The 109,646-nt window shown below is 68.7% G+C and carries 100 protein-coding genes; 37 read left to right on the top strand and 63 right to left on the bottom strand.

Going from position 1 to position 109,646, the window contains the following annotated elements; all coding sequences use genetic code 11:
- Window positions 1–26: 26 nt before the first annotated feature.
- The 6 genes from CAP_RS52175 to rho all read right to left on the bottom strand — a co-directional run bounded on the left by CAP_RS52175 (window position 27) and on the right by rho (window position 10,132).
- Complete coding sequence (locus CAP_RS52175; protein WP_052374840.1) at window positions 27–1,748, bottom strand: protein kinase domain-containing protein; 1,722 nt, start codon at window positions 1,746–1,748, stop codon at window positions 27–29.
- Between the two features lie 71 nt (window positions 1,749–1,819).
- Complete coding sequence (acs, locus tag CAP_RS11670; RefSeq protein WP_044239893.1) at window positions 1,820–3,781, bottom strand: acetate--CoA ligase; 1,962 nt, start codon at window positions 3,779–3,781, stop codon at window positions 1,820–1,822.
- Window positions 3,782–3,910: 129 nt separating this feature from the next.
- Window positions 3,911–5,458 (bottom strand): sensor histidine kinase, encoded by a 1,548-nt coding sequence (locus CAP_RS11665; protein WP_044239767.1) that lies wholly within the window; start codon window positions 5,456–5,458, stop codon window positions 3,911–3,913.
- Complete coding sequence (locus CAP_RS11660) at window positions 5,455–6,630, bottom strand: (Fe-S)-binding protein (RefSeq protein WP_044239764.1); 1,176 nt, start codon at window positions 6,628–6,630, stop codon at window positions 5,455–5,457. Before CAP_RS11660 ends, CAP_RS11665 begins: the two co-directional genes overlap by 4 nt.
- Window positions 6,631–6,691: 61 nt before the next feature.
- Window positions 6,692–8,731: a sensor histidine kinase gene (locus tag CAP_RS11655; protein ID WP_044239761.1), complete on the bottom strand. Its 2,040-nt coding sequence runs from the start codon at window positions 8,729–8,731 to the stop codon at window positions 6,692–6,694.
- A 153-nt stretch (window positions 8,732–8,884) separates the two neighbouring features.
- Entirely contained in the window at window positions 8,885–10,132 is a 1,248-nt protein-coding gene (gene rho / locus CAP_RS11650; protein WP_044239759.1) for a transcription termination factor Rho, read from the bottom strand.
- Window positions 10,133–10,504: 372 nt separating this feature from the next.
- Between rho and CAP_RS11645 the strand changes: the two genes are divergently transcribed.
- The gene (locus tag CAP_RS11645) at window positions 10,505–10,783 is read left to right on the top strand and encodes an acylphosphatase (RefSeq protein WP_044239891.1); all 279 of its coding nucleotides are present in this window, start codon (window positions 10,505–10,507) and stop codon (window positions 10,781–10,783) included.
- 328 nt (window positions 10,784–11,111) lie between these two features.
- Window positions 11,112–12,695, top strand: a complete 1,584-nt coding sequence (locus CAP_RS44285) for a HEAT repeat domain-containing protein (RefSeq protein WP_156040702.1) — start codon at window positions 11,112–11,114, stop codon at window positions 12,693–12,695.
- 118 nt (window positions 12,696–12,813) lie between these two features.
- On the opposite strand, the gene rplQ is transcribed toward CAP_RS44285, so the two are convergent.
- From rplQ to rplV, 23 genes are all read right to left on the bottom strand, one after another.
- Window positions 12,814–13,275 carry a 50S ribosomal protein L17 gene (rplQ, locus tag CAP_RS11630; protein ID WP_231511338.1) on the bottom strand — a complete coding sequence of 154 codons (462 nt, stop codon included), beginning with the start codon at window positions 13,273–13,275 and terminating at the stop codon, window positions 12,814–12,816.
- A 77-nt stretch (window positions 13,276–13,352) separates the two neighbouring features.
- Window positions 13,353–14,393, bottom strand: coding sequence for a DNA-directed RNA polymerase subunit alpha (locus CAP_RS11625; protein ID WP_081864787.1), 1,041 nt, complete (start codon window positions 14,391–14,393; stop codon window positions 13,353–13,355).
- 190 nt (window positions 14,394–14,583) lie between these two features.
- Window positions 14,584–14,985 carry a 30S ribosomal protein S11 gene (gene rpsK / locus CAP_RS11620; RefSeq protein ID WP_044239746.1) on the bottom strand — a complete coding sequence of 134 codons (402 nt, stop codon included), beginning with the start codon at window positions 14,983–14,985 and terminating at the stop codon, window positions 14,584–14,586.
- Between the two features lie 18 nt (window positions 14,986–15,003).
- Window positions 15,004–15,372 carry a 30S ribosomal protein S13 gene (gene rpsM / locus CAP_RS11615; RefSeq protein WP_044239743.1) on the bottom strand — a complete coding sequence of 123 codons (369 nt, stop codon included), beginning with the start codon at window positions 15,370–15,372 and terminating at the stop codon, window positions 15,004–15,006.
- Between the two features lie 45 nt (window positions 15,373–15,417).
- Window positions 15,418–15,534, bottom strand: a complete 117-nt coding sequence (gene rpmJ / locus CAP_RS47890; RefSeq protein WP_081864792.1) for a 50S ribosomal protein L36 — start codon at window positions 15,532–15,534, stop codon at window positions 15,418–15,420.
- Between the two features lie 33 nt (window positions 15,535–15,567).
- The gene (infA, locus tag CAP_RS47885) at window positions 15,568–15,819 is read right to left on the bottom strand and encodes a translation initiation factor IF-1 (protein WP_081864786.1); all 252 of its coding nucleotides are present in this window, start codon (window positions 15,817–15,819) and stop codon (window positions 15,568–15,570) included.
- Entirely contained in the window at window positions 15,816–16,493 is a 678-nt protein-coding gene (locus tag CAP_RS11610; protein WP_044239741.1) for an adenylate kinase, read from the bottom strand. Before CAP_RS11610 ends, infA begins: the two co-directional genes overlap by 4 nt.
- Before the next feature lie 12 nt (window positions 16,494–16,505).
- Window positions 16,506–17,831, bottom strand: coding sequence for a preprotein translocase subunit SecY (gene secY, locus CAP_RS11605; protein ID WP_044239738.1), 1,326 nt, complete (start codon window positions 17,829–17,831; stop codon window positions 16,506–16,508).
- 36 nt (window positions 17,832–17,867) lie between these two features.
- Window positions 17,868–18,359, bottom strand: coding sequence for a 50S ribosomal protein L15 (rplO, locus tag CAP_RS11600; protein WP_044239735.1), 492 nt, complete (start codon window positions 18,357–18,359; stop codon window positions 17,868–17,870).
- A 73-nt stretch (window positions 18,360–18,432) separates the two neighbouring features.
- Window positions 18,433–18,624: a 50S ribosomal protein L30 gene (rpmD, locus tag CAP_RS11595; protein ID WP_044239733.1), complete on the bottom strand. Its 192-nt coding sequence runs from the start codon at window positions 18,622–18,624 to the stop codon at window positions 18,433–18,435.
- Window positions 18,621–19,220, bottom strand: coding sequence for a 30S ribosomal protein S5 (rpsE, locus tag CAP_RS11590; protein ID WP_052374835.1), 600 nt, complete (start codon window positions 19,218–19,220; stop codon window positions 18,621–18,623). Before rpsE ends, rpmD begins: the two co-directional genes overlap by 4 nt.
- A gap of 50 nt (window positions 19,221–19,270) precedes the next feature.
- A complete protein-coding gene (gene rplR / locus CAP_RS11585; RefSeq protein ID WP_044239729.1) occupies window positions 19,271–19,633 on the bottom strand; it encodes a 50S ribosomal protein L18 in 363 nt (120 codons plus the stop codon).
- 39 nt (window positions 19,634–19,672) lie between these two features.
- Window positions 19,673–20,269 carry a 50S ribosomal protein L6 gene (gene rplF / locus CAP_RS11580; RefSeq protein ID WP_044239726.1) on the bottom strand — a complete coding sequence of 199 codons (597 nt, stop codon included), beginning with the start codon at window positions 20,267–20,269 and terminating at the stop codon, window positions 19,673–19,675.
- Window positions 20,269–20,664 carry a 30S ribosomal protein S8 gene (gene rpsH, locus CAP_RS11575; protein ID WP_044239724.1) on the bottom strand — a complete coding sequence of 132 codons (396 nt, stop codon included), beginning with the start codon at window positions 20,662–20,664 and terminating at the stop codon, window positions 20,269–20,271. Before rpsH ends, rplF begins: the two co-directional genes overlap by 1 nt.
- 4 nt (window positions 20,665–20,668) lie before the next feature.
- Window positions 20,669–20,854, bottom strand: coding sequence for a type Z 30S ribosomal protein S14 (locus CAP_RS47880; protein WP_081864785.1), 186 nt, complete (start codon window positions 20,852–20,854; stop codon window positions 20,669–20,671).
- Between the two features lie 15 nt (window positions 20,855–20,869).
- On the bottom strand, window positions 20,870–21,409 hold the full coding sequence (gene rplE, locus CAP_RS11570; RefSeq protein WP_044239890.1) for a 50S ribosomal protein L5: 540 nt from the start codon (window positions 21,407–21,409) through the stop codon (window positions 20,870–20,872).
- Between the two features lie 209 nt (window positions 21,410–21,618).
- A complete protein-coding gene (gene rplX / locus CAP_RS11565; RefSeq protein WP_044239720.1) occupies window positions 21,619–21,936 on the bottom strand; it encodes a 50S ribosomal protein L24 in 318 nt (105 codons plus the stop codon).
- Complete coding sequence (gene rplN / locus CAP_RS11560) at window positions 21,936–22,304, bottom strand: 50S ribosomal protein L14 (RefSeq protein ID WP_044239718.1); 369 nt, start codon at window positions 22,302–22,304, stop codon at window positions 21,936–21,938. The genes rplX and rplN overlap by 1 nt, the downstream gene beginning before the upstream one ends.
- A 3-nt stretch (window positions 22,305–22,307) precedes the next feature.
- Window positions 22,308–22,604: a 30S ribosomal protein S17 gene (rpsQ, locus tag CAP_RS47875; protein WP_044239888.1), complete on the bottom strand. Its 297-nt coding sequence runs from the start codon at window positions 22,602–22,604 to the stop codon at window positions 22,308–22,310.
- Window positions 22,605–22,720: 116 nt separating this feature from the next.
- The gene (rpmC, locus tag CAP_RS11550) at window positions 22,721–22,948 is read right to left on the bottom strand and encodes a 50S ribosomal protein L29 (RefSeq protein ID WP_044239716.1); all 228 of its coding nucleotides are present in this window, start codon (window positions 22,946–22,948) and stop codon (window positions 22,721–22,723) included.
- An 8-nt stretch (window positions 22,949–22,956) separates the two neighbouring features.
- Entirely contained in the window at window positions 22,957–23,370 is a 414-nt protein-coding gene (rplP, locus tag CAP_RS11545; protein ID WP_044239714.1) for a 50S ribosomal protein L16, read from the bottom strand.
- Window positions 23,371–23,382: 12 nt separating this feature from the next.
- On the bottom strand, window positions 23,383–24,075 hold the full coding sequence (gene rpsC, locus CAP_RS11540; RefSeq protein WP_044239712.1) for a 30S ribosomal protein S3: 693 nt from the start codon (window positions 24,073–24,075) through the stop codon (window positions 23,383–23,385).
- Between the two features lie 14 nt (window positions 24,076–24,089).
- The gene (gene rplV / locus CAP_RS11535; protein ID WP_044239711.1) at window positions 24,090–24,428 is read right to left on the bottom strand and encodes a 50S ribosomal protein L22; all 339 of its coding nucleotides are present in this window, start codon (window positions 24,426–24,428) and stop codon (window positions 24,090–24,092) included.
- 529 nt (window positions 24,429–24,957) lie between these two features.
- Here rplV and CAP_RS50235 point away from each other — a divergent pair.
- From CAP_RS50235 to CAP_RS11520, 3 genes are all read left to right on the top strand, one after another.
- A complete protein-coding gene (locus tag CAP_RS50235; RefSeq protein ID WP_044239710.1) occupies window positions 24,958–25,650 on the top strand; it encodes a hypothetical protein in 693 nt (230 codons plus the stop codon).
- A gap of 195 nt (window positions 25,651–25,845) precedes the next feature.
- Entirely contained in the window at window positions 25,846–26,850 is a 1,005-nt protein-coding gene (locus CAP_RS11525; protein WP_081864781.1) for an SUMF1/EgtB/PvdO family nonheme iron enzyme, read from the top strand.
- 31 nt (window positions 26,851–26,881) lie between these two features.
- Window positions 26,882–28,378 carry a hypothetical protein gene (locus CAP_RS11520; RefSeq protein WP_044239708.1) on the top strand — a complete coding sequence of 499 codons (1,497 nt, stop codon included), beginning with the start codon at window positions 26,882–26,884 and terminating at the stop codon, window positions 28,376–28,378.
- A gap of 246 nt (window positions 28,379–28,624) precedes the next feature.
- On the opposite strand, the gene CAP_RS11515 is transcribed toward CAP_RS11520, so the two are convergent.
- Complete coding sequence (locus CAP_RS11515; RefSeq protein ID WP_044239705.1) at window positions 28,625–29,239, bottom strand: hypothetical protein; 615 nt, start codon at window positions 29,237–29,239, stop codon at window positions 28,625–28,627.
- 394 nt (window positions 29,240–29,633) lie between these two features.
- On the opposite strand from CAP_RS11515, the gene CAP_RS11510 reads away from it, so the two are divergent.
- Window positions 29,634–30,395, top strand: coding sequence for a Bax inhibitor-1/YccA family protein (locus CAP_RS11510; protein WP_081864780.1), 762 nt, complete (start codon window positions 29,634–29,636; stop codon window positions 30,393–30,395).
- A gap of 336 nt (window positions 30,396–30,731) precedes the next feature.
- Window positions 30,732–31,364 carry a hypothetical protein gene (locus CAP_RS11505; RefSeq protein ID WP_044239702.1) on the top strand — a complete coding sequence of 211 codons (633 nt, stop codon included), beginning with the start codon at window positions 30,732–30,734 and terminating at the stop codon, window positions 31,362–31,364.
- Between the two features lie 21 nt (window positions 31,365–31,385).
- On the opposite strand, the gene CAP_RS11500 is transcribed toward CAP_RS11505, so the two are convergent.
- Window positions 31,386–33,407: an HD-GYP domain-containing protein gene (locus tag CAP_RS11500; protein WP_052374830.1), complete on the bottom strand. Its 2,022-nt coding sequence runs from the start codon at window positions 33,405–33,407 to the stop codon at window positions 31,386–31,388.
- Window positions 33,408–33,410: 3 nt separating this feature from the next.
- Window positions 33,411–34,541, bottom strand: a complete 1,131-nt coding sequence (locus CAP_RS11495; RefSeq protein WP_044239877.1) for a PhoH family protein — start codon at window positions 34,539–34,541, stop codon at window positions 33,411–33,413.
- Window positions 34,542–34,887: 346 nt separating this feature from the next.
- Between CAP_RS11495 and CAP_RS11490 the strand changes: the two genes are divergently transcribed.
- Window positions 34,888–36,495, top strand: a complete 1,608-nt coding sequence (locus CAP_RS11490) for a porin (protein ID WP_231511332.1) — start codon at window positions 34,888–34,890, stop codon at window positions 36,493–36,495.
- A 287-nt stretch (window positions 36,496–36,782) separates the two neighbouring features.
- Here the strand turns inward: CAP_RS11490 and CAP_RS11485 are convergent, their stop codons facing one another.
- From CAP_RS11485 to CAP_RS50230, 3 genes are all read right to left on the bottom strand, one after another.
- On the bottom strand, window positions 36,783–38,054 hold the full coding sequence (locus tag CAP_RS11485; RefSeq protein WP_044239698.1) for a penicillin-binding transpeptidase domain-containing protein: 1,272 nt from the start codon (window positions 38,052–38,054) through the stop codon (window positions 36,783–36,785).
- 55 nt (window positions 38,055–38,109) lie between these two features.
- Window positions 38,110–38,691 carry a thymidine kinase gene (locus CAP_RS11480; protein WP_156040701.1) on the bottom strand — a complete coding sequence of 194 codons (582 nt, stop codon included), beginning with the start codon at window positions 38,689–38,691 and terminating at the stop codon, window positions 38,110–38,112.
- A gap of 212 nt (window positions 38,692–38,903) precedes the next feature.
- The gene (locus CAP_RS50230) at window positions 38,904–39,047 is read right to left on the bottom strand and encodes a hypothetical protein (protein ID WP_156040700.1); all 144 of its coding nucleotides are present in this window, start codon (window positions 39,045–39,047) and stop codon (window positions 38,904–38,906) included.
- Window positions 39,048–39,071: 24 nt separating this feature from the next.
- Here CAP_RS50230 and CAP_RS11475 point away from each other — a divergent pair, with 24 nt between their 5' ends.
- Together CAP_RS11475 and CAP_RS11470 are read left to right on the top strand one after the other, a co-directional pair.
- On the top strand, window positions 39,072–39,323 hold the full coding sequence (locus CAP_RS11475; RefSeq protein ID WP_156040699.1) for a hypothetical protein: 252 nt from the start codon (window positions 39,072–39,074) through the stop codon (window positions 39,321–39,323).
- 212 nt (window positions 39,324–39,535) lie between these two features.
- Window positions 39,536–39,721, top strand: coding sequence for a hypothetical protein (locus tag CAP_RS11470; protein WP_044239691.1), 186 nt, complete (start codon window positions 39,536–39,538; stop codon window positions 39,719–39,721).
- A 10-nt stretch (window positions 39,722–39,731) separates the two neighbouring features.
- On the opposite strand, the gene CAP_RS11465 is transcribed toward CAP_RS11470, so the two are convergent.
- The 4 genes from CAP_RS11465 to CAP_RS11450 form a co-directional block, all read right to left on the bottom strand.
- The gene (locus CAP_RS11465; RefSeq protein ID WP_156040698.1) at window positions 39,732–40,244 is read right to left on the bottom strand and encodes a hypothetical protein; all 513 of its coding nucleotides are present in this window, start codon (window positions 40,242–40,244) and stop codon (window positions 39,732–39,734) included.
- A 102-nt stretch (window positions 40,245–40,346) separates the two neighbouring features.
- On the bottom strand, window positions 40,347–43,367 hold the full coding sequence (locus CAP_RS54935; RefSeq protein WP_269324169.1) for a DPP IV N-terminal domain-containing protein: 3,021 nt from the start codon (window positions 43,365–43,367) through the stop codon (window positions 40,347–40,349).
- A gap of 101 nt (window positions 43,368–43,468) precedes the next feature.
- Window positions 43,469–45,112 carry a PilZ domain-containing protein gene (locus CAP_RS44280; protein WP_156040697.1) on the bottom strand — a complete coding sequence of 548 codons (1,644 nt, stop codon included), beginning with the start codon at window positions 45,110–45,112 and terminating at the stop codon, window positions 43,469–43,471.
- A 150-nt stretch (window positions 45,113–45,262) separates the two neighbouring features.
- Window positions 45,263–46,147, bottom strand: a complete 885-nt coding sequence (locus CAP_RS11450) for a methionyl-tRNA formyltransferase (protein WP_231511329.1) — start codon at window positions 46,145–46,147, stop codon at window positions 45,263–45,265.
- Between the two features lie 128 nt (window positions 46,148–46,275).
- Between CAP_RS11450 and CAP_RS11445 the strand changes: the two genes are divergently transcribed.
- From CAP_RS11445 to CAP_RS11400, 10 genes are all read left to right on the top strand, one after another.
- Window positions 46,276–47,154, top strand: a complete 879-nt coding sequence (locus CAP_RS11445; RefSeq protein WP_063748672.1) for a cell division ATP-binding protein FtsE — start codon at window positions 46,276–46,278, stop codon at window positions 47,152–47,154.
- Window positions 47,155–47,169: 15 nt separating this feature from the next.
- Complete coding sequence (locus CAP_RS11440) at window positions 47,170–48,063, top strand: cell division protein FtsX (protein ID WP_044239687.1); 894 nt, start codon at window positions 47,170–47,172, stop codon at window positions 48,061–48,063.
- Complete coding sequence (locus tag CAP_RS11435) at window positions 48,060–49,052, top strand: murein hydrolase activator EnvC family protein (RefSeq protein WP_044239686.1); 993 nt, start codon at window positions 48,060–48,062, stop codon at window positions 49,050–49,052. The genes CAP_RS11440 and CAP_RS11435 overlap by 4 nt, the downstream gene beginning before the upstream one ends.
- Window positions 49,053–49,121: 69 nt before the next feature.
- Window positions 49,122–49,853 (top strand): hypothetical protein, encoded by a 732-nt coding sequence (locus CAP_RS11430; protein WP_044239684.1) that lies wholly within the window; start codon window positions 49,122–49,124, stop codon window positions 49,851–49,853.
- Window positions 49,854–49,875: 22 nt separating this feature from the next.
- Entirely contained in the window at window positions 49,876–50,649 is a 774-nt protein-coding gene (gene rph / locus CAP_RS11425) for a ribonuclease PH (RefSeq protein ID WP_044239683.1), read from the top strand.
- The gene (gene rdgB, locus CAP_RS11420; protein WP_269324168.1) at window positions 50,646–51,311 is read left to right on the top strand and encodes an RdgB/HAM1 family non-canonical purine NTP pyrophosphatase; all 666 of its coding nucleotides are present in this window, start codon (window positions 50,646–50,648) and stop codon (window positions 51,309–51,311) included. Before rph ends, rdgB begins: the two co-directional genes overlap by 4 nt.
- Window positions 51,312–51,387: 76 nt before the next feature.
- Window positions 51,388–51,762, top strand: coding sequence for an AtpZ/AtpI family protein (locus CAP_RS11415; RefSeq protein ID WP_052374818.1), 375 nt, complete (start codon window positions 51,388–51,390; stop codon window positions 51,760–51,762).
- Window positions 51,759–52,205 (top strand): ATP synthase subunit I, encoded by a 447-nt coding sequence (locus CAP_RS11410; protein ID WP_044239681.1) that lies wholly within the window; start codon window positions 51,759–51,761, stop codon window positions 52,203–52,205. The genes CAP_RS11415 and CAP_RS11410 overlap by 4 nt, the downstream gene beginning before the upstream one ends.
- A 181-nt stretch (window positions 52,206–52,386) precedes the next feature.
- Window positions 52,387–53,157, top strand: a complete 771-nt coding sequence (gene atpB, locus CAP_RS11405; protein WP_044239679.1) for a F0F1 ATP synthase subunit A — start codon at window positions 52,387–52,389, stop codon at window positions 53,155–53,157.
- Window positions 53,158–53,310: 153 nt separating this feature from the next.
- The gene (locus CAP_RS11400) at window positions 53,311–53,643 is read left to right on the top strand and encodes an ATP synthase F0 subunit C (RefSeq protein WP_052374816.1); all 333 of its coding nucleotides are present in this window, start codon (window positions 53,311–53,313) and stop codon (window positions 53,641–53,643) included.
- Window positions 53,644–53,705: 62 nt separating this feature from the next.
- On the opposite strand, the gene CAP_RS11395 is transcribed toward CAP_RS11400, so the two are convergent.
- The 4 genes from CAP_RS11395 to CAP_RS11380 form a co-directional block, all read right to left on the bottom strand.
- Complete coding sequence (locus tag CAP_RS11395; protein WP_044239678.1) at window positions 53,706–55,523, bottom strand: ABC1 kinase family protein; 1,818 nt, start codon at window positions 55,521–55,523, stop codon at window positions 53,706–53,708.
- 4 nt (window positions 55,524–55,527) lie between these two features.
- Window positions 55,528–56,937 carry a L,D-transpeptidase gene (locus CAP_RS11390; protein ID WP_052374813.1) on the bottom strand — a complete coding sequence of 470 codons (1,410 nt, stop codon included), beginning with the start codon at window positions 56,935–56,937 and terminating at the stop codon, window positions 55,528–55,530.
- Between the two features lie 54 nt (window positions 56,938–56,991).
- A complete protein-coding gene (locus CAP_RS50225) occupies window positions 56,992–57,435 on the bottom strand; it encodes an FHA domain-containing protein (RefSeq protein WP_197041129.1) in 444 nt (147 codons plus the stop codon).
- A gap of 939 nt (window positions 57,436–58,374) precedes the next feature.
- Entirely contained in the window at window positions 58,375–59,961 is a 1,587-nt protein-coding gene (locus tag CAP_RS11380; protein ID WP_197041128.1) for a hypothetical protein, read from the bottom strand.
- 375 nt (window positions 59,962–60,336) lie between these two features.
- Here CAP_RS11380 and CAP_RS44275 point away from each other — a divergent pair, with 375 nt between their 5' ends.
- From CAP_RS44275 to CAP_RS11360, 3 genes are all read left to right on the top strand, one after another.
- The gene (locus tag CAP_RS44275; RefSeq protein WP_081864778.1) at window positions 60,337–63,678 is read left to right on the top strand and encodes an FtsK/SpoIIIE family DNA translocase; all 3,342 of its coding nucleotides are present in this window, start codon (window positions 60,337–60,339) and stop codon (window positions 63,676–63,678) included.
- A gap of 238 nt (window positions 63,679–63,916) precedes the next feature.
- Entirely contained in the window at window positions 63,917–64,144 is a 228-nt protein-coding gene (locus tag CAP_RS11370; RefSeq protein ID WP_044239675.1) for a hypothetical protein, read from the top strand.
- A 2,431-nt stretch (window positions 64,145–66,575) separates the two neighbouring features.
- Window positions 66,576–67,541, top strand: coding sequence for a cyclic nucleotide-binding domain-containing protein (locus CAP_RS11360; protein WP_044239673.1), 966 nt, complete (start codon window positions 66,576–66,578; stop codon window positions 67,539–67,541).
- 36 nt (window positions 67,542–67,577) lie between these two features.
- Here CAP_RS11360 and CAP_RS11355 read toward each other — a convergent pair whose 3' ends face one another.
- From CAP_RS11355 to CAP_RS11335, 5 genes are all read right to left on the bottom strand, one after another.
- Window positions 67,578–68,168: a hypothetical protein gene (locus CAP_RS11355; RefSeq protein WP_231511328.1), complete on the bottom strand. Its 591-nt coding sequence runs from the start codon at window positions 68,166–68,168 to the stop codon at window positions 67,578–67,580.
- A 242-nt stretch (window positions 68,169–68,410) separates the two neighbouring features.
- Window positions 68,411–69,463 (bottom strand): Leu/Phe/Val dehydrogenase, encoded by a 1,053-nt coding sequence (locus CAP_RS11350; protein ID WP_044239852.1) that lies wholly within the window; start codon window positions 69,461–69,463, stop codon window positions 68,411–68,413.
- Between the two features lie 89 nt (window positions 69,464–69,552).
- Window positions 69,553–70,509, bottom strand: coding sequence for a hypothetical protein (locus CAP_RS11345; protein WP_156040694.1), 957 nt, complete (start codon window positions 70,507–70,509; stop codon window positions 69,553–69,555).
- 8 nt (window positions 70,510–70,517) lie between these two features.
- Window positions 70,518–71,645: a M50 family metallopeptidase gene (locus tag CAP_RS11340; RefSeq protein WP_044239671.1), complete on the bottom strand. Its 1,128-nt coding sequence runs from the start codon at window positions 71,643–71,645 to the stop codon at window positions 70,518–70,520.
- Between the two features lie 221 nt (window positions 71,646–71,866).
- Window positions 71,867–72,433 (bottom strand): hypothetical protein, encoded by a 567-nt coding sequence (locus CAP_RS11335; RefSeq protein WP_044239670.1) that lies wholly within the window; start codon window positions 72,431–72,433, stop codon window positions 71,867–71,869.
- 115 nt (window positions 72,434–72,548) lie between these two features.
- On the opposite strand from CAP_RS11335, the gene CAP_RS11330 reads away from it, so the two are divergent.
- Window positions 72,549–74,582, top strand: coding sequence for a TonB-dependent receptor plug domain-containing protein (locus tag CAP_RS11330; RefSeq protein WP_197041127.1), 2,034 nt, complete (start codon window positions 72,549–72,551; stop codon window positions 74,580–74,582).
- 45 nt (window positions 74,583–74,627) lie between these two features.
- Window positions 74,628–76,424 carry a right-handed parallel beta-helix repeat-containing protein gene (locus CAP_RS11325; RefSeq protein WP_044239666.1) on the top strand — a complete coding sequence of 599 codons (1,797 nt, stop codon included), beginning with the start codon at window positions 74,628–74,630 and terminating at the stop codon, window positions 76,422–76,424.
- Window positions 76,425–76,436: 12 nt separating this feature from the next.
- Here the strand turns inward: CAP_RS11325 and CAP_RS11320 are convergent, their stop codons facing one another.
- From CAP_RS11320 to recD2, 7 genes are all read right to left on the bottom strand, one after another.
- A complete protein-coding gene (locus CAP_RS11320; protein WP_044239663.1) occupies window positions 76,437–77,093 on the bottom strand; it encodes an HAD family hydrolase in 657 nt (218 codons plus the stop codon).
- Window positions 77,094–77,219: 126 nt separating this feature from the next.
- Window positions 77,220–78,167 carry an NAD(P)-binding domain-containing protein gene (locus CAP_RS11315; protein ID WP_044239660.1) on the bottom strand — a complete coding sequence of 316 codons (948 nt, stop codon included), beginning with the start codon at window positions 78,165–78,167 and terminating at the stop codon, window positions 77,220–77,222.
- Window positions 78,164–79,888: a 1-acyl-sn-glycerol-3-phosphate acyltransferase gene (locus tag CAP_RS11310; RefSeq protein ID WP_044239848.1), complete on the bottom strand. Its 1,725-nt coding sequence runs from the start codon at window positions 79,886–79,888 to the stop codon at window positions 78,164–78,166. The genes CAP_RS11315 and CAP_RS11310 overlap by 4 nt, the downstream gene beginning before the upstream one ends.
- A 39-nt stretch (window positions 79,889–79,927) precedes the next feature.
- A complete protein-coding gene (gene gloB, locus CAP_RS11305) occupies window positions 79,928–80,683 on the bottom strand; it encodes a hydroxyacylglutathione hydrolase (protein ID WP_044239657.1) in 756 nt (251 codons plus the stop codon).
- Between the two features lie 41 nt (window positions 80,684–80,724).
- Window positions 80,725–82,071, bottom strand: coding sequence for a serine/threonine-protein kinase (locus tag CAP_RS44270; RefSeq protein ID WP_156040693.1), 1,347 nt, complete (start codon window positions 82,069–82,071; stop codon window positions 80,725–80,727).
- Window positions 82,072–82,155: 84 nt separating this feature from the next.
- Window positions 82,156–83,283 carry a tetratricopeptide repeat protein gene (locus tag CAP_RS11295; protein ID WP_044239655.1) on the bottom strand — a complete coding sequence of 376 codons (1,128 nt, stop codon included), beginning with the start codon at window positions 83,281–83,283 and terminating at the stop codon, window positions 82,156–82,158.
- Window positions 83,284–83,683: 400 nt separating this feature from the next.
- A complete protein-coding gene (gene recD2, locus CAP_RS11290; RefSeq protein ID WP_231511322.1) occupies window positions 83,684–86,038 on the bottom strand; it encodes an SF1B family DNA helicase RecD2 in 2,355 nt (784 codons plus the stop codon).
- 223 nt (window positions 86,039–86,261) lie between these two features.
- Here recD2 and CAP_RS11285 point away from each other — a divergent pair, with 223 nt between their 5' ends.
- Entirely contained in the window at window positions 86,262–87,560 is a 1,299-nt protein-coding gene (locus CAP_RS11285) for a LysM peptidoglycan-binding domain-containing protein (protein ID WP_052374802.1), read from the top strand.
- A 27-nt stretch (window positions 87,561–87,587) separates the two neighbouring features.
- Here CAP_RS11285 and CAP_RS11280 read toward each other — a convergent pair whose 3' ends face one another.
- Window positions 87,588–88,202, bottom strand: coding sequence for an AMIN-like domain-containing (lipo)protein (locus CAP_RS11280; protein WP_156040692.1), 615 nt, complete (start codon window positions 88,200–88,202; stop codon window positions 87,588–87,590).
- Between the two features lie 237 nt (window positions 88,203–88,439).
- On the opposite strand from CAP_RS11280, the gene CAP_RS11275 reads away from it, so the two are divergent.
- Window positions 88,440–91,175, top strand: coding sequence for a phosphoenolpyruvate carboxylase (locus CAP_RS11275; RefSeq protein WP_044239839.1), 2,736 nt, complete (start codon window positions 88,440–88,442; stop codon window positions 91,173–91,175).
- Between the two features lie 117 nt (window positions 91,176–91,292).
- Here CAP_RS11275 and CAP_RS11270 read toward each other — a convergent pair whose 3' ends face one another.
- The 3 genes from CAP_RS11270 to CAP_RS11260 all read right to left on the bottom strand — a co-directional run bounded on the left by CAP_RS11270 (window position 91,293) and on the right by CAP_RS11260 (window position 93,182).
- On the bottom strand, window positions 91,293–91,778 hold the full coding sequence (locus tag CAP_RS11270) for a DUF6184 family natural product biosynthesis lipoprotein (RefSeq protein ID WP_156040691.1): 486 nt from the start codon (window positions 91,776–91,778) through the stop codon (window positions 91,293–91,295).
- 149 nt (window positions 91,779–91,927) lie between these two features.
- Window positions 91,928–92,614 (bottom strand): thioredoxin domain-containing protein, encoded by a 687-nt coding sequence (locus CAP_RS11265; protein ID WP_231511321.1) that lies wholly within the window; start codon window positions 92,612–92,614, stop codon window positions 91,928–91,930.
- Between the two features lie 94 nt (window positions 92,615–92,708).
- A complete protein-coding gene (locus CAP_RS11260) occupies window positions 92,709–93,182 on the bottom strand; it encodes a pyridoxamine 5'-phosphate oxidase family protein (RefSeq protein WP_044239647.1) in 474 nt (157 codons plus the stop codon).
- Between the two features lie 453 nt (window positions 93,183–93,635).
- On the opposite strand from CAP_RS11260, the gene CAP_RS11255 reads away from it, so the two are divergent.
- The 4 genes from CAP_RS11255 to CAP_RS11240 all read left to right on the top strand — a co-directional run bounded on the left by CAP_RS11255 (window position 93,636) and on the right by CAP_RS11240 (window position 97,067).
- Entirely contained in the window at window positions 93,636–95,285 is a 1,650-nt protein-coding gene (locus CAP_RS11255) for an AgmX/PglI C-terminal domain-containing protein (protein WP_044239644.1), read from the top strand.
- Between the two features lie 136 nt (window positions 95,286–95,421).
- Entirely contained in the window at window positions 95,422–96,240 is an 819-nt protein-coding gene (locus CAP_RS44265; protein ID WP_156040690.1) for a HipA domain-containing protein, read from the top strand.
- Between the two features lie 86 nt (window positions 96,241–96,326).
- Window positions 96,327–96,650 (top strand): hypothetical protein, encoded by a 324-nt coding sequence (locus CAP_RS11245; RefSeq protein ID WP_044239641.1) that lies wholly within the window; start codon window positions 96,327–96,329, stop codon window positions 96,648–96,650.
- A gap of 24 nt (window positions 96,651–96,674) precedes the next feature.
- Window positions 96,675–97,067 carry a nuclease A inhibitor family protein gene (locus CAP_RS11240; protein ID WP_044239640.1) on the top strand — a complete coding sequence of 131 codons (393 nt, stop codon included), beginning with the start codon at window positions 96,675–96,677 and terminating at the stop codon, window positions 97,065–97,067.
- A gap of 47 nt (window positions 97,068–97,114) precedes the next feature.
- Here the strand turns inward: CAP_RS11240 and CAP_RS11235 are convergent, their stop codons facing one another.
- The gene (locus tag CAP_RS11235) at window positions 97,115–98,059 is read right to left on the bottom strand and encodes a DNA/RNA non-specific endonuclease (RefSeq protein WP_044239636.1); all 945 of its coding nucleotides are present in this window, start codon (window positions 98,057–98,059) and stop codon (window positions 97,115–97,117) included.
- Window positions 98,060–98,321: 262 nt separating this feature from the next.
- Window positions 98,322–98,687: a hypothetical protein gene (locus CAP_RS50220; RefSeq protein WP_156040689.1), complete on the bottom strand. Its 366-nt coding sequence runs from the start codon at window positions 98,685–98,687 to the stop codon at window positions 98,322–98,324.
- A gap of 93 nt (window positions 98,688–98,780) precedes the next feature.
- On the opposite strand from CAP_RS50220, the gene CAP_RS11230 reads away from it, so the two are divergent.
- Window positions 98,781–99,611 (top strand): hypothetical protein, encoded by an 831-nt coding sequence (locus CAP_RS11230; protein ID WP_081864773.1) that lies wholly within the window; start codon window positions 98,781–98,783, stop codon window positions 99,609–99,611.
- Between the two features lie 861 nt (window positions 99,612–100,472).
- On the opposite strand, the gene CAP_RS11225 is transcribed toward CAP_RS11230, so the two are convergent.
- Window positions 100,473–101,171, bottom strand: coding sequence for a PEGA domain-containing protein (locus CAP_RS11225; RefSeq protein ID WP_081864772.1), 699 nt, complete (start codon window positions 101,169–101,171; stop codon window positions 100,473–100,475).
- A gap of 43 nt (window positions 101,172–101,214) precedes the next feature.
- Window positions 101,215–101,694: a response regulator gene (locus CAP_RS11220; RefSeq protein ID WP_044239630.1), complete on the bottom strand. Its 480-nt coding sequence runs from the start codon at window positions 101,692–101,694 to the stop codon at window positions 101,215–101,217.
- Between the two features lie 331 nt (window positions 101,695–102,025).
- On the opposite strand from CAP_RS11220, the gene CAP_RS11215 reads away from it, so the two are divergent.
- From CAP_RS11215 to CAP_RS11195, 5 genes are all read left to right on the top strand, one after another.
- On the top strand, window positions 102,026–103,501 hold the full coding sequence (locus CAP_RS11215; protein ID WP_044239627.1) for a sensor histidine kinase: 1,476 nt from the start codon (window positions 102,026–102,028) through the stop codon (window positions 103,499–103,501).
- Window positions 103,502–103,511: 10 nt separating this feature from the next.
- Entirely contained in the window at window positions 103,512–104,900 is a 1,389-nt protein-coding gene (locus tag CAP_RS11210; RefSeq protein ID WP_044239624.1) for a sigma-54-dependent transcriptional regulator, read from the top strand.
- A gap of 148 nt (window positions 104,901–105,048) precedes the next feature.
- The gene (locus CAP_RS11205; RefSeq protein ID WP_044239620.1) at window positions 105,049–106,161 is read left to right on the top strand and encodes an AI-2E family transporter; all 1,113 of its coding nucleotides are present in this window, start codon (window positions 105,049–105,051) and stop codon (window positions 106,159–106,161) included.
- Window positions 106,162–106,318: 157 nt separating this feature from the next.
- Window positions 106,319–107,677: a hypothetical protein gene (locus CAP_RS11200; RefSeq protein ID WP_156040688.1), complete on the top strand. Its 1,359-nt coding sequence runs from the start codon at window positions 106,319–106,321 to the stop codon at window positions 107,675–107,677.
- 254 nt (window positions 107,678–107,931) lie between these two features.
- The gene (locus tag CAP_RS11195) at window positions 107,932–109,620 is read left to right on the top strand and encodes a zinc-ribbon domain-containing protein (protein WP_044239616.1); all 1,689 of its coding nucleotides are present in this window, start codon (window positions 107,932–107,934) and stop codon (window positions 109,618–109,620) included.
- Window positions 109,621–109,646 lie beyond the last annotated feature (26 nt).

Below are 109,646 nucleotides of genomic sequence, written 5' to 3'. Positions count from 1 at the left end.
TGCCTGGCTCTTAGCTGATCAAGTCTCTAGGGCGAAAGGAGAGCTGGGAAGCCTCTGAAGACCAGCACGCTCGCGATGGCGCTGACGATGAGGATGATGAGGATGCCCACGGGGAGCAGGTAGCTCCGCTCAGGGGACGGCAGCGCAGCAGGGGGCTGGGCGCGAGGCGTAGGGGGAACCTCGGGCTGGGGCGTGTCGTAGTGGAGCGGCGCCGCGCTGGAGGCCGACTGGGGGCGGTAGACCTGCGTCTTCAGATCGGCGCTCGAAGGTCCGGAGGAGTTCTCGTCGTAGATGCGCGGGACGTCGTGGGAACTCGTCGGCTGTACCGGAAAGCCAGCGATGGGGTTGCCCGAGCTGTCGACGAGGGCGGTGCCGTAAGGCCCCATCATGCGGGGAGGTGGCGCGAGGTTCTGGGAGCTCGATGGCTGCGCGTGGCTCTCGGCGAGGTGTGGGTGGGAGGTGCGCTGGGCAGCGGCGTGGCCCTGCAGGGTGCGGAGCTGGGAGTGGCTCTCGACAGGCGGCGGTGGCTGAGGGGGCAAGGCCACGGTCGCCGCGAAGTCCGGCTTCATGACGGTGGTCTGCTGGAGGGAGGGCCGTTGCAGCGCGCTCCCCTGGGTGAACGCGGCGTCCGTGGGCGCGTGAGCAGGGGAAGGGTACGCGGGCGCAGGGTACGGAGGAGACGGCGGCGCCAGCGGCTGCTGCTGGTACGGGTAGGGTTCGGGGTGCTGCATGGAAGGCGCTGCAGCATGGGTCGACAGGGGCGCCGACAGGGAGGCGTGGGCTGGCACCGCCGGGACGAGGGCGCGGAGGGAGCCGGAGACGCTGCGGACTGGGTCTTGCGGAGACGAGCTGGGGGGGATGCGGCCGGAGGAGGAAGGCTGGCTGATCGGGCCTCCGGGGCGGAGCTCGCGCCAGGCCGTGAGCGCCTCGACCGCGCTCTGGAAGCGCTGGTCGGGGTTCCTGGCGAGCCCGCGGGCGACGAAGGCTTCGAGGTGAGGGTTGGTGGGGCCATCCATCACCTCGCTCAGCTTGCGCGGCTCCGCCTTGGTCTTGAGCTCGACCATCGCGAGGATGTTGCGCGCGAGGTAGGGGAGGTGGCCCGTGAGCGCCTGGTAGACGAGCGTGGTGCAGGCGTAGATGTCGGCGCGGTGGTCGACCATCTTCGCCTTGCTGATCTGCTCGGGGGGCATGAAGGAGAAGGTGCCGAGGCTCTGGCCCATCTCCGTGAGGGTGTCGCCGCCCATCTCCTTGGGGAGCTTGGAGACGCCGAAGTCGAGGATCTTGACGCGGACCGAACCGTCGGGGCGGCTCTCCAGGTAGACGTTGGAGGGCTTGAGATCACGGTGGATGATGCCGGCGCGGTGGGCGTCGGCGAGGCCGCTCCAGACCTGCTCGATGATGGGGTGCAGCTCCTCGTAACGGATGGGACCCGTGCGCTTGAGCCGCTCGATGAGCGACTCTCCTTCGAGCAGCTCGAAGACGAGGAGGATGCCGTGCTCGGGGTCGTCCTCGACGTCGAGGACCTGGGTCACGTGGTCGCTGTTGATCGACCCTGCCGCGCGCGCTTCGCGGCGGAAGCGCTCGACGGCCGAGGCCTTGGTCTTGGAGTCGGCGCGGAGAAGCTTCACGGCCACCATGCGGCCGGTCCGGGTGTTCTCTGCCGCGAACACCTCGCCCATGCCGCCACGCCCGAGAGGTCGGGTGATGCGGTAGCGGTTCGCGAGGATGGTTCCCGCTTCGAGATCCAAGCAGCGCCTCGGCGGGGATTATCTACTGCCCGGGACCGGGCCGGGCGAAAATCTCCGGCCTCGCCGGGTGATCACTCCTGGTCCTGCCGTAGTTTCGCCAGGACGCCCAGATCCTCGAGCGTCGAGGTGTCGCCGGTGGACTCTCGGCCCGAGGCGACGTCTTTCAGGAGGCGACGCATGATCTTGCCGCTGCGTGTCTTGGGCAGAGCGTCGGTGAACCGGATGAGGTCGGGGCGCGCGAAGCGGCCGATCTCCTTGGCGACGTGCTCGGCGAGCTTGTCGCGCAGCTCCGGGCCGGCCGTGGATCCAGGGCGGAGCGAGACGAACACCACGAGCGCCGTGCCCTTGATGTCGTCGGGCCGCCCCACGGCAGCAGCTTCGGCCACGGCGGGGTGGGAGACGAGTGCACTCTCGATCTCTGCCGTACCGATGCGGTGGCCAGCGACGTTGAGCACGTCGTCGATGCGCCCCACCACCCACATGTAGCCATCTTCGTCGCGGCGGGCGCCGTCGCCGGTGAAGTAGCAGTCTTTGATGGTGCTGAAGTAGCCCTGGCGGAAGCGCTCGTCGTCCTGCCAGAGGGTGCGGAACATCGAGGGCCAGGGCTTGCGGAGCACGAGCAGCCCGCCCTGGTTCGCCCCGACAGGGTCCCCTTCCTGGGTGACCACGTCGGGGGCGACGCCGAAGAAGGGTAGGCCCGTCGAGCCTGGTTTCGCGGCCACGGCGCCGGGGAGGGTGGCCATCATGATGGAGCCGGTCTCGGTCTGCCACCAGGTGTCCACGATGGGACAGCGGCCACCACCGATGGTCTGGTGATACCAGACCCAGGCTTCGGGGTTGATCGGCTCCCCCACGGTACCGAGGAGGCGCAGGCTGGAGAGGTCGTGCTTCGCAGGCCAGGTGTCGCCCTGGCGCATGCACGCGCGGATGGCCGTCGGCGCCGTGTAGAGGATGGTGATCTTGTGCTGCTCGATCATGCGCCAGAAGCGCGCCCAGTCCGGGTAGTTGGGCGCGCCCTCGTACATGAAGCAGGTGGCTCCGTTGGAGAGGGGCCCGTAGACGAGGTAGCTGTGGCCGGTCACCCAGCCGACATCCGCGGTGCACCAGTAGATGTCGTCCTCACGGAGGTCGAAGACGTACTTCGAGGTCACGTGGGCGCCGGCGAGATAGCCGCCGGTCGTGTGGAGCACGCCCTTGGGTTTGCCGGTGGAGCCGCTGGTGTAGAGGATGAAGAGGGGGTGCTCGGCGTCGACGATCTCCGGCTCGCACGAGGCAGGCGCGGAGGCGAGCACGTCGTCCCACCAGGCGTCCCGGCCTTCCTTCATGTCGATGCGGCAGCGCTCGCTGCCGAGGTGGCGGTAGACGATGGTGTGGGTGGCGCTCTTCGCCTCCGGCTGCGAGAGGGCCTTGTCGACGGTGGCCTTGAGCGGGACCACCTGGCCGCGGCGGCTGGCGCCGTCCTGGGTGATCACCACCTTGGCCTGGCTGTCATGGATGCGGTCGCGGAGCGCGTCCGCGGAGAAGCCGCCGAAGACCACGGTGTGGACCGCGCCGATGCGCGCGCAAGCCAGCATGGCGACGCTGACCTCGGGGACCATGCCCATGTAGATCGCGACGCGGTCGCCCTTCTGGACGCCGAGCTGCTTCAGGGCGCCGGCGAGGCGGACGGTCTTCTCGTGCAGCTCCGCATAGGTGACGGTGCGGGTGGAGCCGTCTTCTCCCTCCCAGAGGAGGGCCGTCTTCGTCGCGGTGGCCGTGGAGAGGTGTCGGTCGAGGCAGCTCTCGGTCACGTTGAGGGTCGCGCCGAGGAACCACCGCGCATGGGGCAGGTTCCACTCGAGGACCTTCGTCCACGGGGTGCGGAAAACGAGGGCGCTGGTCTCGCGTCTCCAGAAGGTGTCGGGATCGTCGAGGCTCTCGCGGTACATCGCGTCGTAGGCTTCACGAGAGCTCACCCGAGCCTGACGCGCGAAGTCCGTCGGCGGTTCGAAGCGGCGATTCTCCTTCAACAACGACTCGATGGCTTCGGACATGGTCACCCCTTGCAGGGGGCGGAGCATAGCCCGATGGATGCACCCGTACCGTGGAAAAAGCCCGTGATGCGGGCCTCGTGAGCGCGCGCTGCATCGCGTCATCGCACCACGGATACCGCAGGGGACCGGCTATGCGCTCAGGGCCTGGCCGTTCAGGGGCAGGGTGATCCTGAACCGCGTTCCCCCCGTCTCCCGTGCTTCGCAGGTGATGGTGCCGCCATGAGAGGCGATGATGTCGCGCGTGACCGCCAGCCCGAGGCCGGTGCCGCGCTGCTTGGTGGTGAAGAAGGGATCGAAGACCGAGGCGCGCAGCTCCTCGGGGATGCCGGGCCCCGTGTCGTCGATGGTGATCTCCGCGCTGTCGTCGCGCTGGTGGATGGCGATCACGATGGTGCCCCCGTTCGACATGGCCTCGCGGGCGTTGCGGACGAGGTTCAGGAGCGCCTGGCGGAGCTGCGCTTCGTCGACGCGGACCTCGGGCGCGCTCGCGTCGGCCTCCACCCGCAAGGTGATCTGGCTCCGCTGGAGTTCGGGCAGCACGAAGGCCGTGAACTCCTCGACGAGATCCTGGAGCCGCTCCGGTTCGAGCTGCGGGCGAGGGCGCCGCGCGACGCTGAGGTACTGCTCGGCGATGCGCGACAGGCGGTCCACTTCCGCGCGGATGGCCGAGAGGAGCTGGGACGACTCCCGCCCCTCCTGCATCCTGGCGATCTCTTCTTCGAGCAGCTCGAGGTTGAGCCCGATCGAGGAGAGCGGGTTGCGGATCTCGTGGGTGATGTGGGCGGCCATCTTTCCGATGGTGGTGAGGCGCTCGGCCTGCACGAGGTCCGCGCGCGCGCGGCGGATGGCGGCGACCATGCCTTCGAACGTGGTGGCGAGCTCGCCGATCTCGTCGGCGGTGGCGACGACGTTCTGGGGGGAGAGGTCGCCGCGTGCCACGGCCTTGGCGCGGGCCGTCATGGCCGTGAGGGGGGCGAGGACGCGCCGGGCGTGGAGCGAGGTGCCGATACCGACGAGGAGGGTGAGGGCGCCGAGGCCGAGGAGGAGCTGCATGGAGCGCTCTTCGCGCGACTTCGCCGTGGCGGAGAGGCTCGCCATGCGCTCTTCGAGGCGGCTCTTGATGGCGCGCAGCCGCTGGGCACCTTCTGCTTCGCGCTTGATCAGCTCGTCACGCGCGCGCTCGGCGGCTTCGTGGTCGCCGACGGCGAGGGCCTGGAAGAGCTGGGCGAAGCGCTCGGGATCCGCGGCGAGGAGGCGCTCGATGGCAGCCGCTTCGGAGGCGATCTCGGCTCCGAGCTGGCGGGTCATGCGGGCCGGGAGGGGCTGCAGAAAAGGGGCCCCCGGGTCGGTGAGCCGCTCCGCCGTTTCGCGCACGAGGGAGAAGGCGATGGGGCGCGTGCGGCGGGCGGTCTCGATCCACTCCCGCACGTCGCCCGGGTTCCTCGCGGCGGTGATGTGGTTGAGCTGGGCGTTGAAGACGTTCTGTTCGGCGAGCACCTCGCCCACCCGCACGAGCAGAGGGGCGTAGCCGGAGCGGAGCAGCTCGGCGTCGCGCGAGCCAGCCCTCAGGGCCTGGACGCTCCACCCTACCGTGAGCGCGAACGCGGCGAGGACGATGAGGAAGCTCGCGAGCAGCCGGCCCGCGACGGTGCGCCTGGCGCGGCGTTCCTCGCTCATCCCGGCCTGATGGCGGCAGCGACCAGGGAGACCAGGTCCTCGGCTTGCTCGCCGCTCTGACGGAAGCGGCGCAAGCTCTGGGCGCAGTGCGTGACGAGGAGGCCGCCACCGAGGGTGCGATGCTCCTCAAGGCGGCGGTCGGCGATGGCCGCCGAGGTGGCGGGACGGGTGACGGGCAGGAGGCCGCCGGCGCCGCTGCACTCGGCGTGCTCGCGGGTGTACCCGAACTCCTCGGGTTGTCTGCCCAGGATCTGCTTCAGGATGGCGCGAGGCTCGTCATAGCGGTTGAGGCCGCGGCCGAGCTGACAAGGGTCGTGGTAGCGCGCGCGAAGGGTGGAGACGGACTGGTCGAGGCGCTCAAGAGCGCCGTGCGCCAGGTCGACGAAGAGCGTGGGGGCAGGGAGGTCGACGCCGACGCGGGCATAGTCGACGAGCAGCGTGCGCGCACACCCTGGGTCGACGACGACGAACCTCGGCGTGTCCTTCGGGCTACGGCTGCCACGGAGGGGTTCCGCCGGACCCGCGGAGGCGTTGACCTCGGCTGCGAGCACGCGCGCCGCGTCCGCGAAGCCGCGGCGGTCACCCGCGTAGAGGAGGGGCTGTCCGCAGCAAGCACGCACGGCACGCGCGGGGGCGCCGAGGAGGGTCTCGATGGCGCCCAGCGCATCGCGCGCGACCTCGGGAGCATGCCTCGTGTACCCGCATCCCACGAGCACGCTCAGGGCGCCGCCTTCGGTGGAGGCTCGGGCGCCGTGCCCGTGATGGGCTCGACGGTGCTCCGACTCGACGCTCTCCACGAGCTGGCGGAGAGACTCCGCGCGCGCCTGGAACTGCCGGGACACGGCTTGAGCGGCCTCCGGAGCAGCGCCTCGGGTGAACAGGTCCGCGCGCGCATCCGTCAGCACGCTGCTGACGTTGTTGCGGTGGTTGCACCGCGCTGTGCATGCGTAGCAGTTCGAGCAAGCCCAGGCGGGTTCACCGTGGTGAGCGTCGATGGGGACGTCGCCTCGCGCGGCGAAGTAGGCCATCGACATCTTCCCCCAGGGGGTGACCGACTCGTTGGCTTCGACTTCGGAGACGGGGCACGCTGCGCGGCAGAGCTTGGGGCAATAGACACACTTCTCGAGCTGTGCCTGGCTGGGCTCGAGGAGGGGAAGGCGGAACTCGCGCATGCTCGAGTCTCTTCTCCATGACCACGCCGCGCAAGCCGGGTCCAGCGCGCAACGGGTGGATTCAGGATTCGGTGCTGCTCGAACGGCGCCCCCGGTCGCTCTGCGTTCCCTGAGGGGGCTTTCCTCGCTCAGGGGGCGCTCCCCCTCCCGCTTTGCCTCGTCCCGTCGGCTGGCTCGAGGCGGACCCCGCCTGGGTGGATGGCGCAGGCAGGCGGGATGCAGGTGCATCCTGCGGCAGTCGCAAGGTGAACTTTGCGCCCTTGTCCGTGGAGTCGACCTCGATGGTTCCGCCGTGCTCGTCCATGATCTTCTTGACGATCGCCAGCCCGAGGCCGGTCCCACCGCGCTTCCCCGCCGTGGTGAACGCTTTGAAGAGCCTCGTTCGGATCTCTTGCGGGATGCCTTTTCCGGTGTCCGCGACGCTCAGCATCAGATCGGGGCCGTCACGGTATGCGCGGATGGTCACGGTTCCACCTTCGGGCTGCATCGCTTCGACCGCATTGCGGATGAGGTTATGGAGCACCCGGGTCATTTTTGCTTCGTCGAACCGCGCGGTTCCTCGATCGTCGAGATCGATGCGGAGGAGCACGTTGTTGCCTTCGATCTCAGCCATGAGCTGCTTCTCGAGATCGCCGAAGAACTTGGTCAGGTAAACCTTGCGCAGGAGGATGCTGCGCTCTCCACGCGCGAACTCCAGCACCTCGCGCTGCATTGCACTGATCGCATCGAACTGCTTGAGGATGAGCCGCGCATGGTCTTCCCGGGTCGCCTGGTCGGGTGCCGTCGCCATGAGCTGGACGTAGCCGCTGATCACGGTGAGCGGGGTGCGCATGTCGTGCATCACGCCCGAGAGGAGTCGCCCGATGGAGGTGAGCCTCTCGGTTCGCTCGTGCTCGATGCGGGAGCGGAATAGCCGCAATGCGGTGGAGGCGTTCGCCGATACAAGCCGGAGCAGCGCCCGGTGATCCTGGGTGAATCCAGCAGGCTGCTTCGAGTTGCAAAGCGCCACGGCTCCGATGGGGGTTTCATCCTCACCTGCCATGGGAACGACGATGGCCGTCTCCACCTGGGGGAGCGCCTGGGTGAGGCGCGACTCGGAGAGATCGGGGCGGGCGACGTCGGTCCCCTCGACCGATGGGGCATTCAGCTCGGCACCACCGGCGAGGATGATGGATTCACCATGGGTCATCACCCAGCCGATGAGTCCTTCGCCACGTTTGGCGGGCAGGCGCTTCACCTCGGACTGATGCCGCAAGGCTGCTTTGTCTTGCACATCGAGGTCTTCGGCCTCCGGCTCTCCATCTACCGGCTCCACCACGTACAGGAACATGCCCGATTCGGCCTCGTCCACGAGCAACACGCCCGCTCGCGCCTCGCAGGCGCGCGCCGCCTCCGTGAGCACCGCCGCAGCGAGATCCTCCATGGTGGTGGCGCGCCCCATGGCGCTCTCCAGCTCGAAGAGAAGCTTCAGATCGGAGACCCGGTGCTCGAGCTGCTCCTTGGTCTCGACGAGTTGCATGTTCTTCTGGATCACGGAGAGGAAGAGGCGGGAGTTGTCGATCGATATCGCCGCCTGCGTTGCCAGCGCTTCGAGCAATTCCTCGTCGTGCTGCGAGAACTCCTCTGCCACGCGCTTGTTGAGCACCTGGACCACACCAATGGTCCGCCCGATGTGGTTCTTCATGGGCGCGGCGAGAATGGACCGGGTCCGGTAGCCGTACAGCTCGTCCCACGCCCTGTCGAAGCGCCGGTCACGGTAGGCATCCTTCACGCGCACCGTGCGGCCCACTTTGGCGACGTGTCCGGCGATACCGACGCCGACGGCGAGTTCGATCGACCGCGCCTCGCTGCCAATCATGATGCGCGAAAGGAGGCGCTCGCGATGCTCGTCGAGGAGGTAGAGGGTGGCCCTGTCGGCCTCCAGGAGCTCGGCTATTTTCTTGAGGATGAGGGAGAGGAGCTGGTCGAGGTCGAGGATGCTCCCAAGGGCGATTCCGACCTCTTGAAGCGCCCGAGCCGTCTTCTCTGCTCGCGCGAGACGCTCTTCGAGTTCCTTGTTCCGGGCTTCAAGCTCCCGGACCCGGCCAGCCCTCGCAGTCACCTGCGGACGCTACCACGAGTCGACACCGGGAGAGGATGCAGAGTCGCGATCCCGGCCACCAGCACGCCGCTTTCGCTGCCGGCGCGCCGAGGTGGGGAGCTCCTACCCTGACGGCAGGAGCTGCACGCGCAGTCAGTGGGCAATGAGCCCTCGTTACTGGTTCATGCTCTCCAGAAACTCCTGGTTGGTCTCCGTGCGGCTCACCTTGTCGAGCAAGAACTCCATCGAATCGATGACGTTGAGCGGGTGAAGGAGCTGCCGGAGCAACCACACGCGCTGCAGGATCCATTCGGGCAGCAGGAGCTCCTCCTTGCGGGTCGCGCTCTTGTTGATATCGAGGCAGGGGAAGATTCGCTTCTCCATCAGCTTGCGATCCAGGTGGATCTCGCTGTTACCCGTGCCCTTGAACTCCTCGAAGATCACCTCGTCCATGCGCGATCCGGTGTCCACCAGCGCCGTGGCGATGATGGTCAACGAGCCGCCTTCTTCCACATTGCGCGCCGCTCCGAAGAATCGCTTCGGCTTGTGCAGCGCATTGGAATCAACACCGCCGGAGAGGATCTTGCCGCTGGGCGGCACCACCGTGTTGTAAGCGCGTGCCAGGCGGGTGATCGAATCGAGGAGGATGACGACGTCGTGCTTGTGCTCGACGAGGCGCTTCGCCTTCTCGATGACCATCTCGGCGACCTGCACGTGACGCGTCGGAGGCTCATCGAAGGTCGAGCTGATCACCTCTCCCTTCACGGTCCGCTGCATGTCGGTCACCTCTTCCGGCCGCTCGTCGATGAGCAGCACGATGAGGGTGGTGTCGGGGTGGTTGGAGGAGATCGCGTTGGCGAGGTGCTGGAGAAGCACCGTCTTTCCTGCACGAGGAGGCGATACGATCAGGCAGCGCTGTCCCTTGCCGATGGGACAGAGCATGTCGATGATGCGCGTGGAGAACGACTTCGGTCCGTGCTCGAGATCGAACTTTTGCTGCGGATAGAGCGGCGTCAGGTTGTCGAAGAGGATCTTGTCGCGCGCGACCTCGGGGGCTTCGCCGTTGATCTTGTCGACTTTGAGGAGAGCAAAGTAGGCCTCGCGCTCCTTGGGAGGCCTAATCGAGCCGCTGACGCTATCGCCAGTGCGCAGATTGAACCTTCGGATTTGCGAAGGCGAAATGTAGATATCGTCCGGTCCGGGCAGATAGTTGTAATCCGGAGCGCGGAGGAATCCGAAGCCGTCAGGGAGGCATTCCAGCACACCTTCGCCATAGACAGGCTGGTCCTTCGCTGCATGTGCTTGGAGCAGCGCGAAGATGACCTCCTGCTTGCGCAGGCCGGCGGCGCCCTCAATGTTGAGCGCCTTGGCCATCTGCACCAGATCGGCCATCGATTTCTGCTTCAGTTCCTTGAGGTGCATGGATCGGAGGGCTCCCAAGGTACGACGTCGTACACCTCAAGGGGCATACGCTTCGTCGGTGGGGGTGGGTTGGGGATTCGGTTAGGGAGTGATGTCCGGGATACCGGACTGGTTTCGAGAGTGGCGCCACCGGACTTGACCCGGCGATGCCTTCTGCTTCTGGGTGTGACCCTGATGGTCCGAGGACCGTAGAACGCGCCCACACGGAGTGTAGGCACCCCATATGTGCCCCGCTGAGACCAGGTCTCCGGTGGGCTCTCGCCACCGCGTGGCGCGCGACTCTATCAAGCGCACATGCTCTGTCAATCCGCGGAGATCTCCGCTTTCAGAAGTTGCCTCCAGGGAGGGGCGCGGCTAAGCCTCGCGACGTCCATGGGGCTCAAGCAGGTCCAGATTTTCGTTCGGGGTCGTGTCCAGGGCGTCTACTTTCGCGCGACCACGCAACGAGAAAGTCGGCGCCTGGGGCTCAGTGGCTGGGTAAAAAACCGACCCGATGGTAGCGTCGAGATTGTGGCCGAGGGAGACGAGGACCGGCTCAAGGACCTGATCGCCTGGGCCAACCGGGGCCCCAGTGCTGCCCGTGTCGAGCGGGTGGACATACGGTGGCGCAGCTTCACGGGCGAGTACTTCGACTTTCGTATCGTGGACTGATCGGGTCTCCGCGTCGCGATGCTCGGCACTGCTCGCACCCCAGCCGATCAGCTCGGCCCACCCTGCCGGTACTGGCTTCAGCCTCCAGGGAAGCCCGACTGTGGGCCCCTGCGTGGGAGCACCGTGCTGGCGATCCCAAACTCCAAGTAGCTCCCCTGCTACGCTGAAGGCCAGCCGTTTCCAGAAGACGGCTCGACGTCAACTCCGGGGTTGATGAGCGCCACGTTTGCACTCACAACGTGGAAGAGCGAACTGAACGCCCTTCGCTCCCAGGCAGAGCAGCTCTGTCCGTGTCCAGGCAAGCTTCGCTGTGGCTCCACGAACCATCATGAAGCAAACGCTCACATTCTCTGCACTTCTGGCGCTTGTGCTGCTCGGGTCTCCTGTGAACGCGGCAGGAGACGTCACTGCGCCGGCTGGACCTGCATCCGTAACGCTTCCAAGCCTTCCACGCCTCGAACCCATCGTCCCACCCGAGACTGACCCGATCGCATTGCGTGAGCTCGATCGCGTTCTCGAGCAGCTCACAGCGCCTGACGCTCGCTCACGCCAAGGTGCTCGGGCGGCACTGCAAGATCTCCCGGACAATGCGCTGGGCGCCATACGTCTCCGCATCCAGGACATCCGCGCATCGCTCGACAGAAAAGCAGCGCCCATCGTCCTGGGAAATGCCCGCGCGCAGGGTCGCAAAAAACTCCGCTCGGCAGCTACCGAAGACAAGAAGGGCGACAAGAGCGCCCAAAAAGAGTCGGCCGATCTCGCCGAAGACTGGCTCGAATTCATGCTGGCCACGGCGCTGCCGGACGATGCGACCTGGCGTGACGTGGTGAAGCTGCTCGCGATGAACCGCATGCTGGGGACCATCGGAACGACACCCGCAGTGCGCGAGATCATCGCCATGCATGCATACTTTGGCGAGCTGTTGCGCCTCGACCTTCAGCGGCTCGTCCTGCGGCTCCGCGACAAAGCCGTCCCTGCATTGATTGAAGCCCGGAAGCATGATGCAGAGATTGTCCGACGCTGGGCGGGCAGACAGCTCGAGAACCTGGGGCGCGCGATACCAGGAGAGGCCGTATCCACGAACGACACTCAGCTGCTCGCGGATGTTCTTCGTGCATACGGCCGCACGAGGGATGTAGACGCCCTGAGAGTCGTGCTCAGCTTCTGCAACAGCGAACGCGAGAGGCTTCGCGAAGCAGCACGTGAGGCCATTACTGCGATCGGGGAACCAGGGATCTGGCAGCTCCGCGAAGCCTACCTCAGCATGACAGGCAACAAGCCACCTCGTGAATGGGGATGGGATCGCCTGGCTCGCGAGCTCTTCACCGCCCACGATCGCAAACGGCTCGCCGAGGTGCACGAGTTCATGGCGCGTGGCGTCGAGCTGTCGAAGCAAGAGAAGTACGACGGGGCTACGGCTTCCTTCGACAACGTTCTCTCTAGGGCGCCGCTGGTCGATAGGCGGAGCGACATGGAGGCGGCGTTCATTAAGCAGGGCCATGCGCTTCGGAAATCCGAAGCGCCGCCCGAGCAGACCATCGCGATGTTCATCAAAGCCAGCGCCCTGACCCATCGCCCACAGCAGGACGAACAGTGGAAGTCTCTGGAGGCGGAGATCAGCTATCTCGAGGGCGCACTTCTCGCCGAGAACGGGACACCGGACCGCTTCTCGTTCAAACGCGCGCTAGAGCTAAGCCCGAACCATACACTGGCCCACAGCGCACTGACGACCCCCGGCGCAGCGGTGTCCAAGGCAGATACCAAGACGCCGCGAAACATTGCTATTGGTGCAATCAGCCTCGTCCCGTTGACGCTGACGCTCGTTCTTGCCGAGCATCAGCGCCGGCTGCGCAGGAGGCAACGCCTGATGAGTTCTGCTCTGGAGGGGTCTGTAGCTTCAGAGGGAGAATGAGAGCAGCCCTCTGAATGTTGGGGCGCTTCGGCGCTGCGGAGCAGCCCTGGATGCCAGCGACTGAGCCGCTCGCATCCAGGTCAATACAACCGCCCAGCGGCCTCTGACTTCAGTGACGTCAGCCAGCCGCGCTGACTGGAACCTGCGGTTCGGCTGCCGTCACCGCAGAAGCTTGGGTCGGCCCTGACTCCGCGATGGGCGCGGCATCGATGAACTCGATCAGAGTCATTGGCGCATTGTCGCCACGCCGAGGCCCGAGCTTCACGATGCGCGTGTAACCTCCCGGACGGCCCTCAAAACGCTTGGACAGCTCTCCGAGGACCTTGGCGATGATGTCGACCTTGGAACCGTCGCTCTTGACCCCCCAGCGAGGGATGTAGGAGCCTAGGAGTCTCTCCACGTGCAGCCTCTTCGCCCGATCACCGACGGCCAGCTCCGCAGTCGGTGTATACGCGACTGCGCCAAGCCGGGTGGCCTTGCTGATCAGTCGCTCTGCCACGCGCCGGAGCTCTTTTGCCTTGGCTTCGGTGGTCTCGATCCGCTCGTGCGTGATGAGATTCGCAGCCAGGTTACGGAGCATTGCGCGCCGGCTCGAGGTATCGCGGCCGAACTGTCTACCAGATTTTCTGTGACGCATGACACTCCCTCAGTAACGGCTCAAGCCTGCGCCTGCTGCGCCTTCCAGCGCTCCAAGAGCTGCGGCCAGTTATCGATTTTCATTCCTAGCGACAGTCCCATGTTCGCCAGGATCTCTTTGATCTCTTTGAGAGACTTGCGGCCGAAGTTCTTCGTCTTCAGCATGTCCTGCTCGGTCCGCTGCACCAGCTCTCCAATGAGAGTGATGTTGGCATTCTGAAGGCAGTTGGCGGATCGGACACTGAGTTCCAGCTCTTCAACGGAGCGGAAGAGGTTCTCATTGAGAGGTTCCTCATCCGTCATTGCCGATTGATAGCTGGTCTCTTCACTTTCCTCGAAATTGATCCAGATGGAGAGTTGCTCTTTCAGGATCTTCGCCGCGAATGCAACAGCGTCAGAAGGCGACACGGAACCGTTCGTCCACACCTCGAGAGTGAGCTTGTCATAGTCAGTCACCTGACCGACACGCGCATTCTGTACGGTGTAATTGACCTTGCGGATCGGCGAGAACAGTGCGTCGATGGGAATCGTGCCGATGGGCATGGTGGGCGTCTTGTTCCGCTCCGCTGGGACGTAGCCACGTCCAGCATTCACCGTGAACTCCATCGAAAGAGGGCCCTTCTTGTCCAGGACCGCCACCAGGTGGTCCGGATTGAGGACGGTCAGCCCATCCACGAGCTGGATGTCTCTCGCATAGACAGGCCCAGGACCCTCCTTATCGATGCGAACAGAATAGGTCTTCGCCTGCGCAGCCTTGAAGACGACTTCTTTGACATTCAGGATGATGTCGCTCACGTCCTCGACGACATCCGGCACGGAGGTGAACTCATGAAGAGCTCCCTCGATCCTGATGGCGGTCACTGCAGCCCCCTGCAGCGACGACAGAAGCACGCGACGAAGAGAATTTCCGATCGTGATGCCGAAGCCGCGCTCCAGCGGCTCGCAGGTGAACTTCGCGTAGAAGCCCGTGGTGTTCTCCGCGTCGACGGAGATGCCCTTCGGGCGGATGAGGTCACGCCAGTTGCGTGCGACCACTGTCATGTTGGGACTGCTCGTTGTCATACAATCTCCGTGCTTCGCAGAGTTTGCGCGGAAGTCTCGTATGCAGACCGCACTCGGACTGACATACCGCTCCCTGCCCGCATTGCTCGTACCAGGAATTTGGGGGACGTGCTTACATGAGTCAGAGCCGCTCACGCTTCAATCGCGTGAGCGTATCTTCACAGAACCGCGGAGAGGGCTCAGCCGACGATTACACCCTACGGCGCTTCGGCGGACGGCAACCATTGTGAGGGATGGGAGTGACGTCGCGGATCAAGGTGACCTTGAAACCAGCCGTCTGCAGCGCACGCAGCGCACTCTCTCGCCCTGCACCGGGCCCCTTCACGAAAACGGCCACGGACCTCATTCCATGCTCTTGCGCGCGCCTTGCAGCCTCTTCCGCTGCAAGCTGGGCAGCGAAAGGCGTCGACTTGCGCGAGCCCTTGAAGCCGCGAGCACCCGCGGATGACCAAGCAACCGCATTCCCGTTGATGTCGGTGATCGTCACCACGGTGTTGTTGAAAGTCGACTGAATGTGCGCGATGCCCGCCGCAACATTCTTCTTAACTTTTTTCTTCTGCTTGGCTTTGGTGGCCGTTTTCGCTTGCGCCATGACCTTGGTCCTAATTAATCACTTGCGCCGCGCCAGCATGCCCTTCCGAGGGCCTTTTCTGGTGCGAGCATTGGTATGAGTCCGCTGCCCGTTGACCGGCAGTCCGCGCCTGTGTCGCAGTCCACGATAGCAGCCTAGATCCATCAGCCGCTTAATGTTGAGCTGAACCTCGCGCCGCAGGTCTCCTTCGACCTTGTACTCGGCGTCGAGAAGGTCACGGATCAGCTTGACCTCTGCATCGGAGAGTTCTTCGACTCGTTTGCTCTCCGGGATGCTGGTCTTCTTGCAAATTTGTTTCGCGAGCGTTGTTCCCACACCGTAGATATACGGCAGGGCGTACACGAGATGCTTTCGGCGAGGAAGGTCGACACCAGCAATGCGGGCCATGAGCTACTCCAAACTGACTCGTTGAAAGGCCTTCTGCCGTGAGGGCTAGTTGCCTTGTCGCTGCTTGTGGCGTGGATTTTCACAAATGATTCGCACCACCCCACGACGGCGCACAATCTTGCACTTATCGCAAATCTTCTTGACGCTCGGTCGAACCTTCACGGTGACCCTCCAATTATCGCCGAATCGGCTCACTCACTTGTGTCTATACGTGATCCGGCCGCGACTCGGATCATAGGGAGAGACTTCGACAGTAACCCGATCGCCCGGCAGGATCTTGATGTAGTACTGGCGCATCCGTCCGCTGATCGTTGCAAGGACACCCAGGCCGTTATCGGCCTTCACGCGGAACATGGCGTTCGGGAGAGCCTCTTGGACGACGCCGTCGAACTCTAGTTTGTCACCCTTGGGCTCTTTAGGAGGCTTATTCTGTTTGGAACGTCTCATGCTTTACCTGTGCTACCGACCCGCGAAGGGTCTTGGTCCGCTCCACGCATCGTATCCTTGATGGAGAGCATGACCCTGTGCGTGACATCGTCGGGACTCCCAACTCCGTTCACGCGGCACAGGAGTTGCCGCTGCTCATAAAATGGCAGTAGAGCCGCGGTGATCGCCTCATAGGAATCAAGGCGTTTTCCCACAGCTTCAGGCCGGTCATCTGCCCGGTGCTCCAACTCGATTCCCCGGGGGGGAGGATTGTACAAGAGGTGGTAAATCTGTCCAGTCAATTTGTCGCTGCGACGATGGACGACACGCTCTTCGAGCAATGACCGTGGAACGTCGAGCAAGACCACCGCATCAATCTCTCGTCCCCTCGTGGCGAGCATGGCATCCAGCGCCTCTGCTTGCCCAACCGACCTCGGGAACCCATCCAGCAGGAACCCTGCTTGGCAATCAGGATTGGCCGTCCTCGTCTCGATCAATCCGATAACGGCCTCGTCGGGAAGAAGCCCACCGGCATCCATGATGTCCAGGTAGCGCTTCTCCAGCGTTCCCGCGCGTTTCGCCTCCCGCAGCATGTCCCCTGTGGCCAGCTGCGGAATGCCGCCAAGCTGTTGGCAGATGGTGCGAGCCTGGGTGCCTTTACCGGATCCAGGTGGACCGAGCAGGATCACGATCATCGAGCCATCCTCCTATGCCTCTGGCACCTGACGGCCTCTGAGCCGACCAGCTCCCGGCCCCGTCAGCCCTTCATAGCTACGGGTCAGCATGTGTGCCTCGATCTGGTTCACGGTGTCCAATGCGACACCCACCACGATCATCAGTGAGGTCCCGCCGAACCCGAACTGAATGCGCATCATGTTGCCAAAGATCGCCGGAAGCACGCACACGGCAGCCACATACATCGCCCCGCCGAACGTGATCCGCTGCACGACCCGCTGAATGTAATCGGCAGTCTGTTTGCCCGGCCGGATCCCGGGGATGTTCGCCTGCTGCTTTTTCAGGTTCTCAGCGACGTCGACAGGCTGAAACGTGATGTTCGTATAGAAGAAGCAGAAGAAGACGATCAGCAGGGCGTAGCCAGTATTGAAGACCCAATCACCCCGATTGATGACCGCCTGGAGTTTGTCAGCGCCAGGAACGTTCATGTTCGCGAGCGTCGCAGGGAACATCAGCAGCGATGATGCGAAGATCGGTGGAATGGTCCCTGCCGTGTTCACCTTCAAAGGAAGGTGGGCGGTCTGTCCGCCATAGACCCGGCGCCCCACCTGACGACGCGAGTACACGATGGGAATCTGTCGTCTCCCGTTCTCGAAGAACGCGACAGTCGCGATGACCATCACCACGAATGCCACGATGATCGCCACGGTCAAGGGCTGAACGTTGCCCGAGTTGGAGGCGAAGTACTGCGCGATGGAGGTGGGGATGTCAGCGATGATCCCGGCGAAAATCAGCAAGGAGATGCCGTTCGAAATACCCCTCTCGGTGATCTGCTCACCGATCCACATCAGGAACGCAGTCCCCGTGGTCAGGGTGATCATCGTCATCAAACGGAAACCAAATCCAGGATGATTGACGATCCCGGCACCTACATCACCCGTCGTGCTGCCTTCCAGCCACGTGGCGATGCTGAATGCTTGAAACAAGGAGAGCGCCACGGTCCCATAGCGCGTGTACTGGTCGAGCCGTCTCCGGCCCTGCTCCCCTTCTTTGCGCAGCTCCTCCACGGGCTTGTAGACCATGCCCATGAGCTGAAGGATGATCGACGCAGAGATGTAGGGCATGATGCCCAGCGCAAAAATCGAGAGTTGCTCGAGAGCTCCCCCCGTGAACATGTTGAAGAACCCGACGACCCCTCCCTGGGACCGCACGAACTGCTTCATCGCAGTGCGATCTACGCCGGGTACAGTAACAAAGACCCCCACCCGGTAGACGGCGAGCATCACCAAGGTGAAGATCACGCGCCTCCGCAGCTCGGGTACCTTGTAGAAGCTGGTGATTCCCGCGAGGCTCGCCATTGTGAACGCAGGTCCCGAGTAGGGTTGGATTGATTGCTAAGCGGAAGGAGCTTCGGCTGGCGAAGCTGCGACGGCGTGACTCGGCAGGACCACTGCCTTGCCGCCGGCCTTCTCAATCTTCTCCAGAGCGCTCTTGGAGAAGCGATGGGAACTCACGGTGAGCTTCTTCGTAAGCTCACCGTCGCCCAGGATCTTGAGCACGTCGAACCGTCCCTGAACGAGGCGGCGCTGCCTCAGCGCTGCGATGTCGACGTGAGCTCCGTCCTCGAAGCTCTCAAGGAGTCCCACATTGATGCTCGCAACGACGTCGGCGAGAGGATTGCGGAAACCTCGCTTGGGCAGACGGCGCTGGATGGGCGTCTGGCCGCCCTGAAAGTGCTTCTTCCCGATGTTGCCCGTCGAGCGAGCTTTCTGGCCCTTTTGGCCCCGTCCTGCCGTCTTCCCGAGACCTGAACCCGGGCCACGACCGACCCGAGTTTCCTTCGTAACGGCGCCTGCGGGCGGCTGAAGTTTCGAGAGGATGTCCATAGTATGCACTTCCAAATCACCGCTGATCACGCGAGCGGTGGGTTTCTAGAGATGGCCCGTCCGAGGCGATCCGCTACTGAGTAGCGACCTCTTCGACGGTCACCAGATGCAGAACCTTCTTGATCATGCCCCGAAACGAAGGCGTGTTCGCGACCTCCACTTCGGACCCTGGTCCTCGGAGGCCGAGGCCTTTGACGACCTTTCGCACGGCCTCCGGCCGACCGATGGTGCTGGCGTGCTGCTTGACGCGGAGTCGGGAGGTCATGCTGCACCTCCCTCAGTCCCAGCAGCAGGAGCAGCTTCGGGAGCCTTCGGGATGACACTCGCCCGACGGCGACCCGTCGTACCGCCGCCCTTGCGCTGCCAGCCGAGATCATCGGTCTGCATCGAGCGCCTGTTCGCGACCGAATCGGGGGCGCGCAGAGACTTGAGCGCCGCGACCGTCGCGTGAACCACGTTGTGGGGATTGGTGGAGCCCAGCGACTTGGACAGAACGTCGTGGATGCCGGCAGATTCGACGACAGCGCGAACCGCACCACCCGCGATGACGCCAGTTCCAGGGCTTGCCGGCTTGAGCAGCACGTGGCCGGCACCCACGTGACCCTTGCTCTCGTGGGGGATCGTGGCGCCGTCGAGCGGCACCCGGAAGAGATTCTTGCGGGCCTGATCGTTGCCCTTCCGGATCGCCTCCGGAACCTCGTTCGCCTTGCCTAGGCCCACGCCCACATGGCCAGCTTCGTCACCAACCACTACCAGCGCCGAGAAGCTGAAGCGGCGGCCGCCTTTCACGACCTTGGCGACACGGTTGATGTGGATCACCCGCTCCTTGAGCTTTTCTTCGTCGACCTGATCGAACGCCATAAACGCCTCTGCACACATGCCCACGACTGGTGCGTCAGCACCAGTCCGGCTTAAAAGTCGAGTCCTGCCTCGCGCGCTGCCTCGGCCAAGGCGCGCACGCGCCCGTGGTAGAGGTAACCGTTACGATCGAACACCACGCGGCTGATGTCCCGCTCTTTGCAGATCTTTGCGATCAGGGCGCCGACCTTCTTGGCCGCCGCAACCTTGTCGCCTTCACTGTCCAGTTCGCTCTTCACATCCTTCGACAGCGTCGAAGCGAACGCAAGCGTCCGACCCGAGGCGTCGTCGATCACCTGGGCATAGATGTGCTTGGCGCTCCGAAACACGCTCATCCGAGGGCGGTCCGAGCCACCGTAGACGTTCTTGCGAATGCGGAGCTTACGGCGCTCCCGACCAACGATTCTCATACCCATCGTGACCTCACCGGCTGGCAGCCTGGCCGCCCACTGATGCTATTTCTTCCCGCTCTTACCGGCCTTGCCCGCCTTTTCACGGACACGCTCGCCCCGGTAACGCACGCCCTTGCCACCGTAAGGCTCCGGCGGACGGAACCCTCTGATCTTCGCAGCAGTCTGCCCGATGAGCTCCTTGTCGGCCCCTTGCAGAACCAGCACCGTGCCCTTCGAGTCGGCAGGGATCGAAGCAGTGAGGCCCTTCGGAACCTCGAAGACCACGGGATGCGAGTACCCCAGCGCGAAGGTCAGCGTCGTGCCCTTCAGCTCGACACGGTAACCGGTGCCCTTCAGCTCCAGGATCCGCTCGTAGCCATCGGCCACGCCCTTGACCATGCCAGCCAGCAGCGCACGCACCAGGCCCTGAAGCCGAGAGGCATCACGGCCCGGTGCATCCGAAGACACCAGCAGCTTGCCTGCATCCAGTTTCACATCGATCTGTGAAACGATCTGCCGGGTCAGGGCGCCCTTCGGGCCCTTGATCTCCACGTTCCGGCCGTTGACCGAAGCGGCGACCCCCTTCGGCAGCTCCACCGGACGCTTGCCCACGCGAGACGTCTTCGACGTCTTGCTCTCTGTGGTCTCTTGGGTGTTCATCACCAAACCTCGCAGAGCAGCTCGCCGCCAACCTTCATCCGGCGAGCATCACGGTCGCTCATGATGCCGTGCGACGTGCTCAAGATAGAGATGCCGAGGCCGCTTCTCACCCGCGGAATGCCGTCGTGGCGCACGTAGACGCGCCGCCCAGGCCGCGAGATCCGGCGCACACCATCGATCGCCGACTGACGATCTCGGCCGTACTTGAGCACAATCGTCAGCTTCTTCGCTCCCTCGCCTTCGGCCTCACGCACATCGGCGATGAAACCTTCGGACTTCAGGATCTGCGCCACCGCCGCCTTCATGCGGCTGGCAGGGATGTCGGTCCGGTCGTGGCGCGCGAGCGCCGCGTTCCGGATGCGCGTCAGCATGTCAGCAATGGGATCGGTCATCATGGGATCACCAGCTGGCCTTGATTACGCCCGGGAGTTCACCACGCAGTGCGAACAAGCGCAGGCACAGGCGGCAGAGCTCGAAATCTCGGTAGTAGGCGCGCGAGCGACCGCACACCTTGCAGCGGTTTCGGTGCCGAACCGCGAACTTCGGTGGACGGTTGAGCTTCGCAAATTCTTTTGCACGGGCCATCGTCAAAAGTCCTTGTCAGTGCCGGAACGGGATACCGAGCTCGGTGAGCAACGCGCGTCCTTCCTCATCCGTCCGAGCGCTCGTGACGAAAGAGATGTTCATCCCCTTCACGACATCGATCTTGTCGTAATCGATCTCGGGGAAGATGATCTGCTCGCGCAAACCCATCGTGAAGTTGCCTTTGCCGTCGAAGCCTTTCGGGCTCACGCCCTTGAAGTCACGGACGCGCGGCAACGAGAACGCGATCAGCCGATCGACGAACTCCCACATCCTCTCGGCGCGGAGGGTGACCATCACGCCGATGGGCAGGTTCTCGCGCAGCTTGAACGTGGCAATCGACTTCCGAGCACGGGTCACGACCGGCTTTTGCCCGGAGACGGCCCGCATGTCTTCGACTGCAGAGTCGATGACCTTGGGATTCTGCACCGCCGCCCCGAGGCCCATATTGAGGACCACCTTCTGGAGGCGTGGAACCATCATGACGTTCTTGTAGCCGAAGCGCTTCATCAGCGCCGGAGCCACAGCCTTCTGATAATGCGTCCGGAGCCGAGGGATGTAGCCCTCGGGCAGCTCGGTGGGCTCACCAGTGCTCTCGAAGTCAGGATTCTTGCTTCGAGCGACGTCCTTGTCCTTCGCCCTGCCACCGCCCTGGCTCTTCCCCTGAGAAGCCTTGGCCTGCTGCTGGGGCTGCGCCTTGGCCTTGTCCTTTGCCTTGGCGTCTCCCTTTGCGTCCTTCGACGCCTTGTCCTTCTTATCAGCCATGGCTAGCCCTGGGTGATGACGGAACCGCTCTTCGCGACCCGTTGACTCTTGCCGTCTTCGCCAACACGCACGTGCACCCGCGTCGGCTTGCCAGTCGTCGGATCGACGGGCATCAGTTTGCAGGCGTAGATCGGTGCCTCTTTCGTCACCTTCCCGCCCTCCTGGTTGCGAGGCGTGGGGCGCTGGTGACGAGTCACCACGTTCACGCCCTCGACCACAGCCTTGCCTTCATCGAGCAGCAGCTTGGTCACGCGGCCTTGCTTGCCGCGGTCCTTGCCGCTGATCACCTGAACGAGGTCGCCGACCTTCAGCCGTTGCATCAGAGCACCTCCGGCGCCAGCGAGATGATCTTCATAAACTTCTTAGCGCGCAGCTCGCGAGCGACCGGCCCGAAGATACGGGTCCCGATGGGCTCCTTCTCCTTGTTGATGAGCACCGCGCTGTTCGCATCGAACTTGATGTAGCTGCCGTCGGAGCGCTGGTACTCGCGGGCAGTACGAACCACCACCGCGCGCGCCGTGTCGCCCTTCTTGACCTTCGTCCCCGGCATCGCCTCCTTGATGGAGACGACGATGACGTCGCCGAGCGCAGCGTACTTGCGGCGCGAGCCGCCGAGCACCTTGATGCACTTCACGACGCGGGCACCGGAGTTGTCCGCAACCTCGAGATGGGTGGACACCTGGATCATGGCTTACTCCTCCACCGGGCGGGCGATGAGCTTGGTCACGAGCCAGCGCTTTTCTCGCGAGATCGGACGGTGCTCGGTGATTTCGACGCGGTCGCCGACCTTGTACTGGTTCTGCTCGTCGTGAGCCTTGTAGCGCTCGCGCTGCCGAACATACTTCTTGTAGACCGGATCGAGCGCGTTGCGGACGACCTCCACGACGACGGTCTTGCTCATCTTGTTGCTGGTCACCTTGCCGACCAGCTTCCTGCGGAAGCCGTGCGCCTTCGCTCTGGCGTCGGATGACTCAGCAGCCCCCGTCACCGGAGCTTCGACCGCCGCCTTCGGCGCAGCCGGGCTGGCAGCAGGCTTCGCGGCAGGTGCGGAAGTCGGGACGGCAGCCGGTGCTGCTGCCTTGTTCTCGCTCTTCTTGGCCATGGTTATGCCTTCTCTTCCGTTGCCTGCGCCGGTGCGCTCTCGGACTGCGCGCGCTGGGTGAGAACCGTCTTCACGCGCGCGAGGTCCCGGCGCGCCTTCCGAATGCTCGCCGTGTCGTTCAAGCGGTTGGTGAAATTCTTGAAGCGGGCCTGAAACACCTCGCCGGCCAGAGTTTTCTCGAGCTCGGTCAGGTGCTCAGTGGTCCGTTCACGCAGATCCTTGGCCTTCATCGCTCACCTCACTGGAGGCCACGCACGAGGAACTTGCAATCGATCGGCAGCTTGTGCGCAGCGAGCCGAAATGCTTCCCGAGCGACGTCCTCTGCAACGCCGCTGATCTCATACATGACCCGCCCAGGCTTGATGAGGGCGCACCACTCCTCGGGCGCACCCTTTCCTCCACCCATGCGGACCTCGAGCGGCTTCTTGGTCACCGGATGGTCCGGGAACACCCGGATCCAGAGCTTGCCAGCGCGCTTCACGTGCCGCTGGATGGCCATACGAGCAGCTTCGATCTGCCGCGCCGTGATCCTCGCCGGAGCGAGCGCCTGAAGGCCGAAGTCGCCGAACGAGACATCACTCCCAGTGTGGGCGATGCCGCGGACGCGGCCCTTCTGCATTTTGCGGAATTTGGTTCTCTTGGGAGACAGCATGTCCCGGTCCCTCTACTGGATCCTGCGCGCCTTGCGCTGGAGGACCTCACCCTTGAAAATCCAGACCTTCACGCCGATGATACCGACCTTCGTCCTGGCCTCCGCCAGGCCGAACTCGATGTCCGCGCGCAGCGTGTGGAGAGGCACGCGCCCCTCGCGGTACGTCTCGACCCGGCTCATCTCACTGCCGCCGAGGCGACCCGCGCAGCGGACCCTGATCCCCTTCGCGCCGAACTTCATGGCCGTCGACACGGCCTTCTTCATGGCGCGCCTGAAGGCGATCCGGCGCTCGAGCTGCGTCGCGATGTTCTCGGCGACAAGCTGCGCATTGGTCTCGGCCTTGCGGACCTCCTGGACATCGATGAAGACCTCGTTGTCCGTGAACGAGGTCACGCCCGGGAACAAGCTCTCGCCCTTGGCCGCAGCGCCGATGTTGCCGCTCTTCAGCGTCTCGATGCCCTTGCCGCCCTTGCCGATCACCATGCCAGGCCGAGCGGTGAATACGATCACCTTGGCCCGGTTCGCGGCACGCTCGATCTCAACGCCCGCGATGTTGGCGTTGTAGAGGTAGTGCTTGATGGCCCTCTTGATACGAATGTCTTGGTGAAGCCACTTCGTATACGAGGAGCCATCCTCGTACCACTTGCTACTCCACGTCTTGATGACACCGACGCGGAAGCCATACGGGTGGGTCTTCTGTCCCATGTGCGGCCGGTCCTCTACTTTCGCTCGCTGAGCTCGATGACGATGTGCGAAACGCCCTTGGTGATGCGAGTCGCTCGGCCCATGGCGCGCGGTCGCCACCGCCGGTTGAACTTGTTCGGCGCCTTGTCGACGGCAGCCTTGCTCACAAAGAGCGCATCGAGATCGGCGCCGCCCTGCCGGGCGTTCGCGACCGCACTCTCGATGATCTTCTTCAGGATCGGAGCGCCACTCTTCTGAGTGAAAGAGAGGAGCTGGATCGCCTCGGCCGCATCACGACCGCGGACGAGGTCTGCGATCATCCGCGCCTTTCGCGGCGCGATCCGCGAGAACCTCGCACTGGCTTTGCTTACCATTCGAGACACCTCTCGACGATGCCAGTCTTCGGAGGGGCACTCCGGACTGGCGTCGAACCCACGGTCTAGTGTGGGAATCGGCTATAGTCGTCGTACACTTCCGATTCCGACCTGGCGTCACCATCACGGTGGCGCTTTCCCTCATTCGCAACGACGGGGGGGTGCCCACGGCGGTCGAGGAGGCAGAGACTGAACCGAAGTGCCGTTACGACTCTTCAAAGAGAGATCGCTGTTACCCGACCTCCCCGAGAAAGGGAGCGCGGTGTCTACCAAGGTTCATCCAGGCGCGCAAGTGGATCTCACAGATCCCACCATCCCTCGCCAGATCCGCTGGATCTTGGAGCCCGCGCACCACCCCCTCGAACCCCTCAGCGCATCGCCTCACGCCTCCCTCACCTCCCAGCGCTCCCCGTGATCCCGGACGCCCTCGCGTTCACTGCACGCTGGAGCACGGCTGCGTCGAGCGTGTCGGCTTGCCCCCACGCGGACGGTAGTTCACTGTGGAAGCTCCTGAGGAGGTCACTGCATCATGCTTGCTCTCAACCGGTACACCTTCATTGCGCTTCCCGTCATCGCCTCCATGTCCATCTTCGCAGGCTGTGTCGTGGAGACCGTCGACACGGACAACCCCGTCAACACCACCTCGAACGGTCCTGCCACCACCGGCACGGGTGCTTCCGGCGGCACCGGCGGCACCGGCGGCACCGGCGGTGAGGGCGGCACCGGAGGCGAGGGCGGCGCGGCCGCTTGCGTAGACGAGACCCCCACCGGCGCAGTGATCGTGGACGCCGATTGCGACGAGCTGAACGTCAATCCCGTCGCCGCAGCAGACTGCCCCAACGAGCCGAACCTCGAAGGTCCCGGCTACCGGATCTGCTTCTGGGGTATCGACCACCTCAACGATGGTGCCAACGAGTACTTCTATAGCTGTCTGGCGGAGATCGGAGTCCAGGACGCCTGTGATCCCCTACCGGTTCAGGCCTGCATCGAGGGCCTCTACGAGGACACCTGCGAGGCCCCCCCTCTCGTCGTCGACCTCTGCCAGCAGATGCAGGACGAGTGCGGGGCGCCCATCGACCAGGCCCTCTGCGCGACTCAGCTCGCCCCCTTCAGCGAGGAAGGCGTGATGTCGATCGGCGAGTGCATCAACACCGCGGACCCGGCCCTTGACTGCCAGGGCGCCTTCGACTTCTGCATCGAGGATACCCTCGCTTCGTTCTGACGATGCCGTGCAGGGCCTGACGGCCCTGACGTCTCCCATTCGAGGCCACGCCTCCTGGATGGGACACCCTCCCACCTCGCCGCCCTACACACATCGCCTGCAGCGCATGCCTCCCCTCGTCAGGCGTTGCGCGCGCCCCCGTGCGAAGTTTCGGTTGCATTGCGGCGCTCGCCAGGGAGATGCTCGACGCCCCTCATGGCTCGGACCTCCGCACTGCCATGCCCCGGAAACCGCCTCGTTTCCGGGCGTGGTGCCCACCAACCCCAGGGGTTGCTGGCGTGCGTCTCCCTCGCCGCCACCCTCGGCGCCCTGAGCTTCGGCACCGCGGGGTGCGCAGCCGGTCCCGCCTCTCCCGTGTGGCCCACCGATCCCGCTGCAGGTCGCCACGCCCCGACGGCTCCTGCCCGGCTCATCGCCGAGCCCTCACCCAAGGCGAAGGTTGCCTGGCTCCCCGACAAGAGCCTGGCTCCCATCCAGACCACCCTTGAGCCTCCTCTCCAGGGAGATGCCCTGATTCTCGCGACCACCGCCCGCTGTCCTGCCGAGATGGCCCTCATCGAGGGCCAGGTCTGCATCGACCGCTGGGAAGCGTCCCTCGTCGAGCGTACCCCCTACGGTGAGCGCGCCTGGTCCCCCTTCCTCTCCGTCGAAGGCAATGAGCGCCGCGTCCGAGCCGTCTCACAGCCTGGCGTGATCCCTCAGGGCTACATCAGCGGACAGCAAGCCGCGCTCGCGTGCACAGCCTCTGGCAAGCGCCTGTGTGCCCCCAGCGAGTGGGAGCAAGCCTGTCGCGGCCCCTCCCGCGCCACCTTTCCTTATGGAGAGCGTCGACGCTACGGCGCGTGCAACGACGACGGCCGGGCCGTGCACCCTGTCTCGGAGATCGGCGCGCTGCTCGACATCCAGCACGACGATCTTTGGCGCTCCGCGATGAACAACCCTCTCATCAACCAGCTCCAGAGCTCCCTCCTCCCCACCGGCGAGCGCGCGTCGTGCACCAACGCCTATGAGGTGTTCGACATGGTCGGCAACCTCCACGAGTGGGTCGACGACGCCGCCGGCACCTTCCGCGGCGGCTACTACATGGACACCGAACGAAACGGCGACGGCTGCAGCTACGCCACCAGGGCGCACGACTTCAGCTACCACGACTACTCCACGGGTTTCCGCTGCTGCATGGATCCGGAGCGGGTCGAATGACCCTGCCTCCCCACGATCGAACGGCGTTGACATGAACCGCACACCTCGTGACGAAGCGCGCAGCAGGCGATACCGCCGCGGCGCATGGCTCACGGCGCTCCTCCTCGCCACGACCGCCAGCGCCTGCAAGAAAGAGAAGAAAGACGACCCCCTAGGCGTCCCACCCCCCCGAGGCGCTGCCTCGACCGACGAGCTCTCCACGTCGCTCGGCCAGGCGCGTGCGCTGAACACGGGGCTGGTCCCCACCACCACCCGGTGGCTGCGTACCTTCGTCCTCGACGACAAGCGCGCCGTCCTCATCGGCGAAGTCGTCAACGAGACCATCGCCCTGACCACCGAGAACGCTGGCCGCACCTGGCAAGCGCTTCGCCTCGAGCGCGACGGCTGGTCCACCTGGTCCCTCGGTGCAGACGGCAGCGCCGCCGTCGTGCTGGGAACCCCCGTCGCCGCGAAGCCTTCCAATGACCCACGCGCCGCAGCCGCAGCCGCAGCCGCAGCGACCTCCACCTCGTCCGCCGCCGCAGCCACCGAGGAACCGGTCCGCATCGCCTTCGCGGCCTTCGCGGCTCCCCAGCTCACGGCGCTCGCCCCCGTCATCATTCCCAAGCGCAAACCGAAGGCACAGCACCCTGTGGACCTGTTCCCTGCCGTGCTGGGCCCTGACCGCGCGGTGCTGGTGATGGAGGAAGCCCCTCGCCGATGGATGCTCGCCTATGGCGGGCTCGCCGGCGCGGAAGAAGCAGCCCCCCTCAAGCTCCCTCCCACCGAGCAGGCCGTCACCACCCCCTACGGCCGCCCTCCCATGTTGCTCTCTGCGCGCGGCCGCGATCTCCTGATCCGCCCCATCCCTGCCCCCCAGGAGCCGCTCGCCACGCCTCAGAAAGTCCCCGGCGTCGTCGCTACCCCGCCGCTGCTCACCCAGCTCTCCACGGCACCTGCCTGCGACATGGGCGCCTGGTCTTTCCAGCTCCTCGTGCAGCCCAAACCCATGGTGCTCGCCGTCTCCAAGGACAAGACCACCCTCTTCCCGCTACCCGCCAAGCCCACCCGCAACACCTTCGGCTGTGTCGGTAACCAGCTTGTCATCGGAATCGAGGATCCCTCCCCCCTCGACCCCTCCGACCCCACGGCGGATCCCAAGAAACGGGTGAGCACCCTCGCCCTCTGCACCCTCGAAGGCCAGTGCTCCGTCCCCCAGAAGCCCCCGTTCCGCCCCTGGGTCGAGCCGCACGAGCGCACCATGATGGCAGCGCCCACCAAGCAGGGTGCTGTCGCCGTGCTCACCTCCCGGTCGCCCACGCGCTGGGGCCTCTACCTCTCGCAATCGGTCGATGGCGGCAAACTCTATGAGGTCCCCCGCGTCATCGGAGAAGGGATGGGCGATCGCGGCCGCATAGAGATCGGCGCGGTCCTCTCATTCAACAACCGCATTCTCCTCCTCCTCGAAGCCGACGTGACCGGCACCTCGCGCAGGGGCTGGTATGTCACGGCCTCCGACGATGGTGGTCTGACGTGGGGTGTCCCCTGAGGGTGGGAAGCGGCGCTCCGTGGCCCACCCTCGATGCGGGCAGGCGACGCGCGATGCGGGCAGGCGACGCGCGAACTCAGGGGTGAGGCGAGTTCGGACTTGCGCAGTGGAAGCGGTTCGGCAAGTTCACATTCGGTAGCTTCTGCCCACGAGTCGACGTCCGACGGGTGGAAGACGCCGACGCGCGGGCGGACCAGCCACCGACCTGCGCTTTACGGCGCCGGCCAGGAGCGCTCCGATCGGCCTTCAGCTCTTCGCGGGAGTTTGCGCCTGCGCCGATGCCTGTCCCTGCGCGCGCTTGCGGCCGCCCTTGGACGCGGCTTTTCGCGACGGACCAGCGGCATTCTTGCGCGCCACCATGCTCGCGCTGTCAGCGGTCTTCGCATCGCCCGCGTAGCGCGCAAAACGACGATCGCCACCCTGGAAAATACGCTTTGCGAGCTTCAGCTCCTTGAGCGCAGCAGCCGCGCGGGTCTGCGGAATGCTCGCCTGCTTTGCCACCTCGCTCGCGCTGAGCCCAGTGCTCGCTTTCACAATGCGCTCGACCTTGTCGAGGGTCTCCTGACGCTGTGCCGACGTCGTGGTCGCCTTGCGGGGACGTCCCGGCCGACGCTTCGGCGCCGCTGCTGCAATGCTGCTGCTGCCGCCGCGCTTCGATGCGGGCTGCGCCGCACCCTTCTTCGACGGCGCCGCGGGGGCGCTGCCACCGCGCAGGCGGGCACGGGTCCCCGTCTCCGCCGCAAACACACCATCGATGCCCGAAAGCGATCCGAGCTGATTCTTAACGAGCGCAAGGAGCGCCTCGTCCGGCATTTTCCGAACGAGCTCTACAATCTGTCGCGAAAAGGCGTCCGCTGCCATCTGGAATCTCCCCTCGCCGAGTCCAGCTCGGCGGCTGGTTACGACTATGCCGTTGCCCGTTGCGGGGTCAAGTCAAGATTGGAGCGATGCGCGCTTTTTCATTCTGCACGGGGTCATTCAGACTCCTATCGAAACCACCATCAACGAACGTTTACCCGCGTCCTCCACCACTCTCTGCCCACCTGAGCGAGCGCGGATCGTCATGATGCACCGCATGAAACCGACACTGAAGTGCCAGCCCGCATCGGTTTCGTGGACCCACCGCCTTCCACCACCCTCTCTGTCACCTTCCTTCCCTGTCGGGGCCGCCCCGCACGCCATTGCGTTCACCCGGCGCATGGCTACGCTGTTCCGGTGAAACTGGCGCAAGCGCGGCGGAAAGGATCAGAGAACGATGGACCGGGGCTATAGAACGGCAGATGCATGGGGGCCGAGGGCGCTCCAGGGAACGGGCTCGCGCACGGCTTTCCTCAAGAAAGTTTACATGCTCTTCACCGCGAGCGTCGTTTTCTCCGCGGCTGGAGCGATGATCGCCCTCTACGCCGGGACCTCCGTCTCCCGCGTGGCTGTGGGGGAGGGCTCTTACAAGACAACCGTGCCGCCCCTGGTGGCACTTGTTGCACAGCACCCTTTCATCACCCTGGCGCTGTCGCTCGGCGCGGTGTTCGGCGCCTCGTTCGTCCGCCACATCAAGGGTGTCAACGTCGTCGCATTGTTTGGAATGGCAACGGTGCTCGGCATCCTCTTCGCGCCGGCCCTCTTCGTCGCCCAGCTCAGCGCGGGCATGGGAGGCACGTTTTCGGCCTCTCCGATACGGGACGCTTTCATTCTCTCCGTGGTCGGGTTCGGCGGGTTGACCACCTATGCCCTGTTCACGCGCAAGGACTTCTCCTACCTCGGAGGCGCGCTGACCATGGGCATCTTCGTGGTCCTCGGGGCCTCGATCCTGAACATCTTTCTCGGCAGCTCCGCATTCGGGCTGGCCATCTCCAGCGTCGGCGTCCTGCTCTTCGGGGCCTACGTTCTCTATGACACGTCTCGCCTCCTCCACAGTGATGACGAACAGGACGCTGTGGGAGGTGCCATCCGCCTCTACCTAGACTTCATCAATATCTTCCTCGCCCTGCTCCGTATCCTCTCCGCCCGCCGCGACTGACCCCTACCGGGTCTCGTCGCTGAAGGCGCTCCGAGCCGCGGCCCGAGTTCCTGCTCGCCTCCTGCCCCTCGGTGGCCTCCCGGCGCCCTCCTCTGCCCCCCTGACGGTCCTGCTCGCGGTCCGCACCTCCATCCCTCGCACCCCGCTCCCTCAAGGCTCCTGAGACCTCACCTGCCACCTCCTGCGCAGCAGGGAAATTTTCCCTGCCCCTCTGCATCCGGCGCACGCCTGACCTCCCTTCCACCACTGCCTGCCTTCTGCACACGCGCCCGCAGAAACTCCTGCGCCCTGCTCGAAAAACGCGACGCCTGGCACCCCGCGGTCTACAACCTCCCCGTGCCCCACGGGAAATCCCCACGTGCGAGCCGCAGCTCGAGGCCCTGCAGCATCCTCGCGCTCGTTGTCGCGTCTCTCGCTTCCCTCACCGCCTTCACCTTCGGGTGTGACGACCAGCCCCCTCCCGCGCCCACGGCGCCCCCTTCGCCGCCGGCATCCACCGCGCCCCTCCCCTCGTCCTCCGCGGCGCTCGCTCCGGCCCCAGGGACGACCACCACGGCCGCTGCCAGCGCCGCTGCGCCAGAGGGCACGATCCTCGCCGGCGTCTGGGAAGGTGCCTACGACGCTGCCAAAGGTCAGATCGAGCTGCCTGCCAGGATCAAAGACAAGCAGCGCAAGAAGGATGACGGCAAGATCGCCACCGGGAGCGGGAAGATCACCCTCACCGTGGACGCCGACGGGACCTTGAAAGGGCAATCCCGAGGCGCCCTCGGCGATGCCTCCATCACCGGCCGCATGGAGGGCGACATCCTCCGCGCCTCCGTCACCCCCGACGACCCCCACGCTCCCCAGGCGATGAGCGGCATCCTCGTGGGTAAGAAAGAAGGCGACGTGCTGCGCGCGAACCTGCGGGTCGCCGGCCCCGACGCCCTGCTGGTGCGTGAATCGAAGGTCGAACTCCGCCGGAAATGAGCCCCTCCGGCGCCCTCGTCCTCAGTCGACGCGCGTCCCCACAATGACGCCTGACCACGCCTTCGCCTCGATGAAGATCTTCACGAGGTCCGCGTCGAGGTGGTGGTCTTTCACCTCAAGCCCCAGGATATCGAGCGCTTTCTCAATGGGTATCGCCCGCTTGTAGGGCCGGTCGCTCGCGGTGAGCGCGTCGAAAATATCGCTGATGCTCATCAGCTTCGACTGGAGCGGGATCTCCTCCGCGCGCAGCCCTTGCGGATATCCCGTCCCGTCGAGCCGCTCGTGGTGCGAGGACGCGATGTGCGCGACCCTGCGGAATTGCCGACCCCAGGGGATCTGGCGCAGGAATTCGAAGGTGTGCACCACGTGGCTACGAATCTCCTCGATCTCCGCCGGGGTCAGCGAGCCACGCGCGACCTTCAAGCTGAACAGCTCCTCGGGCTTCAGGAGCGGCAGCACGCGCCCCTCCATGTCGGTGAAGGTGTCTTCCATGATCGCCTCGATCCGCTGGAAATTCCCGCCGCTGAGGATGGTGGGCTCATTGGCGGCGCAGATTGCCGCGAAGCCCCCGAGCAGCTTCGCCTTGTGCATCGCCAGCTCCTCGTCGAGCGCCCGTACCTCGGCCGCCGGCGCACCCCGCTCCAGCGCGGCGAGCTTGCGCGACACCACGTCGAGTTCGATGGACCTCACCGCGAAATCGAAGCGCGCGCGAATGCTGTCGAGCTCGTGAGGGAAGAGCTTCTTTGCCTTGAGCAGCACCTCTTCCCGTACGCCGATCTTGCCGAAATCGTGGAGCAGCGAGGCGTATTCCAGTTCCTTCAGGTCGTCGCGCGTCCAGGTGACTTCACGGTAAGGGCCGCTATCGGTCCGCTCCACCGCGCGCGCCAGGCTCACCGTCAATTCGGCCACCCGGCGCGAGTGTCCGCTCGTCGTCGGGTCGCGCTGCTCGATGGCCTCCACGCTCGCCCGCACGAACCCCTCCAGCATCCCCTGGATCTCTGCATAGAGCTGCGCATTCTCCAGCAAGATCCCCGCCTGCGAGGCCAGCATGGTGAGGAGGTCTTCGCTGTGCGCGTCGAACGGAATCACCTGCTCTTCCACGTCCTCCGGCGCGAGCAACCGCCTGTCTGGATCACGCTTTTTGTTGATGAGCTGGATGACCCCAATGGGCTCCCCGTCCCGCGAGCAAAGCGGCGCGCAGAGCATTGACTTCGTGCGGTATCCGAAGCGCTCGTCGAACGATCGGTCGAAGCCCAGCGCGCTGCCCTCGGGCAGGGCATACACGTCCACGATGTTGAGCAAGCGCCGGTGCAGCGCCACCGAGCCCGCCATGGTCCCCGGACCGACCGGGAAGGTGAACTCGCGCGAGTCGAACGTCACCGAAGCGTTCTGCGACAGCTTGAAGCGCAGGCGGCGGCGCAGCACGTCGTGGTCATCTCCCTCCACCACGTAGATGCTCCCGGCGTCCGCGCCGGTGATGAACCTGCTCTTCTCCAAGATCATCCCGAGTAGCCGATTCACCTCTCGCTCGGTGCTGATTGCACGCGCGATCTCCAGAAGCTCGCCGAGCTCACCGCCCCCTGCGCGCGCCCACCGGCTCCGCCCATCCACCCGCGCTTTCACCTCCATCAGCTCGAAGGCATTGTGGATGGCCACCTGGAGTTCATCGCTCCCCGCGTCGGCCGAGATGATCGCCCCGAGTCCTCGGTTCAGGGCCGAGGCGATGTCTCCACCCCGCGGTCGGCCGAGCAACACCAGCGACGCGGTTCCCTCCGCGAAGCGCACCGCGAACGGCTTCAGCACCTCCCGCTCGCGCTCCCACACCATCGCCGGCGCGAGCACCGCGAACCGCCCTCCCCGGCTCACCGTGAGCAGCAGCGGGTGCGGACGCACCACCTGGAATCCTCCGAACCTCTCCTCCTCTCGCAGGAGCGCCAGGAGCCTCCCCAGCCGATCCGGCACGCCCGGAGACGACGCGCTCCCGCCCCCGACGGTCGGGACCACCCCCGTGAACACATGCGCCTCGCCGATGATCTGCGACATGGTCTAGGTCCGCCTGGGGTCGATCTCGGACGCCGTTCCCGCCGCCTCGGCCGGGGGGGACGTCTCGCCATACCCCTCGCGTGCTCCCCGAGGACCGCTGCCCTCCCGTCGCTGCGCCTGCTCTGCCTCCCGCCGCTGCGCCTGCTCCGCGTCTCGCCGCTCGTAGGCGATGATGATCCGCTGCACGAGCGGGTGCCGCACCACGTCCACGTCCGTGAACGAGCAGAACGCGATCCCCTCCACGTGCCCGAGCAGCCCCCGCGCCTCGGCGAGCCCGCTCCGCGCGCCGTGGGGTAGATCCACCTGGGTCACGTCGCCGGTGACCACCGCGCGCGATGCGTAACCGAGGCGCGTCAGGAACATCCGCATCTGATCGCTCGTGGCGTTCTGCGCTTCGTCCAGGATGACGAAGCAGTCGTTCAGCGTCCTGCCGCGCATGAAAGCGAGCGGGGCCACCTCGATTTGCCCCCGCGTCACCAGCCCCTGCGCCTTGTCGGGGTCCATCATGTCGTGCAGGGCGTCGTAGAGGGGCCGCAGGTACGGGTTCACCTTCTCCGCCAGGTCTCCCGGCAAGAACCCCAGGCGCTCCCCTGCCTCCACGGCGGGCCGGGTCAGGATGATCCGCTTCACCCGCCGCTCGAGCAGCGCGTGCACCGCCATTGCCATCGCCAGGTAGGTCTTGCCCGTTCCCGCCGGCCCGATCCCGAAGGTCAGGTCATGGGCACGGATCGCCTGGATGTACCGCTTCTGTGCCACGCCTTTCGCGGTGATCGGCCGCCGCCGCGGCGTGATCAGCACCACGTCCTCGAACAGCTCGCGCAGGGTCACCCCCGGCTCGTCGCGCATCGCCTGCGCACCGCGCGCATAGTCCTGCGGATCCAGCACCACTCCGCTCCGCAGGATCTGCGCCGCCTCCGCGAGACAGCGCTCCGCGAGAGCCACCTTGTCCGACTCGCCCGCGAGCAGGATCTTGTTTCCCCGCACCCCGGCCTCGATGCCGAGCGTGCGCGCGATGATCCGGATGTGCTCGTTGCCTGGCCCCGCCAGCCCCACCAGGGTGCCCTGGTCGAGGACCTCCACCTCCGCCGTGACCCGCACCGTCGCGCTCTCGGGCAAGCTCGCTTCTTTGTTCATTCCGCTGGTCATCTCGCTGTTGGTTTCGCTGTTGGTTTCGCTGGTCATCCCGCTGTTCGTTCCGCTGTTCTGTGCCACGCGACGCGTCACCGTGCTGCGTCCCCTCGCGCAACGTCGGGCGCGCGCCCTTCACCAGCGTGAAGGGCGCCGTCTTGACCGTCAAAACCACGCATGCGAGCGTCGACGCCGGTCGCGCCCCGCCGTACATCATCGGGAAAAATTGAGAACAAGGCCAATCGAGCAAGCATCCCGTGCTCCGCAAAGGCGTGGGCGCCCTCGTCCCATCCAGGAGAGTCCACGCACCATGAGGATACCGACACCGGCGCTCTTGGGCATTGCCCTAACCTTGTCGAGTCTCCCCGCCGCCGGCCAGGCCCAGGACGCGCCCGCCCCCGCGCCTCCCTCACTGGCGGACGCGCCCCCCCCACCCCCGACTCCCGGGGCCGCTCTCACCGACGCTGCCCTCGCGCCCAGCCCCTCGGTGTTCTCCTCTGGCCTGGAGGGGACCGCGCCCCTCGGGGACACCCAGGCCGCGGGCTGGCACGATGTCTTCTTTCTCCGGGGTCTCGGCGACACATTCCGCCTCTACCCCATGGCGCGCCTCCACCTCGACGCGCACACCTTCTTTGGTGCCGGGGTCGATGACTTCGCCGCCACCGAGGGCGGCAATGCCCTGCGCACCCAGTTCTTCGCCCGCCGCATCCGGTTCGAGCTGGGCGGCGAGTTCATGCGCCGCCTCTCCTTCCTAGCCGGCGTCGACGTGGGCGGCCAGCCCCTCCTGAACCCGAACGGCACCACCGTCGTCGCCGCTCCGCGCCCCGGCGAAGACCCCACCCTGGAGGGCCCCACCTGGTCCCCGACCCAGGCTTCCAGCATGGTCGCCGTGCTCGCGAACACCTGGATCAACTACCGCGCCCTGCCCTTTCTGAACGTGATGCTCGGCCAGTTTCCCGCGCCTTACTCGCTGGAGAACATGACCAGCTCGAATGACACCCTGTTCACCGAGCGCCTCCTTCCCATCCGCGCCTTCGTGTTTCCGAACCACCGCGAGATGGGCGCGATGCTCTGGGGGGAGCTGCCCAACCGGCTCGCCGTCTACCACCTCGGGGTGTTCTCCGGCGATGGGCCCAACCGCCCTGGCGTCGACAGCCTCCCCGCGTTCATCGGACGCATCTACGGCCGCCCTTTCGCCATGAAGAAAGGCGCACCTCTCGAGCGCGCGCAGATCGGCGTGAGCGCGGTGCACTCCGAGCAGGACCCCCGGTATGTCGGCACCGACTACCCCCGCATCTCCACCGGTCAGTTCATCACCCTCTGGGACCCGCGTTACCGCGACACCCAGAACCAGAATGTGCGGGTGATGCCCTCCGGCGCCCAGAATGCGATTGGCGGCGAGCTCTGGCTCCCCGTGCACAGGTTCGACCTGCGCGCCGAGGCCCACTACGTGGTGAACCAGACCCGCGAAGCCATCGAGGGCCACCAGCTCGACTCCACCGAGCGCCTCGGCCGCGTGCAAGGTCTGGGCTGGTACGCGGCGCTCTCCTTCTGGCTCGGCGATCCACAGGTGAACGGCGAGCCTGGCCTCGGCTCACGCCCCGTGCAGCTCAACCTGCAGCAGGACATCCCGACGCGTAGCGGCCTGCAGCTCACTGGCGTCATCGGTGGCATCCACGCCAACTACCGGGGCGCTGCCCGCGGAGGCACTGCCGACCTCCGCACCGCCGGCGCCATCTCCGGCCCGGGAACCGACATCACGGTGATGCAGTACGGCGCTGCCGCGACCTACTGGTACACCCGGCATCTGCGCCTCACCGTGAACTACAGCGCCTACCACACCCCCGGCAGCAGCTCTCCCGACAACCTCGCCGCCGTGCCCGGCAACCGCGCGGAGACTCCCGACCCGAACGCCCACCTCTTGCACGAGCTGGGCACCCGCGTCGGCCTGCAGTTCTAGGGCTGCGCAGACATCAGGATGCGCGCGGGAGCTTCCGGGATGCGCGCGGGAGACGCGGGGATGGGCCGTGCAGAAATCCGGATGTGCGAAGGAGTACAACCGGCGGGTGCGCTCGCCTTCCGGACAGAGGAGGCTGATGAGAGCCCTCCTCCTTCTCTCCTCCTCTCATCGAGAGGCTGCTGCGCCCTTGCCGTCCCGCCGCCCCGTCCCGCGTGTCAGGAGGAGGGTAGCGACCAACGGGAGCGTAGCGTAGGGACCGCAGGTCCCTGATCCAGGGTACGCAGTACTTAGCGGCGGGCGGTGGCGTTGGTGCGGTCATTGGGGTCGGAGACGCCGGGGGTCTTCTTGTCGGCGAAGTAGACTCGGAGCATGTCGCAGGCGACGTTGGTGGCTTTGACGCGCCACTTGGCGCCGTTGGCGACGAGCACGGAGATGGCGACTTCGGGTTTCCGGCTGGGGGCGAAGCCCACGAACCACGTGTAGTAGGGACCTTCGGGGGTGGGCTTCGTCAAGGTGCCGGTCTTGCCGGCGACGCGGATGTCGGGGAGGTAGGGGCGGCCGCTCTTGTCGTGGAAGGAGCGGTAGCTCGTCCCGTTGTCGACGGTGTCTTCCATCATCGAGGTCACGGCGCGGGCGGTTTCTTCGCTCATGGCGCGGCGGATCACCTGGCGCTCGGAGGGGCCGCGGTAGATCTCGCCTTCTTCGTCCTTCACGGAGTTCACCACATGCAGACGGATCATCTCGCCGCCGTTGGCCACGGTGGTGGCGAGGTTGACGGCTTGAAAGGGGGAGAGGGTGGTGTTCCAGAAGCCGGCGGCGGTGCGGGCGAAGCCGAGCTCGTCTTCGGGCATCGTGATCTTGCTGGGGGTGATGGGCACGTCGAAGGGCACGTCGTCGCCCCAGCCGAGGCGCTCGGCCATGTTGACGAGCTTTGGCTGGTCGAGGTTGCGGGCGGCGAGGCGGGCGAAGACCGTGTTGATGCTGCGGCCCATGGCCTGGCTCAGGGTCGCGCAGTACTTGTCGCGGCGCTTGTTGTCGACCATGTCGGCGGCGCGGATGGAGTGCTCGCCACCGGAGTAGCACTGCTTGGTGTTGGGCGTCAGGCCGGCCTCGATGAGGGCGGAGCCGGTGACCACCTTGAACACGCTGGCAGAGGGGGCGGTGGCTTCGGAGGCCACGTCGTGCAGACGGCCTTCGTCGACGTAGCTCGCCCAGGCGAGGACGCTTCCGGTTTTCACGTCGGTCATCACCACAGCGCCTTCGGGGACGCGGCCGGCGCGCATGAAGCCGAGGGCGGCGCGCTGGTACTTGGGCACCACGGTCAGCTCGGCGTTGCGCTGACCGTGGGCGGGGGCGGTGGCGACTTCCTTGCGGTCGTCGATGCGGGTCAGGTCGAGGTCGGTGAGTGGGGGTGGGGTCACTTCCCGGGTGATGGTCGGGCTTCCGGGGAGCTGACCTTTGGAGAGCAGGGCGGAGAGCTTCTCGTCCTGACCCCGCAGCATCGGCAGGGTGACGGCCACGAGGCCAACGGCTGCACCGATGGCGATCCACTGACGCATGGCCGACGGGTACTCCGGGAAGCCGCTGGAGGCCAAAATAACGACCGGGGGTGGCTCACCCCGCGGTGCGGGGCACGTCGCGCGGCTCGAAGCAGGCCCGGCAGCGTGCCTCGTAGGACTCGGTCCCGCCGACGAGGACTGTCGTCGCTTCCGGGGCGAGGCGCTGCGAACGGCAGGCCGTCCCGCCGCAGACGGCGCAGACGGCGCGCACCTTCGTGACTTCCTCGGCGATGGCCATCAGCTCTGGCATGGGCGCGAAGGGGCGCCCCAGGTAGTCCTGGTCGAGACCCGCTGCGATGACGCGCACGCCCCGGTTCGCGAGCCGCTCGCAGGTCTGGACGATCCCGGCGTCGAAGAACTGCGCCTCGTCGATGGCCACCACGTCGGTGTCCTCTGCGACGCGCGCCTCCAGGCTCTCGCTCGTCGCCACGGCGACTGCCTCGATGGCGGTGGCGCCGTGGCTGACGATGCGGGTCACGTCGTAGCGCGTATCGATGCGGGGCTTGAATGCCTGAACGCGCTGCCGGGCGAGCAACGCACGCTTGAGTCTCCGGATCAGCTCCTCGGTCTTGCCGCTGAACATCGAGCCGGTGATGACCTCGACCGAGCCCGCGGGGCGAGACGGTATTCCACGCACGCGGAACCCTTTCTACGCTCGTGGCCTCCGCGGCAAGCGCGGAGTGACGCAAGCCCTGATCGACGCGGAAAACGAGCTTTACCGAGGGTGGGCGGGCAGGCCAGACACGCGGAGGCGCACCTCGCAGGACACCCTCCGCAATCCGGCGCGGACGATGCGGGCATTTGCGGGTTCCCGACTCGGCGCGTCGTACCGGGCGGGGCCTCAGGCGTTTAGATCAGGACTTTCAATGACATGCGCGCGGAGATGGAAAGTGCCTGGTGCGGGTTGAGCGCTTTGTAGACGAGCAGGGTGTCGGGGCAGAAGGTGGGAGCGAGTTCGCGATCCCATGCCTTGTGCAGCTTGTGCTCGGCCAAGTCTTGCGTGCTACCATCTGTGCTGTGCAGGTTGTGCTCCGCAAGCTCGGCCGTGGATCCCGCGCAGTCGTTGGACGGCTCGTCCGCGCGCCGAGGAAGGGCTCGGTCATCGTCATCGAGTTCTCCGACGGAATGCACGAGTACGTGACCACCCCGGTCAAGCGTGTCCTGCGACTCGCCGGCCGCGAGGTCTTCTACATCGAGACCGTGAACTCTCGCTACCGGCTCGAAGTGCGCGGCCGCGAAGTCGCCCTCGATGGCGCGATGGGTAGCTGACCTCGCTGAGGTAGCCGACGTCGCTGAACCGGCGCAACGCAGGCGAGAGCCCCCGCGCATGAAGCACTGATGCGAGATGCGCTGACGCAGCGCCCGCGGTGGGCCTCGGGGCCTGGATCCACCGAAATCTCCCAGAACTCTTGCGAAGCCCTCGGGTCTTGGGCAAAGTTCGCCGCCCCCGTCGTCTGGGGCCTCAGGGAGATCTGCTGAACATGGCCAACGGTGACCGCCGCAAGTCGTTGAAGATGAGACGCCGCAAGGCACAGGCTGCGAAGAAGATCCGCGAGAAGCGCGCAAAGCAGCCGAAGAAGGCGACTGAAGAGACGACCAAGGCGAAGAAGACGCGCGCTCCCAAGGGCGCCGCCCCGGCCGCTGCGCCTGCCGCCCCCGCTTCCTGAGCGGGTCTCCTCACTCCTCCCGGATCACCACCCGCTCCATGCGCTGACGCGGCCCTGGCGTGGCTTCGGCCCCAGGTGCCACAGCGTCGGCAGGGGCGGGGGCGGGCTTGTCCTCGCCGAGCAGGCCGGGATCTCCCTCCTTCGCGTCCTCTTGGACGATCTGCCAGTGACCCTTCTCGTCGCGCCAGCGCTGCACGATCTGGCTGACGCGCACATCCGGATCGTCGGGGCGCAGCCAGGTGACGTTCACGCGCACCTCGGCTTCGTCCTTCTTCACCATCTCGAAGCCAGCCATCTCCAGGTCCACCACCCGCACCGAGCGCCCCCAGCCCGCGTGGCTGCGCGCGAAGGCCTGGCGCGCCGAGGGGCCCACGTGCTCGATGGCGATGTCCATGCGGCCGAAGTGGCTCGCGGAGTTCATCTCGTTCGCTGCATCCGCGAGGCGCTGGGTGGCGCTCGGCGGGATGAAGCAGCCGGCGAGGACGAGGGCGAGGACGGAGCCGACGGCTGCAGAGCGGAGCATGCCGACGCCATAACGATCCTCACCCTGCAGGGGAAAGTTTTCGGCGAAGCACGCCTGGCCCGCCACGCAGCGATGCTCTCGGGGGGCGTCGCTCTCGGGGTGTCAGAACGAGTTCGTGGAGACGAAGTAGATCTGACCGTTCTCCACGGCGCCTTCGCTGAAGCCGTAGGCGTAGCCGAGGCGGAGCTGCGAGGAGATGGCGTAGCCGAGGTTGAGGCTCATCCACAGCTCGCCGCCGAGCGCGGTGTTGAGCTGGGGGGAGTAGAGCAGCGCGCCGTCGTGGAAAAGGCGCAGCTCGTTGAAGTGGAACCTGTCGAAGGCGCCGCCGTAGTCGAGGAAGAGCGCGCCATCGATGCGGCGCAGGTAGAGCGGGAGCGTCGACAGGCCGATGTCGGGCTGGAGGATGGGGGCGCGGTACTCGATGGTCTGCGTGTAGTAGGCGCGGCCGGCGAAGGCCTGCGCCTCGTAGCCGCGCAGGGTGAAGGTGTTGTTGAAGATGCCGGTGAGCAGGTTGTCGGGGGAGAGCTGGTCGGGATCGTACCCGCCGACGACGTAGGTCGAACCGCGCGGGTAGGTGCCGCCGGAGACGGCGCCAGCGACGCGCAGGGCGAGGGTGTGGTTGCCGGGCCAGGGCATAGTCAGGTACCCGGTCAGACCCGTCGAGAAGGCGTAGGTCTCGTAGGGCGTGGCGATCGCCGGGCCCACGTAGTCGAGCGCGGCGCTGAAGGCGATGCCGCGCGTCGCCCCCGCGGATCGGTACCCGCCCTCGGCCGTGGAGAAGGAATACCCGAGGCGCAGGACGTTGATCTGGCTGCGGTCCGGCAGGACGGTGCGCGTCGCGTAGGGGTCGAGCCTGTCGCCCACGGGCAGGTCGGCGGAGAGGGTCGCGGTGGTGAACGAGAGCGACAGGTTCTGGCTCAGGAACTCCGAGCGGAGCGGGTAGCTGAGGCCCGCGGTGATGCTGTGTCCGAGCTCGTCGTAGGGGTTCTGCTGGTCGTTGATGCGGTAGTCGCCGCGCGGAGAGACGGTCTGGTTGAACCTGACGCTCATGTCGACCGGGAGCCGCCCGTACGTGTATGCGAGTTGCAGGTCCGGCGCGGGCGCGGCCGGCTCGGCCACGACGGAGGCCTCGATGGTGTGGTTGCCGACGGCGTCGAACCCCACGGCGTCGATGCGGATGGCGTTGCTGCCGTACCTGCCCGGGGAGAAGCTCAGAGAGAAGGCGCGGGGGGCGATGGTGGGCAGCGGGTTGTATGGCTTGCGCACCATGGGGACCGGGGGGACCTCGGGGGGCGGGTCCGGGCGATCGTCGGGCGCGGGCAGCGCGGGGAGGTAGCGCGCCGGGTCGAGCGCCATGCGGTAGAGGTCGTGGCCCGCCGAGGTGTAGCCGACGTAGACCAGCGTCTTGCCGTCCGGGCTCACGGCGGGCTGGAAGGCGCCGGTGCGGACGTTGGTCACCTGGCGCAGGGCGCCCGAGTCGAGGGTGTAGGCGTAGACGTTGGAGATGCCGGTGCGGTCGGAGACGAAGTAGAGGGTGCGGCCGTCGGGGGACCAGACGGGGGTCATGTCGAGCGCGCGATCGTGGGTCAGGGCGCGCACCTTGCCGGTGGCCACCTCGACGAGGCGGATGTCGCGGTAGCCGCCGTGGCTCCAGGCGCTGTAGGCGAGGAGCTTGCCGTCCGGGGAGAAGGTGGGGGTGTAGGCCTGGTCGAAGCGCGCGCTGGGGACGAGGGTGCGCCGATCACGGAGCTCGCCCTGGGCGTCGATGCGGGCGATCTCCAGGTAGCGGGTGCCGCGGCTGTTCACGCAGAAGGCGATCTGGCGCCCGTCGGGGCTGACGTCGGGATACGCGGCGCGCAGGCCCTCGGTGAGGCGGTGGCGGCGGGACTCGAAGCCGGTGGGGGCGGTCTCGCCGCGGGGGAGGCGGAGGAGGTCGTTGCGCGCGTAGAACGTCTTCCAGGGGATGGTGGAGGCGAAGACGAGGTCGCCCTCGGGGGTGAAGGTGACCGAGGTGCTGCCGTTGGTGCGGGCGACCAGCTCCTCGACGGGCGCGCGTCCGCCGGGGGGGGCGGCAAGGAGGGGGCCGGCGAGGGGGAGGCGGTAGACGCCGCCGCGCGCGTCGCCGTCGGCGCGGAAGTAGAGGAGCTCGTCCCCGCTGCCGGTGCGGGCGCCGGGAGGCACGAAGCGTGGGTAGCTCACGGTCATGCCGTGGTGGGTGAGGCGGGTGCCCTCACGGAGGCCGCGGCGCTGCACCTCGGCGATCTGCTCGCCGTAGAGGTGCTTCAGGTGATCCTTCCACCCGTCGTACAGCTCGACGTAGGTCCTGCCGGTGGCGCGGCGGATGGCGCGGTTGATGCCCCACGGGAGGAGCGCGGCGCCGTAGTCCGCGGACACGGCGCGCATGGTGTCGGGGCCATAGACGTCGGAGATCCAGCCGAGGAACCGGGAGCCGTAGAGGTACCAGAGGTTTCCCTGCGGCCAGCGGAAGGGGCTGTTCGACATCTGGTCGAGGCCCGCGAGCCGGTCGTCGAGCACGTCGGCGCGCAGGTACATGTCGAAGAGGGTGGAGCGCATCCGGCCGCCGCTCGCGTGGCGGCTCTCGTGGACCACGGCGAGGCCCTCGATGATCCAGCGCGGCTGGATCTGGTTGGGCGAGTAGGTCTTGCCGAGGATAGCGTTGATGATCGCGGGGATGCCCGAGATGTTGTCGATGTGCGCGACGTGGGTGAACTCGTGGGTCTGAAGGCCGAGGAACCAGTCATCGTAGTCGCCGAGGGTGGAGAGGTCGTCGGGCGCGGTGACGAAGAGGGTGATCTGGTTGTAGGGGACGGCGCGCGCGTAGCCGTTGGCGTCGTCGGTGTTGTCGATGAGCACCAGCTCGACGCGCGGGGGGGCGTGGCCGAGCGCGCCGCTGACGCGCGGGTAGATGGCCTCTGCGAGCGTGGCCAGGCGCTCGGCCACCAGGGCGAGGTCGCGGGGGTGGTGCACGCGGAAGTGCGTGGTCTCGTACGTCCACCAGTCGAGCTGGGGGTCGTTGGCAGCCTGCGCCTGCCGCGGCGCGAGGAGCAGGAGCAGCGCGAGGAGCAGGGGCAGCGCCGGAAGCGCCGGAAGCGCCGGAAGCAAGGGCAGCGCGGACCGGGGGACTGCGAACCGCGCCGGCAGAAGCCGCGAAGCTGCGCTCCGGGGGATGCCGCGCGCCCCTCGCGCTGGTCGGGTCCCTCGCTTCACAGATCGTCGAAGAACAGCGGTTCCCGGTTGCGCGCGAAGCGGTTGACGAGCTGGCGCGCCTCCGGAGAGATCTGGGTGAAGCGCGCCCCGAAGCCAGGCTCGGTGTCCCCGGAGGGCCCGAGTTCGCGCGTCCACCGGATCGTCGCTGCTGCCTGGAATTCGTAGTTCCCTGGGAGGTGCACGCAGAGGCGCACGGTGCTGCCGATCTGGGGGATGCGGTAGGTCGAGACGAAGATGCCGCCGTGCTCGACGACGTCGTTGCCGCCGAGGCCTTTGTAGAAATTGGAAGGGCTCTGGGTGCCCAGCTCGACGTCGATGGACGGGGCGCTGCCGAGCTGCGGCTCCGGCGCTTGCGGGCGCGGCGCGGCCTCGCGACCCGGCCTCCCCTGCACCTCACCCTCGCGGCGCGTGGGGACCTCCTGCGCGTCGCCGCCCCGGCGCGTGGGGACCTCCTGCGCGTCGACAGCGAGCTTCGGAGCGGCGGCGGCCTGCGGTGGGGCTGGCGGGAGCGGCGCGCGGACCTCGTCGAAGGGCTTCAACGCGGTGAATGCCGGGCTGGTGAATGCCGGGATCTGGAGGGGCTCCGGGGGTCGCACCAGCTCGTCGAAGGAGCGCGGCGCGAGCAGGTCGCGCGCGTCACGCGACTCGCGCAACTCACCATCGAGCCGCTGGCGGCCGAATGAAGTCCCCGGGGCGGCCGGGGGCGAGAGTGGCAGCGGGGGGGGAGTCTCCAGGGGGTCCAACACGCGCTGGGGAATGATCGGCGCGAGGTCCTCGTCCGGCGCGCCGAAGGGCGGGGACATGGCGGAGAGGCCCGCGTGCCCCGCCGTCGGCGAGGGCTCGGCGAACGTCTGCGCAGGCGCGAGGCTCGCGGCAGCCCGCGCGGCCTGAGCCTCCTCCGCGAGCTTTGCCGCGCGTGCCTCCGCCGCGGCACGTGCCGCCTGGGCTTCCTCGGCGAGCTTCGCCGCGCGCGCCTCCGCCGCGGCACGCGCCGCCTGGGCTTCCTCGGCGAGCCGCGCCGCCTGGGCTTCCGCCGCAGCGCGCGCGGCGCGGGCCTCCTCGGCGAGCCGCGCAGCGTGGGCCTCGGCGGCGGCCCGGATCGCCTGGGCCTCCGCGGCGGCCTTCTGGGCCTGGGCCTCCTCGGCGAGCCGCGTGGCGTGAGCCTCGGCAGCCGCCCTCGCCGCCTCGGCCTCGGCCGCCGTGCGATGCACCCGGGCCTCGGCCGCCGCGCGCTGCGCTTCGGCGGCACGCTGCGCTTCGGTCTCCGCCGCACGCTGCGCCCGGGCGTCGGCGGGCGCTTGAGGCCGGAGGGTGCCGTGGGCCGGGGCGACGGCCTTGGCCAGGCGCGACAGCGCGTGGACCTTGCTCAGCGACATGGCCACGGCGTCCATCACCACGTCGAGCACCGGGTGATCGGTGGTGACCGTCTGGATCTGGTTCAGGGCTTCACGCACCATGGCCAGGGCGAGGTCGGCGCTGCTGAGATCCTGGCCCCCCGAGCGCTCCACGCGGTGCAGCAGACCCATCGCCTCGGCGATCGGCTCGGCGAGGTCTTCGAGGGTGGGAGGGACGCCCCCCTCGGCCTGGAGTGCGTTGAGCGCGGAGGCGAGCTGCTCGCGGGCGCTTTTCGCCAGCTGCACGGGTTCCGACATGGTTCTCGCCGGGCATCCTACTTGTTCCCCGCCACCCGACGCGCAGGATTCCGCCCGGGACCGGGCTCTCTGGATTCCGCTCGGGACCGGGCTCCCTGGGTTCCGCGCGGGACCGGGCTGCGGGGGTGAGAGAGGCGCTCAGCTCCGGATACGGACCAGATCGGCGAGGTCCTCTGCGGTGGCCGGCTCACCCTCGATCTCGCCTTCGAGGAGGGAGATCGCGCCATCGGCCGTCCGGACCACGGCCACGCCCTGGAGCACGACGGCCTCCCCAGGCACGAGCGGCACGAGCGGCACGAGCGCGGACGGCGAGTCGGGGAAGGGGGCGGCGCGGAGCACGACCACCAGGGCGCCCTCGATCTCGGTCCAGGCGCCCGGAGATGGCGCGAGGGCGCGGATGTGCCGGAGCACGCGCGCGGTGGGCCACGACCAGGTGATGGCGCACGCCTCGTCGTCAGGGAACGGGGCGTCGGTGGCGAGGGCCGGGTCCTGGGGCAGCCCGACGATCGTCTCTCCCGCCGCCAGACGGTGGACGGTGCGCCGGAGCACCCGCAGGCTCGGTGGATCCAGTGCGCGCGCGAGCTGCCAGGACGTCCACGCGGGGTCGATGGGGAGGCGCTCCTGGTCGAGGATGTCGCCGGTGTCGTACGCCTCGGCGATGCGGTGCGCGGTCACGCCGGTCTCCGCGTCGCCCGAGGTGATGGCCCAGGTCGTGGGATCGGGGCCCCGGTGCCGGGGCAGGAGCGAGGGGTGGACGTTGATGCCACCGAGGCGCGCCGCCTGGACCAGCGCCATGGGGAGGCGCGTGGTCCAGAACCAGCTCACGAGCAGGTCGGGGGCGAGCGCCGCGACCCAGGCGTGGAGCGCGGGGCTCTGCACGTCGGGGCGAACGAGGAGCCGGTCGGGGAACTGACGGCGAGCCCGCCGCAGGCCAGGGGTGTCGGTGCGGCTGAGGGCGCAGAGGAGGATCTCGTGGCCGTCGCGGGCGAGGAGGAGCGCTGCAAGCGGCAGGCCGAAGAACACGAGCCGGAGCGGAGCGCGTCCTGGCGCGGGATGTGGGCCCGGTCCGGGGGGGCGCTCGGAGGGGCGCTCGAAGCAGGGCTCGTCGAAAAGTTTTCCGGGTCGGAGTGGGCTGATAGGGGAAGGCTCCGATGTCGTCGTCCCCTCCGCAAGGCACATTTCGTCCTGCCCTCAGGCCGGGTCACCGCTACGACGCATCGGCCGCGCGCCGACCCATCCTGGTCTTCGAGGGGGTCTACAAGTCGTACCGCGCCGATCAGCCGGTCCTGCGGGGGCTGGAGCTGACCATCGAGCGCGGGGAGTTCGTGTTCATCACCGGCCCGAGCGGCTCCGGCAAGAGCACCTTGCTCCGGCTGGTGCACCGCACCGAGCAGGTGGACGAGGGCCGGATCCTCTTTCTCGGGCGCGACATCGCGCGGCTGTCGGTGCCCTCGGTGCCGGCGTTGCGGCGCAACATCGGCTTCGTGTTCCAGGACTTCAAGCTCGTCCCGAGCTGGACGGTGTTCGACAACGTGGCCATCGCGCTGGAAGTGCTGGGCTTGCCCTCGCGCGTGGTGCGCACCCGGGTGGGCGAGTCGCTCGAGCGGGTGGGGCTCGCGGGCAGGGGCGGTGACCGGGCGCGCGTCCTGTCAGGGGGCGAGCAGCAGCGGGTGGCGATCGCCCGGGCCATCGTCGGCGACCCGGCGCTGATCCTCGCCGACGAGCCGACGGGGAACCTCGATCCGCAGCTCGCGATCGATCTGCTCGGGCTGTTCGAGGACATCCACGAGATGGGCACCACGGTGCTCTTCGCGACCCACGACCGCACCCTGCTCGACGTACGGGCGCGCCGGGTCGTCGTGCTGGACGACGGGAAGGCGACCGACGTGCCGCAGGGACTCGGAGCGCTGCAGGAGCTGTTCGAGGGGGAGAGCGGGGGTGAGGGGGCGGACGTGCAAGGGGAGGGGGCCGACGAATACGTGGCGGACAGCGGTGTGCGCGGTCCGGCGGCGCGACAGGTCGTGGGCTAACCGGGAGCGGTGACGATGCAGGCTGCGAATCTGGAAGGTGGGCGCATGCGGCTGCGCACGTGGAGGGCGGGCAGGAGCGACTGGCGCGTGCAGGCGCTGTCGATCTTCTCTCTGTCGGTGGCCTTCGTGTGCCTCGCGTCCGCGCTGCTGGTGGTGACGAACCTCGCGGCGGTGCGCGATCGGTGGTCGCGGGCCGGCAGGGCCACGGTGTACCTGCGGGACAGCGCCTCGGAGACGGAGGTGGCAGACCTGCAGCGGGCGCTGGAGGCGACGCCTGGCGTGACCCGCGCGCGGCACGTGAGCGCCGCCGAGGCGCGCCGCGAGGTGGTCTCGGAGGGCGCGGACAGCATGCTCGCGGCGCTGCCGCCGAACGCCTTCCCGGCGTCCATCGAGGTGAGCTTCGAGAACGATCTGTCCGACGACGATCTCGCGTCGATGGCGGTGAAGCTGCGGGTGCTGCCCGCGGTGGAGTCGGTGGAGACGTACGCCCGGTGGACGGAGCGGCTCTCTGCGCTGCTCGGAGGCGGGGTGACGGCGAGCACGTGCCTGGCGCTGATCGTGCTGTGCGCGGTGGTCAGCGTGATCGGCTCGACGATGCGCCTGCTCCTGCACCGGCGGAAGATCGAGGTGGAGGTGCTCAAGCTGGTGGGGGCGACCGACGGCTTCGTGCGGCGGCCCTTCGTGCTGGAGGGCGCGACGCAGGGCGCCGCCGGCGCCGGGGGGGCGCTGCTCGTGCTGGGCGTGCTGTTCCTGATGGTGCGCGGGAGGTTCGACCAGGAGCTGGTGAGCCTGCTCGGGGTGGCACCGTCGTTCCTGCCGGTGCCGGTCGCGTTGGGGATGGTCGCGCTCGGAGGGGCTCTCGGCGCGATCACGGCGCTGCTGACCCTGCGCCGGATGGCGGCCGTATGAGCAAGGCTCCGCGCGCTGCGCTCCTGCTCCTCGCTGCCCTGACCGTCAGCGGTGCGAGCGGCGCCAGAGCCCCGGCCGGGGCCGTGCCAGCCTCGCTGCTCGGCGACAACGATCTCGACCGGCTCCTCGCGAAGCTCACGGCCGACGAGAAGGCCCTCACCACCGAACTCGGGGCGATCGGGCCCGACATCGCGACGACCCGGGCGCGGATGGTGGCGCGGGGCAGGGCCTACTACCGGGGACTCCGCGCGGGCTTCCTGCCGGCAGGGGGCGGCTTCGACGCGCTGGTGGATCACGCGGCGCGGGTGGAGCGGCTCCGGCTCTCGCTGGAGCGGGACATCGCGCACGAGGGCGATCTCACCCGGCGAGGCGCAGAGATCACCGACCAGCTCGTGCGGGTGCGCGCCGAGCGGGCGCCGCTCGAGGTGAAGCGCGAGGCGATGAACCGGGCGCGCGTGGCGCTGGCGCAGGAAGAAGACCGCAGGGCCGCCTTCGCGCGCGCCTTCGAGACCAGCGTGCGGCCGGAGCACGTGGCGATCTACGGAGCCGCGGGCGGCGTGGGCGGTGCGGGCGGCCCGGGCGGTCCGAGCGACACGGACGGGCGCGCCGGGTTCCGCGGGCTCAAGGGTCGGCTTCCCTTCCCCATCGCCGGGCGTGCCGAGGTGCGCCCACTGACGCGGCGAGGCTCCCACGTACCGGGGCTGTCGCTGGCGGCCTCGGCTTCGGCGCCGGTACGCAGCGTGGCCGCGGGCAGGGTGGCCTTTGCAGACACCTATGCGGACTACGGACTGACGGTGATCGTCGACCACGGCGATCGGTACTACTCGCTGTACGCGGGGCTCGGCGCGGTGGACGTGCGTGTCTCCGACCAGGTGGTCTCTGGCGCGCGGGTGGGTGCCGTCGGCGAAGGCGGCGCGGAAGGACAGATCTACTTCGAACTGCGACACGGCGCCGAAGCCATCCCCGCGGGGGAGTGGTTCGGGCTGTGACGCCAGAAACCCCACCCGGCCAAGGGAGGGTGGTTCGCGCCGCGGAGGTCGTGCGAGACTCCGACCCCCATGCGTTCTCCGCTCCTCGTCTTGCTCTCCGGCGTCCTTGCCCTCGGCTGTGATCGCGCGCCGACGTCCGAGGCCACGCCGCCCACGGGTGGCTCTGCGACGGCTGCCGGTGCGCCGGGAGCCCCGGGCGCGCCGAGCACGCCGAGCGTGGCCGAGCCGCCGCCCCCGCCGCCCGCGGACCTCGACGTGGCCGAACTCCAGGCGGCGCTGAAGTGCGGACCCGGGTCGAAGTCGAAGCCGTGCGCGGTCCTGGCGAAGGTGGCGTCGTGCGCGGCCTGGACGCCCAGCGTGCCCTCCGGCGACGGGCGCTGGCTGGGGCGGGCCTGGTCCGTGGAAGGCGCGAAGACGACCGAGGTGTTCGTGGCCATGCGGGTCCGGAACGTGCCGCTCACGGAGATCGGGCCTGGCCAGCTCAACCTGAAGATCGCTCTCATCGAGATCCCCAAGAGCGAGGAGAGCGCCTTCGACAACGCCGAGCGCGCGCTCCGCTCGTACGAGCGGGGCGACGTGCCTCCGCGAGCGAGCCCCACGCTGGAGTACCTGAAGCAGCGCAAGGAGTGGCCAGACGCTCCGGCCGTGCGCACGCGCGGCGGACAGGTCTTCGCGGTCGCGCAGGGTGGTACCTACTTCTGCGAGGGCCCCAGGAGGACGGTGCTGGCGGTACAGCTCCCCGAGACCGGTCGTGGGAGCGGCAACGGGCTGTACGCGGAGCTCTGGGCGACGACCTGGTGAGGAGTGTGGTAATGGCGGGGCCGTGACCCGCTCCGATGGCCGCGCGCTCGACGAACACCGTCCCGTGGAGGTGATCCCGGGATTCCACCGCAACGCAGAGGGATCCGTGCTCTACCGGGCCGGTCGGACCGTGGTGCTCTGCACCGCCTCGGTGGACCGTACCGTGCCGCCGTGGATGGCCGGCAAGGGGCGCGGGTGGCTGACCGCGGAGTACCAGATGCACCCGCGCTCCGGGCCGGAGCGGCGCGAGGCGCGCGATGGCCGCGGCAAGGCGCCGAGTGGGCGCACGCAGGAGATCCAGCGGCTGATCGGTCGGGCGCTGCGGGCGGCCCTAGACCTGAAGCGCCTCGGGGAGATGACGATCGCGCTCGACTGCGACGTGCTCGAGGCCGACGGCGGGACGCGAACGGCGTCCATCACGGGGAGCTTCATCGCGCTCGCCATGGCGCTCTCGCGGCTGCAGGTGACGCGGGCCATCCCGGAGCCCGTCCTGCGGGATCAGGTGGCGGCGATCAGCGTGGGGCACCTCGCCGAGGGGCTCGCGCTGGATCTCGTCTACACGGAGGACAGCACCGCGCGCGTCGATCTGAACCTGGTCGCGACGCCGCGGGGCGCCATCGTCGAGGTGCAGGCCACCGCGGAGGACGAGGCCATCCCGCGCAGCGAGCTGGATCAGATGGTGGACCTCGGCTTCGTGGGCGTGCGCGCGCTCGCCCGGCTCCAGCGGGAAGTGCTCGGGCGCATCGGGGTGGATCTGGCGGCGCTCTTCCAGGCGGGGCGCTGGGTGGAGCCGTGAGCGACGCCGCGTTCGGTCTGCTCCTCGCCACCACCAACCGGGGCAAGATGGCGGAGCTGCGCGTCCTGCTCGGAGACCTGCCCGTCGAGTTCTCGTCGCTCGCCGAGATGTTGCCGGGGCGTCCCCCCGTCTCCGAGGACGGACACACGTTCGAGGAGAACGCACTCATCAAGGCGCGCGCTGCCGCGGGAGAGGCGATGATGGTGACCCTCGCGGAGGACTCGGGGCTCTCCGTGGACGCCCTCGGAGGTCAGCCGGGTGTGCGCTCGGCGCGCTACGCGCGGGAAGGAGCGACCGACGGGGAGAACAACGAGGCGCTCCTTGCCGCGCTGAAGGACGTGCCAGAAGCGGAGCGGAAGGCGCGGTTCCACTGCGTCATGGTGCTGCTCGATCCGTGGAGCGAGGAGCCTCCGGTGATCGTGGAGGGCCGCTGCGAGGGGTCGATCGGTCGCGAAGCGCGCGGGGCGGGCGGCTTCGGATATGATCCGCTGTTCGTGGTAGAGGGCTTCGGTCGGACCATGGCGGAGCTCGGGGACGACGAGAAGAACCAGGTGAGCCACCGGAGTCAGGCCGTGAAGGCGCTGCGGCCTGCCCTGGAGGCGCTCGTCGCCCGACGGGCAGGGCAAGCGCGCGCCCTCGCGGAGAGCGAGCGCCACGGTTAGAGACGGGCCCCGTGAGGGCCACACGCCCGAGGTATCCTGGTGGAGGATCCTGCGGCGCAGGGGGCGGGAGGTTCCGATGAAGCAGGAGTGGAAGTCGGTCGGGAACTTCGGGACGGTGGGCCTGGAGATCGTGCTGTCGATCCTGCTCGGGCTGTTCATCGGTCGCAAGCTGGACGGGTGGCTCGACACCTCGCCGGCGATGACCCTCGTCTGGTCGGCGTTCGGGGTGGCCGCGGCCATCCGAGCCATCCTGAGGAGCGTGCGGGAGATGCGTGCGGAGACGGAGCGAGAAGAGCGGGAGCAAGGCAACCCTGCGCCGCTGTACACCCGGGCCGACGAGCAACCCGACAAGGAAGACTTCCGAGAGCCGCCAGTGGCCACGCGGGAGGTCACCCCCTCGGGCGACGCGCTCCCGGAGTCAGGGCGGGGGCGAGACAGGGGAGCGGGATGAGCACAGAGCAACTTCCTCAGGTGAAGCAGCGCCAGGTGAAGCAGCGACGCGGAACGCTCGACGGCACCATGCGCGCCACGCTGATCTCGGTGGCCCTCACGGCCGTCGTGCTGTCGCTGGGCGCCCTGGCCTCCTACGGGCAGCGGCCAGCGCTCGGCGTGGCGCTCGGGGGCACCATGGCGGTGATCAACCTGTACGTCTTCGCGAAGGTCGGCGAGGCCTTCCTGGGGAAGCGGGGAAATGCGGCTCCCTGGGCGGTGATCGCAGTCGTCAAGCTGTGCGCGCTGGTCGGGGCGGTGTGGTTGATCCTGCGGACAGGCGTGGTGCCTCCCCTGGCACTGGCCGTCGGCTTCACCTCCCTCGTCATTGGAATCACCGTGGGCTCTCTGTTCGGTCCCAAGCCACCGGAGGACGAGGACCCGACGCCAGGGATGAAGGGGTGACATGGCGGCTCGGTCCCGGGATCGAGGGGGGATGATGGCCACGCGACAGGGGGGTGACCGCCTCCTTCGACTGTGGTAGACGCCAGCGCGGTCATGACTGGGCCCCGTTCTTTCTTCGGAGTTGCGCAGTCAGACGCCCACACGGCCACGTCGTCGGCACCGCGGCAGTCCCCCTAGAGCCATGCCCGAGCACACCGGATTCCTGACCTATCTCCTCGCGAAGTTCCCCGGCCTGCGCGAGAACGCGCGCAACATCGGCCACAGCTTCGTCGGACACCACCCCATCGATTACCGCGGTCTCGAGCCGATCTTCATGAGCTTGCTCGTGATGATCGTGTTCATCCTCCTCGCCATCGAGGTGCGCGCGAAGTTCCGGCGCCTGGACGAGACGGTCATCCCCGAGGACAAGCTGACGCTGCGGACGTTCTTCGAGGCGTTCTTCGGCTTCTTCTACACCATGGCCCGCGACATCATGGGGGCCGACAGCGCGAAGCGGTACTTCCCCATCATCGGCGGCTCGGCGGCGTTCATCTTCTTCTCGAACATGACGTCGCTCCTGCCGGGGTTCAACCCGCCGACGTCGAGCCTGAACGTGACGGTGGGCTGCGCCCTCTTTGTCTTCATCGCGTTCAACTATTACGGGCTGAAGGAGAACGGCTGGGCCTACGTCGCCCATCTCGCCGGGCCCAAGTGGTACCTGGCGCCCCTCATCTTCCCCGTGGAGCTGATCTCGACGTGCGTGCGACCCGTGACGCTCGCCGTTCGTCTCATGGTCAACATCGGCGTCGATCACCTCGTCGGGACCATCTTCCTCGGTCTCATCGCGGTGCTGATCCCGGTGCCGATCATGTTCCTCGCCGTGATCGTGATCCTGGTGCAGACGCTGGTGTTCTGCCTGCTGAGCTGCATCTACATCGGCCTCGCCACGGAGAAGGCCGAGCACCACCATTGAACCGAGACCGTCTGGCCCCTCGAAGTACCTTTCATGAGGGGCTAGCCAACCCGCTGATTTCAGGCTAAGGACCGCGCGCGCGGATCCCAACACCACGCAGAAGAACACCCCGTTCGGCCTTCACGCCGGATGGTTGACAAGGAGCACAATCGGATGTCGCTGAAGAGCAAGCTGTCTCTGTCCGCCATGATCGCCACCGCGGTGGTCCTCTTCCCCGCAATGGCGATGGCGCAGGATGCAGCGTCGAACCAGTTCGACACGAACTCGATGCTGGCCACTGCCGCCGGGTTCGCGGTCGGCCTCGCAGCCCTCGGCGGCACCCTGGGTCAGGGACGCGCTGCCGCCGCTGCTCTCGAGGGTATCTCCCGGAACCCCGGCGCTGCCGCCCGCATCCAGACCCCGATGATTCTCGGTCTGGCGCTCATCGAGTCCCTCGTGCTCCTGGCGTGGGTCATCGCGTTCATGCTCCAGGGCCAGATCAAGTAGCTGGTTCCAGGGACTCCGCGCCCTGGCCCAGCAGGGCGCTGAAGAGCGTCTTCAGCGCCCTGCTAGCGCCAGCGCTTGAGAAGATCTTGCGCGACGTGCAGTAGCAGGTAGGCCAACCCGGAGCCGAGCAGGACGGCGCCCAGGATGATCTGAGCCCCCGTGGCGATGAGCCACGTGCCAGACAGCAGGAAGGCGCCCACGACGAGGCCGGCGAACAGGCGGCGCCCCAGGCGATCGACGACCTGCGGGAGCGAGGTGTCGCTGGTGTGTACGGTCAGCCGGCCCAGCCGCAGCTCTTCGAGGATCTCGCGCGTTTGCTGAGGCAGGTCATAGGCGGTGGTGGAGAGCCGCTCGACGCCGCGCCACAGGTCCATCCCGATGCGCTCCGGCGAGTAACGGCGCCGCAGCAGGTCGAGGAAGTACGGCCGCGCCTCGCCGAAGACGTCGAGGTCGGGATCGAGCTCCTTGCCCACGCCCTCGATGGTCATGAGCGCCTTGCCGACCAGGAAGAAGTCCGGGGGGATCTCGATGCCGAACTTGGTCGCGCCGTTGATCAGGTCGGCGAGCATCGCGGCGAGATCGATCTCCTTGAGCGGCCGGCCGAGGTACTTCTCGGCGAGCACGGAGACGTGGGCGCGGTAGGCGCGCATGTCGATCTTCCGGGTGGGCGTGCCGATGGCGTACAGCGCGTCGGCGACGCCGAGGTGGTCCTGACGGACCGCGGCGATCATGAGGTCGATGGTGCGATCGCGCATCTCGGGCGAGAGCCGACCGACCATACCCAGGTCGATGAACCCGAAGATGGGCTGCGCGGGCGTGCCCATGATGAGGATGTTGCCAGGGTGCGGATCGGCGTGGAAGAAGCCGTCCTCGAAGATCATCTTGATGAGGATCCCCACGGAGGCCTTGGCGATGAGCGGGCCCTCGTGGCCGTGCTCTCGGATGGCGTCGTACACCTTGAAGCCAGGCAGGTACTCCAGCGTCAGCACCTGCTTCGCCGAGGCTTGCCGGTAAACGAAGGGGAAGCGGACCGAGCTGCGGGAGGTGCTCGCGAGATCGCCGGTGATGGCACCCGGTGCCGCGGCGTCGGGCGGGGGCTCGCTGGTGTCGACGGGGCGGTAGCCGGCGAAGTTGCGCGAGAAGCGCGCGGCGTTGTCGGCTTCGAGCAGGAAGTCGAGCTCGCTGGTGATGGCGCGGTCGAACTGGTCGACGAGCTCCGAGGGCGAGTAGATGCGTGACTCGGGGATGACCCGCTCGATCAACGTGGCGAGGGCGTGGAGCAGTTCGAGATCGCTCGTCACGGTGGAGCGAATCCCCGGGCGCTGCACCTTCACCACCACCTCTCTGGGGCCCTCGGGATGGCGAAGCACGGCGCGGTGGACCTGCCCGATGGAGGCGGCGGCCAGCGGGCGCTCGTCGAAGCGTTCGTAGAGGTCCGTGATGGGAGCACCCAGCGCCGTCTCGACGGCCGCTTCGATGTCCTTGAAGGGCAGCGGGGTCACCTCGTCCTGAAGCTTCTTCAGCTCGACGATCCATTCGGGGGGGAGCAGATCGGGGCGCGTCGAGGCGATCTGGCCGAGCTTGACGAAGGAGGGACCGAGGTCCATCGCGCAGAGCCGGACGCGTTCGGCAGGCGAGATCTTGCGCCTGGCTTCCTCACCCTGCTTCTGCGCCTCCTCGGGGACGAAGACGTCGATGCTTTCGCCCTCTCCCCTGCGCGAATCTGCCGCAGCGGGGAGCGCCTTGGGATCCGGCTCGCTCTTCGAACGCCCCCGGAAGCCGAGGCGCTGGCCGATCTCCCCGAAGCCGTGGCGGACGAGGACGAGGTAGATCTGGCGGAGGCGGTTCAGGTCGCGAACAGCGGCGACGATCGAGGGCATCGGATTACCTCACGCGGACGATCGAACCAGGGGTGTGCGGGGAAGGGAGCGCTGCGGTCCACCCCGCGGGGAGGCGCGGTGTGGTCCACCAGAAGAGCCTCTGCGCGTCGAGCGGGGACAGGTTGACGCAGCCGTGACTGCGCACGCGCCCGAAGGAGCGGTGCCAGAAAGCCCCGTGCAGCCCCACGCCCTTGGTGAAGTACTGCACGTAGGGCACGTCCTCCATGCGGTAGTAGCGGGAAGCGCTCTCCTCTTCGAGGTTGTCCATGTCCGAGGTGAGCAGCTTGGCCCAGATGCGGTAGGTGCCAGGAGGCGTGGCCGTGGCTGAGCCCTTCTTCCCTTTGCCGGTGGAGACGAGGGTGGCGAAGACCGGGCGGCGACCTTCGTAGGCGATCACCGTCTGCGAGGCGAGATCGACATCGATCCAGTGCTCACCGACCTCGGCATCCACCTCGGGAGGCGGAGGGGCGACGACCGGGCGCGCGAGATCCCGGAGCGAGAGCCACTGCTCTGGCTGCGCCGCGGTTGCCGGACGCGGGCGCGATTCGGGTGCAGGAGAGACGCGCACGAAGCTGCCTGACACCGTGTCGACCTGCTCTCCGAGCATCAGGCGGACGAAGCGTGCGTGGCTGTCCGATGTCCGCTGGAACGATCGTTCGCCCGCGCGTCGATGGACACGGGCGTCGTCCACCACCACCCAGGCAAAGCGCATCTCCACGGCATCCGGGGCGATCTCGGTGCCCTGGAAGGCAAAGCCGTGGATGGGGGACAGGTCCCGCATCGGAACCCAGAGGCCGCGGCGCGTGCGGCCATACCGGGAGCCACCCTCGAGCCGCTCCTCGACGATCGCCACCGCAAAGCCTGGCTCGAGCTGTTCGATAGGCTCGTCCACGTCGGCAGCGTCGAGGCGGGCGTAGGCGAAGGTCCCTTCATGGCCGACGAAGTGATAGCGGAACGGAAGGCCGTCGGGGGCATGCGGCCAGGTGCGCGTCAGGGCTCCGAGGGGGGCGCCAGGCGAGAGGTCGACGGTGTCCTCGCAGATCCAGGAGGACGGGCCGACCTGGAGCCAGCGCCCATCGCATCCGTCTCCCTGTTGCACCGCGAAGATGGGCAGCGCGGCGCCGAGATCCGCCGAGCCTCGGCGCGGTGCCCTGGCGCTGGGTGCGCCGACGATGGCCTGGTCCTGCTTGCGAACGCGCGCGCTGCGCGCCCACGGAGGAAGCTCGGCGACGTTCGGCGCGGTCCAGATGGATGCGGCGGGCGCATCGGGCGCAGCGGACGGATGGCTCCCGACATCCTGCGGCGACGCCCCGAGCAGGAACAAGGAACTCACCCCTGCTGCGAGGGCCACCGCGGCGCTCGACGCCTTCGGTTGCAGGAGCGCACCTGCGAAGCGGCGTGGCCACGACATCATGAGGGCCGGAGGTCAGCGTTTCGGGTGGGTGCCAGCCGGGCCGACCATCCTGCGTCAGCGGTAGGAGAACCGGACCTCGTGGTCGCAGATCCGGAAGAGATCCCCTTCCATGATGAGCTTCCGCGAGATTCGCTGGCCGTTGTACTCGACGCCGTTCGTCGATCCCATGTCCACCATGTAGTACTGACCGTTCAGGTACTCGACCATGGCGTGCTGGCGCGACACGTTGGGGTCCTTGATGGTCAAGTCGCTGCTCTGCTTGCCGCGGCCGATGATGTAGCGGTCCTTGTTCACGAGGGCGCGCTGACCGGCGTAGATGGAGAAGAGCGACGGCGTGAGCGCGCCACCTGCCCCGGGGCCTCCGGTGGGCAGCGGGCTCGTCCCAGGGGGTCCGCCCATGGGCGGCGGAGGCGGCATGCCAACCGGGGGGGGCGGCGTGTACGCGGGAGGCATGGAGCCGGGCGGCGCCATGCCGGGGGGCGGCATGCCCGGACTCATGCCGGGCGGTCCCATACCTCCCGGAGACATCATGCCCGGAGGCATTGCAGGAGGCGGCGCGTAGCCACCACCCCCCCCCATGGACGTGGGCGGTCCAGGCGGCGGGGGCGGCAACGGAGGGGCAGAACGGCTCGCACCCGACATCGGGGGGCGGATGGTCGGTGCACCACCACCCGGCGGTGGGGGCGGGGGCGGCGCACCCATGCGTCCTCCACTCGCTGGCGGCGGCGGCGGGGGTGCCCCGACACGGCCAGGTACCGGCGGCGGAGGCGCAGGCAGGCTCGGTCTCTTGGACGGTGCCCCAGGGGGACCTGGAGGCGGCGGGGGTGCGCCCGGTCGGACCGGTGGGGGTTGCCCCGTGGTCATGCCAGGAGGCGGCGTTGCGTATGCCGGCGGCGGTGCACCGTAAGCGTTCGGCGGCGGCGGCAATCCTCCGGGTCCGCCGACGAGCGGCGGTGGCGGTGGCGGTGCAGCGGGCGCCGAGCTGTACGCAGGAGGAGGTGGTGCTGGCGAGAAGCTCGATTGCGGCGGCAGCATGGGCGGCTGCGGGGCCGGCGGGGGAGGAGAGCCGCTGCCCACGTTGAGCGCGTGCTGACCTGAACCGGGGCCGCCTTCGGAGCGGGTACTCCCCGGCGGAAGCGGACGCGGGCTGTAGCTCCGCTGCCGCGCGTACTGCTTCATCGACTCATTGATCAGGTAGTCGATGGAGCACTCTAGTTCGCGCGCCATCTGCTCGAACGTCTCCCAGAGGACGTCGCGGCACTGGAACGTTCGTGCGCTCTTTTTATTCGGATCCGCGCTCATCTCTTCCCACTCGACGATACCGGAGGAGGGAACACGCTGGGAAGTTTCCCACCGCACCTGCCTCGTCCAGCAAGACTCTGGTCATTTGGAAGGCTCACTCGTCACGCGACCACAGCAGCCCGCCACAAGCCCGCCTCATCTCTTCTCGGTCGGCTTTTCCTCGGTTTTATCAGCCTTCTCGAGCGGCGCGCCCGCACGGTTCTCTGGCGGGGTGCTCCGCTCCTCCACAGCAGGCTCTATGCAGTAGCGCACGAACTCACCGATGGTTGTGATCTCTCTCTGCTCACGCTCGGCGGACCCGCTCTTCGCGACCTCGCACGTCCACTTGCAGTCAGGGTCGGCATCACAGGTCGGCGCTCTCGTCCCGTCGGACTCCAGCGGCTTGAGGACCTCCAGGTCGGCTGGCTTCCCGAAGGTGAAGTAATAGGCAACCGCGCTCGCCCTCGCGGTGGGCGACCCCTTGGTGAGGTGCGGACGAAGCGCATCCACGGGCACGCCTTCCTTCAGATCGCCGAGGAGGGCACCGTAAGTGATCGCCTCGGGGAGGGCGAATCCTTTGGGCTCCGGGAGCTTGCCGAGGAACTCGTCGATGTGCTTGACCGTCGAGAGTCGGAGCAACGTCGCCGCCGCAGCGCGGCGCGTCTTCCACTTGTCCATCTTGAAGAGGCCATAGAGGCTCTCGGCGATCTGCTCGCGAGGGAGCTCGCCGATCCGCCGGAATGCCTGATCGAGGACGGCGTCAGGGGCGTCCTTGGTGACGATGCCGAGGACGCGGCGGAGATCCTCGGGGTTGTCCTTGCTGAGCTGCTTTTCGAGCGCCGCCAGCGCGGCCTGGCGACGTTTCTCCCCTTGCGCGGGGTCGGAGGCGACGCCGAGAAGGAACTCGACGACCGGGCGACCACCGATCTTGCGCATCGAGCCGAAGAGGCGGAAGAGTTCCTCGTCCTGATACTGCGCGAGCTGCGCTTCGAGCTGCTTCTCCGTGGGTGCGAGCTTCGAGGCCTCGTTGGCCTTCTGCAGCTCCGGCTTCTTCTGTTGCAGCCACTCGCTGGAGAGCGTCCAGCGGGCCACGGAGGCAAGCTGCTCGGAGGCCGCCGCCTTCGTTGCCGGATCACCCAGCTCGGCGATCAGCGAGGCCGTCTGATCCAGCCGGCGGGCCTCTCGGTTGAGCAGCTTCGGGAGCCCTGCCACCGCGGGAGCTCCGATCAACCGGAGGAGTTGCTCCATCCCGTAGGCCTGCTGGCGGTTGTCCAGGCGCCTCTCGAAGTCAGCCAGTACCCACTCGATCAGCGCCGTCTTGAGGTTCTGTTTCTGCACCTCGTCATCGAGGATCGGCGGCTCCGCGGAGAGAACCATGAAAGCCGCATCCTTGTAAGGATAGGACGGGTCCTCGGGTGCCGGCTGGCCCGCGGGGCTCGGCACGGGAGGCGGCCGTCTCAGCTCGGCGATGATCGCTGGAATGAGGGTCGCCCAGATGGGCTGCCTGGCCTCGGCCGGGATCGCCGAGAGTCCTTCGAGGAGAATGCCCAGGCCCACGTGCCTGCCCTGACGTGGCTCCATCCGGATCAGGGACAGCGCAGCTTCGACCTGGAGGGGCGTCTCGTACTTGTCGTGGATGAGTACAGCCTTCAATTTCTCGGGGCCATACACCGTCTTCTCCCACCGATGGATGTCGGTCTCGTCGACGCGGCACCCGCCGCTCACGAACGCAGCACCGGCCATGGCGCACAACAGATAAAAGCTCGCGGCGCTACAGCTCCGCCCTGCTCGTCCAGCACCCGCCATGCTTCCTCGGAGAGAAGAGGAGGGCGATGGTAGCGCCCGAGCCACCCGCATCAAAAGAATTTCCGGGCTCATCTCGTCGCTCGTACCACCCTGGCTCGCGCAGCAGCACCGAGTTGCAGCCCGGCATCGCAGCAGGAGCGAGCCACCCGTCCTCGCCACGGTCCATCATTTTTGTAACTTGCCGTTCGCATCCGGGACGCTGTTCCGGTGACCCCCCGGAACTCCTCGCTGCACCGGGTCACCGCAAAGAACCCGCTTTCTTGTACGAGGGCCCATCGGACGGCTATGTGGTCGAGGTAGGTTCAGGTAGGCATGAACTTTCCTCTCTTCGCTCCGCGACGGAGTGACCCCGCTGTCGCCACGGATTCGCAGGGGCTACCTGCAGCCGTGGATGGTCGCGTCGTCCGTGGTGGGTCCATCGGAGCCTCTCGCAGGTCGGGCAGTCCTGTGGCTCAGGAAGGGGCGGCCGCCGTCCACCGACGCTCGCCGGGGCACAGTTATGCGCGCGAGGGAGGAGCACTGGTGTTGCTCACCTCTGCCCTGTACTGCGCGCTGGCGCTCGCCTCTTTCCAGGCCGACCGTCTTCGCCCCGAGATCGCCGGCGCCGACTGGGTGGGCCCCGTGGGGGCCGCCATCGCCAGCTCCGTGGTGGGCGCGGTGGGCGCGGTGTCTTGGTTCTTGCCGCTCGAACTCGCGCTCCTCGCGTCCCCGTTGCTCGCCGGGCGTCGCTGGCTCGACAACGACCGCCGCGAGCTCAAGGGAGTACTGAGCGCGACGGTGTCACGCATCAGCGGAGACATCATCGTGGTGGTGGTGCTCGCGGCGCTGGCCCACGTGGCCTTCCCCGAAGCGCTGGTGTTCGGCGCGATGCCGCTCGGCGGGGCGGTCGGCGAGCTGTTCGGCGAGATCCTGAGGGCGCTCTTCTCCAGCACCGGCTCCTACATCATCGGGTCCACCGTGGTCGCGCTGATCTTGATTGGCCGCGCGACGTTCTCGTTCATCGAGCTGGTCCAGCGTATCGAGCGGCTCGCCACGCGGCTCGCCATGGCCATGACGCGGTGGGCACGCTCGCTCGTGGGCGCCTGGACGGCCGCATCCGAACTCGAACGGAGAGGCTCTGTCGACGAGGAGGAAATGCCTCGGATCGAGAGGAACTCCAACCCTGATGCGATCATCGCCGCACTCTCGGACGATGAGGCATTGCCTCCGTCAGAGAGCGCTACCGTCACCGCTGGTGCTGCGACCCTGGGGACGGGCCACTGGACGACGGCAGGGGATGCCGATCCTCCTTCACCTCCGGCGGCCTCCGAGACGAAGCAGAAACGCGCACGCCGGACGCGCGCTGCAGGAATCGAGGTTGAAGCCGCGGCCCAGCCCCTGGAGAGCGCGCTCGCCACGCCAGCTCCCACCGTCGAGATCGACGCGACGACAGAGTCGCCGGCCGCGGGTGAGGTGCACCCGCCAGCGTCCTCGGCAGGCCCCAAGATCATGACGACGCCCGCGATGTTGCCTCGTTCGCCCGTGGAGCTGGAGCCACCCGTACGAGCGCTGGATCTCTCGGGGATGATCGAAGAGGCCGTACGAGAGGATGCGCCCCTCGCATCGCCCACCTCCCAGGCACGCGGAGCGAACACGGAGGCAGCACCTGCCCGTCGGGCGAGCCCTCCGCAGGAGCGAGCACCTCGCGCGAGGCGTCGCGCCGTGGCCATCGCCGTCGAGGAGCAACCAGAGCCTGCTCCGAGCGAGGATGACGAGGGAGCTGGAAACGAGGAGCTCTTCTCCGAGGCGTCGCTCGAAGGCATGCCGTCGGAGAGCAGTGACCCGATCGTGCCTCCTGTAGAACCATCCTCCGAGGAGCTTCCGCTTCCCCGCGAGGGCCTTCGACGTGAGGGCAGTCGGCGTGCGTCACCCCGGAGAGTGCAGCCGGCAGTCGCGGAGATCTCCGAGGACACGGCAGCCGAGAGCGAGGACGACGACGCGGATGAAGTCGACGCGGAGGACGCGCACGAAGAGTTCCCGCGTGTGCACGAGCAGCCGGCGCCGCGCCCGGCTGCGGAAGCACGCGGTCCCCACGTGGTGAACACCAGGAGCACCCTCGAACCCGAGAAGCCGGTCCTCGTGAAGGTCATTCCATCGGCGCGCACGGGCTTCGTCCTGCCTTCGACGGAGATGCTCGAATCGGCGAGCACCGACCGGATGCAGATCGATGAAGCTCAGCTCAAGGAGATGGCGCAGCTTCTCGAGAAGACGCTCGCCGACTACGGTGTCAGCGGGAAGGTCGAAGAGATTCATCCCGGTCCGACGGTGACCACCTTCGAGGTCTCCCCCGCTCCTGGAACGAAGGTGTCGAAGGTCGCCGGACTGGCCGACGATCTCGCCCTCGGTCTGTCGCGCAAGGTCCGCATCGTGGCCCCGATTCCCGGCAAGAACCGGATCGGCTTCGAGATTCCCAACGAGCAGCGCCTCCCGGTCAACCTGCGCGATCTCGTCGAAGATCGCCGGTTCCTCGACATGAAGGCACCTCTGCCCTGCGTGCTCGGTCGAGACATCATCGGCACGCCGTATTTCGCCGACCTGGCGTCGATGCCTCACGTCATCGTGGCGGGCGCGACCGGGGCTGGAAAAAGCGTGGGGCTGAACGTGATGCTGGTGAGCCTGCTCTTCCGGAGGACTCCGGAGGAGCTGAGGCTCCTGATGATCGATCCGAAGGTCGTGGAGCTCGCGCCCTTCGACCGGATCCCCCACATGCTCTTGCCGGTCGTGACGGACATGAAGCAAGCGGCGACCGCGCTCAAGTGGGCCGTCGACGAAATGGAGCGGCGCTACCAGCTTTTTGCCAATGCAGGGACGAAGAACATCACGACCTACAATGGCTGGGTCGAGCGCGTGCGGCGTGGCGACGCGAAGCCTCCGAAGGCAGCGGCGCGGGTGAGCGCCGTGGCGCATGACGGCTCGGAGGTGGAGGTCCCCGCGGCGCGAGATGGTTCGGACGCGGAGCTGCCCATGAAGCTCCCGTTCATCGTGATCGTGGTGGACGAGTTCGCCGATCTGATGATGCAGCAGGGCAAGGATGTGGAGGCGAGCGTCGCGAGGCTGGCCCAGAAAGCACGCGCGGCGGGCATGCACGTGATCCTCGCGACGCAGCGGCCGAGCGTCGACGTGATCACCGGGATGATCAAGGCGAACTTTCCGACGCGCGTGGCGTTCCGGGTCGCTCAGAAGGTGGACAGCAGGACCATCCTCGACGAGCAAGGCGCCGAGCACCTCCTGGGGCGCGGGGACATGCTGGTGAAGATGAACGGTGCCAACGACACGCGCCGCGTGCAGTGCCCGTTCTGTTCTGAAGAAGAGGTCCAGCGAATCACGGACTTCCTGCGCTCGCAGGGTGAGCCTGTCTACGACGAAGCGATCCTGCAGGCCCGTGACGAAGAGGACGAAGAGACCGACACCGCCGACTTGGAGAACGATGCGATGTACGACGCGGCAGTGCGTGTCGTGGCCGATACGCGGCGCTGCTCGACCTCGTGGATCCAGAGGAAGCTGGGGATCGGATACAACCGGGCAGCAAAGCTGGTGGAAGCGATGGAGAAGCGCGGCCTGGTCGGGCCTGCGAACGGAGCCAAGGACAGGGAGGTCTTGATCTCTCCAGTGTAGCTGCTTTCTTCCACCGGGCTTTCCGCGACGGGGATGCTGAAGTCCGGTGTGGCTCAGTGGACCATGCACCGCGCTTGCACTAAGAACGTTCCGTTCGCGTGAGGTGCAGGAAGATCGGGAGCCGCACTTGGTCGGGGTCGTGGACTGAGACCTCCTCGCGCCCATTTCTATCGGCTCGGTGAGACCCTGAACCCGAGCACTTTGACATTCCCGAGTACATGCTTCATGGAGCAGCAGGATGGCCGAGGAAGAGCAGCGCACCCGTCTCATTGCCGAGATTGCGAGCCTCCTCAGCAGTGAGCACGCCATGCCCCCGGAAGCTCGCGCCGCCGGCCTGACCCTCATTGGCTGGCTCGCCCGACGTATGCCGGGTGAGTTTGCCTCCCGCGCTGGCGTCGAAGAGATGGGAGCCTGCCTCGCGCTGGACAGCCCAGCGCAGCAGCAAGAGGGTCGACGCTCGAAGTGATCCGGTGTAGTTCCTGGCAAGAGGTTCGCGTACGTCGCCAGCCCTCTCGCGCCGGGTCAACACTCCTGAGCGGGTTCAACGACGCCTCCTCCACCCCGCAACGATGGATGGCGTATCCCTCCGAGTTTCCATGGTACGGCCTCCGGTAGGGCTGTGATAGGTGGTGCTCATGGCGGACCACATGGTGGCCCTCCCAGAACCGCATCCCGAGGACGACGAGGATGTCGTCTGGGGTCTGTCCACGGCGAGGACGCTATGGATGCGTGGCGAACGAAGCGACGCGATCGTGTGGCTGCGTCGCGCCGTCGATGCTGCTGACGCGGCAGGACAGACGTTTCGCGCTTCGGAGATCGGCCTGTGTCTGAGCGCGCTGCAAGAGGTCCTGGACAAGTGGCCTCCAGGCGCGGAGCCCCCCGCTGCAGGTCCGCTTTCTGATCTGCAGCCTCCCAACCAGAGCGCACCTGCGCGAGCCCCTGAGCTCTCGACGACCCCCGAGCCTGCAACCTCTCTGCCGCAGTCGTCGACGAACCTTGCGTCGCTCGCCTCCACAACGCCCGCACCACCCGTGTACACGCCCGCGCTGCCCGGCGAGGTCTCCGCGCACGCGCACCCTGTCCCCGCGTCGACAGCACGCTTCGCGTCTTCTCCGGCGGCCGTCTCTGGATCCGCTTTCCCGCCATCATCGCCTGAGATCGCGCGCGGGTCAGCGTCGAGCGGCCAGTTCCCGATCCCTGTACATCCCCGGGTCCCGACCTTTGGTCCTCCCGTGGCGCTGCCCCCCGATCCCCCCCCGTCGCCCCCCGGTGGCCCGGCTCCTGCGGGCGTTCACGACGGGGCGCAGGACCTCGCGTTTCCGGCACCCGCGCCTTCCCACCGCCCCGTGCCAGCGTCACATGCGACGAAGCCCGAATGGTCGCTGCCGTCCGTCCCGGCACCGCCACCTCACCACGATGGCGGCGACGGGGCGCACACCTCCTCAGGGGCACAGAGGCCTGTAGCCTCCACACATCCGCAACCGCCGTTTGCGGCATCGAGCCCGCCAGCGCCTCGCCAGGCGGCCCCCGCATCCATTCCCTCACGGTCTCTGAGCACCGCGCCGGAGGCTGGCGGTTCGCGTGGGCCCGCGAGCATCCCGCCCGCAGCCACGGTGCTCGTGAAGGACGTGGCAGCCCTCGATGGCGCTGCGGTTCCCCTCGCCTCACTGTCGACGGCGCCGCAAGCGCCCCAGGGAAGTTCTCCTGAAGGTGCGAGCGCAAGCCCTGCGCGCAAGCGTCAGCCCCGCGCCCCCATCCTCGATCCCTGGTCCGAGGACACCACCTCGACGCCGCGCCGACCCGCAGGCGAGGTGTTCAGCCGCGAGCAGAACGCTTTCCTGGTGACCCACCGGCCGCCTGTCAGTCAGACGGACGAGGAGGATGACCAGGTCGTCACCTCGGCCGCGCCGCTGACCGCGATGACCTTCTCGCAGAAGAAGAAGACCCCACGCGCTCAGTCTTCGATCGCACCTCCTGCAACGGGCGATGCGGGTCAGTCCGCTGCGGGCCGCTTGAGCGGCGTCGGGGGCTCCATTCCTCCGAAGCTGAGCAGAGATCGCGTCTCGGAGGCTCCGGCAGAGAAAGGAATGGCCCTCGACGTCCCAGGGATACCACCTCCCCCCTCGACAGTACGAGGGACACACCCCACGCTCGGCGCGTCGACAGCGCCTCCAGCCGCTCCTCCCGAGGGGTCGCCAAGGGCGCGCTCCATACCGCCGCCAGCATCCACCACACTGCCCGCGCAACCTTCTGCACCGGTGCAGGCGCCGATGGGAGTGGCTCCGTCGAAGGTCCCTCCTGCGCTGGAAGAGGCGCCGCAACCTCCTGCTGTCTCACCCTCCCTCGCGGCAAACTCGCGGCCTCCCGGCAAGCTCACCGTCGATCCGCAGTCGCGGCCATCCAGCCCGCCCCCGCAGCCCGCACAGTCGCCGCAACCATCGAGGACGAGGCCCTCCATTCCGGCGCCGGCGACACCGCAGCGTCAGCCCGCATCCCCCCAGACCAGACCACCGGCTGCTGGGGCATCTGCAACACCACCAGCCACCTCTGTCGAACCGCCGCCCGCTCCTCAGCCTCTCGCCCAGCCGGCGCCGGTCTCCATCGCCCCCTCTGCGCCGTCGCTGCCTCCGCGGCCCACCATTCCACCTGCGAAAGCCTCGACGCCGGGCACGCCTCCAGGCCACAAGCCTGCGTCGCCAGATCCGGCTGCATTGCCGCCTGTGGTGAACGGGGCAGCAGCCCCCACCAGGGTCACCCCTGGGCCCTCCGTCGGACAGGAGACCGCACCCGCACCTCGCGTGAAAACGCCCTCGCTGGCGCCCACGCCGTCGCCCCCTGCCCTCCCTGCGCTCGCGTCCACAGCTCCTGCCGCCACGACGCCGGTACCGGGTGCCGGGATGCCCACCGTCATGGCATTCGCGGCACCACAGGCTGCAGAGGCGACCGCCACCGCGGATGTCACCCGAGAGGGGCACTCCAGCAGACCACACGACCTCACGCGGAACAGGGAGTCGGTCGGCCCCGTTGCCGTCGCCCCCCTCCACCCCTCCTCCGCTCCGCATCTCACGCCGCCGCCGAAGCCCGAAGAGGCACCCACCGAGACGCTGTCCGCCGGGCTCACCGCGCACGATCTGGTGGGCCTGGACGCCTTCGCAGATTTGCCGGAGGAGATGCATGTACAGCTCGCGCGCAGTGCACGCGTCGAAGCACTGACGCCAGACGAAGAGGTCGCGGGATTCGGCGTCGCCCTGGTCCTCAGCGGCGAGGCATCGGTGTGCACCAGCATCGTGGACACGCCTGCCCTGCAAGCCGAGGGCGGGACGCTGGTGCCCTCCTGCGGGACGCTCGCGGAAGGCATGCCCCTCCGCGTCGTCGCTGGTCCCAAGGGCGCACGGGTCGCGGTGTGGGATCAGCCCGCCATCGACGAAGCGATCCGCGCCTGCCCGTGGGTCGTCGACGAGCTGCGGGAGGTGTCGGATCGGCTGCAGGCGTTCGCAGGAGCGACCATCGGCCCCCTCGGCGATCTCGAAGAGTCGCAGCTCCACCACGTCCTGGAGCGCCTGCGGATACAGGCCCTGGAACCCGGAGAGACCATCGTCCTCAGCGGCCACCCGGTGCCCGGGCTGGTGGTCGTGGGCGCCGGGACCGTGGAGTTCTTCGAGCAGGAACCCGGCCCGGCCTCTGCGGCTGCGAGGCCAGGCGACATCCTCTTCGCGAGCGCACTGCTCTCAGGGCAGGAATCTCCGGCCACGGCCCGAGCAGCCACGGGCGGCGCGCTGGTGCTCATCGGAGAACATCCCACGCTGCGCGCGCTCTTCGAGCAGTTCCCGGAGCTGCTTCACCTGCTCAGCACGGAGATCTAGACCCGCGCCGCCCCATGGGGACGGGCACACCCGGGACTAACGGGTCCCCTCGCCCTGGCCTCCCTTGTCGAGCTGCCAGACGAGCTCCGAGTTGCCCTGCGCGCCCGCGAACCGCAGACCGAACCACGTCGCGCGTTGCGAGATCGTCGGGCGCCCATCGGCGGTGGTGCGCGGGAAACGGATCCGAAACGCCTGCCGCCACACCGTGTTGTACGGGTAATAGGTGCGTTCCAGTGCGTTGGGCCGTCTCAGCGCGACGATCTCCTCGGGGGCGGTCTCGTTGCCCGTGTCGTCGATCAGGCGAACGATCCAGGCACTCTCGGGCTTGGTCAGGTCTGAGTGCCGCCGCTCGCCGCCCTGGATGGCCACGAAGAACTGGTGATGCTGCTGCGTCTCGGCGAGCGTCTTCTCCAGCAGCTTCTTTCGCTGGTCGATCGTGAGCCGGTAATCCTGAACGTACCGGGCCACATAGGCCCACCGAAAATCCCAACCCTCGAAGGTGGCCGTCGCCGTGAGGAAGTTCTCAAGCTCGGAGAGCGCGATCAGGTGCTCCGTGCGTGTCCACTTGCGAAGCACGCCCTCGTAGTCCGTACCGACATACTCGCGTGGTCCCTCGCGCAGGCTCACCGTCGTCGTCGAGCAGCCTCCCAGGACGAGCGACACCGCGAGCAAGAACCCCAGCCTGGATCGTCTCACGTCCGCCACGCCCCCACGGTATCCGGCGCTGCCATGAATTGCATCCCCTCACCGCTTCCCCTTCGACTCGAGCGCGTCCCTGGTCTCTGGCGAGACCTTTCGAGCGAAGCGACGGGGGAGCGAGCATCAGGAGTGCAGGGGCCGAGAGGCCCCTGACCCAGGGTATGCCGTACCTAGCTGCGGGGGCGCCAGCTCGGTTTGCCGAGCCTGGCCAGCTTCTCCTCCACCATGAGGTCCGCCACGCGGTAGGTGGGCGTCAGCGTCTTGCCGCTGCGCTCGGCGATCTCGTGGATGGTGTCGTAGATCTTCATCGTCCTCTCGCGCGCCTTGTTCAGATCGTAGCCCTCGACCTCCAGCGCCACGTTGATCAACCCACCGGCGTTGATCGCGTAGTCGGGTGCGTAGAGGATCCCGCGGGCGTTCAGGTCGTCACCGTGACGAGGCTCGGCGAGCTGGTTGTTGGCGGCGCCAGCGATGATCCCCGCCTTGATACGGGGGATGGTCTTGTCGTTCAGCGCCGAGCCCAGCGCGCAGGGCGCGAGCACCTCGCAGTCCACCTCGAAGATCTGTTCGAGGCTCACGATCGTCGCCCCGAACTCGCGCTGCGCCCGCTCCGCCTTGAGCGGGTCCACGTCGGCGACCGAGAGCCGCGCGCCAGCGGCGAACAGCTCCTTGCAGAGGTGGTAGCCCACGTGCCCCACGCCCTGCACGGCCACGTGGATGCCCTCCAGCGAGTCGCGCCCCAGCCGGATCTTCGCGCAGGCCTCGATCCCCCGCCGCACCCCCAGCGCGGTGAACGGCGACGGATCGCCCGAGCCACCGTTACGCTGGTCCACGCCGCACACGTGCTTGGTGGCCGTGCGGATGACATCCATGTCCTCGAGGCCGGTGCCCGAGTCCTCCGCGGTGATGTACCGGCCCCCGAGATCCTCGATGAAGCGGCCAAAGGCGAGGAACAGGGCAGCCCTGTCGAAGTGCGGCGTCGCCGGCCGCATCAGCACCGATTTCCCGCCGCCATGGGGGATGCCGGCGAGCGCCGCCTTGTAGGTCATGCCGCGGGCGAGCCTGAGCGCGTCCACGATGGCGTCTTCTTCTCGCGTGTAGGTCAGGAACCGGCAGCCACCCAGAGCCGGTCCGAGCCGTGTGTCATGGATCGCGACGATCGCGCGCAGCCCCGCACCGGCGTCGCGCTTCAGATGTACCTCACCGTAGTCGTAGTCCGTCATGCGCTCGAAGACGTCCACAGATGGCTCCTTTCAGGTCGTGCAGCGCCCTATAGCACGCCCCTCCCGGTACTCGTCCACGACGCGGCGCGCTACAGACCAGGCGCTGGATCGCTCCGACGGCCCGTGGGGAAGGTGAACCCGACGTTGAGCCGCGCGGCATAGTAAGTCTCGACCTCACCACGCAGCGGCGTCGCGAGAGGGAAGAGCATGCTCAGCGCCGGCTGGACGTAGGGGAACATGAAGCGGATGCTCGGCGAGATGGCGAACGCCGCGCGCTCTCCGTCATTGACCCTGGGGTCCGCCGTCAACTGGTACACCTCCCACAGCTCCAGCCCGAGACCGATGGCTTCCGTCGCGCGATAGCCGAAGTAGAACGTGGCGCGGGCGGTCAGGTCGTAGCGGGGCTCTTCGGGCATGAGCTCGCGGACCACCAGCGACCAGTCGAGGCCCTGGCGGAGCTGGAAGATGAAGGGTCCTGTCACCAGGCGGATGTCGAACCAGGGACGTGCGACCAGCGTCATGTCGGCGAAATAGGCAGCGTCCCAGGGGCGCACGGTGCGCGCGGCCTGGAGCACGTCCTGCTCTGCCCCGGTCAGGTTGCGCGGCGCTGGCAGGACGACCCCGAACCCTCCCCCTGACGCCAGCCCCCGAACGCTCGACCAGACCCCCCGCCCCCAGATCTCCGGGCTCCCCAGCAGGGTCTTGCTCCCCACGCCAGGCAGCGCGGCGGAGGCGATCTCGTGCGCTGCGCCGATGAACCACCGGCGTGGAACGAGCGGCAGCTCCAGCTCCCCGTGCGCGGACCATCCGTACGCCGAGCCGCCCGTGCTGGGTGGCTCAGGCTCGATGACCGAGACGGTCGTCTCGAACGTGAAGGTGAGATCGCGGCGGGTCAGACCCGGCAGGGTTGGAGGAGCGGGTGGATCGAAGACCGCTTGCTCCTCCGCGATTGCTCCGAGGGGGGGAGATCCCTGGGCGCTCGCGCTCGGCCCCGCGAAGAAGACCGTGAGCGCGCCAGCCAGGCACAGAGGTCGACACAGGCGCACGCGCCGACTTACTTCGTGCCCACGCCCAAATCGTTGAAAATCGTCACGTAGCTGACGAGAAGCACGAGGACGACGAAGCCCGCGAAGTGGATGCCCATCTCGAGCGTCGCGTTCGGGCGCCGCCGCGTGGTCGCCTCGTAGAGCAGGAACATCAGCCGCCCCCCGTCCAGCGCCGGGAAGGGGAGGAGGTTGAAGGCACCGAGGTACGCCGAGAGGGCACCGAGGAACTCCAGGTACTCGGACAGGCCGCGCTTCGCGGCGTTGGCGGTCTCCTCGATGACGCGCTTCGGGCCACCCAGCTCGCCTTGAACCTTCCCCGTGATCCACTGCCCCAGCCCCACGATGAAGTTCTTCACCACCGTCGGCGGCATGGTGATCGCAAGGACGGCGGCTTCCTTGGCCTGCACCGGCTCCTTCAGGAACCGGGCGCTGACCCCGATCTTGCCCTTCCCGTTGTCGTTCCTGGGCGTCACCGTCACGTCGAGACGGCTGCCCTCACGCTCGATGCCGAGGACCAGCGGCTTGTCGGGGTTCTTCGAGATGATCTCGGCCATCTTGTCGAAGTCTTTCACCGGAACGCCGGCCACCTCGACGATGCGATCTCCGTCGCGGAGCTGAGCCGCCGCGGCCGGCGAGTCGGCCACGATGTCCACGTCGTTGGATCGCACCACCTTGCCGTCGACGATCACGGGCTTGCCGCCGATCATCAGGCTGGCGAAGAAGAGCACGGAGGCGAAGAGGTAGTTCGCCGCGGGCCCCGCGAAGATCGCCACGATGCGCCCCAGCAGGCTGGCATTCGCGTAGCTGCCCTTGTCGTTCGGATCCACCTCTTCGAGCGGGTTCATCCCGTCGATCTGGACGTATGCCAGAAGGGGGATCATGGCGAACTGGAACACCGTCGGCCCGTGCCGCTCCGGGGAGTGCCGCCACAGGCGCAGGCGGACCTTGCCCGCGGCCGTGGTGAACCAGAAGAAGCCGTCTTCCGGGATGATCTTGAAGAACGTCGGGCCTACGCCGATCGAGAATTTGAGCACGCGCATCCCGTAGGCGCGCGCGGCGAAGAAGTGTCCTGCTTCATGGACCACCATCAGCAGGGCGAGCCCCACGAATCCTAGAACGATGTACCAGGCGGCCATTTCCCTGGAGTCTAACCGGGGCTGCGACCTTCCGCACGAGGCAAGCGCCAGGGTGCCGGGCGGGCGCCGGGCACGACGCGCCTGCCGAGGGGCCTCGGGCGAATTCAGCCCTGGTGACGCGAGGCCCGGGCGGCGGCCAGACCGCACACTTTCGACGGTTTGCGGGAACGGGGCCGGACAGCCGCCGGGAGCGCGTCAGTTTGGCTCAATGCATCAAGACGTCAGCGCCCCACGAAGAACGAAACGCCGAAGGTCACGAAGGGCAGGCCGGCGCGGAGGGTGAGCGCAATGTCGTCGTTGAAATGGTAGCGACCGCCGAGCATGAAGGCGGGGTCCAGGTAGACGTCGCGGAAGAAGCCGTCGTTGCGCATCACGAGGCCGACGTCACCGAACGCGCTCCACTTGTCGTTGAAGAAGAAGTTCCACTGGAGCGTCACCGGGACCCATGCCCAGAAGTCCTCCCGGCAGTAGCGACAGTTGGTGAGGTCCACCCCGAAAGAGATCGCGACCGTGTTGTTCAGCTTCGGAATGAACGCTGGATCGGCCAGCTCGATCGAGGCCCTGAACCCTGCGCCGAACTCCGGATCGCCGAAGGAGCGGAAACGCCGACCACTCGGAGCGCCAGCGTACTGGTAACGCCAGAAGATGGTGTTGAGGTGAGGCTCCAGCTCTGCCCGGTACTGCGGATGATCGGTGGGGTTCCTGATCGACGCGACCGCCTCCGGGGCGAGCGTGAGACAGGCGGCGGAAGCGAGCGCGGTACTTGCGAGGAGCGTAAGCGCCTTCATTCCTCACTACGTAACAGAGGTTCGGCCTCCCGGGAAAGCACGTGTGCGCGCCTCCGCGCCGTGGCTGAAGTGCGAAACGCTCGCCGTCCCGTGCGAATCGGTCTACCTGCACGGCGTGCGCTGGCGTTGTGTCTCTCCTGCGCCCGTGCGGAGGATCGGCAGGTTCCTGGTCGGGGCGATCCTGCTTTCCGTCAGCACCAGCGCGGGGGGGCAGCCCCTCGTCGCCCAGGACACCGGCGCAATCGAGGTGACGGTACGCGGCGACGTCTCCGGCGGCTACGCGACGCGCGCCTCGGTCGACGACAGCCCTCGCCCCGCCGTGGACGCAGCGTCGGTCCTCTCGGGGCTCCCGAGCGTGCACGTGCGGCGCCTGGGCGCCGACGGCTCCTTCGGCACGCTCTCGGTGCGCGGCGCGGCCTCGTCCCAGGTCGGCGTCTTCCTCGGCGGCATCCCGCTGACGAGCGCCGCAGATCCCTCCCTTGACCTTGGCGCGCTGCCCCTCTGGCCTGGCGCTTCCTTCCGGGTACACCGCGGCTTCGCCCCCGCCTCGCTCGGCACCACCGGCTACCTCGGCGGCGTGCTCGCCATCGAGCCCCCCTCCGTCACCGACGGTGAGCGCACCTCTTGGTGGACCGCCGCGGGATCCTTTGGTGCCCTCAAGCTGCGCGCTGGAGATCTGCGCCGCGAGGGCCGCGTCACCATCGCGGCCGGGGTGTCTGCCGCGCGCGCCGACAACGACTTCTCCTTCGAGCTGGCCGACCCCATCACCCGAGCGACCCGCGAGGTCCGCCGGAACAATGCGGGGTATGCCTCGGCGAGCGGCATCGCCCGGGTCGCGGTGGATTTCTCGTGGGGCTCGGTGGGCACCCTCGTCTTCGGCGACGCGCGCCGGCTGGGCCTCCCCGGGAGCGCCGACAGCCCCACCACCGCCTCGCGCCTGGAGACCTCACGCATGGCGGTCGGCGTCGATGTCACCGCGCGGACGGGGGCTCAGGGTGCAGCGCGCGCGCTCGCGTGGGTGCGCCACGAGAGCAGCGCGTTCACCGACCCTCTCGGCGAGCTGGATCCGCTCCACCCGGGTGCCGTCGTCGAGGAAGCCATCCGCGCCGCCGGCCTGCAGATCGGATGGCGAGGGCGACCGGCGGCGCCCCTCACCCTGGGCCTCGTCGCCGACGCGCGCATCGAGCAGTTCGATCCAGGCGATACCGCGCAGATCGAAGCGCACCGCGTCGCGGGAGGAATCGGCTTTGACCTCGTCTTCCGCCCGGAGATCGCCCGGTGGCCAGGCCACCCCTTGAGCCTGACGGCCTCCGCCCGCATCGACGCGCGCAGCGATGACGCCGACAGAGCTCCCTCTCGCGAGATCGCGCCGAGCGGACACCTCGGCGCAGCGCTCAGCCTCTCTCCGGCGGCGGTGCTCGCGGTCCACCTCGGCGCCCTCCGCCGCTCGCCGGGCTTTGTCGAGCTGTATGGCGACCGCGGCACCCTGCGTGGCGACCCGGGCCTCCGACCGGAGCGCGCGCTCTCGATCGACGCCGGCGTTCACGGCGATATCGGCACCCCTCACCTCCAGCTCGGCTACGAGATCGTCGCCTTCGCCACCGAGGCCCGAGACCTCATCGCCTTCGTCCCCCTCGGGCGCAGCACCTTCCGCGCCGAGAACCTCGACCACGGCACGCTGCTCGGCGCGGAGGCCTCACTCCTGCTCAGCACCCGCCGGCTCCGCACCTCCATCAGCTACACCCTGCTCAGCGCGCGCAACACGGGCGACGACCCGCTCACCACGGGCAGACAGCTCCCCGGACGACCCGCGCACGACCTCGCCTACGACGCCGCCTACCGCTTCGGACCCCTGGTCCTGCGCTACGGCCTCGACGCAGTGGCCGGCACCACCGTCGACGAAGGCGGGACCATCGTGCTGCCGCCGCGTGTGCTCCATGGTGTGGGCGCGGCGCTCGACGTACCGCGCGTCCCCGGGCTCCGCGCCAGCCTCGACGTGGACAACCTCTTCGACCTGCGCACCCTGCACACGGAGTCACAGCTCACCTCCCGCGCCGTCCCGCTGCCGCTCAGCGACTTCCTCGGCTTCCCGCTCCCCGGTCGTGCGCTCTGGGCGACGCTGCAGTGGAGCTTCCGCCAGGGCGAATGACACCCGACGCCGATCGCGGTATCCACGAAGGTTCCGGAGCCGAGCATGCGTGACAGAGCGTGGAACCTGATCGTGATCCTGTGGGCGCTCGCGCCTGCCTGCAGCCCCGTGATCCAGGTGCCCGGACCGCCGCCTGACCAGGCCCCCCCGGTCCCGCGGCCCGTAGGCACCTCCCCCATCCCTGGGGGCACGCTGCCGAGATCGGGCGCCAATGCCACCGCCTTCGTGCGCACCCAGGACTCCGACCACTGGGTCTCTCAGACGATCCAGCTCCAGAACCGGTACAGCCGGGTCCTCGTCGTGGGGCAGCCCGCGCCGCAGACCATCCGGGTGGCGCACACCTCGTTGAATGCGCGCGACGCTGCCAGCAGCGCCGGTGAGCCTGTCGAGTACCCGGTCACCCAGAGCTTCGCGACCCTCCAGGAGGCTGCCAACCAGTCACGCGGTGGCGATCTCATCGCGGTCCTCCCCGGCAGCTATGTCGGCTTCGTGCTGGGCGACAAGCCGAGTGCTGGCGACGGCAACTACATCCACGTCAAGGCGCTCGGCGCGCCGGGAGAGGTGATCATCGACCGACCGGCGCTCGAGGATCCCAACTGGATGATCTACCTCCAGGCGGCCCATCACGTGGTCATCGAGGGATTCAACGTCGCCGGCTCCAGCCTGCCGAAGCAACCGCAACCCCAGGGTCAAAGGCGCGCGCCGCGCGCCGGGATCATGATCGACGGCACGTTCGGCCGGACCGGCAAGCTCGCCCACCACATCGTGGTGCTCGACAACTTCTCCCACCACCACCTGGAGTGGGGGTTGCACGCCACCGACAGCCACACCGTGCTCCTGCAGGGCAACCTCTTCGCGCACTCCGCCGAGGAGCATGGGGCCTATGCGTCCGACGGCTCGGACAACTGGGTGGTCCGCCGCAACGTCTTCTTCGGCAACCACGCGTGCGGCTTCCAGGCCAACCTCGACCCGGAGTCCTCGCTGGAGGAGCTGCTCACCCACGCCTCCTTCCGCGGCTACCCGCGCGAGGCGACGCGCGCGTGGGCCGAGGAGCTCCTCAGAACGGCCACCCAGCGCTTCGGCGAGCACGGCTTCCCCGATGGGCGCGGGGTGAACTTCATCATCGAGGAGAACGTCATCAACGGGAACAACCAGGCAGGTGGCGCCGCGATCAACGCCGCGGGCCTCTCCGAGTCCCTGATCCAGAACAACCTCATCTACAGCAACGGCTCGGCGGGCATCGCGCTCTGGAACGACGACAACATCTACGACGAGCCGCTCGTGAAGTCCGCGCCGCGCAACGCCGCCCAGGTGACCGGCCCGGAGACGCTCCCGCTCTGGGGCTGCCAGAACGTGATCCTGCGCAACAACACCGTCCTGATGAACCGCGCCGGACGTGGGGCGATCCAGTGCGGCCCCGGCAGCTTCGGGTGCCGCATCCGCAACAACATCCTCATCAACGACGGTTCCACCTCTCTGGACATCGCGCCCACCGCCATTTACCGGCTCGACGCCAGCGACAACGTGCTGAACCAGATCGTGTACGAGGGCACCGCCCCGGCCCTTAAGAGCCTCGCCATCTCGCTCCCCGAGACCCGCGCCACCCTCAACATCACCCGCGCCCGCCTCGCCAGCGAGTTCGTGAAGGCCGGCGACGAGCCGTGGGTGATCCTCGAAGGCAAGTGGTGGAGGCTGAATCCCGCGCGCCCCGATTTCCGGCCGAAGCGCGGCGCCCCCTTGCTCACCGCCAAGGGAGACGCGCAGGAGCTACCGGCCCGTGACCTGCTCGGCGTGAAGCGAACGACGCCCGGCATGGGCGCACTCGCGCCAGCGACCGAGTAAGCCGAGCGCGCCTCAATCCAGGAGCCCGAGCCACCTGCCAGCTTCCACCAGGTCGCGGACGCACACGTCTGCCACCGCCTCGAACCCTCGCCCTTCCCACGACCCCTCGGGCACGGCGACCACGATCATCCCCGCGGCGCGCCCCGCCGTCGCTCCGGCGAGCGAGTCCTCCAGCACCGCGCACCGCGCCTCCGGTACCCGCAGCTCCGCGGCTGCCTGCAGGAAGATGTCCGGCTCCGGCTTCAGGCGCTCCACGTCCTCTCCTGTCACCACCGCCCCGAGCCGCGGCCGCAACCCGAAGCGCTCCACCACGGCCCCCACCAGCCGCCGCGGCGACGACGACGCGAGCGCCAGCCCCACGCGCCCCTCTGCCGCGTCGAGCAACACCTCTGCGCCAGGCTTCAGCCGGAGATCTCCCACCCGCTCCACGAACCTCTCCATCACCCAGGCCGCGTCCCGATCGAGATCCAGCGGAAACCCGAACCGCTTGCCCATCTCGGCGAGCGTCGCCCTGAGCCCCCGCCCGAGGCAGCTCACCGCGTCCGCCTCGGTCCAGGCGAAGCCCCGATCCCGGCAGAACCCCTGCTCCAGCTCGAACCAGAGGGGCTCCGAGTCCACGAGGAGCCCGTCCATATCGAGAAGAAGTGCCCCGATCTCGCCTCTGGTCATGGCGCCTCTCTAGCGCACGGCGGGAGGCGCTGCCCGCCAGAAGCATCGGCGGCTCCACCCTGCTGCCGCGTGAACCGCCTCCTCCACCCTCCTGAAGCGCCCGCTCAGGCTGCGAAAAACGCCCGCTCAGGCTGCGAACAGGCGCTCCACCAGAGCTACGGGCCGATCTCCCTGCAGCACCCGCTCCAGCGCCTCGAAGGTGCTCGACTGCACCCCGCGCGCGCGCGCGAACTGCACCACCCGCGGGATCAAAGGGATGGCTTCCACGCGCAGCCGTGCCTCCGCGACGGCATCCTCGATGGACCGCCCCCGCGCCAGCGCGCGCCCCAGCACCACCTCGGGCCGATCTTCCAGGCCGATCGATGCGAGCAGATCCCCGTAGCCGCCGAGCCCCAGCATCGTGCGCTCCTCGGCGCCCGCCGCTGCCGCGATCCGCGCCGCCTCCTCCACGCCCCGTGAGATCAGCGCGGCCACGAGCCCCGGCCCCGCGCCGCCCCCTTCGGCGAAGCCGACCCCCACCGCGAGACACCCCACCAGCGCCGAGGCCCACTCCAGCCCCCGCAGGTCCGGCGTGCCGTGCACCCGCAGCCCGCTCGACTGAAACGCCTCGCTCACGGCCGCGAGCACCTCGGGGAACGCAGAGCCGCAGACCATCGCCGACGGCATCCCCCGCAGCAGCTCCTCGGCCTGCACGGGCCCTCCCAGGGCCCCCACCCGCTTCACCGGCGTCTCCTCGCGGACCAGGTCCGACATCGTCTGCAGCTCGTCGCCGGTCAGCCCCCGCACCCCGTGCACCACGGCGTGACCACCATCGAGGTGATCGCCGAGAGCGCGCAGCGCCGCGCGGGCCGAGCTGGAGGGAACGGCCACGATGAGCAGCCGCGCCCGCGCCACGCGCGCGTACTCGCGCGTCAGCTCCGGCCGGTTCTCACCGTTCCCGTCGCGCAGCTCTGGCTGCTCGCGGCGCGAGAACAGGATCACCTCTGCGCCTGCCCGACGCGCCGCGCGCGCCAGCGCCACGCCCCAGGGACCGCCGCCGACCACCCCCACCTTGATGCGCTCACGCCCGCTCACGCCGCACCTCCCACCGCTGCATCCTGCGCCGACGCATCGAGCTCCGGGGTGACACCGACCTCGCGCGCCGCACCGATCGGCGGAGGGGGTGGGCGCACCCCGAGCCCCGCCGGCATCCCCGACGGCGCGATCACGTCCCAGGCCACCCCGTGGGCCGCGAGCCGGTTCTGGTAATAGAACAGCAGGTTCGTGTCGCAGATGGCGATCCCCTCGGACCGTGACGCGAGCACCGGCGCGGCGTGGTAGCCCGCGAAGGCGCGCAGCGCCCGCTCCACCAGATCGCCCCCCGTGCCGTACCGCACGTCATGGCCCAGGCGCACGCACCCCTGCGCCTCCAGCGCGCGCAGGCGCTCCCGCAGGGCCACCACCTCCCGGGCCAGGTCATCGCGCGGGATCACCGTCTCCCGCTGCCGCAGCACCTGGAACAGGTCTGCCCTCGGCGTCTGCTGCCGGAGCCACGCGATCACCGCGGTCGCCACCACGTGGGTCGCCATCACCACCGTATCTCGCGCGTAAGCCCGGCAGATCTCCTCGCCCAGGTCGCGCGCATACTGCGCGTCGCGCGCGTGGTCGATGGTCACCTCGCCGCGCAGATCGCGCACGTAGGTCGCCGGATCGACCTCGCGCCCGCGCAGGTCGTACGACCGCCCCTCGGCGTCGACCCGGTTCCCGAAGGGATCCATCGGCGCCGAGAACCGGATCACCACCGCCCCGTCCATGCCGAGCAGCTTGCGCATGAATGCCGCCACCCGCCCCACCCGGGTGGACTCGTCGTCCTCGATGATGAACCGCCCCTTGCCCGCGTCGGAGAGGAAGTCCGCGATCAGCGTCTCCGCCTCCAGCGTGATCAGGTAGTTGATCGTCGCCGGCACGAAGAAGATCCGCCGCTCTTTCCCCGCGAGCAGCGTCCGCGTGTAGGCCTCGAAGGCGCTGCCCACCAGCCCGAGCTTCAGCCGCCGCTCCACCCCGCCCGAGCGCGAGCGCGTCCCGCCGGGGAAGAACAGCGAGTGGTAGCCGCGCTCCAGGAGCGCGCACGAGTAGGTCTTCAGCACGTCCTTGTACAGCGTGTGCCGGATGCGCCGATCCACCCGGTACGCGCCGAGGTTGTGCATGAAGAACGACAGGATGGGATTGGTGAACAGGTTCTTGCCTGCCCCGTACGTCGCCGGGGGCAGCCCCGCCCGCTCCAGCGCGTAACCGAACACGATGGAGTCCATGTTCGACAGGTGGGTCGGCACGTACACCGCCGTCCCGACGCGCACGAGCTGCTGCAGCGTCTCGATGGGCCCCTCCACCACCACCTTGTCCGCCAGCGCATCCAGGCTGATCAGCTCGCGCGGATCCCGGGCGAGCGTCGCGAGCTTGCGCGGTGAGAGCAGCGCCGTCACCAGCGGCGGCACGAGCCGGGTCGACACGTCGTAGACCCGCGCGTCGAAGTTGCCCGCCACATCCCAGGCGATGCGCTCGGCGTGCTCGCGCAGCAGGCGCTGCCGCTCGCCGTCCGCCATCCGCCCGATCGTGCGCGCGACCCGCTGCCACTCCGCGAGCTCCCGCGCGTCCTCCGGCGACTTGGAGGCCTCCAGGCGCTTCACCTCGTGGTAAGCCGCGTCGTTCAGCGCGAGCAGGGGCTCACGCGTCGCGCTCATCACCCGGTGCACTACCTCGTGGACGATCGCCCCTCGGGCGTCGTTGAAACCGAAGATCGGGGCGCTGCGGTTCATGCCCCCATTGGTACAGAATCCGCAGCAGCGAGGCGAGAGCTACCGAAACGAATCCTTGGCCCGGCGCACGGCGGCGAACACCTCGGCACGGCCATCACCCGGAAAGCGCGCGCGCACCGCTGACGCATCGCACCGCAGAAACGGGTTCGTCTCCAGCTCCTCGCCCATCGTCGACCCCACCGTCGGCTCCCCGCGCTCCCGCGCCTCCTGCGCTTTCGTGAGCTTGCGCGAGATCGCCTCGTTGTCGGGCTCCACCGTGTGCGCGAACCGCAGGTTGTTCACGGTGTACTCGTGGCCGCAGAACACCCGGGTCGACGGGGGCAGCGCTGCCAGCTTGCCGAGCGACGCCACCATGCCCTCCGGGGTGCCCTCGAAGAGCCGCCCGCACCCGCCGATGAACAGGGTATCGCCGGTGAACACCGCGTCCTCCACCTGGTACGACACCGCGCCCAGCGTGTGACCCGGGACGTGCAGCGTCGTGAATTCCAGCCCGGCCGCGCGCACCACCTGTCCTTCCTCCACCCGCTCCGTCTGCGCCGGCACCCGCCCGGCGTCGCTCGCGTGCGCGTACACTGGCAGCTCTCCGAGGCGCGCCCGCAGCCCCTCGTTGCCGCCGACGTGATCGTGGTGGTGGTGGGTGTTGAGGATGGCGACGAGGCGCAGCCCCTCCGCGTCGAGCGCCCGGAGGACAGGCTCGCTCTCCGAGGGATCGACGACGATCGCCTCGTCGCTCCCCTCGCGGTGGACGAGGTACGCATAGTTGTCGCTCAGGCAAGGGATCGGCAGGATGCGCATCGCCCCAGGAAACCCGCGGCGAGGCTTCTTGCCAAGAGAACTCAGAACCCAGGGTTCTCCACGCCCCCGTGTACGCTGCGCCGCGGGGTCGCCGAGGGCCTGGCGTTGAGTGCCTTCGCCGCCTGGGCAGCCCGCTCGGCCCGCGCTTGCTCCTCGGCGGCGAGGCGCGCTTGCTCCTCGGCCTTGAGCCGCGCTTGCTCTGCGGCAGCCGCCTCTTCCTTCAGCTCCGCGAGGCGCCGCTCCACCCGCGCAAGGCTCGCGACGACCGCGCTCGACGACCGCGCCGCCATCGGCACGGTCTCGGACCGCCACTGCGTCGCGGCGAGCACCCCGCCGGCAGCCAGCACCGCCGCCCCCAGCGCGACGCCCACCACCACACCCGGCCGCGAGCGCGCCCCGCGCCCCTTCGACCAGCTCCCCTCAGTGATCATCCCGAGGCGCCCGCTCCGGCTCGCGCCGCTCGCGCCTACCGAGAGCGACGGCGACGAGCCCATCGACCGCCGGGAGCCCCCCATCCCGTGCCGCACGTCCGCCGGCATCGCCGCGAGCGCTGCCTCAAGGCGCTCTGCCAGCTCCCGCGCCTGACCGATCCGCTGCGCCCGGTCCTTGGTCAGCATCCGGTCCACCACCGCCGCGAGTTCGGGGGGCACCTCGGGCGCCACCGACCGCAGCGGCGCGTGCGGCTGGGTCATGATCGCCACCATCAGCGCGTTGTAGTTTGCGGCCACGAAGGGATGCTGCGCGGTGAGCGCCTCGTAGAGCATCACCCCGAGCGACCAGATGTCGCTCCGGCCATCGATCTCTTCCTCCCCGCGCGCCTGCTCCGGGCTCATGTACGCCGGCGAGCCGAGCACCGCCCCCGACATCGTGCGGATGTGGTCCGCCTCCTTCGCGCCCGACGCCTTCGAGACGCCGAAGTCCAGGATCTTCGGCACGATCTCGCCCGTGGGTTGCCGGGCGAGGAAGATGTTCCCCGGCTTCAGGTCGCGGTGCACCACCCCGCGCACGTGCGCCTCTTCCAGCCCCCGCGCGACGAACGCCATCCACTCGGCGGCCTCGGCAGGGGGCACCGCGCCGGCCGTCTTGAGGCGCGTGTCGAGCCCCTCGCCCTCCAGGAGCTCCATCACGATGTAGGGCGCGCCGTCCTCCGCCTGGCCCATATCGAACACGTCGACCACGGCCGGGTGCCGGATCTGGCCGCAGACCCGCGCCTCCTGGAAGAAGCGCTGGAGCGCCTCCCGGTTCTTCGACAGCTCGGGGAGCAGGACCTTGATCGCGAAATCGCGGTGCGTCAGCTCATTGCGCACTGCCCAGACGCTCCCCATCCCCCCCGACCCGAGCGGCCGGAGCAGCCTGTATTTGCCGGAGATGAGGTCACCGGGTTTCACGGGGTGCGATCAAGGTCGGCGAGCGTGAGCGTGGAGCGAGCGCGAACGCCCGGGCGCTCGCGCTGGGTGCGACAGGGACGGGAATCAGTTCTTCCGCTGCTGCGCCGCAGCGAGCTGCTGCTGCTGCTGCTGCAGGAACTGCGCGACGAGGCGCGAGCGCTCGATGGCGAACTGCTTCACGTCCTTGCTGGGCGAGCCGGCGAGGGCGTTCAGGAGCTTGGTGACCCGCTCGATCTGGCGCGACTGGAAGAGCGCCTCGAAGTAGTTGTTCGCCAGCCGCACGTCGCGGCTCATCTTCGACTCGTGCGGCTGGAGCAGCCGCATCACCGCCTCGAGATCACCCTTCTGCCCGTAGAGCGCCGACAGGCAGAGCAGCGCGAGCGGCTCGTCGGGGTTCTTGTCGACGGCCTTCTTCGCGTACTCCACCGCCTTCTCCCGGGTCTCTTCCTGGCCCGCGTAGAAGCCCTGGATGGCGATGAAGGGCGCCGGGTTCTTCTCGGGCGCGAGCTTCTCGAGCTCCTTCGCGGCCTCCTCCTCGTTGCTCTGCTTGGCGATGTGCTGGAACAGGTAGGCCCACGCGTCGATGCAGCCCGGATCGATCTGGATCGCCTTGTCGACGAACTCCCGCTCCTTCGCCGGATCCTCCTTCTGCTGGAAGAGCTTGGCGAGGTGCAGCGAGGGGTAGGGGTTGTTCTTCAGGAGGTTCTGCGCCCCCTTGAGCGTCCCCTCCGCCTTGTCGAGCTTGTCCTGCGAGAGCTGCGCGATGCCGAGCGCCAGCCAGTCCTCGCCGTTGCCGCCCTTGGCGACGATCTTGGTGAGGACCTGCTCAGCCCGGGGCAGGCGGTTGTACTTGAGGAGCTCCTGCGCGTAGACGCGGCCCCGGTTTAGGTCGTCCTGGCTCTCCACCCAGTGCTTCTCAAGGCCCGCGAGGAGGTCTTCCAGGCCGATGGCGATGGGGCGCCCCTGGTCGTCCTGGACCTGCACCGCCGGACCGTTGAAGCCGAGCAGCTTCCACATGTCCTCGATGGCGAGAGCCGTGGGGCCCTTCTCCAGCATCTCCTTCAGCTCATCGGTGGGCTTGTTGATCGGGATCACCACCATGGCGTTGTTGGGCACGCCGCTCGGGAACGCGCTGACCGGCGCGACGATGGCCGCTCCGCCCGAGATCTGAAGCCCTGCCGCTTGCTGCTGCTGATCGTTGCCCGTTGCCATGGTCGCTGCTCCGGTGTTTCCCGCCCAGGCGCGCCGCACCGTGGGGATAGCCCAGCCCCGCTTGAGACCCCGAGCCCGGGTGGCGCGGACGATCCGGGGGGTGGAAGGGGCGCGAACGCTAGCAGGGAGGGACCAGCCGGGCAACGGGGGAGCTTTCGTCGTCATCTCGACCTTTTTGCGACCTAGTCGCGACCTTGTTCGACGTGGTGGCGGGCTGGCGGGCAGCGCCCCCGGAGCGGCCTGCCGGACCTCCGTGGCGCGTCTGCGCGTCCCCCCACCCGGGAGTCTAATACAGGCTGGTCTGGCAGGCATCACGTCCGCCGCGCCGTCCGCCGTACGCCCGCCGTACGCCCGCCGTAGCACAGAGCGTCGCGCGGCTCCGGGAACCGCTCCGCGCGGATCACCCCTCCGAAGCCGCGCTCTCCTCGGCCCCACCGCGCGTTACGGGCGTGACGCGCGTGACCTCGCCCTGCATGTCGCCCCCGCGCAGCCGCTCCGCGAGGTGCGTCCGCCGATCCTCGCGCCGCGTCTCGGCGAGCGCCAGCGACACCGCGCGCGGGTCCGCCACCAGCACCACCAGCCGCTTGCCGCGCGTGACCGCCGTGTAGATCAGGTTCCGCGACAGCATCACGAAGTGCTGCGTCAGCACCGGCACGATCACCGCCGGGTACTCGCTCCCCTGGCTCTTGTGGATGCTCGTCGCGTACGCCAGCGTCAGCTCGTCGAGGTCCCCTTCCTCGTAGTCGACCTCCCGCTCGTCGAAGCGCACCCGGAGGTGCCGATCCTCGGCGTTCACGTCGACGATGAACCCCACGTCGCCGTTGTACACCTCGCGGTCGTAGTCGTTCCGGAGCTGCATCACCTTGTCGCCGAGCCGCAGCGTCTTCTGCCCGCGCGTCACCGACGGACCGTCGGGGTTCAGCGCCGTCTGGAGCGCCACGTTGAGCGCCATCGCCCCGGCCTCCCCCTTGTGCATCGGCGTCAGCACCTGCACGTCGCGCCGCGGATCCAGCCCGAAGCTGCGCGGGATCCGCCGGGTCACCAGGTCGAGGATCGCCTTCGCCGCGTTGTCGGCGTCCCGCCGCTCGATCACGTAGAACTCCCCGCCTGGCCCCTCGGCGCCCTCGGGCTTCTCGCCGTCGTGGATCCGGTGCGCGTTCTGCACGATCAGGCTCCCCTCGGCCTGCCGGAAGATCTGCGTCAGCCGCGCCGTGGGGATCTCGCCCGAGCGGATCACGTCCCGCAGCACGGCCCCGGCGCCCACCGAGGGGAGCTGGTCCACGTCGCCCACCAGGATCAGCCGCGCCCCCTTCGGCACCGCCTGCAGGAGCGCGTCGGCGAGCGTCAGATCGAGCATCGACGCCTCGTCCACGACGAGCGCGCCAGCGTCGATGGGCCGCTCCTTGTTCCGGTTGAACTTGCGCTGCTTCGGGTCGAACTCCAGGAGCCGGTGCAGCGTCACCGCCTCCTTCCCCGTCGACTCGCTCATCCGCTTGGCAGCGCGCCCGGTCGGCGCCGCGAGGCGCGTTCGCACCGCTGCCCGGTCCAGGCACGACAGCACGGCCCGAACGATGGTCGTCTTGCCGACCCCCGGCCCCCCCGTGATCACCATCACCTTGCTGCGCGCGGCGAGCGCGATCGCCTCCCGCTGCGCCGGTGCCAGCGCCACCTTGGCCTGCGCCTCGAACGCCGCGATCGCCTCTCCGGCCGCCGCGACGAGCCTGTCGCCCCCGAGCACCTCCGTGCGCAGGAGCGCCTGCAGCCGGTGCGCGAGCCGCACCTCGGCCTCGTGCAGCTCCCGCGGGTACACCGCCACCTCTCCGCTCGCCAGGGTCTCGACGCGCACGTGCCTGCTCTGCGTCAGCGCGTCGATGGCGTCCTCGGCCTCCGAGGGCTGCCGCTCCAGCATCCCCGCCGCGAGCGCGGCGAGCTCCGCCCGCTCCGTGTACACGTGCCCCCGCGTCGACAGATCGCTCAGCATCTGCAGGACGCCGGCCTGTGCCCGCTCGGGCGAGTCCTCGCGGAAGCCGATCGACCGCGCCAGCCGGTCCGCCGTCTTGAAGCCCACCCCCCACACATCGAGCGCGAGCCGGTACGGCGCCCGCGAGACCACCTCGATCGCCTTGGGCCCGAAGCGCTTGTAGATGCGGCTCGCGAGCGACGGCGAGGCGCCGTGGGCCTGCAGGAAGATCATGATCGCGCCCACGGCCCGGTGCTCGGCCCAGGCCTTGGCGACGGCCTGGATCCGCTTGACGCCGATGCCTGGCACCTCCGAGAGCCGCTCGGGTGAGCGGTCGAGCACCTCCAGCGTCTCGGCCCCGAAGACCGCGACGATGCGCTGCGCGAACGCGGGCCCGATCCCGGGCACCATGCCCGAGCCCAGGTACCGTTCCAGCCCCTGGATGGTGGTGGGCGCGATGGGCAGCAGCGTCTCGACCCGGAGCTGCTCGCCGTGCTTCGAGTCACGCTCGTACTTGCCCGTGGCCCGCACGCGCGTCCCCGGGGGCGCCGGCGGCATCACGCCCACCCACACCTCCGGCGGCTGCCCCGGATCCACCACCACCCGCACCACCCGAAACCCCGTCTCCTCGTTCTCGAAGGTGATCCGCAGGACCTCTCCCTCCAGCGTGACCGGCCCATCCCCGGCCACCACCCGCTGGGTGAACAGCGCCGGCTGACGCGGCCCCTGCGGACGCGCTGTCGCGACCGCGGCTGGCCTCGCCCCCGTCGGCGCCGTGCTCCGCGCGTGAGGCAACGCGGCCTTGCTGCCCGTGCGCGCCGCGCCCGCCTTCCCCGCGCGCGATGGACGTGAAGGGGACCGCTCACCAGCGCCGGCACGTCCAGCGCGGCCGCTCGGAGGACGCGGAGGCACGGCCGCAGCATGGGCCCATGCTGTGCTCGGGGGCAAGGGGGCCAGGGCGCGCAGCCATGCACCCCATGGGTTCCCTCACCGTGTCGATCGGGTAACATGGCCCGCCATGCCGCGGTGGTCGCTCGGGATCATGCTCCTCCTCGCTGCCTGCGCGGCCTGCACGTCAGCCTCGTGGAGCGCGACGAGGCCTGCGGCCGGCCCTCCCCGCCTCGAATTTTCGGCACACGGCGGGGGCGACGAGGAAGCCCTCGCAGCAGCCGGAGAGGGCATCACGGACGGCGTCCCCCACGACGCGGACGAACTCGCCGCGCACGAGCCGGACGATGCTCACGAGGACCACGACGACGGCGAGGACCCCGAAGAGGACATCGACGCCTCCGTCGAGCACGCCCCGGCCGACGGCGGCAAGCCCACGGCGGCGCGCTCGCCCCTCACCGACCTGAGCGACGCCGACATCGAGCGCATGCTGCGCGAGGACCCGGCCTCCATCGGCTGCCTCTCGCTCGGCGCCACCAACGCCGGGCGCCTGTTCAACGGCGTGCAGATGCCCGAAGGCGAGGGCTGGAAGCACCTCTCCCCGGCGCAGGCCTGGGGCACGCAGGAGACCGTCGACTTCCTGATCCGCGCCATCACCGAGACGCGGCGCCAGCATCCCGACAGCCCGCCGCTCTACCTCGGCCACATCAGCGCCCGGAACGGCGGCCCCCTCTCCCCGCACGTGAGTCACCAGGCGGGACGCGACGTCGACATCAGCTACTACCTCACGCCCCAGCGCCCCGGCTTCCACCGCGCCACCGCGAAGAACCTGGACCTCGACCGCTCCTGGGGCTTCGTCCGCGCCCTGATCACCGAGACCGACGTGGAGATGATCCTCATCGACTCCGGCGTGCAGAAGCTGCTGAAGGAGCACGCGCTCCAGATCGGCGAGGACCCCGCCTGGATCGACGAGGTCTTCCAGGTCGGCTCCCGCAGCCGTCGCCCCCTGATCCGGCACGCGCGCGGCCACGCGAACCACATCCACATCCGCTTCTACAGCCCCGTCGCCCAGGCCTCGGCCGCGCGCGCCCACGGCCTCATGGCGAAGCACGGCAAGGTGCAGCCGGCGGTGCGCTACATCCGCCACGTGGTGAAGAACGGGCAGACGCTGGGCATCCTCGCCAAGCGCTACGGGGTGACGGTGGAGTCCATCCAGCGCGCCAACCAGCTCAAGGGAACGTTCATCAAGGCGAAGCGGGTGCTCAACATCCCGCACCCCGGAGGCTCTGCCGGGGCTGCCGGCGCTGCCGGGGCGACGTCGGCTCCCGCGAGTCCGCCTGTTCTGCGGCCCCCGGTGATCCCTGCCCGCCGCCTGCCCCCCGAGCATGCCACGTCGAGGCGCCGCACCCCGGCCCCCTCGCCAGGCTGAAGGCGCGCCTCACGGGCACACGCCGCCTCACTGGCGCACGTCGACCACGATGCGCGGCGGGCTCGAAAGCTCCAGCACCCGGTAAGGCGCCTTCTTCGAGAGGCCCAGGACCCAGGTCACCTGGCCCTCGAAGTCGCATACCTGAACCAGCTCCTTCAGCACCGCGAGGCCTGGCTTTCGCTCCCGGTCCTTCACCGTGACGTTGCCCTTGTCGTCGTGGGCCTGCGCCGGCAGCAGCGTGACCTCCAGGAGCGCCTTGGCATCCGACTTGATCGGATCACCCGAGCCGCACTTCGTCGCCGGTCCGCTCAGGTAGCGCGCCTTCCAGCCCGTCGTCGCCTGACCCCCGAGCTCCATCACCACCCGGTCGAACCCCTCGTTCGCCGCGGCGCGGACCTCTTTCACCGTCGCCGGAGAGGCTCCTGCCTTGAGCTTCTCGCCGGGTGCCGTGGTCCCCTCGAACGCTGGCGTATCGGCCGTGGTCTCCTCGGGCGTCGCCCCCCGCGGCTTCGGTGCGGGCTGCTGGATCGGGGGCGGGTTCGACTCGACCTTCGGCGCCGTCTCCACGGGCCGCGTGTCGATCGGGGTCACGTCGGCCACCGGCGCCGTGCTGCTGCCCGCGTTGTTCGAACAGCCAGCCAAGGCCCAGGCTGCCACCATTGCTGTCACCCACCGTACTCCCACCACGCCTCCTTCATTCCGCCCAGGTGCCATGTGCCCAGGTGCCGATCGGCGTCCTCAACGGTACCCAAGAGTCCCGGGGCGCGCCGTCCCCAGAGTTCTTCGCAGAAGAACGCAACGCGGACCAGAAATGTGCCGCGGGTCCCGGGCGCACGAGCTGCCCTTGCCATGCGCGGCGACGCGGTATGCTCCGCGCCCATGCAGCGACGCCGCGAGGAAGACCGCCCGCTCCGCCGGGATGTGCGCATGCTCGGCCGCATGCTCGGCGAGGTGCTCCGCGAGCAGGAGGGACAGGCTCTGTTCGACCAGGAAGAGCGCATCCGCCGCCTCTCCATCCAGCGCCGCCGCGGCCCTCGCGCGGGCCGTGCCCAGGCCGCGGGCTTGCTGGCCGAGGCCCTGGAGGGCCTCCCGGGCGAGCAGATCGAGCCCATCATCCGCGCCTTCACCGTCTACTTCCGCCTCGTCAACCTCGCCGAGCAGCACCACCGCGTCCGCCGCGCGCGCGCGCACGCCAACACCGCCGACGCCGAGCCCCAGCGCGGCTCGTTCGAGGCCACCTTCCACGCCCTCCGCCGCGCCGGCATCTCCGCCGCGCAGGCGCGCGAGGGCGTGCGCCGCCTGGAGATCATCCTCACCCTCACCGCGCACCCCACCGAGGCGTCGCGGCGCACCGTGCTCTCCAAGCTGCACCGCCTCGCCGGCTACCTGGAGCAGCGCGACCGCTGCCGTCAGACCCCTGCCGAGAAGGAGCGCGCGCTCGCCGCCGTCCGTGAGGAGATCACCGCCCTCTGGCAGACCGACGAGATCCGCCACGAGCGCCCCTCCGTCGGCGACGAGGTGAAGAACGTCGCCTGGTACATCGAGGAGATCCTCTGGAACCTGCTCCCCGAGGTCACTGACCAGATCGCGCGCGCCTTCGGCCGCGTGTACGGCGAGCCGCTCGGCCCCACCCCCGGCCCGGTCCGGGTTCACTCCTGGGTCGGCGGCGACATGGACGGCAATCCCCGCGTCACCCCCGACGTCCTCGAAGACGCCATCCTCGCCTACCGGGTCCGCGGCCTGCGGCGGCTCGTGCGCGCCGCGCAGCAGCTCGGCGACGCGCTCTCGCAGTCGAGCCGCCACGTGACCCCGCCCCCGGCGCTCCTCGCCTCGCTCGACAGGGACGCCGAGCGGCTGCCCGAGGTGGCAGCGACCTGGAACGCCCGCACCGAGGGAGAGCCCTTCCGCCGCAAGCTCCGCTTCGTGCAGGCGCGGCTCGAAGCCACCCTGGCCCTCGGCGAGAGCCGGCGCGCCGCGCTCCACCGCCGCATGGAAACCCACGGGAGCGAGCCCCCACCATCCCTCGCCATGCCCCTCGGCAACGCCACCGCCTACGGGAGCCCCGAGGAACTCTCCGCCGATCTCGAGCTCGTGGCCGACACCCTCGCCCTCGCGGGGTGCGCCCGCTCCGGCGAGCACGAGGTCCGCGCCCTGCTCGCCCGGGTGCGCGCGTTCGGCTTCTCTATCGCCGAGCTCGAAGCGCGCGCGCCCGCGGAGGACGCCCGCGCCGCCGCGGGCACCCTCTCCTCCTCGACCACCGTGCAGATGTCGTCGGGCGCCGCGCGGCTGCTCGGCGCGCTCGACGCCATCGCCCGCGCCCAGCGCGAGAGCGGCGAGACCGCCTGCCGCACGCTCATCCTCTCCATGACCCAGGGCCCCGACGACGTCCTCGCCGCCCTTGCCTGCGCCCGCGCCATGGGCCTCGGCGCCGAGGGCAAGGCGGACGCGCGGGGCGCGCGGATCGACATCGTCCCCCTCTTCGAGTCGTACCAGGCCCTGACGGGCAGCGCCGACATCGTGCGCGCCCTCCTCGACCACCCCGACTACCGCGAGCACGTCCGCGCCCGCGGCGTGCAGGAGGTGATGATCGGCTACAGCGACTCGAGCAAGGAGGTGGGCCTGCTCGCGGCGACCGCCGCGCTCCGCCGCACCCAGGAGGCCCTCCCGGCCGTCGCCAGCGAGGCGGGGATCACCCTGCGCATCTTCCACGGGCGCGGCGAGAGCGTGGCGCGCGGCGGAGGCCCGGCGCAGGAGGCCATCCTCGCGCTCCCGCCCGGCGCCGTGGCCGGGCGCTACAAGGCCACGGAGCAGGGCGAGGCCCTCGACCACAAGTACGCCCGCCCCGAGCTGGCCCTGCGGACGCTGGAGCTGGTGCTCGGCGGCGCGCTCCTCCACACCCTCGACGCGCAGCCGCGCGCCGCGCCCGAGGACCTCAAGCGCTACGCCGCCGCCTTCGACGAGATGGCAGACGCAGGCCGGCTCGCCTACCGGGCGCTGGTCTGGGAAGATCCACAGTTCGAGAAGTTCTTCTCGACCGCGACCCCGCTCGACGCGATCACCCGCCTCAACATCGGCTCCAGACCGAGCAAGCGCGCCTCGGGCGGCATGGAGTCGCTGCGCGCCATCCCCTGGGTCTTCGCGTGGACCCAGAACCGCGCCATCCTGCCTGCCTGGTACGGGGTCGGCACCGGCCTCGCCTCCCTCGGCGAGACCCGCGGCGGCCTCGCCTTGCTGCGCGAGATGGCTGCCTCGTGGCCCTTCTTCCGCGCCCTGCTCAGCGGCGTGGAGATGGTCCTCGCGAAGTCGGAGATCTCGATCTTCACCCGCTACGCCGCGCTGGCGCCCGAGGACGCGCGCGCCGCCATCGCCCCCCGCATCCTGGAGGAGCACACCCGCACCCGCCGGTGGGTGAAGCGGATCCTCGGCGTGAAGAAGCTCCTCGACGGGAACCCGACGTTGCAGCGCTCGATCGCGCTCCGGAACCCCTACGTCGATCCGCTCTCCTACCTGCAGGTGGAGCTGCTCCGCAGCGAGCGCACGGGCAACCACCCGCGCGACCGCGAGCTGCTCCTCACCCTGAACGGCATCGCTGCCGGCATGAGGAACACCGGCTGACCGGGAGCGCTGATCACAAAATGCTGATCCGAGGGAGGGCGCCATCCCCCGTGACGGGCGCCCTCCCTCGAATCGGCGTCGCGACGTTCATCTCAGCAAGCCCTGCGCGGGCGCAGCTCAGTCGTCACAGATGTCCGAGGAGCGGCACGACACGGCGGAGCCCAGGCGGGAGAGCGGGCTATTGCAGCTCTCGTTCCGGAGATCCGACAGGCACTCGCTGAGCTCCTTCTGATCGTAGCCCTGCGGGCACTCGTAGGCGTTCAGGTCCTCCTGCCAGTCACGGCGCACCTCGGTCAGGCAGGCGTCCATGGTCGGGTACTTCTTCCCCTGCGCGATGTTGCCGCAGCGCTGCATCTGCTCACAGCGCGCCTGGGCGATCTGGTTGGCAGGCCGCAGGCCCGCTTGCATGCCCGTGGCCGGCTGCGGCGCGGCGTGCTCGGTGTAGGGCATCCCCGGCGGGACGTAGGGCGTGGTCGGCGGCGTGGGATCAGCCTGGCGCTCCCGCTCGGTCGCGAGCGCCATCTCCTCGCGATCGCGGCACCCCAGCGCGAGCATGCCCATCGTCACCACCGTAGCAACCCCACCAAGTCGAGTGAGCTTCATAGAAATCCTCCGGCCCGTCCCCCGTGCAAGGGAGGCGCCACCGCGAGGAACGGAAGCTGCGCAGCACGTGCGCACCCGCTCGCGCGGCGGATCGCGCGGAAGATCACGTCGTGGGCCACGCGGCAGATCGCGCCGCCCGTCGCGGAGACTCAGCGATTGCGCTGCGCCTGCGCGAGCAGTGCGCGCAACCTCGGCGCGATCTCGGGGACCGCCCCCTCGCCCTTGATCGACCCCTCCATGCGCAGCGGAGAGGCCTCCCCGGTGGGCGCAGGGATCACGAAGAGCGGGATCATCCTGGAAGCGTACCCGGCGCTCCTGAGGCGTGCCTCGTCCCGGTCGAGGTCGAACTCGAGCAGGCGTAGCGTGGGGAAGGCGGTGTCGAGCGAGCCAGCCTGGATCGCGTCGTGGAAGCGGGTACAGGGCTCACACCAGCGCGCCCCCACGTAGACCACGAGATCGCGCCCCTCGCGCCCTGCCCGCTCGATCTCTGCCTGCACCACGGCGCGCACGTCATCGCCGCCGTCCGGCGCCATGACGATCTCTGGCTTCGTGGGCCGCGACGTCGCCCGTGCTTCTCCCGCCGGTGCGGACCGCGCCTCACCGCCAGCGACAGGCGCCGGGGAGCGCTCCTCGCACCCCGCAAGGCCCGCGAGACCTGCGAAGCCCACGAGACCTGCGAGGGCACCCGCGCGCAGGCACGCCGGGAACACGGTGCGCGCAGAGCTGGAGAGAACGCCGAAGAAACACGCCCAGCGAGAGCTGGGAGCGCGCGCGCCAACACCCGACCGCCACGAGGTCATGCGCTGGTTGTACTCCCCCGGAGCGGCTTCGCCCACGGGGTGCACGACCAGCGCAGGACGCCGGCTGCGGCGGGCAGGGCGGGTGGGCGTGGCCGGTGTGGTGGATGTGCTGGAGGGGCCGGGTGCCCCGTCAGGACACGTGCTTCACGGGATCGAGGTTCTTGGCCGCAGACTCGCCGGTGACGAGGGCCTTGGCCTGCTCGTAGAGCACCCGCAGCACGCCCCCCGTGGGCTCCCAGTACTCGGCGCGCTCGAGCGTGAGCTTGAGGAGCGCGGCCTGCTCGGGCCCCTCGGGGAGCCACGTCTTCCACTCCGGCTTCCACAGCTTCTGGATGGCGGCGTTATCCCGCTCGATACGCGCCCGCGCAGAGATGGAGAGGTAGGCCCGATCGCGGGGGCGGTAGCAAGCGACGGCCACCTGGCGCTCCTGCTGGATCTCGCCGACCTTGGGTGTCTCCTCGGCGGTGACGAACCACACGTCACAGCCGGGGACATCGTCGGGGTTCTGGATGGCCATGGGCCGGGCGCGCAGGAAGCCCTCGGGCGTCTGCGTGATCAGCATGGCGACGTCGAACTCCTTGAGCAGCTCGTGGAGTTCCTTCAAGGACCCCTGCGTACCTGCCTGGACTGCCTGCGCTCCCTGCTGAGACTGAGCTTTCGTGGTGTTTGCTTGCTGCATGGGCCTCAACGTGGGTGCCGGGCGGGGAAACCGGGAGCGCCGGGAATGCCGGAGGAGGGGGTGAGGTGAGGCCTGATCCGCCTTCTCGTGAGGGCGAAGGAATACCGTCCAGGCGAGAGCGCGGGGTCCTGCGGGCCTCGATCCCCGTATTCCCAGGTGCTTCACGTTCCGATCATTTTCCTGGAACCTCCGCGCTCGAGCCGCTGTCAGCAGGAACATGGACGCGGCACCCGGCAGGCCGCGGACCCGACGACGGCGCTCCTCGTGAGCGCCGCTCGCTGACGACGCAGCGCCGGGGAGCTGGGCAGGCAGAGGCGCGCCGACACCCGTCGTGCGCGCCGACGCATGCCGTCCGATCACCGCAGAGGAAACACGATCATGAACACCTCCGACAAGCTGGCTCAGGGCATGGCTCTCTCCAACCCCTTCCTCGCGGCCTCGCCGTTCGCAGGCTCGCAGTTCGCAAGCTCGCCGTTCGCAAGCTCGCCGTTCGTCGCGCAGGCCGAGGCCTCGATGGAGGTCCCCGCCGACGCGCCCGAGGGCACCTACACCTACGCGCTCGTGAAGAGCGCGCCCGACGTGCCCGCGAGCGAGGTGGAGGTCTCCGCCCCCGCCGTGGAGATCTCGATCCGCTGGGGCGCGAGCGTGCTGCACGTCGCGCACCTCTCGCCGCCCCGCTCGTTCTACGTGGGCGAGGCCGCGGGCAAGGACGCGACGGACTTCTCGCTCCCCGCGGAGCGGCTCGGCGGCGCGGCCCGCGCCCCGCTCGCCCTCGTCGAGGGCGGCGTGGTCTACGCGGTGATCCTCCCCGGCGCGACCGGGAGCGTGACCATCGCTGGCGAGAAGGTGAGCCTCGCGCAGCGCATCGCCTCCGGTGAGGCGACGCCGTGCGCGGACGTGATGGGCGCCTACCGCATCGCGCTGCCGCTCGGCGCGCAGGCGCGGGTGGAGCTCGGCGACATGGTGTTCGAGGTGTCGACGGGCAACGCCGGCAAGGCGGTCGCGGGTCGGGTGAAGCTCGACAAGCGCAGCCTGCCCTTCGCGGCGCTGTCGCTGGCGGTGCACCTCGGCGTGCTCGGGAGCATGGCCGCGTTCATGCCGCCCATGGCGATGGCCGGCGAGTCCGAGGTGTCTGCCGAGCAGACCTACCTCATGGCGCAAGCGTTCAAGGCGATGGCCGAGCGCGAGCCCGAGCAGACGAAGGAGGCGTCGGCCGACGCCGGGCAGGCGCAGGGCGGATCGGGTCAGGCCGCCGCGGGCGAGAGCGGCAAGATGGGAAGCGAGGTGTCACGCGCGCAGAACGGCAGGTACGCGCAGGCTGGTGCAAAGGACAACCCGGAGCCGATGGTCTCGCGCTCCAACCTGATGAAGGACGCGAGCACCTTCGGCATGGTGGGCATTCTCCAGGGCGGCGTGTCGGATCCCAACGGCGTGACCTCTCCCTGGGGCGTGTTCGAGGCTTCCGGGCGCGACGCGCTGACCGCGAACGGGAACATGTGGGGCCAGAACATCCACGAGTCCGGTGGGATGGGCGGCCTCGGGTTGAGCGGCGTGGGTGAGCAGGGCGGTGGGCTCGGTGCCGGGATCGGGCTCGGCGCGCTGGGCACCATCGGCAACGGCAACGGCCTCGGCGACGGGCAGGGCTTCGGTCCTGGCGGTCGTTCGAGCGGGCGCCTGCAGCCCTCGCACAAGGTCTCGTCGCCCATCGTGCGGGTGAGCACCGCGACGGTGTCGGGTCGTCTGCCGCCCGAGGTGATTCAGCGGACGGTGCGGCAGAACTTCGGACGCTTCCGCCACTGCTACGAGGCAGGCCTGCGGGGGAACCCGAACCTCGCCGGCCGCGTCTCGGTGGCCTTCGTCATCGGGCGCGACGGCGCGGTGTCGAGCGTGCAGAACGCAGGCTCGGACATGGCGGACCCCAGCGTGGTGTCCTGCGTGGTGCGGTCGTTCTATGGGCTGTCCTTCCCGAGCCCCGAGAACGGCATCGTGACGGTGACCTACCCGATCGCGTTCAGCCCCGGTAACTGAGCGCAGCAACGCACCCAGCACGCGGCCCTCTCTCCCCTCGCCGGGAGAGGGGGCCGCCGTGTTTCCTGAGCCCGAGAATCCGCGCGTGTGACGAGAGCGCTTGCGGGGCCGGGCACCCATCCCGATGCTCGTGGCCATGAGCGTCTCCTCCTACCTCGTTCGCGTGGTGCTCGGCGCCTGGCGCGCTCAGGAGATGCGAGGTGAAGACTGGGGCGCTGGCCTGGAGGCAATGGGCACCAAGAAGAAGTTCTGGTGCCAAGCGGACGATGGCCGACGCTACCTCTTCAAGTATACGAGACCAGGTACGGGCGAGGACTGGTCCGAGAAGGTCGCGGCAGCGTTCGGCGCAGCGCTCCAGGTAACTTGCGCGACCGTCGAGCTGGCAACATACGAGGATCACCGCGGCACCCTCACCCAGAGCTTCACGGATGCCGAGCGTGGGGAAGTGCTCGTGCATGGCAACGAGCTGCTCGGGCGGAACGATCTCGAGTACCTGCCGCTCGTACACTACGGGGCCTCGCAGCACACGGTCGACACAGTGCTGCGCGTCCTCGACGAGGCCTCGGTGGATCCGCCATTGCACCGGGAGGCGGTAGCTGGACTCACCACCGCAGCGAACTGGTTCCTGGGTTATCTGCTCCTCGACGTCCTGATCGGGAACACCGATCGGCACCACGAGAACTGGGGCATCGTCGAGCATGACGGACCTGACGGCACCTACCGCAGCCGTCAGCTCTTCCCCTTCTTCTCCAACCGGGTGATGCCTGCCAGCCGCCCCGAGTTCACGGCCTACGTACGATCGCTCGGCCTGGACCCCATGGCTGCCGACTCGGTGGAGATCCTCGAAGCGCAGCGCAGGAGATCTCGCCTGACGTCGAGCACCACCAAGACCGCGCGTGAGGTGAGTGCAGGCGCAGCGCCTGTGCCGGTGCGGGACTCCCAAGCCGGGCCGTGAACCCGGCGTAGGTACAGCCGTGGGGACGTACGTCTCGTCGGCTCGCCGCGCGGACTTGGGCTACCGTGGGCTCAGGGCGAACAGGGATGGCGAAGAAGAAACTGTCGGCGCGAGCGGCGCGGCGGGCCGGGGATCGGGAGACGGTGAAGCTTGCGCAGGACCTGGAGAGACTGTGGAAGCTCGGGCCAGGGGGCACTCCGGAGCGGCCCATCGTGCTGGCGTCGGCGTCGCAGGTGGAGGTGACGGCGCGGGGGACCCGCTGTCCGCTGTGCCAGGGCGAGCTGCGCGTCGAGGAGCACGCGGCGGAGACTGTCGCCGGGTCGCGGCTGCGGGTGGCGCACGTCAGGTGCGTGGCTTGCGGGTCGCGGCGGGCCATCTGGTTCCGCCTCGCCACGGAGATGCTCAACTGATGCTCAACTGAAGGAAGAGGAAGGATGACGTCGAAGGAGCTTCTGGCCCGGCTGGGTGAGGTGGTGACGGGGCTCTCGTTCCCGAGCGAGCGCGATGCGCCGGTCGAGGTGCTGGAGTTCGGCGCGGGTGAGCCTTCAGAGGAGGCGGTGCGCGCGAAGCTGCAAGCACCGGCGGATGCACCCGTGGAGACGGAGACCGTCGAGGCGCTGCTCGCGCCGCTCCTCGCGGCGCCGGAGGACGGAGGGGTGGAGCCGGACCAGGCAGCGCGTTACCAGGAGGCCGCAGCGCTGCTCCGCGATCACCTGGAGGCCGCGCGTGTGTACCGGGTGGGGAAGGTGGAGGTGGACGTGCTCGTGCTGGGGAAGCACGCGGACGGGGCGTGGCTCGGGCTCAGGACGCGCGTCGTGGAGACGTGACGCTCACCTGACGCTCACCTGACGCTCACCTGACGCTCACCTGACGCTCAAGGAGCGGCGGCGGCGGCGTCGTCGACGCGCGCCTCGATGACCTTCTGCACGTCGGCGGGGACGGCGGTGAGGAAGTCGTAGCCGGAGCGGCGCTCGATCTCGTCGACGCTGACGCGGTAGCGGGTCCAGGGCTCGTCCTGGATGGTCGCGCTGTTCGGCATGATCACGGCGATGACGCGCGTCGTGGGGCCGACGTCCTTCACGCCCTGGGTTTTGCCGAGGACGACGGCGATCTTGTAGAAGGCGTCGGGGACGGCGACGCCCTTGCCGAAGGTGTCAGGGCGGTCTCCGTAGATGCCGCCAGCGACGACATGCAGGGCGCGGCCTTCCTTCTGCGCGAGGTCCTGGCAGCGCTCTTCGAGGCGCAGCCAGGGGCCGGCGTTGAGCTCGTGGCGCTGGGGGAGGATGTTGGTGAGGAGGAAGGTCGCCTTGTTGTCGACGTCGTTGCGGGTGCGCTCCTCCGAGCGGACCATGTGGCCGCGGTCGTAGCCGGAGTTGGTGTAGTCGTCGTGACCGATGCGCTCCCAGCCCTCGGGCAGGCTGTCGTCGACGAGGAAGCGGCCCTTGTGGCGGGGCGCGTCGCCGAACCAGGAGGCGTCGAGGCGCCAGCTCACCCAGCTCGGTCCGCCGCGGCTGCGGCTGTACGCGAGGGCGTACTGCGGCTTGACGAGGAGGTGATCGTCGGTCGCGGCGCGCTTGCCGCGGGCGACGAGGACCGGAGCGCCGAGGGCCATGTGCGCTCCCTGGGGCGCACCGACCGGCGAGGCGTCGCTCGGTGAGGCGTCGCTCGGTGAGGCATTACCCCCTGCACGGTCGTCGAGCCAGCGATCGGGCCGGCAGGTGACCGCCGTGCCTCCGAGCGCCGCCAGGATCAACGCGAGCACCGCGCCGAGCGGTCCCTTCGCAGTCGTCTTGCGCTTCTGCTTGCCTCGCTTCGCCATGCCGATGCCTCGCGTGGTCGCGGGGTGTCTTATCAGATCGCTCCGGCGACAGGAAAAAGGCGATGCACGCTGGCAATGCACGCGCGATGCGTTGATCATCCAACGCACACTTCGAGGCCTGCAGCGCGCTTTTTCACCGGGTCGCTTGACAAGGTGTGCTGCGCCGACGCAGCTTCCCCCCCGCGGCGAACCCGACGCCGATGCCCTGCCGACCTTCCCCCGCGAGGTCCCCACCTGGGCCAAGGGGAGAGCGCTCCTCCGGTCACCCGGTCTGACCACGTTCCAGCCGTGTGACAGCAAGGCGAGGGCTTGCTGCCGCGCGGCGCGGGAGCTGGCCATGACCGTGAAGCGCGACCTGAAGCGGATCATCCGCGCGCGCATGGCGAGAACCGGAGAGCCGTTCAGCAAAGCGCGTCAGCACGTCCTGAGGACGCGGCGTGATCCGCAGGCGACCCCGCCCGAGACGGCTGGGCACAGGGTCGAACACGCGCAAGGCGAACACGGGCGAGGCGAACACGGGCGAGGCGAACACGGGCGAGGCGAACACGCGCAAGGCGAGCACGGGCGAGGCGGGCACGCACAAGACGAGCATGCGCCAGGTGGACACGCACCGGGTGAGGTCGCGCACGGGGAGCAGGTGCAGGGCGACGCGGCCGGGGGCGAGTCGCCAGAAGGAGCCAGCGCAGGCGAGGCGTCCACGCCGCCAAAGAAACGCGCGGCCGTGATCGTGGAAGCTGCCGTGCTGCGGCGCGGGGCGCGGTCGGCGCGGGTGCGGGTGCTCGCGACCGGCGAGGAGATCACGGTGCGGGCCCGGGACCTGTGGCACGTGATGCCCGGGCACGTGGTGACGCTGGCGCTGTCGCGGCGCTGGCGGCAGCGGGGCCACCACTACGCGGCAGGAGAGGTGCGCGAGGCGCGCATCGACGTGGCGGCGCTGGGGCTGCCACCGCTCGGGGTGCTCGCACGAGGTCCGCTCTTGGTCGATGCGACGCGGGAGCGCATGGCGACGGAGCAAGAACGTGCGATGACGGCGTCGCTACGCGCGCTGCTGGCGAAGAGCGAGGCACCTGGACGGGTCTCGTGGGAGATGGCGGAGGTGCCGGCGCGGGTCCGGCGCGAGGATGGCGACGAGGAGGACCCCATCCTGGCGTCGCTGGAGCGCAAGCGAGGCGGCGATCTGGCGGGGGCGGTGCGCGTGCTGATGGACCTCGTGGCGCGCGAGGTGCGCTGCCTCGACGCACACGCGCACCTGGGGAACCTGGTGTTCCCGAGCTATCCCGAGCACGCGCTGCTGCACTACGAGATCGGCGTGGCGCTCGGAGACCACGCGCTTCCGCCGGGGTTCACGGGGGCACTGCCCTGGCAGATAGGGAGCAACCGACCGTTCCTGCGCTGTCTGCATGGCAAGGGGCTGTCTCTGTGGAGGCTCGGGCGGCGCGACGAAGCCGCGCGGGTGTTCGAGCGGCTGCTCTGGCTGAACCCCCGTGACGAGCAGGGCGCGGCGCGCTGCTTCCTCGACATCGAGGCCGGCCGTGCCTGGGAGGCCATCTAGGACTGCGTACTTGCTGGCCCCATGGTCCTCCCTCCGGCCCCGGGAGAGCGCCCTCCGGTCGCCCACCTCCGTCCTCTCCGCCTCGCGATCCCCGGTCCCCTTTGCCTTTTCCCCGCTTCCCGGGCCGCCACCCCCCCTCGACAGCCTCTCCGCGCCTGCGTCGGCCTGGAACAACGCCGGTCGGTCGCCCACCGGCGCTGTCCCGGCCCGGAACAAGACCGGTCGGCCTCCGACCACCGACGTCGTTCCCGGGAACAAGACCGGTCGGTCTCCGACTTACCAAGGTTGTTCCCGGGAACAACCTTGGTCGGTCACTCACCGGCGTTGTTCCGCGCTGGAACAACCTTGGTCAGCCTCCGACTTACCAAGGTTGTTCCCGGGAACAAGGCCGGTCGGCCTCCGACTTACCAAGGTTGTTCCCGGGAACAAGACCGGTCGGTCTCCGACTTACCAAGGTTGTTCCCGGGAACAGGACCGGTCGGCCTCCGACCAAGGCGCTCCCGGTCCGGAACAAGACCGGTCGGCCTCCGACCAAGGCAGGGTCGGGGCCGGAACAAGACCGGTCGGCCTCCGACGGACCCCTTTCCACGGCCGGAGCGATCCCGTGGACCTCCGCGGCGGGTGTGACCGCTGCCGGTCCGGGGGCTGCCGGGCGCCACGGGGCGGGTTCCGTGGCTCGTCCTCCCGGACGCGACGCCGCGACCTCCTGGACCTGGCAGTGCATACCCTGGGTTCAGGAACCTTCGGTCCCTGCTCTGAAAAGGACTCCAAGGTCCCATCCACATGGCCCTTTTCCTCGGGCCCTGTGGTGGCATCGCCTCCCTCCGAGACGATGCTCCCGGTGGTCGCTACCCCTGTGCCTCAAAAAACGCTGGAGAAGTTGAGGCTCGCGGAGGTGGGGCTGGCCTGGGGCCAGAGGGCGTAGGTGGCGGTGCCGACGGCGAGCGCGCCCCCGACGGCGAGGACGCCGATGCCGAGGACGTGGTGGGGCTCGCTGTCGGGGATGCTGACGAAGATGCTGCCGAGGGTGACGAGCATGGCAGCGGAGGAAAAGCCGCCGATGATGAAGGAGACGCTCTTGCCCTGACGCTCCGGGGGAGTCGTGGGGAGATAGACGACGGTGCCGTCGTTCACGGTGCGCGTGATGCGCGCGTGTGGCGGCGGCTCCTGGACGAGGGGGGGACGAGACTCCAGGCGCTCCAGCGTCACGGGCAGGTCCTGGACCTCGCCCGAGGTGATGGTGATCTCGCGGCGCTGAGGTTGATGGCCAGCGGCGCGGATCTCGACGAGGTGCTGGCCCGGAGCCACGCGCAAGGGTGGCGTGGAGGTCGTGGCGTAGCCTGCGCGCGCACCGTCGATCCACACCTCCGCGATCAAGCTGCTGGCCCGGACCCGCAGCTCTCCGGGAGGCGGCTGCGCGGCATCGACAGATGGCTGCGCGGCTCCGGCAGGTGGCTGCGCTGCGGCCGCCGGCGGTGGTGGTGGCTGCTGGGCGTGGGCGCTGGAGAGGGACAGGAGTGCCAGGGAGAGAACGGCAAGGACTGCTGCGCGACGTCGCATCGCTCACCTCGCGCCGGGCTCGAAGCGTCGGCGCGGGGGAAGCCTACCCTGCCGTGCGCTGGACGTCTGCGGGCGGGTTCGCGCCTTGCTCGAGGACGCTGCACAGGAGCGCGCGCAGGGCGTCCACGTCGAAGGGCTTGTCGAGCACCGCCACGGCGCCGAGGGAAGCCGCGGAAGAATGCGTCTGGGCGTCACCGAACGCAGTCATCAGGACCACAGGTGGGCAGTGGCGGATGGCGGAGAGGCCGGCGAGGACCTCGAGCCCAGACAGGCAGGGCATCTGGACATCGGAGACGATGACATCGACGGGCGCCAGGGGCTGTGCGCCACCGAGCCAGGGGGTGAGGTGCTCCATGAACTCCATGCCGTTCCTGGCCTCGACCACCTCGAAGCCGTCGTGACGCAAGGTCAGGGCGAGGAGGCTGCGCATCTCGTGGTCGTCCTCGGCGACGAGGATGCGGCGTCCTGCGCCATACCTGTCTGCGGGTGGGAGTGGAGGGGTCGGATTCATGTAGGGTGCCATGAGGGTAGAGGCGCGCCTCGCTCGCCCTGCCGCGCGATCACCATTCCGCACGGGACGGGTCGGTGCGTCAGGACGAGGGTGAGATGCCGGTCGCTCCGCGGGGAGCGCCTGGTCGTGAACGTGGCGGCCGGAGCCGGCGTCGTCGACCTGGTGTGGGGTGGGTGTGCAGGGAGCATGCCCGACGTCGGGCAGCATGTGCCTGCAGGTTTCGTCTGCGGTGGCGTGGCGATTTGTCCCGGAGAGGTCGGACTGGGGCGTTACGCCGCTCGGGCGTCGATGCGCGCGATTCTTGCGTCGGCTCCGTGTGATCGGTGCATGCTCCGCGGCCGCCATGCGCCTCGCCGTCAAGCTCGCCCTGGCCCTCATCCCGGTGATGTGCGTCGTGCTCGGCCTCTACGGGTGGCTGTCCGTGCGGCGCGAGCGGGCGCTGTTCGAGGCCGACATCCGCCGGGACGAGCACATGGTGGGCATGGCGCTGCGGGCGGCGGTGGTCGAGGTGTGGCGGAGGGATGGGCAGGAGAAGGCGCTGTCCATCCTGGATGACGCGAGTGCGCGGAACGACGGGCTGGAGTTCCGCTGGGTGTGGCCGGAAGCGACGGTCGGAGACAGGTTCGCGCCGTCGCTGCCGCCTGCGCAGCTCGGGGAACTGTTCCAGGGCACGGAGGTGGTCCGTCTGCAGCGTGAAGGGGTCAACGGAGGGCGGTTCTACACGTACATCCCGGTGACCGCGCCGATGGGGGCGACGGGGAAGATCGGGGCGATCGAGATCTCGGAGTCGCTCGCGGAGGAGGAGCACTACGTGGAGGCCAGCGTGGGCAACACGGCGTTCACGATCCTCGCGCTCGCCTTGCTGAGCGGGATGCTGGCGATGCTGCTCGGGGGGGTGCTGGTCGGGCGGCCCACGAAGCGGCTGGTGGACAAGGCGCGGCGCATCGGAGAAGGCGATCTCAGCGGGCCGCTGCTCCTGTCGCAGCGCGACGAGCTGGGGCTGATCGCGACGGAGATCAACGCGATGTGCGAGCACCTGGCGGAGGCGCGAGAACGGGCCGAGCGGGAGACAGCGGCGCGGAGCGCGGCGATGGACCAGCTCAGGCACGCAGATCGGCTGAACACGGTGGGCAAGCTGGCGTCGGGCATCGCGCACGAGCTGGGGACGCCGCTCAACGTGGTGGGCGGGCGGGCGAAGATGATCGCGCGGGGGTTGGCGCCGGAGGAGGTGGCGGACAGCGCGCGGATCATCGCGGAGCAGGCGGACCGGATGGCGCGGATCATCCGGCAGCTCCTGGATTTCGCGCGGCGCCGCGGGCCTCAGAAGGCCTCCATGGATTTGACGCAGCTCGCGCGACAAACGCTCTCGCTCCTGGAGCCGCTCGCCCGGAAGGGGCAGGTGACCCTCCAGGTGGACGCGCCGGAGGGGGAGGTGCGCGCCGAGGTGGATCCGGGGCAGATGCAGCAGGTCTTGACCAACCTGGTGGTGAACGGGATCCAGGCCATGAAGAAGGGCGGAGCGCTGTCCATCCGCGTCGAGCGCACAGAGGCGCGGCCGCCCGCGGACCACGGGGGAGCGCCGGGGGAGTACGTGGCGCTGCGGGTCATCGACGCGGGGGAGGGGATCCCCGTCGCGAACATGCCCCGGCTCTTCGAGCCGTTCTTCACCACCAAGGACATCGGGGAGGGGACCGGCCTCGGACTGAGCGTGACCTACGGGATCGTGCAGGAGCACGGGGGATGGATCGACGTGGTGAGCGAGGTGGAGAAGGGGTCGATGTTCACGGTGTTCCTGGCGCCGGAGAGGGCTTCGCGCTAGCGAGGGATGCATGGCGAGACGAGCGCTGATCGTCGACGATGATCCGGCCATGTGCGCGTGGCTCGAGGCCGATCTCCGGTCGCGCGGCATCGAGGTCGTCACCCGCAGCTCACCAGCCGAGGCGCTGGAGCTGATCTCGGTGGATGACTTCGACGTGGTCCTCACCGACCTGAACATGCGGGGGATGGACGGCATCACCCTGTGCAAGCGGGCTTCGGAGTCGCGGCCGGACGTGCCGGTCGTGCTGCTGACAGCGTTCGGGAGCATCGAGACCGCGGTCGAGGCGATCCGCGCCGGGGCCTACGACTACATCACCAAGCCGGTGGAGATCGAGACGCTGACGCTGACGCTGGAGCGCGCGATCGCGCACCACACCCTGAAGGCCGAGGTGCGGCGGCTGCGGCGCGCCGTGGCGACCTCGGACAAGTTCGGGGAACTCATCGGCCGGAGCGACGCGATGAAGCGGGTCTACGATCTGCTCGATCGCATCTCGGACTCGGAGGCCACGGTGCTCATCACCGGCGAGAGCGGAACGGGCAAGGAGGTGGTCGCGCGCGCGCTGCACGCGCGGAGTCGGCGCGCCTCGGGGCCGTTCGTGGCGATCAACTGTGCGGCGGTCCCCGAGGCGCTGCTGGAGAGCGAGCTGTTCGGGCACGTGCGCGGGGCCTTCACGGATGCGCGGGCTTCGCGGCCAGGGCTGTTCACGGAGGCGAGCGGGGGGACGTTGTTCCTCGACGAGATCGGGGAGCTGCCGCTGTCCATGCAGCCCAAGCTGCTCAGGGCGCTGCAGGAGCGACGCGTGCGGCCGGTAGGCGGCAGCACGGAGATGCCTTTCGACGTGCGGCTGATCGCCGCCACGAACCGCGACCTGGAGGCCGCGGTGGACGAGAAGCGCTTCCGGGAGGACCTCTACTACCGGATCAACGTGATCCTCGTGGCGCTGCCGCCGGTGCGGGCGCGCGGGAGCGACGTGCTGCTCCTCGCGCAGCGGTTCGTCGAGGATTTCGCGACGCGCTCGGGCAAGGAGGTGACAGGCGTCTCGCCCGCGGCCGCCGAGAAGCTCATCGCGTACTCGTGGCCAGGGAACGTGCGCGAGATCCAGAACTGCATGGAGCGCGCGGTGGCGCTCACCCGGTACGGCGAGATCACCGTGGAGGATCTTCCTGAAAAGGTGAGGGAGCACCGGACATCCCACGTGATCGTGGCGGGCGACGATCCGTCGGAGCTGGTTCCGCTCGAAGAGGTGGAGCGGCGGTACATCCTGCGGGTGCTCGAGGCGGCCGGCGGCAACAAGACGCTCGCGGCGAGGATCCTGGGGCTCGACCGGAAGACGCTGCACCGCAAGCTGGATCGCTGGGAAGCGCACGGGCAGGAGCCGAAGACCGGAGGAGGATCCTGACGGGTGCCCCGTCGCCGCGGCGACGCGTCACGCGACGATGTGCCGTCGCGTCGCCGCGCCGCCGCATCGCGTCGGGGAGCATCGTCGTCGAGATCTCTGCGTCGGACCGGGGCGGCAGCCGCGTTGGTGGTATACCGGCATCCTTGGTATGTTGAAGCTTCCCACGGATGGCGAGGATGTGGGACACACGCCACTGAGGGTGCTCGTCGGCGGCGCGTGCCTGGTGCTGATCATCGCCGGGCTGCGGTCGGCCTCCGAGCTCCTGGTCCCCATCGCGTTCTCGGCGTTCCTGGCGGTCCTCGCCATGCCGCTCGTGTCCTGGCTGCGCCGCCGGCGGGTGCCGGACGTGCTGGCCGTGGGCGTGGTGGTGCTCCTCGTGCTGGCGCTCCTGTCGGGCCTCGCCGGCGTGGTCGGGGGTTCGGTGAACAGCCTGGTCGCGGAGATGCCGCGCTACCAGGAGCGCTTCAACGGCCTGGTCACCATGGTCACGGGCTACCTGGAGGACCACGGCATCGAGGTGTCCGCGTCCAAGGTGCGCGGGCTGCTGGACCTCTCGTCGACCATCGGGCTCGTCGGGGGGACGGTGGCGCAGCTCGCGTCGGTCCTCTCGGACACGTTCCTCGTGATCCTGACGGTGGTCTTCCTGCTCTTCGAGAGCCTCGTGCTGCCGGCGAAGCTCCGCGCGGCCATCGGCGAGGCGAGCGCCTCGGTGAGCCGCTACGGGAAGATCATCACCGAGATCCACCGGTACGTGGTCCTCAAGACGTACGTGAGTCTCGCGGTGGGGGTGCTGGTCTGGGTGATGCTGCTGCTCCTCGGGGTGGACTTCGCCCTGCTGTGGGGGCTCATCACCTTCCTCCTGCACTTCATCCCGAACATCGGGGCGATCGTCGCAGGGTTGCCCCCGGTGCTGCTGGCGCTGATCCAGTACGGCGTCGGACGCGCGGCCGTGGTGATGGCGGGCTTCACGGTGATCAGCATGGTCTTCGGCAACATCGTGGAGCCGCGGGTCATGGGGCGGCGGCTAGGGCTGTCGACGCTGGTGGTGTTCCTGTCACTGCTCGTGTGGGGATGGATGTGGGGTGGGATGGGGATGCTGCTCTCGGTGCCGCTGACGATGATTCTGAAGATCGTTCTTGAGAACAGCCAGGACTGGCAGTGGATCGCGGTGCTGATGGATGACGCCGTCCCCGCGGAGCCGACGTCGCGGCGGTCGCTCACGCCGAGGTCCTCGGTGCTGCCGTCACCCCCTGCCGAGTAGCGTGGTGCACCCGCAAGAGGGAACTCGGCGCGTTCTTTTTGCTCTGGGGAGCGCGCTCGTCCTCGCCGCGTCGGGCAGCGCGCGCAGCGCGCGCGCTGAGGGGCTGCCGACGCTGAGCGGGACGTGGTCGGCGAGCGCCGTCTCGGAGCAGTGGGACATGAGCGCGTGGGGAGAGGCGTGCGGGCCGAAGCCGGCGTCCCACGGCGGCGCGGGAGGGACGGTGCAGATCCGTCAGCAGGGCGCGGAGCTTCTGATCTCGGGTGCAGGCCGGGCCTGGAACACCGGGGCGTGCTGGGAGCAGACGCCAGGGCTGTCGCGGGCCAGCCACTCTGCCTCCGGCACGGCGCGGGCCTGGCGGACGCGCTGCGCGACGGGGACCGGTGATGCGCGACGCGCGGTGGTGGTGACCACGACGCAGGCCACGGACACGTCGATCACCATGACCGAGACGGGGCAGTACGAGGTGACGCTCGAAGGGACGACCTGCTCGGCGAAGGTCACGCGCTCCCGCTCCTATGCGCTGCTCCAGCGCGAGGAGGAAGCACCTGCGGCGGCGGGCTCTGCGGATGCAGGCACGGCGGATGCGGGCGCGGCGTCCGGTGCATCCACGGCAGCTCCCACGGCGTCATCGGCGGCGTCGGCCGTGAACGCCGTGGGCGCGGCAGTCCCCACGGAGGCGAAGCCGGCCACGCCACGCACCTGCACGGATCCCGGAGAACCGTCGCGGCTGGAAGTCACGCCGTCACGGAAGCTGATGCGCCCGGGCGAGAGGTTCCAGCTCCGCGCGGTGGTGATGGACAGCGCGGGGTGCGCGCTGCCGGTGAAGCCACTCTGGTCGATCGTGCCAGGCCCGCTCGCGGCGTTCAGCACCATCGACGCCGGCGGCAAGCTCATGGTGGCGCTCGGGGCGCCCGAGGGTGAGCTGGGGGTCTCGGCGGCGGCCGGGGGACGCGCGGTGACCGTGCGCGTGGAGGTGGTGCTCCCGGAAAAGTTCGGTGTGCTGCGCGCAGAGCGCGGGCTCGGGCCCTCCGGAGAGAGCGAGGAGGCGGTCGTGGTGGGCATCGCCGCGGGCACCCTGGGAGGGCGGGCCGCGGTGGGAGAGAGCGCGGCGCCCGATCGGAAGCGGACGTTCCTGGTGATCGTGATCGGGGTGGCGGCCTGCCTGGGGTTCGCCGGGCTGGTGGTGCTCCGTCGCGGCAAGGGGCGACGGCGGACGCCGGGAGTCGAAGGTGAGGTCGAAGGCGAGGTCGAGGGTGAAGAGGAGATGGGCGGCGGCACGACCGCAGGTGGGGAGGAAGAGGCGGGAGAGGTCGCGGAAGACCTGAACGCCAGGAGTGAGGTGATCGCACCGGGCGATGCGAGCGGGGAAAGGCCGATACGCTCAGCAACCCCCCGGGCCGCTCTGGCCGTCGTTCCGAAGGAGCGCGGGAAAGTTTGCCCGATTTGCGGTGGGCACTACCCAGGCGAGGCGATGTTCTGTGGGAAGGATGGGGCGCAACTCGTGCCCCTCAACTGAACGCGTGACCGGAGCTGGGGCAGCACGAGGGGTCTCGCGCGCCGAGCGTGTGCCGATCACAGCGCGAACCGAAGCGCCGCCGGGCGGAGCTTTTCGCGGTCGCCCGGAGGCCGGGAGGCCGTGGCAGCGCGCCGCCTTGATCGCTCTGACGCTAAACCGGTATTCTCCGCTGAGAGGCAGACCGCGAGAATGCAGCGCGTGCGTGGTGGTCGGACCCATGCCCGCACTCCCGGACGGGAAGGGCCAACGTCGAAATGAAGATCACGTGTGAGTCGTGCCAGGCCAAGTACACGATCGCCGACGACAAGGTCGTCGGCAAGACGGTCAAGATCAAGTGCAAGAAGTGCGGTTCGGCGATCGTCGTGCAAGGCGACACCATGCAACCAGCGCACGCGGCGCCGGCTGATGCCGATGACGGCGCGGAGACCCGGGTCTTCTCCGAGAACCATGCGGGCGCCGCGGCGGCCCCCCCGATGGCCGCGGGCACGTGGCTGGTCAACGTGGCGGAGGGCGATGAGCGCACCATGACCACCGCGCAGATCGTGGCCGAGGTCGCGCGCGGCGCGCTCAGCCCCGAGACGTACGTGTGGAAGGATGGGATGAGCGACTGGGTGCCGATCTCAGGCGCCCCCGAGCTGGTGCAGGCCGCGGCCGGCCAGGGCCACTCGGCAGCCCAGGAGCCCGCGCACGGGTTGATGGGCACGGTGGTCATGGACAGCGCACCCCAGGCCGGCGCGGCCATGGCACCCCCGCAAGCTGCGGCGGCGGTGCCCACGGCTGCCCGCAGGGCAGGTGCCCGCGCCGGTGTCGACGTATTCGGCGCGCGCGAGCAGGCCGATGCGCGGACGGGCCCTGCTGCTGCGCCTTCGGTGCCTCCACCCGGTGGCGTCGACCGGATGACGGGCGCGCGCAACGAGAACTCGGTGCTGTTCTCGCTGTCGGCGTTGACGGCGGCAGAGACGGCCGTGAAGGCGCAGGGAGAGAAGGCGGTGATCGACATGCGGCCTGGCCCGTCCCCAGCCACCGGTCGCCCGCCGCCGCCCAACAACACCGGCGCCCGCGCGGGGTTCGACGACATCATGAACCTCGGAGGTGGCGGCATCGGGTCGCCCATGCTCGCGCCTCCGCCGGTGCTCGCGCCGGTGATGGAAGCGCCCCCTCCGCCGCCGCAGCACATCCCCTCGATAGCGCCGCCGATGGGGATGAGTCCCGCAGCGTCGCCCTACGGCATGCCCGACATGCCCCCGAAGAAGAAGCCGGTGGGGCTCATCGTCGGCGTCGTCGGGCTGGTGCTGGTGGTGGGTGGCGTCGCGGCCGCGGCGCTCGGGGTGTTCTCGCCACCGGTGCAACCCGTCGCGTCGAACGATACGCCGCAGCCCTCCACACAGCCGGAGACGAAGCCCGCGGAGACCGCAGCGGCCGAGGCGAAGCCCGCGGAGACCGCAGCGGCCGAGGCGAAGCCCGCGGAGACCGCAGCGGCCGAGGAGAACAAGGGCTCGGAGCCTGCTGCGGTGGCGGCAGCAGCGCAGGCAGGCTCGAATCCCCGCGGGACGTCGCCCGGCACGCAAGGGACGGGCAAGACGACCGAGAAGGAGCCCCCGAAGGACGAGAAGAAGCCGGAGGCGGCGCCCGAGAAGACGGCAGCGCCAGCAGCAGCGGCAGAGGGCGGGAGCAACGAGTTCAACCGCGGTGCCGCCACCTCGGCGCTGGGTGGAGCCGCTGGCGCGGCAAAGTCGTGCAAGAAACCCGACGGTCCCACCGGCTCGGGGAAGGTGAAGGTCACCTTCGCGCCCAGCGGCAACGTGACGTCGGCGCAGGTGCAAGGAGCTCCCTTCGCGGGGACATCGGTCGGTGGCTGCGTGGCGAGCGTCTTTCGCTCGGCGCGCGTGCCGCCGTTCTCGGGCGCGCCGGTCAGCGTGACCAAGTCGTTCAACATCAACTGAAGCGCTGACGTGCGGGGGCGCCGCGT

This window comes from Chondromyces apiculatus DSM 436, assembly GCF_000601485.1.
In the GTDB taxonomy this organism is placed as follows: Bacteria; Myxococcota_A; Polyangia; order Polyangiales; family Polyangiaceae; genus Chondromyces; species Chondromyces apiculatus.
This window is presented reverse-complemented; position numbering and strand designations above follow the sequence as displayed.

Excerpts from the sequence above, each read along its gene's own strand:
- CAP_RS11245 (WP_044239641.1), top strand. The coding sequence starts at position 96,327 with ATGGCGAAGAAGAAACTGTCGGCGCGAGCGGCGCGGCGGGCCGGGGAT.
- CAP_RS44275 (WP_081864778.1), top strand. The coding sequence starts at position 60,337 with ATGAACTTTCCTCTCTTCGCTCCGCGACGGAGTGACCCCGCTGTCGCC.
- CAP_RS11515 (WP_044239705.1), bottom strand. The coding sequence starts at position 29,239 with ATGGCAGCGGACGCCTTTTCGCGACAGATTGTAGAGCTCGTTCGGAAA.
- infA (WP_081864786.1), bottom strand. The coding sequence starts at position 15,819 with ATGAGACGTTCCAAACAGAATAAGCCTCCTAAAGAGCCCAAGGGTGAC.
- CAP_RS11215 (WP_044239627.1), top strand. The coding sequence starts at position 102,026 with ATGCGCCTCGCCGTCAAGCTCGCCCTGGCCCTCATCCCGGTGATGTGC.
- rplQ (WP_231511338.1), bottom strand. The coding sequence starts at position 13,275 with ATGCTCCGTAACCTGGCTGCGAATCTCATCACGCACGAGCGGATCGAG.
- CAP_RS11525 (WP_081864781.1), top strand. The coding sequence starts at position 25,846 with ATGGCTCGGACCTCCGCACTGCCATGCCCCGGAAACCGCCTCGTTTCC.
- CAP_RS11340 (WP_044239671.1), bottom strand. The coding sequence starts at position 71,645 with ATGGCCGCCTGGTACATCGTTCTAGGATTCGTGGGGCTCGCCCTGCTG.
- CAP_RS11335 (WP_044239670.1), bottom strand. The coding sequence starts at position 72,433 with ATGAAGGCGCTTACGCTCCTCGCAAGTACCGCGCTCGCTTCCGCCGCC.
- CAP_RS11360 (WP_044239673.1), top strand. The coding sequence starts at position 66,576 with ATGCCCACCGTCATGGCATTCGCGGCACCACAGGCTGCAGAGGCGACC.
- CAP_RS44285 (WP_156040702.1), top strand. The coding sequence starts at position 11,112 with ATGAAGCAAACGCTCACATTCTCTGCACTTCTGGCGCTTGTGCTGCTC.
- CAP_RS11400 (WP_052374816.1), top strand. The coding sequence starts at position 53,311 with ATGTCGCTGAAGAGCAAGCTGTCTCTGTCCGCCATGATCGCCACCGCG.
- CAP_RS11470 (WP_044239691.1), top strand. The coding sequence starts at position 39,536 with ATGGCCAACGGTGACCGCCGCAAGTCGTTGAAGATGAGACGCCGCAAG.
- CAP_RS11325 (WP_044239666.1), top strand. The coding sequence starts at position 74,628 with ATGCGTGACAGAGCGTGGAACCTGATCGTGATCCTGTGGGCGCTCGCG.
- CAP_RS11510 (WP_081864780.1), top strand. The coding sequence starts at position 29,634 with ATGGACCGGGGCTATAGAACGGCAGATGCATGGGGGCCGAGGGCGCTC.
- CAP_RS11350 (WP_044239852.1), bottom strand. The coding sequence starts at position 69,463 with ATGACGGACTACGACTACGGTGAGGTACATCTGAAGCGCGACGCCGGT.
- rplN (WP_044239718.1), bottom strand. The coding sequence starts at position 22,304 with ATGATCCAGGTGTCCACCCATCTCGAGGTTGCGGACAACTCCGGTGCC.
- CAP_RS11465 (WP_156040698.1), bottom strand. The coding sequence starts at position 40,244 with ATGCTCCGCTCTGCAGCCGTCGGCTCCGTCCTCGCCCTCGTCCTCGCC.
- CAP_RS11225 (WP_081864772.1), bottom strand. The coding sequence starts at position 101,171 with ATGCGACGTCGCGCAGCAGTCCTTGCCGTTCTCTCCCTGGCACTCCTG.
- rplO (WP_044239735.1), bottom strand. The coding sequence starts at position 18,359 with ATGGACATCCTCTCGAAACTTCAGCCGCCCGCAGGCGCCGTTACGAAG.
- rpmC (WP_044239716.1), bottom strand. The coding sequence starts at position 22,948 with ATGAAGGCCAAGGATCTGCGTGAACGGACCACTGAGCACCTGACCGAG.
- CAP_RS11255 (WP_044239644.1), top strand. The coding sequence starts at position 93,636 with ATGAACACCTCCGACAAGCTGGCTCAGGGCATGGCTCTCTCCAACCCC.
- CAP_RS11520 (WP_044239708.1), top strand. The coding sequence starts at position 26,882 with ATGAACCGCACACCTCGTGACGAAGCGCGCAGCAGGCGATACCGCCGC.
- rho (WP_044239759.1), bottom strand. The coding sequence starts at position 10,132 with ATGCACCTCAAGGAACTGAAGCAGAAATCGATGGCCGATCTGGTGCAG.
- rpsK (WP_044239746.1), bottom strand. The coding sequence starts at position 14,985 with ATGGCGCAAGCGAAAACGGCCACCAAAGCCAAGCAGAAGAAAAAAGTT.
- gloB (WP_044239657.1), bottom strand. The coding sequence starts at position 80,683 with ATGCGCATCCTGCCGATCCCTTGCCTGAGCGACAACTATGCGTACCTC.
- CAP_RS11410 (WP_044239681.1), top strand. The coding sequence starts at position 51,759 with ATGAGCACAGAGCAACTTCCTCAGGTGAAGCAGCGCCAGGTGAAGCAG.
- CAP_RS50225 (WP_197041129.1), bottom strand. The coding sequence starts at position 57,435 with ATGAGTCCGGGCATGCCGCCCCCCGGCATGGCGCCGCCCGGCTCCATG.
- CAP_RS11500 (WP_052374830.1), bottom strand. The coding sequence starts at position 33,407 with ATGTCGCAGATCATCGGCGAGGCGCATGTGTTCACGGGGGTGGTCCCG.
- rpmD (WP_044239733.1), bottom strand. The coding sequence starts at position 18,624 with ATGACCTCCCGACTCCGCGTCAAGCAGCACGCCAGCACCATCGGTCGG.
- rpsH (WP_044239724.1), bottom strand. The coding sequence starts at position 20,664 with ATGATGACCGATCCCATTGCTGACATGCTGACGCGCATCCGGAACGCG.
- rplP (WP_044239714.1), bottom strand. The coding sequence starts at position 23,370 with ATGCTGTCTCCCAAGAGAACCAAATTCCGCAAAATGCAGAAGGGCCGC.
- CAP_RS11645 (WP_044239891.1), top strand. The coding sequence starts at position 10,505 with ATGGGGCTCAAGCAGGTCCAGATTTTCGTTCGGGGTCGTGTCCAGGGC.
- rplF (WP_044239726.1), bottom strand. The coding sequence starts at position 20,269 with ATGAACACCCAAGAGACCACAGAGAGCAAGACGTCGAAGACGTCTCGC.
- CAP_RS11320 (WP_044239663.1), bottom strand. The coding sequence starts at position 77,093 with ATGACCAGAGGCGAGATCGGGGCACTTCTTCTCGATATGGACGGGCTC.
- CAP_RS11285 (WP_052374802.1), top strand. The coding sequence starts at position 86,262 with ATGCCGCGGTGGTCGCTCGGGATCATGCTCCTCCTCGCTGCCTGCGCG.
- CAP_RS11445 (WP_063748672.1), top strand. The coding sequence starts at position 46,276 with ATGTCGTCGTCCCCTCCGCAAGGCACATTTCGTCCTGCCCTCAGGCCG.
- rplX (WP_044239720.1), bottom strand. The coding sequence starts at position 21,936 with ATGCAACGGCTGAAGGTCGGCGACCTCGTTCAGGTGATCAGCGGCAAG.
- secY (WP_044239738.1), bottom strand. The coding sequence starts at position 17,831 with ATGGCGAGCCTCGCGGGAATCACCAGCTTCTACAAGGTACCCGAGCTG.
- CAP_RS11485 (WP_044239698.1), bottom strand. The coding sequence starts at position 38,054 with ATGCGTCAGTGGATCGCCATCGGTGCAGCCGTTGGCCTCGTGGCCGTC.
- CAP_RS11415 (WP_052374818.1), top strand. The coding sequence starts at position 51,388 with ATGAAGCAGGAGTGGAAGTCGGTCGGGAACTTCGGGACGGTGGGCCTG.
- CAP_RS11665 (WP_044239767.1), bottom strand. The coding sequence starts at position 5,458 with ATGAGCGAGGAACGCCGCGCCAGGCGCACCGTCGCGGGCCGGCTGCTC.
- CAP_RS11495 (WP_044239877.1), bottom strand. The coding sequence starts at position 34,541 with ATGAACAAAGAAGCGAGCTTGCCCGAGAGCGCGACGGTGCGGGTCACG.
- CAP_RS11195 (WP_044239616.1), top strand. The coding sequence starts at position 107,932 with ATGAAGATCACGTGTGAGTCGTGCCAGGCCAAGTACACGATCGCCGAC.
- rpsM (WP_044239743.1), bottom strand. The coding sequence starts at position 15,372 with ATGGCCCGCATTGCTGGTGTCGACCTTCCTCGCCGAAAGCATCTCGTG.
- CAP_RS50235 (WP_044239710.1), top strand. The coding sequence starts at position 24,958 with ATGCTTGCTCTCAACCGGTACACCTTCATTGCGCTTCCCGTCATCGCC.
- rplV (WP_044239711.1), bottom strand. The coding sequence starts at position 24,428 with ATGGTAAGCAAAGCCAGTGCGAGGTTCTCGCGGATCGCGCCGCGAAAG.
- CAP_RS44265 (WP_156040690.1), top strand. The coding sequence starts at position 95,422 with ATGAGCGTCTCCTCCTACCTCGTTCGCGTGGTGCTCGGCGCCTGGCGC.
- rpsE (WP_052374835.1), bottom strand. The coding sequence starts at position 19,220 with ATGGCGTTCGATCAGGTCGACGAAGAAAAGCTCAAGGAGCGGGTGATC.
- CAP_RS11275 (WP_044239839.1), top strand. The coding sequence starts at position 88,440 with ATGCAGCGACGCCGCGAGGAAGACCGCCCGCTCCGCCGGGATGTGCGC.
- CAP_RS11205 (WP_044239620.1), top strand. The coding sequence starts at position 105,049 with ATGTTGAAGCTTCCCACGGATGGCGAGGATGTGGGACACACGCCACTG.
- CAP_RS11610 (WP_044239741.1), bottom strand. The coding sequence starts at position 16,493 with ATGATCGTGATCCTGCTCGGTCCACCTGGATCCGGTAAAGGCACCCAG.
- CAP_RS11295 (WP_044239655.1), bottom strand. The coding sequence starts at position 83,283 with ATGGCAACGGGCAACGATCAGCAGCAGCAAGCGGCAGGGCTTCAGATC.
- CAP_RS11240 (WP_044239640.1), top strand. The coding sequence starts at position 96,675 with ATGACGTCGAAGGAGCTTCTGGCCCGGCTGGGTGAGGTGGTGACGGGG.
- atpB (WP_044239679.1), top strand. The coding sequence starts at position 52,387 with ATGCCCGAGCACACCGGATTCCTGACCTATCTCCTCGCGAAGTTCCCC.
- CAP_RS11370 (WP_044239675.1), top strand. The coding sequence starts at position 63,917 with ATGGCCGAGGAAGAGCAGCGCACCCGTCTCATTGCCGAGATTGCGAGC.
- CAP_RS11430 (WP_044239684.1), top strand. The coding sequence starts at position 49,122 with ATGCGTTCTCCGCTCCTCGTCTTGCTCTCCGGCGTCCTTGCCCTCGGC.
- CAP_RS11210 (WP_044239624.1), top strand. The coding sequence starts at position 103,512 with ATGGCGAGACGAGCGCTGATCGTCGACGATGATCCGGCCATGTGCGCG.
- rpsC (WP_044239712.1), bottom strand. The coding sequence starts at position 24,075 with ATGGGACAGAAGACCCACCCGTATGGCTTCCGCGTCGGTGTCATCAAG.
- CAP_RS11440 (WP_044239687.1), top strand. The coding sequence starts at position 47,170 with ATGCAGGCTGCGAATCTGGAAGGTGGGCGCATGCGGCTGCGCACGTGG.
- CAP_RS11435 (WP_044239686.1), top strand. The coding sequence starts at position 48,060 with ATGAGCAAGGCTCCGCGCGCTGCGCTCCTGCTCCTCGCTGCCCTGACC.
- CAP_RS11395 (WP_044239678.1), bottom strand. The coding sequence starts at position 55,523 with ATGCCCTCGATCGTCGCCGCTGTTCGCGACCTGAACCGCCTCCGCCAG.
- CAP_RS11270 (WP_156040691.1), bottom strand. The coding sequence starts at position 91,778 with ATGAAGCTCACTCGACTTGGTGGGGTTGCTACGGTGGTGACGATGGGC.
- CAP_RS11220 (WP_044239630.1), bottom strand. The coding sequence starts at position 101,694 with ATGGCACCCTACATGAATCCGACCCCTCCACTCCCACCCGCAGACAGG.
- CAP_RS11390 (WP_052374813.1), bottom strand. The coding sequence starts at position 56,937 with ATGATGTCGTGGCCACGCCGCTTCGCAGGTGCGCTCCTGCAACCGAAG.
- CAP_RS11625 (WP_081864787.1), bottom strand. The coding sequence starts at position 14,393 with ATGACAACGAGCAGTCCCAACATGACAGTGGTCGCACGCAACTGGCGT.
- CAP_RS11660 (WP_044239764.1), bottom strand. The coding sequence starts at position 6,630 with ATGCGCGAGTTCCGCCTTCCCCTCCTCGAGCCCAGCCAGGCACAGCTC.
- CAP_RS47880 (WP_081864785.1), bottom strand. The coding sequence starts at position 20,854 with ATGGCCCGTGCAAAAGAATTTGCGAAGCTCAACCGTCCACCGAAGTTC.
- CAP_RS11380 (WP_197041128.1), bottom strand. The coding sequence starts at position 59,961 with ATGGCCGGTGCTGCGTTCGTGAGCGGCGGGTGCCGCGTCGACGAGACC.
- CAP_RS11200 (WP_156040688.1), top strand. The coding sequence starts at position 106,319 with ATGAGCGCGTGGGGAGAGGCGTGCGGGCCGAAGCCGGCGTCCCACGGC.
- CAP_RS11235 (WP_044239636.1), bottom strand. The coding sequence starts at position 98,059 with ATGGCGAAGCGAGGCAAGCAGAAGCGCAAGACGACTGCGAAGGGACCG.
- acs (WP_044239893.1), bottom strand. The coding sequence starts at position 3,781 with ATGTCCGAAGCCATCGAGTCGTTGTTGAAGGAGAATCGCCGCTTCGAA.
- CAP_RS11310 (WP_044239848.1), bottom strand. The coding sequence starts at position 79,888 with ATGAACCGCAGCGCCCCGATCTTCGGTTTCAACGACGCCCGAGGGGCG.
- rplR (WP_044239729.1), bottom strand. The coding sequence starts at position 19,633 with ATGGGTATGAGAATCGTTGGTCGGGAGCGCCGTAAGCTCCGCATTCGC.